This is a genomic window from Pseudoalteromonas rubra (assembly GCF_001482385.1).
In the GTDB taxonomy this organism is placed as follows: domain Bacteria; phylum Pseudomonadota; class Gammaproteobacteria; order Enterobacterales; family Alteromonadaceae; genus Pseudoalteromonas; species Pseudoalteromonas ardens.
The window spans coordinates 3,856,697-3,972,039 of the sequence record NZ_CP013611.1; the positions used below are offsets into that span (position 1 = coordinate 3,856,697).

Here is a 115,343-nt window from a genome sequence, read left to right on the forward strand (position 1 = left end):
GGCTTCACTCTGAGTTATGAGGATGTGCGGGCGCTGAGCGAGACGGCGCAGCAACAGGCGATTGCCGGGGCGATGGCGCAACAGCTGAGCCAGCCGTTTGACCTGACCCGCGAGGTGATGGTGCGTGCAGGCTATATTCAGACCACTGAGCGCAGCGGCGTGCTGCTGTTCAATATGCACCACATTGCCTCCGACGGCTGGTCAATGCAGGTGCTGATCAACGAATTTACAACACTCTATCAGGCATACAGCCAGGGCGAGGAGAACCCGCTGGCCCCGCTGAGCATTCAGTATGCAGACTACGCGCAGTGGCAGCACACCCATTTAAATCACGAGGTGCTGGATACGCAGCTGGGTTACTGGCAGCAGCAACTGGCTGACTTGCCTTCTGTGCACAGTCTGCCGTTAGACTACCCGCGTCCGGCACTTAAGCAGCATCAGGGGGGCCAGGTGAAAAGCACCCTCAGTGCACAAGTGGCGCAGGGGCTGAGTAAACTTGCCAGTGCACAGGGGCTGACGCCTTTCATGTTACTGCACGGGGCCTTGTCGCTGTTGCTGTCCAGACACAGTAATGCCCGGGACATCGTCATCGGGACACCGGTGGCCAACCGCATGCAGGCCGAGCTGGCACCACTAATAGGCTTTTTTGTTAACACCCTGGTGCTGAACGTCAACACCGACCAGCCGAGCCTGGCAGACTACCTGGCCCATGTAAAAGCCGTCCATTTAGGTGCTCAGTCACATCAGGATGTACCGTTCGAGCAGCTGGTTGAGCAGCTGAATGTGCCCCGTAGCAGTGCCTATACGCCGCTGTTCCAGGTGATGCTGACAACCCGCACCGACTATGCCGTAACGGAGCAGGTCAGTAATCAGGGCTGGTCTTTAGGCGAGGCGCAGCTGAGCCCGCTGGCTGAGGATGCGATGATTGCCAAGTTTGACCTGGACATCGACCTGACACTGAGCGATACCGGGGTAGAGATGTGCTGGACCTACGATAAGGCTTTGTTCAGCGCTGCCCGGATTGAGACGCTGAGCCGTCATCTGGGTACCTTACTGACGACCCTGGCACAGCAGGCTCCGGCCACTTTGCTGGCGCACTCTCCGGATAACCTTGCGATGTTGTCGTCAGCCGAGCAACACACGCTGCTGTTAACACTGAACGACAACGCACTCAGTTATGATACCACGCAGAGCATTCATGGCTTATTTGAACAACAGGTACAGCGTACGCCACAGGCAACGGCACTGATTTTTAACGAGCAGCATATCAGCTATGAGATGCTGAACCAGCGTGCCAATCAGCTGGCGCATTATCTGCTGAGCGAACATCAGGTGACACCGCAAACGCCATTGGGCGTGTGCAGCAGCCGCTCGATTGAGATGGTGGTGAGTATCCTGGCGATATTAAAAGCCGGTGGGGCGTATGTGCCGCTGGACCCGAGCTATCCGGCCAGCCGGTTAGGCTATATAGCTAAAGATGCCGGGCTGACACACATTCTGGCGTATGACGTAGGTCTGCCGGTTGCACAGGCGCTGATGGCAGAGCAGGGCGGGACAGCCGTGGATATTGAGACGCTGACACTGAGCGCTTATGCGCAGGACAACCCGACGCTGACGGCGCCTGGCGGGGATAAGCTGGCCTATGCCATTTACACCTCAGGGTCGACTGGTCAACCTAAGGGCGTGGCCATCAGCCACCGCAATGTCAATGCATTACTGAGCTGGGCCGACACCGAATATAGCCGTGAAGATTATGCGCGGATGCTATGCAGCACCTCAATCAACTTTGACCTGTCGGCCTTTGAACTGTTTTTACCTCTGACCCGTGGTGGCAGCTGTGTGCTGGTCGACAGCGCCCTGAGTTTGCTGACGACGCCGGTGGAGGTCACATTAATCAATACGGTGCCCTCGGCGATTAAAGCGCTGCTGGAGCAGGGAGGCATTCCGGCGGGTGTACGGGTGGTGAACCTGGCAGGCGAGCCGCTGGGCCGCGACGTGGTGAATCAGTTACTCGCCGGTGAGCACTGTGAGCGGGTGTATAACCTCTACGGTCCGTCAGAAGACACCACTTATTCAACCTGTGCGCGCTTTACTCAGCCCCTGGATGAGGCACCGAGTATCGGACGGGTGATTAACAACAGTCAGGCGTTCATCCTCAATGATAAGCTGGCGCTGCTGCCGTATGGCACCACCGGGGAGCTATACCTGGGCGGTGACGGGCTGGCGCGGGGTTATCTGAATCAGCCACAGCTGAGTGCCGAGCGCTTCATCGACAATCCATTTTATGATGCCAAAGTGGCAGGCAGCTCAAAGCGCCTGTACCGCACGGGCGACTTAGTGCGCTATCAGGCGGACGGCAACTTAGCCTTTGTGGGACGCGCAGACGATCAGGTGAAGATCCGAGGCTTCCGGGTGGAGCTGGGCGAGATAAGCGAGCAGCTGAGTCGTCAGGCGGCCATCGACAGCGCGGTGGTGCTGGCGAAAAGCGGCGCCAACGGCCTGTATCTGGTGGCTTATGTTCATCCGGCTCAGATGCTGGATGAGGCTGAGCACACCGACTTCATCACGGCTGCACTGACGAGCCTGGCAGAGCGTTTGCCGGAATACATGGTGCCGAGGCTGGGTCAGGTGGTCCCTGAGTGGCCGCTGACAGCCAGTGGCAAGATCAACAAAAAGGCGCTGCCGGAGGTGGATACCACCGCACTGCAGGGCCGTTACGTAGCGCCGCAAACAGACACAGAGCAGGCGGTATGTGAGATTTGGGCGCAGCTGCTCAGTGTAGAAGCCAGCCAGATAAGCACACAGACAGACTTTTTCGAGCTGGGCGGACATTCACTGCTTGTGATGCGCCTGGTAACCCGACTTAACGACACTTTTGCGATCAACCTGGCCATTCAGGATTTATATCAGCAAATGACCGTCGCCAACATCAGTCGCCATATCGACGACATCTTCACTTTGCATGCCAGTGACACGACGCACAGTCCCGCTGCATCCGACTTCGAGGAATTTACCCTATGATGATCCAAGAATTATACCGCGCTTTGCTGGAGCAGGGCGCCAGTGCACAGCACCACCAAGGCGAAGTGAAGCTACATCTTCCAAAAGCCCTGGATACAGCGCTGAAACAACAGCTAATAGCAAGAAAAGACGAACTAAAACAGTATCTGTTGGGGCTATACGCCAGCGCTTCTCAGGCCCCTGTGATCACGCCAGTTGGGCGGACGCAGGCGCACTTTCCATTATCATCAGCACAGCAACGCTTGTGGTTTCTTGATCAGCTTCAGGGCAATAGTATCGAATATAATATGTCGGCGGCATTCACTGTATCGGGTGAGTTTGACCAGGCGGTACTAGAGCAAACCATGCAGTCCATAGTGGCGCGTCATGAAGTACTGCGCACCCGGTTTATTGAGGTGGAAGGGGAAGGCAAACAACAGTTGGTGAGCGCACCGGCACAGCTTGTGTCTACGCACGACCTGAGTGACCTGACAGCGCCGGCGCAGCAAACACAGCTGGACGCTTTGCTGGCACAAGAGGCCGCTTACGCTTTTGACTTAAGTACAGATAGCTTGATCCGGGTACATTACGTCACCCTTTCCCCGCAGCAGGGCGTGTTGATGTTCAACCTGCATCATATTGTGTCGGATGGCTATTCCGTGGCGCTGCTGGTGAAGGAGTTTTCTCACACCTATAGTGCACTGGTTGCAGGCCGGGAGCCTGAATTGGCGCCACTGCCATTACATTATATTGATTATGCGCACTGGCAACAAAATGACGCCCGGACACATTATCAAACTCAGCTGGACTATTGGGTGAAGCAGCTTGCCGATGCGCCAGAAGTACACACTTTGCCTGTGACGGGACAGAGAGACACTTATCAACATCCAGCGCAAAAATTCACGCAGCAATTACCTGAACATCAGGCCAAAGCCATTGCTGACAGTGCTGAAGCATTGCAGTTAAGTCCATTTGCATTTTTACATGCCTTATTGTCTCTGGTGGTCGCCAGACACAGTCATAGCCAGGATATCGTCATCGGCACCCCGGTTGAGAACCGGCTGCAAAGCGGACTGCAGTCGTTGCAGGGCTTTTTTGTCAATACCGTGCCACTGCGAGTGTCGACGGAATTTGACACTCTGACTGAGTATTTTGAGCACGTTAAAAGTATCAATCAGCAGGCGCTGGCGAATCAGGAATTGCCTCTGGATCAGCTGATTGAAGGACTTCAAATCTCACGCAGTCAGGTTCATGCGCCATTATTTCAGATCCTGCTGACGGTAGAGGGTACGCCTGCTCAGCCAGTGAGTACGCAGTTTAATGTTGCTGATGTGCAGTTAACGCAGCAAGCCTTACCTGTGACCAGCAGCAAATTCGACCTCGACATCAACCTGGTTTTTAACGCTCAGGGACTGGCGCTGAACTGGGTGTATGACAGTCACCTGTTTACCGCCGACTTTATTACCAAGCTCAGTACGCATCTGAGTCAGCTTATTGCTGCTTTTGTGCCACAAAACCTGGCTTCGCTCAGTCAACAGTCGCCGCAGCAGATCGATATGTTGAGTGAGCAGGAACGCCAACACCTGGTGTATGATGTACAAAGCGAGACACTGGCTTATAACGCTGAGCTCAGCCTGCACGAACAAATCAGCCGTCAGGCCCAGCTAACACCGGATGCCATCGCCATTGATATGCCCGGCGGTCGCACGCTGAGCTATGCCCAGCTGGATGCCGGTGCCAATCGCATTGCTGCGTACTTGCAGCAACACTATACACTCAACGCCGATAGCATGGTGGGCGTCAGCACTGAGCGACATGCCGAGATGGTGATGGCCATACTGGCCATCCTGAAAACCGGTGCCGCCTATTTACCGCTCGACCCGAGCTACCCCAGTGCCCGACTGGCACAGATCATTGACGATGCAAAGCCGGTCGTGACCCTCACCGATAACCCGGTCATCCTGCAAGGCTTAGCCACCGACACGCTGAGTCTGGCTACGCTGAATGATGCCGCTGTCTCCACTCCTTACCAACCGGTGGCACATCAGGGCGATAATCTGGCCTACGCCATTTATACCTCGGGGTCGACCGGTAAACCTAAGGGCGTGGCGATCAGCCACCGTAACATCAATGCACTGCTGAGCTGGGCTGACACGGTCTACAGCCGCGAGGATTATGCCCGGGTGCTGTGCAGCACCTCCATCAACTTTGACCTGTCGGCGTTTGAATTGTTTTTTACCCTCACTCGCGGCGGCACCTGTGTACTGGTCGACAATGCCCTGAGCCTGCTGACGCAGTCGGTTGAGGTTTCCCTGATCAATACGGTGCCGTCGGCCATTAAAGCCCTGCTGGAGCAGGCAGGCATTCCGGCTGGCGTGCGGGTGGTGAACCTGGCCGGTGAGCCGCTGGGGCGCAACGTGGTTAATCAGTTACTGCGCGACGGACACTGCGAGCGGGTCTATAACCTTTATGGCCCGTCGGAAGACACCACCTACTCAACCTGTGCCTGCTTCACCCAGGAAATCGACCATGCGCCGGGGATCGGCCAGGTGATCAGCAACACCCAGGCGTTTATTCTGAATGACCAGCTGGCGCTGCTGCCGTATGGCGCAACCGGTGAGTTGTACCTGGGCGGTGACGGGCTGGCACGAGGTTACCTGAACCAGCCTGCGCTGAGTGCAGAGCGCTTTATTGATAACCCCTTTTATGACCCTGAGGTGGCAGGCAGTTCAACACGCTTGTACCGCACCGGCGACTTAGTGCGCTATCAGGCCGATGGCACGCTGGCATTTGTGGGCCGGGCAGACGATCAGGTTAAAATTCGTGGCTTCCGGGTAGAGCTGGGTGAGATAAGCGAGCAGCTGAGCCGTCAGGCGGCCATCGACAGTGCCGTGGTACTGGCGAAAAGCGCGGCCAACGGCACCTACCTGGTAGCCTATGTTCAGCCGACAGAGGCGCTGGACGAGGCAGCCCATTCTGACTTTATCAGTGCGGCACTGAGCGCATTGGCAACGTGTTTACCCGATTACATGGTGCCTAAACTGGGCCGGGTGATCCCACACTGGCCACTGACCGCCAACGGTAAAATTAATAAAAAGGCGCTGCCAGAGGTGGACCCGGGGGCGCAGGACCACTACGTTGCCCCGCAAACCGACCTTGAGCAGGCAGTGTGTGAGATCTGGGCTGAATTACTGCACCTTGATGCGACACAGATCAGCACCACTGCGAGTTTCTTTGCACTGGGCGGACACTCCCTGTTATCGGTTAAGCTGGCCGCCGCACTGCGCACACAGCTGGCAGTGGAGCTGCCATTGAGCACGTTATTCAATGCCACCACCGTGGCTGAGCAGGCCAAAGCGGTTGCTGCGGCCGAGGGACAGACACTGCGCGAGGACATTAAAGCCCAGCCCAGAGTGATGCAGGATGACCCTCAGCTGGGTCAGCATCGTGTTGCCCCGTTGTCTTATGCTCAGCAGCGCTTATGGTTTATCGACCAGTTGGAGCAGGGCACACCACAATACAATATGCCGGCGGCCTTTGCGGTTGACGGCGAGCTGGACCTGACGGTGGTTGAGGCCGTCCTGCAAACCATCATTGCCCGTCATGAGGTGCTCAGAACTGTGTATCGCGATGACGCGCAGATCATCCGTCAGGACGCCGGCTTCACTCTGAGTTATGAGGATGTGCGGGCGCTGAGCGAGACGGCGCAGCAACAGGCGATTGCCGGGGCGATGGCGCAACAGCTGAGCCAGCCGTTTGACCTGACCCGCGAGGTGATGGTGCGTGCAGGCTATATTCAGACCACTGAGCGCAGCGGCGTGCTGCTGTTCAATATGCACCACATTGCCTCCGACGGCTGGTCAATGCAGGTGCTGATCAACGAATTTACAACACTCTATCAGGCATACAGCCAGGGCGAGGACAACCCGCTGGCCCCGCTGAGCATTCAGTATGCAGACTACGCGCAGTGGCAGCACACCCATTTAAATCACGAGGTGCTGGGTACGCAGCTGGGTTACTGGCAGCAGCAACTGGCTGACTTGCCTTCTGTGCACAGTCTGCCGTTAGACTACCCGCGTCCGGCACTTAAGCAGCATCAGGGTGGCCAGGTGAAAAGCACCCTCAGTGCACAAGTGGCGCAGGGGCTGAGTGCACTTGCCAGTGCACAGGGGCTGACGCCTTTCATGTTACTGCACGGGGCCTTGTCGCTGTTGCTGTCCAGACACAGTAATGCCCGGGACATCGTCATCGGGACACCGGTGGCCAACCGCATGCAGGCCGAGCTGGCACCACTAATAGGCTTTTTTGTTAACACCCTGGTGCTGAACGTCAACACCGACCAGCCGAGCCTGGCAGACTACCTGGCCCATGTAAAAGCCGTCCATTTAGGTGCTCAGTCACATCAGGATGTACCGTTCGAGCAGCTGGTTGAGCAGCTGAATGTGCCCCGTAGCAGTGCCTATACGCCGCTGTTCCAGGTGATGCTGACAACCCGCACCGACTATGCCGTAACGGAGCAGGTCAGTAATCAGGGCTGGTCTTTAGGCGAGGCGCAGCTGAGCCCGCTGGCTGAGGATGCGATGATTGCCAAGTTTGACCTGGACATCGACCTGACACTGAGCGATACCGGGGTAGAGATGTGCTGGACCTACGATAAGGCTTTGTTCAGCGCTGCCCGGATTGAGACGCTGAGCCGTCATCTGGGTACCTTACTGACGACCCTGGCACAGCAGGCTCCGGCCACTTTGCTGGCGCACTCTCCGGATAACCTTGCGATGTTGTCGGCAGCCGAGCAACACACGCTGCTGTTAACACTGAACGACAACGCACTCAGTTATGATACCACGCAGAGCATTCATGGCTTATTTGAACAACAGGTACAGCGTACGCCACAGGCAACGGCACTGATTTTTAACGAGCAGCATATCAGCTATGAGATGCTGAACCAGCGCGCCAATCAGCTGGCGCATTATCTGCTGAGCGAACATCAGGTGACACCGCAAACGCCATTGGGCGTGTGCAGCAGTCGCTCGATTGAGATGGTGGTGAGTATCCTGGCGATATTAAAAGCCGGTGGGGCGTATGTGCCGCTGGACCCGAGCTATCCGGGCAGCCGGTTAGGCTATATAGCCAAAGATGCCGGGCTGACACACATTCTGGCGTATGACGCAGGTCTGCCGGTTGCACAGGCGCTGATGGCAGAGCAGGGCGGGACAGCCGTGGATATTGAGACGCTGACACTGAGCGCTTATGCGCAGCACAACCCGGCGCTGACGGCGCCTGGCGGGGATAAGCTGGCCTATGCCATTTACACCTCAGGGTCGACTGGTCAACCTAAGGGCGTGGCCATCAGCCACCGCAATGTCAATGCATTACTGAGCTGGGCCGACACCGAATATAGCCGTGAAGATTATGCGCGGATGCTATGCAGCACCTCAATCAACTTTGACCTGTCGGCCTTTGAACTGTTTTTACCTCTGACCCGTGGTGGCAGCTGTGTGCTGGTCGACAGCGCCCTGAGTTTGCTGACGACGCCGGTGGAGGTCACATTAATCAATACGGTGCCCTCGGCGATTAAAGCGCTGCTGGAGCAGGGAGGCATTCCGGCGGGTGTACGGGTGGTGAACCTGGCAGGCGAGCCGCTGGGCCGCGATGTGGTGAATCAGTTACTCGCCGGTGAGCACTGTGAGCGGGTGTATAACCTCTACGGTCCGTCAGAAGACACCACTTATTCAACCTGTGCGCGCTTTACTCAGCCCCTGGATGAGGCGCCGAGTATCGGACGGGTGATTAACAACAGTCAGGCGTTCATCCTCAATGATAAGCTGGCGCTGCTGCCGTATGGCACCACCGGGGAGCTATACCTGGGCGGTGACGGGCTGGCGCGGGGTTATCTGAATCAGCCACAGCTGAGTGCCGAGCGCTTCATCGACAATCCATTTTATGATGCCAAAGTGGCAGGCAGCTCAAAGCGCCTGTACCGCACGGGCGACTTAGTGCGCTATCAGGCGGACGGCAACTTAGCCTTTGTGGGACGCGCAGACGATCAGGTGAAGATCCGAGGCTTCCGGGTGGAGCTGGGCGAGATAAGCGAGCAGCTGAGTCGTCAGGCGGCCATCGACAGCGCGGTGGTGCTGGCGAAAAGCGGCGCCAACGGCCTGTATCTGGTGGCTTATGTTCATCCGGCTCAGATGCTGGATGAGGCTGAGCACACCGACTTCATCACGGCTGCACTGACGAGCCTGGCAGAGCGTTTGCCGGAATACATGGTGCCGAGGCTGGGTCAGGTGGTCCCTGAGTGGCCGCTGACAGCCAGTGGCAAGATCAACAAAAAGGCGCTGCCGGAGGTGGATGCCACCGCACTGCAGGGCCGTTACGTAGCGCCGCAAACAGACACAGAGCAGGCGGTATGTGAGATTTGGGCGCAGCTGCTCAGTGTAGAAGCCAGCCAGATAAGCACACAGACAGACTTTTTCGAACTGGGCGGACATTCACTGCTGGTCGTCAAGCTGGCCGCTGCATTGCGCGCTGAGCTGGCGGTTGAGCTGCCAGTGAAAACGCTGTTTAACGTTTCCACCCTGGCTGAGCAGGCCAAAGCCGTTGAAGCCCACCAGGGACAGGCGATACGTGCAGAGATCACTGCCCAGCCCAGAGTTATGCTGACAGACCCGCAATTGGGTCAGCACAGTCTCCAGCCACTGTCTTTTGCTCAGCAGCGCTTATGGTTTATCGATCAGCTCAACCAAGGCTCGGCGCAATACAATATGCCGGCGGCCTTTCATGTTCAGGGCGAACTGAATCTGACTGTGGTTGAGGCTGTGTTGCAGACCATCGTTGACCGTCATGAAGTACTCAGAACCGTGTATCGCGATGATGCTCAGGTGATTCGCCAGCAGGCATCTTTTGAGCTCAGTTATGAGGATGTCCGCATGCTGAGTGAGACGGCGCAGCAACAGGCGATTGCCGGGGCGATGACGCAACAGCTGAGTCAGCCGTTTGACCTCAGCTGTGAGGTGATGATGCGTGCAGGCTATATTCAGACCTCACAAAGCAGCGGAGTGCTGTTGTTCAACATGCATCATATTGCCTCCGATGGCTGGTCAATGCAGGTACTGATCAAAGAATTTGTTGCACTCTACCTTGCCTACAGTCAGGGACAGGAGAATCCGCTGGCACCTCTGACTATTCAGTACGCAGATTACGCGCAGTGGCAACGGACCTATTTAGAAGATGGCGTGCTAGACGAGCAGCTGGGTTACTGGCAACAGCAACTGGCACAATTGCCGGCAGTACACAGTCTGCCTCTGGACTTCCCTCGTCCGGACGTCAAGCAGCATCAGGGTGGCCAGGTTAAAAGTACACTCAATACTGAGGTCGCTCAGGGGCTGGCGGCGCTGGCAAAAGCGCAGGGGCTGACACCATTTATGTTACTCCATAGTGCGCTATCACTGCTGCTATCCAGACACAGTAATGCCCAAGACATTGTGATTGGCACGCCGGTAGCAAACCGGATGCAAGCAGAGCTTGCTCCTCTGATTGGCTTTTTTGTCAACACGCTGGTGCTGAATGTAAACACTGCACAGGCCACTTTGGCTGATTATCTGGCGCACGTTAAAGCAGTTCATCTGGATGCCCAGTCAAATCAGGATGTGCCATTTGAGCAGCTGGTAGAGCAGCTCAATGTGCCACGTAGCAGTGCTTACACCCCACTGTTTCAGGTGATGCTGACAACCACCACGGATTATGGGGTCACCGATCAGTCGATAGACAACAACTGGTCGCTAGGTGACGCACAATTGAGTCCCCTGGCTGATGACGCCGTGATTGCCAAGTTTGATCTCGATATAGATATGGCGCTGAGTGATACCGGAGTGGATATCTGCTGGACCTATGACAAGGCACTGTTCAGCCAAGAGCGGATTGAAACCCTGAGTCGTCATCTTTGCACATTGCTGACAACGTTTGCCCAACAGACGACTGAGACATTACTCGCACAGGCACCAGGCGCACTCACCATGCTGTCAGGGGCAGAACAACACGAGTTGCTGGTGACCTTTAATCAGCAGGTAGAAAGTTTTGATGCGACACAGTGCATACATACATTATTTGAACAGCAAGCCCAGGCCACGCCAGACGCCACTGCATTGGTCTTTAACGAGCAACACATTAGCTATGGTGCGCTGAACCAGCGCGCTAATCAACTGGCGCACTACCTGCTGAACGAGCATCAGCTGACACCAGAAACTTTGGTGGGTGTGTGTAGTAGCCGCTCTGTGGAGATGGTGGTGAGCATTCTGGCGATACTGAAAGCCGGTGGTGCCTATGTACCGCTCGACCCAAGCTATCCGAACAGTCGCCTGAGTCACATGGCATCAGATGCGAAGTTGCAGCACATCCTTGGCTACGACACTGGCTTGAGCGTAGCTGCTGGACTGATGACAGAGCTTGGTGGCACAGCCATAGATATTGCGTCGCTTGACCTCAGTGGGTATCCGCAGGACAACCCTGTTCAGGTAGAAGTGTCCGGTAACAACCTGGCCTATGTCATATATACCTCAGGTTCCACCGGGAAACCTAAAGGGGTTGCAGTGGAGCATAGCTCGCTGGTCAATTATCAATGTCACTGTCGCACGCAATATGAGTTGACCGCTGAGGATGTGATGTTGCAGTTCTCAACCATGAGCTTCGATATTTTTGTTGAAGAGTTGTTTGGGGCCTTGTGCCAGGGAGCCTCTCTGGTACTGCGTAATGAAGAGTGCCTTGGCAGCGCAGCGGCGTTCAACGCATTTTGTAGCACGCATCAAGTTACAGTAATGAGCCTGCCAACCGCGTTCTGGAAGCAAATGACCGATATGGAGGGGGCATTTGCCATTGCAACACTGCGTGCGGTGATCATCGGTGGTGAAGCCATGGGGCAAACCCACATGGAGCGCTTCTTTAGCGCAGCACCTACAGTGACTTTGTTCAACAGTTATGGACCGACAGAAGCAACGATAACGGCGACCACATCACGTTTGCATGCGGCGTCGGGCGCTGAGCTTGTCACCATAGGCAAGGCTAATGTCAATAACACTTTGCTGGTACTCAATGACGACGGCGGATTAGTGCCTAAGGGCTGTGAAGGCGAGTTGTACATTGGTGGACCAGGTGTGGCGCGAGGTTATCTGAACCAACCTCAGCTCAGTGCCGAGCGGTTTATCAGCAACCCTTATGCTGATCAGTGTTTGGCGATAGAGGCACCACGCTTGTATCGCACCGGCGACCTGGTGCGTTACACCGACCAGGGGGAGCTGATCTTCATTGGTCGTAACGACGACCAGGTGAAGCTACGAGGATTTCGTGTGGAACTGGGTGAGCTGAGCGGGATTTTAGCCCAGCAGCCTCAGGTTCAGGATGCCGCTGTAACTGTCTTTAAGGTTGATACAGAGCAGCACCTGGCCGCTTACCTTAAGTTGCATGCGAGCGATTCAGAAGCCGAACCACAAGACACCTTGCAGGCGATACGCAATCAGCTGGCAGAGCAACTGCCACAGTATATGCAGCCAGGCAGCCTGAACATTGTCGATGAACTGCCGCTGACAGTGAACGGCAAGCTAGATGTGGCTGCTTTGCCTGAGCCCAAACTCAATATGCAACAAAGCGAATACTGTGCGCCAACGACTGAGCTGGAGCATCAACTGGTTGCAATCTGGGCGCAGTTACTGTCCCGCGAAGCGCAGGACATTGGGGTCACAACCAGCTTCTTTAATCTCGGCGGGCATTCGCTGCTGATCTTAAAAGCCGTCTCTCAGATCCAGACACAATTTGAAGTATCTCTGACGGTACAAACCATTTTTGAAAACGACACGGTAGCCACACTGGCTGCCCAAATCGAGCGCCAACGTAATCAACAAGCATTAAAACAACAAATTAACGATGCCAGCGCAGACCAAATTGAAAGGGTAGAATTCTAATGAACACACAAGCAATTATCGATCAATTAACTAACAACCAAATCCTACTTTCTGTTAATGGTGACCGTCTTGCGGTGGAGTCCAAAAAGGGCGCATTAACCCCGGAGCTGGCCAGCCTGATCCGTGACAATAAGCCAGCGCTGATGGAGTATTTGTCACAGCAGCAAGCGCCGCTGGCGGCTGTGAACCCGATTCAGCCTGTGGTGCGTGAAGCCGGGAAAAGCTATCCCTTGTCTTCTGCGCAAAAACGTTTCTGGTTTATCGATCAGCTGCGCGGTGGCTCCAGTGATTACCATATGCCGCTGGCATTCACCCTGACCGATGCTGTGTCTATGGCACATCTTGAGAGCGCGCTTAATCATGTGTTGAAAAAGCATGAAATCTTGCGCAGTCGTTATGTGTTGGCCGCCGATGGTGCCACTGAGCAGCAACTGAGCGACGAGTCGATCAGCATTCGCTATCATGACAGTGCCAGCTGCGATGAACAGACGTTTAAAGCTGACATCCAGGCCTGCATTGCGGCCCCCTTTGCGCTGGACAGCGACCTGATGATCCGTGTTGATCACTTCCGCACCCCTGACGCACTGCACGCAGATGCCTTGCTCATTATCAATATTCACCATATTGCTTGTGACGCCTGGTCTTTAGATATTTTGAAACAAGATTTGATGACCGCGTATATGCAGTTGCAAGGGGGTATGCAGCCTCAGGCTGAGTTGCCTCTGCAGTACCTGGATTACGCCAGCTGGCAACAGGACTGGCTGAACGGTGAGCAATGCGTACAACAAACCGATTACTGGCGCAACAAACTGGCGGGTATGGCGCAATTACACAGTCTGCCGCTGGATCATGCGCGTCAGGCAGATAAAGCCAACTTTGGTAAGTTATACAGTGAAGCGCTGCCTGCTGAACTGGTACCCGTGTTGCACCGCATTGCCAGGGAATACAAGCTAACGCCCTTTATGCTGCTACACAGCGCGCTAGCACTGGCGCTTTCTCAGTATGGCCAGTATCAGGATGTGGTAATGGGCACCACGATCTCCAATCGTGACAGCGAACAATTACATCCTATGATTGGGTGCTTCCTGAATCGACTGGTACTGCGTTTGGATACCGATAGAGCACAGTCGCTGTCTGATTATCTGAAGCAGGTTGCGCGCACGCATATAGAGGCGCAGAACAATCAGTTGCTGCCGTTTGATAATCTGGTTGAAGCGCTGGATATCAACCGAGCTGCTAACTACAGCCCGTTATTCCAGATCCAGTTTACACTGGGCTCTGAGCTGGGCGAACTCTCAAGCCAGGATGCTGCTTTGCTGAGCAATGCCGGATTTGCAGGCTTTGAGCTGAGTAAAGAGACAGTCGTGGTGCGTGGCGACCTGGATATTCATGCCCGTGTATCTGAACAGAACATGGTCATTGACTGGTCGTATGACAACGAATTATTCGATACCCAAACCATTGCCACGCTGAGCAGTTTGTTTCAGCAGATCTGCCGTAATCTGACCCAGGCATATCAGCAACAAACCATCACGACAGCCAGTGTTGCCGATGTGATGTTTAATCAGCCTCAGACTTTATATACCCAGGCGGGTGAGTGTCGTCTGGATGATGCCACAGGCCTGATTGAGCGATTTGAGCAGCAGGCTGTGCTGACACCGGATGCGATTGCCGTACTCAGTGACACCGAACAACTTAGCTATGCGCAGCTTAATGCGCAGGCGGCTAAACTGGCTGACTGTTTGCAGGAACAGGGCGTTGAGCCCGGCGACTTGGTGGGCGTGTGCATGCCACGCAGTGCCTGCCTGATGGTGAGCTTACTGGGCGTACTCAAAGCCGGGGCAGCTTATATTCCGTTTGAACCCAGCAACACCAAAGCCCGCAATCAGCAAATTATCGCTGATGCCGCTCTGGAGTGGGTGATTGTCAGTGACGCACTGGCCGCCCGTGTTCCGGATGCCGGGGTTGACCTGCTGTTACTGGAGCAGGATGTCACTGATACGAACTGGCTCAGTGGCTATGATGCCGAATTTTGCGCGCAAACGGTTGCCCATGACAGCCCCGCTTATGTGATTTACACCTCAGGCTCTACGGGTACTCCCAAAGGCGTGGAGATAAGCCACCGGGCCCTGATGGATTATTTGAACTTTGCTCTCAAAGGCTACTATGCCGACCATCTTAACGGTTCACTGCTGGTGACGTCACACGGCTTTGACATAGGCGTCCCGAGTTTGTACTTGCCGCTCTTAAGTGGTGGCAGTGTGCAACTGCTGGATAATCAGGAGCTGTTACCGGCCCTGAGTAAAGCCTTGAATAAACCGGATGAGCCACGACTGGTGCGGATGACGCCGCATCATGTGGAAGGGATACTGGCCTTGCAGGAGGCGCCGCTTGCAGGTGTGCAGCACGTGTTTGTGATTGGCGGTGAGCGCTTTGAGCGCGATGTGGCACTGGCCTTACAAACCCAGTTCCCGGACAGTCAGGTGTTTAACCATTATGGTCCGTCTGAGGCCACGGTGGGCTGTGTGATGTATGACATCAGTGCCAATCAGGCCGACTTACCGGCAGAGCTTCCTATTGGCCGGGCCATGGACAACACCTATGCCTATGTACTGGATGCGCAGCTTAATGCCCTGCCACAGGGCGCCCGGGGTGAGCTGTTTGTCGGTGGGCCGTGTCTGGCCACAGGTTATGTGAATAACCCGACGCTGAGCGCCGAGCGCTTTATTGAAAACCCATTTTATGACCCCAGTGATGCGACCAGCCCGGCGCGTTTGTATCGCACCGGCGATCAGGTGCGCTATCAAAACAGTGGCGAGCTGATGTTTTTAGGGCGTATAGACGAGCAGGTTAAGATCCGGGGTTTCCGGGTGGAGCTGGGTGACATCAGCAGCCAGTTACAGCAAATCTCGGGCGTTGAATCCGCTGAGGTGTTGTGTAAGTCTTTGGCCACTGGCCCGGAGCTGGTCGCCTATATTAAGGCACAAGACTCGGCGCAGCTGGGTGCTCTGTTGAGTGACTGTGAGCGTCTGCTGGGTGAGCAGTTACCGGCCTATATGGTACCGGCCCACTTTGTCGGGCTGCAAAACTGGCCGCTGACAGCGAATGGTAAACTGGACAAAAAAGCACTGCCGGACCCGCAGGAAAAAGCCGCGGCCCAGCACGTTGCGCCACGCACAGCAACAGAGCAGCAGCTGGTTGAGCTGTGGTCTTCACTATTAAAGTTAACGCCGGACCAGATAAGCGTAGACAGCAGCTTCTTTAAGCTGGGTGGGCATTCTTTGTTGTCGGTGCGTTTAGTGGCGGCAATCAAACAGGCCTTCGGGGTCGAATTCAGTATCAGCGAGTTGTTTGAACATGCGAGCATCGCCAGCCAGGCACAACAGGTCGAGCATAAACAGGCACAGGGAGGCAACACCGCACAGCGCATAGAGGTGCAGGCCCGTCCACAAGATGGTCGCATGGCCGCATCCTTTGCGCAGCAACGACTGTGGTTCATCGACCGCTTACAGGGTGGCTCGGCGCAATACAACATGCCAGCTGCGTTTGAAGTGAGCGGTGAGCTGGACCTGAGTGCTGTTGAGGCAGCACTGAACACCATAGTTGCGCGTCACGAAGTACTGCGCAGTTCATATTCAGAGGTGCAGGGAGAGATCTATCAACAGGCACAGGCTCCTTACGATTGTCAGGTAGAGCGTTTCGATCTCAGTAACCTGGAGGCGTCGGCGCAGGCTGAAGCTTTAGAGCAAAACCTCATCACCTTTAGTCAACACGCTTTTGTGCTGCAAGAGGCACAAATGTTATCGGCGCGCTATCTGATCTTGTCGGATCAAAGCGGTGTGCTGGCGTTGAATATGCCTCATATCGTATCAGATGGTTGGTCGATGCAATTACTGGTCAAAGAGTTTACGGCCCTGTATACGGCGCATCTGTCCGGTCAGCATGCCCAACTGGCACCCCTGCCCATTCAGTATGCTGATTATGCCCACTGGCAGCGCAACTGGCTGGCAGGAGATGCAGGGGTGAGTCAGCTGGACTACTGGAAAAAGCAATTAGATGGTGTGCCAACTGTACATGGTTTACCGCTACAGGGACGCCGTGGGGAGATGAAAAACCACACTGGAGAGTCACTGGAGATGACCTTGTCACAGTCAGTCAGTCGCCGTCTGACCGAGCTGGCCAGCACCCTTGAGATCACTCCGTTTATGTTGTTACACGGCGCGCTGGCGATTGTGCTTTCACGTCACAGCAACAGCCATGATATTGTGATTGGTACCCCGGTGGCCAACCGTCAGCATGCTGATCTGACGTCGCTGATAGGGTTTTTTGTTAACTCACTGGTATTGAGACTGAACACCAGTGACAAAACCCTCGCGGCTTTCTTTGAACACGTTAAACAGACCCATATTGCTGCGCAGGAAAATCAGGATATTCCATTTGAGCAGCTGGTTGAGCACCTGGACATAGAAACCAACACCAGCCAAAGCCCGCTGTTTCAGATTATGTTGCTGACGGACAACGATTATGGTCTGGATGCACCAAAAGCTCAGTCTACGCGACTGGGTGATGCGCAACTTAAGCCGATAGAAGATCCACAGGTCACGGTGAAGTTTGATCTGGACATTTTCATGTCAGTCAACGAGCACGGCGGCAAGCTGAAAATCCACTTCGATAACCACTTATTCAGTACGCAATACATTGACAGCTTAATGAGTCACCTGGCGAATACACTGACTAACCTGGCACAGGCTGATATGACTGAGCAATCGGTGGCACGTTTGCCGATGCTGAGTGAGCAACAGAGCCAGGAGTTGATCTTTGGCCGTAACCAGACACAGCGTAGTTATGATGATGAGGCCTGCATTAACAGCATTTTTGAGCGTCATGTTGCGGCGCAGCCTGACGCGCCGGCGCTGCAATTTGGTGAGTATGTGCTGAGCTATCAGGCGCTGAACGAGCGTGCAGAGCAGCTTGCCAGTTACCTGGTTGCGCAGCACCAAATCGTGCCTGATACGATAGTCGGCCTGTGTATGGAACGCTCGGCAGATATGATCATTGCGATGCTGGCTATTCTTAAAGCTGGCGGGGCTTACTTACCGCTGGATCCGGATTATCCGATGGAGCGCCTGGAATACATGGTTGATGATGCCAAAGTCGCTCAGATCCTAAGTTATGGTCGAGGTGTTGAAGTGACTGACGCCTTGTGTCAGGGCAGAGACATCGCTAACCTCAATGTCAGCAACCTGTCAGAGGCCGCAGCGTCAGACGAACAGCCACTGGGAATTCTTAAATCGAATCACTCGCTGGCGTATGTGATTTATACTTCAGGCTCAACAGGGCGTCCAAAAGGCGTGGGGCTGAGCCACAAGGGGGCGGTGAACCTCGCTGCCAACCAGCAGGTGCTGTTCGATATCACACCTGCCAGCCGGGTATTGCAATTTGCGTCAATCAGCTTTGATGCCGCGACCTGGGATTGGGTCATGGCTTTACTCAACGGCGCTACTCTGGTGATCTGTGATGAGCAGGCTCGTACCGAAGGGGGTAAGTTAGGTGAGGTGCTGAAACAACAAGCTATTACGCACGCAACCTTGCCACCGGCCTTGTTGAGCACCATGGCGTTACAAACAGACTTAGCCTTGCAGTGCCTGATTGTGGCGGGTGAAGCCTGTGAAGAGCAGGTTGTAGAGCGCTGGAGGCGCCATTATCGCTTCTTTAATGCCTATGGTCCGTCGGAGACCTCTGTGTGTGCTACGGTGGGTGAAATTACGGATAACAGCATTCATATCGGGCGTCCTTTGTATAATGTGCAAACCCTGATTTTGGATGAGCATCAAAGTCTGGTGCCATTTGGCTGTGCCGGTGAACTGTATGTCGGTGGTGACGGCCTGGCACGCGGTTATCTGAATCAGCCACAGCTGACGGCTGAGCGTTTCATTGACAATCCTTTTTATGATGCCAGTGTGCCCGGCAGCTCTGAGCGTTTATACCGAACCGGTGACCTGGTGCGTTATCAGGCTGATGGCAACCTGGCCTTTATTGGCCGTACTGATGACCAGATCAAGATCCGCGGCTTCCGTGTTGAGCTGGGTGAAATTGCCCAGCAGCTGAGTCAGCAAGCAGGTGTTGAATCCGCCCTGGTGGTTGCTAAGACAGGCGCCATAGGCACCTATCTGGTTGCTTATTTGCAGCCAGCTCAGGCCGTTAGCGAGCTATCTGACAATGAATTTACTCAAGGTGCTTTGGCCGAACTGGCCAGTCAGGTGCCTGACTATATGGTGCCCAAGTTGGGTGTGGTGGTCGCTGAGTGGCCTTTGACAGCCAACGGCAAAATTAATAAAAAGGCGCTGCCAGAGGCAGATACCATGGCATTGCAGGGTAAATATGTGGCACCAGCCTGTGAGACTGAACTCGCTATTTGTCAGATTTGGGGTGAGTTGCTGGACATGGCACCGGAAACCATCAGTACCACAGCGAACTTCTTCCACTTAGGGGGTCACTCGCTGTTATCTGTCAGGCTGGCTGCGGGACTGCGCGAGCAGCTGGGTGTCGAGCTGCCAGTGAAAACCCTGTTCAATGCCGCAACGATTGCGGAGCAGGCTGAAGAAATTATGGCTCGTCGCGGACAAGCGGTGCGCGACGGCGTTAAAGCCCTGCCCAGAATCACCATGCAGGATGAGCAACTAGGCCAGTATAGTGCATTGCCACAGTCGTTCGCCCAGCAACGCCTATGGTTTATCGATCAGTTACACAGTGATTCGGCACAATACAATATGCCGGCAGCTTTTGAAGTTGAAGGGGAGCTGGAATTGGCCGTGGTTGAAGCGGCACTGCAAACCATCATTGCCCGACATGAAGTGCTCAGAACGGTGTATCGTGATGGTGAGCACGGTGCTGAGCAGCTGATCCTGGATGAGGCACAATTTAGTCTCAGTTATGAAGATGTCCGTATGTACAACCCAGCACAGCAACAACAGGCGATTGCCGGGGCGATGACTCAGTTATTGAGTCAACCGTTTGACTTGACGAAAGATGTGATGGTGCGTGCGGGTTATCTGCATACTTCACAGAGCAGTGGGGTGCTGTTGTTTAATATGCACCATATTGCTTCTGATGGCTGGTCTATGCAGGTGCTGGTAAAAGAGTTTGTTGCCTTGTATCAGGCCTACAGTCAGGGTCAGGGCAATCCACTGGCACCGCTGACCATTCAGTATGCCGATTATGCACAATGGCAGCGGGCATACTTGAGTGAGGCAGTGCTGGAGCAGCAACTGGGATATTGGCAGCAACAGCTGGCCGATGTACCACCGGTGCACAGTCTGCCTCTGGATCACCCACGTCCGGAAGTGAAACAACATCAGGGCGCGCAGGTAACAGGCTCGCTCAGTAAAGAAGTTGCACAGGGGCTAACAACGCTGGCCAAAGCCGAAGGGCTGACGCCGTTTATGCTGCTGCATGGGGCGCTGTCATTGCTATTATCCAGACACAGTAATGCACAGAATATTGTGATAGGTACCCCGGTTGCCAACCGTACTCAGGCCGAGCTGGAGCCATTAATTGGTTTCTTTGTTAATACCTTAGTGCTGAATGTCAATACTGATCAGGCGACGCTAGCAGAGTATCTGGCACATGTTAAGAACGTGCACCTCGATGCTCAGTCAAATCAGGATGTGCCGTTTGAGCAACTGGTTGAACAGCTCAATGTGCCACGCAGCACGGCACATACGCCGCTGTTCCAGGTCATGTTGCGCACTCAGACAGATTATGGTCTGAATGCGGGGATGGATGAGTCTGTGTTGTCTCTGGGTGACGCGCTGTTGAGCCCACTGGCTGAGGACTCCGTGGTGGCCAAGTTTGATCTCGATGTGCATATGGCGCTGAGCGAGTCGGGCGTCGATATCTGCTGGACTTATGACACAGCCCTGTTCAGTGCGGCGCGTATCGAGACCCTTAACCGTCACCTGGGTGAGCTACTGAGCGTACTGACGGCGTCAGAGCCGAAAGAGGTGCTGACCAGGGTGCCGGGCACCCTTAATATGCTGTCACAGGCAGAGCAGCAAGAGTTGCTGGTATCACTGAATCAAACAGAGCAAGACTATGACACACAGCTGTGCATCCATACTTTGTTTGAGCAACAGGCACAGCAGCAGCCGCAGGCGATTGCCCTGACTGGACCGCAGCGCACCTTGAGTTATGAGGCACTGAATACGCTGAGTAACCAGTTCGCGCATCATCTGATTGACCAGTATGGGATTGCACCGGGGCAGCGTGTCGGTATTTGTGTAGAGCGTTCGGAGTATATCCTGGTCACTATGCTGGCAGTACTCAAAGCCGGTGCAGCCTATGTGCCCTTTGATCATCATAACACGCTGCATCGTAATCAACAGATCATAGACGATGCGCAGTTAGACGTGGTGTTTACCGACCCTGAGCGTATCGCAACCTTGCCGCAAAGCTGTGCACGTCTTGAGGTCGCGGCACTTGAAGCTCAGCTGAGCGACCAGGGTAAGCGGGATAATCCACAACAGACTGTCAGTGCCGGTGATCTGGCCTATGTTATCTATACGTCGGGCACGACGGGTAAACCAAAAGGCGTTCAGTTGCGCCACTCTAATGTGTGTGACTACTTGCAGTCGGTACAGCACAGATATTATGCGCAGCCGCAGTCGTCATTACTGGTCACGTCTTATGCCTTCGATATCAGTGTACCTAGCTTATTCCTGCCGTTGATCAGTGGTACATCAGTCAATATTCTGGCTGGTGAAGCGCGCTTTGAAAGCATGAAACACGAATTGCTGGAGCAGCCTTACCTGCTGCGCATGACACCGCATCATGGTAAAGCCCTGGTGGCCTTTATGGGCGAAGCGGTTTGTCAGCTGACTCATACCTTTGTGATTGGGGGAGAAGCCTTCCCGCTGGAACTTTATGATCAACTGCAGGCTAAATTTCCAAACAGTGTTATCTATAACCATTATGGTCCGACAGAAGCAACCGTCGGGGCAATTGCATTGAATGTCACGGCTCAGCGTGACCAAATCGGTGCCACTATGCCCATAGGTCGACCGCTTCCAAATACCAAAGTGTATATACTAAACAAAGAGTTAGGGCTTGTTCCTAAAGGTGCGATGGGCGAGCTGTATATTGCCGGACCAAGTGTTTCTAAAGGATACCTAAATCGAGATGAGCTAACTCAAAAGAGCTTTGTTGTCAATCCATTTGAAGACGAAAATTCGCAATATAACCTGATGTATAAGACAGGTGACTTGGCTCGGTATATCGGCGAAGATTATCTCGAATATTGCGGACGTGTTGACGAGCAAATCAAGATCCGAGGCTTCAGAATTGAAGTGGGTGATATTGAGAGTCAGTTGTTGCAATTGCCTGAAGTCGATTCTGCTGTTGTGCAGGCGAAAGAGTTGGCCGGGCAGCTGCAGTTGGTGGCTTATGTAAAATTTGATCTCATGCATGAGATCAAATTTGCCTCGAGTGAGTCGCAGCTTCAGGATAATGAACGCAAGCTGGCAGCAATCAAGCGCAGCCTGGCGGGTCAATTGCCTGAGTATATGCTGCCCAGTCAGTATCTGGTGATGACTGACTGGCCATTGTCGGCAAACGGTAAGCTGGATAAGAAAGCGCTGCCGGAACCATCGCTAACTGAACTCTCCTCAGTGGCGGTGCAGCCGGTCAGTGAGACAGAAGTGCGTTTAGTGCAGATTTGGTCTGAGGTTTTGCAAACCTCGGAGGAGCACATCAGCGTGGTTGAGAGCTTCTTCTCACTGGGAGGCAACTCCTTGTCCCTGATGCTGTTGCTGAATAAATTGCGCAGCGAATTTGGCGCAGCATTGCAACTGCGTGAGTTGTACCAAAGTTCAGACATTCAGAGCATGGCCAAACGCATTGAGCACCTGCTGTGGATGGAACAAGACGATGATGATGAGTATGAGGGGGAGCTACTCGTACTTTAAATTGATTTATCGGTGCGTCATGGGAGTCATGGCGCACCGACTTATAATGACAAAAAGGAACCCGTATGGCTTTGACTATCACTATGCCCGAGGTCGCAAAATTAAACGACCAGGCACACAGTCCGGTAGTGATACAGTTACATCAGGATAGTGCACCGTATGAGCAAGTCGTTGCTTTGCAAGACACGATTGATCAACACCTAGCGGATGCCGGGGCGGTACTGCTGCGTGGTGGTAACTTTGGCTCACCCGCTCAGGTCGAACAACTGGCTGCCTGTTTTATGACACAGGTGCTGACCAATAACACCGAGCATCGTCCGGCAAGCACCAATGGTAATGTGCAACGACCGGTTGATTACTCAGAGTCTGAATTCCTTCTTTGGCACAATGAAAATACCTTCAATCAACGCTTTCCCGGCCGTGCGATTTTTGCCTGCGAACAACCCGCGCTGAGCGGTGGACAAACGCCAATAGCCGATGCCCGCTCTGTGCTGTCCCAGTTACCCGCCGATTTAGTTCAGGAGTTTGTCGATAAACAGGTCATGTATGTCCGTAACTATCAGGCCGATGACTTTGTTGGGCTGGGCTGGAAAACTATTTTCCAAACGGAAAATAAGGCTGAGGTAGAGGCGAAATGTCGAGATCAGGCACTGGAGTTTGAGTGGCGCGGCGAGCAATTAACCACGCGCGCGATTCGACCGGCCGTGGTTATCCACCCTGCCACCCAGGCACCTTGTTGGGTTACTCAGGCACAGCATTGGCATTTCAGTTGTCTGAATGAGGATCTCAAGGAAAACCTGGCCATTATGTTTGACGATGAGGCCGATTATCCGCGCAACTGCTATTTTGGCAATGGCGACAGAATTTCCGATCAGACCATGGCCCAGATACTTCAGGTCTATCAGGCCAATCATCAGCAGTTCGACTGGCAGCAAGGTGATGTCATGTTGGTCGACAACCTATTAAAAGCCCATGCCCGAAACCCGTATCAGGGTGCCAGAAAAATTTTGGTGTGTTTTGGCGATCCCATTAGTTTCTCTCAACTGTAATTCGGGGTCTCCCTTAGCCGTAATCAACCGCATTAAGTCAGGAATAGCGAAGTGAATATAACAGCATTAGTCGATCAGCTCATCGCAGCTGGCGTTAAACTCAAGATCAAAGACAATAACCTTGTCGTGAAGTTACCTAAAGTCATCTCGGCCGACCTGCGCGAGCAAATCATTGCGAATAAAACGCAATTGAAGGAATACTATCTGGCAATGGCCAGCACCGAGAACCAGGCAGAACAGATTACTGTGCAACCACATGGCGAAGCCATACCGTTGTCATTCTCTCAGCAGGCGTTGTGGTTTTCAGAGCAAAGTGATAGCCAAGCCAATTACAATGTGCCTGTTAACTTAAAAATCACCGGTAAGTTTGATGTCGAGCTGGCACAACAAGCACTGAATGGCATTATGGATCGCCACCTGATCCTTAAAACGACGTATTCAACGGATGCCCAGGAGACACTCCGTCAGGTGATCCATCACGATGCTCAGCTGAGTATTCATCGTGAGACGTTGCCAGCAGCCCAGCTGGATGATGCAAAAATACAGTGTATCGTCAATGAAGAAGCACAGCGCGGCTTTGACCTGCAGAATGAATTGCCGATCCGGTGTCGCGCGATAGCGCTGACGGGGGGATCAGAGCCGGTGACTTTATTGCTGTTAACCCTCCATCATATCGCGACGGATGGCTGGTCGATGGCCTTGTTGGTCAAAGAATTCACAACCCTGTATGAGAGCCTGACGAAAGGGGAAGCAGCACAGCTTGCTGCGCTGGACATTCAGTACGCCGACTTTGCCCAGTGGCAGCATCAGCATAACTCAGATAAATCAGCTAAGCAGTTAGACTACTGGCGCGCGCAGCTGGATGGCCTGCCGCATACCCATAGTCTGCCTCTGGATGGTTCGCGTGATAGCCAGGCGAGGGGGCAGGGGGGGATACTGAACAGAGTCCTGCCTGAAACAGTCAAACAGGGCTTACAGACGCTGGCAAGCCGCTTTGATATGACCACCTTTATGCTATTGCATGCCGCTCTGGCACTGGTGTTTTCCCGTCACAGTCGAAGCCATGATATTGTTATTGGCAGTCCGCAGGCGAACCGCCAGAACCCACAGTTACATAACCTGATAGGTTTCTTCGTCAATACGCTGGTCTATCGGGTCAATACGGATCAGGCGTCTCTGGCGGATTATTTACATCATGTCAGACAGGTGCATATTGATGCACAATTGAATCAGGAGGTGCCGTTTGAAGCCCTGGTCCAGGCATTGACACCCACCCGAACATCAGGCCAGACACCCTTATTTCAAATCATAGTCGACACCGACAATGATTATCAGCAGTCCGACGCGTCAGGCCTGCCGGGTATTAAACTGGAGCCACTGACTCACAGTGCGGTCACAATTAAATATGACTTAGACTTAGCGCTGAAGATGACCGAGAGCGGAGTCAGTTGTTACTGGGCTTATGATCGGGGGCTGTTCACTGAGCACCATGTCGGCCAACTGGCGGACGATCTGTGCAATGTCCTGACTCATCTGAGTCAGCCATCACCAGCTTCTGACACGATACTGCAAGCGCTCTACGCCAGTATGGCCGGGAACACACTGACACCGGAGATAAATACCTCGTCATCAGCAGCGCATTCAATCCTGGAGCAGGTTTCACAGATTGCACAGTTCGCACCTGAGCGTGTGGCTGCACAGTACCAACAACACAGTCTGAGCTATGCGGCTTTGGAGGCGCGGGCGAACCTGCTGGCTGACTGGCTGATAGCACAGAACTACGGCGGTCGTGACAAGATCATTGCCATTGAAGCCAGCCGCACACTCGATACTCTGGTTGCCATTTTGGCTATCTGGAAAGCGGGGTGTGCCTACCTGCCGATTGATCCGGCACATCCACAACAGCGGATCCAGTTTATGCTTGAAGACAGCTGCGCGATTGCGGTATTAGGTCGTGCAGGTACGAGCGCCCTGCAAACTGCTGCCGGGCAAAGTGCAGTCCCGTATCTCGATATGACGCAGTGCGATGAAGCTGACCTTGTTGCGGGCAGCGTAAGACAAACGTCACCGGATGCAGACAGCCTGGCCTATGTGATTTATACCTCAGGCACCACCGGGAAGCCGAAAGGGGTGATGATTGAACACGCTAACCTGAATCATTATCTGACGCACCTGAACACTCAGTTAGCAGCACAAGTGACCGATGGTGTAGTCAGTACATCACTGAGCTTTGATGCTACCGTAACAAGCCTGTTTATGCCGTTACTCAGAGGTGGCGTGGTTAACCTGACCTGTGACGAAGATAAAGCATGTGAACAGGTGGTACAGGCGCTGGAGACGGCACAAGCCGCATTGCTATTTAAACTGACACCCGCACATCTGCAACTGATAGCCGCTAAAATGACACAACAAAATTCCCACAAGCACGTCATTATTCTCGGTGGAGAGCAGCTCAATTTAGACACCATTGCGCAGTTACGCAGCTACCTGCCTGAGACGGTGTTTGTAAACGAGTACGGGCCTACAGAAACGACGGTCGGCAGTCACTGGAAGTGTATCGAGGAAGGCCATCAGACGCCTATTTCTATGGGCGCACCGATAACAAATATGCAAGGTATTGTGCTGGATGAAGAAGGCCAGCCAGTTCCCCCTTACGCCATCGGGGAGCTATACCTGACGGGGCCGGGAGTGGCCCGTGGTTATCTTAATCGACCTCAGTTAAGTGCCGAGCGGTTCATTGATAACCCGGCCTACCAGAGCGGCCAGCCGGCCTGTTACCGCAAGCTATATAAAACCGGTGACCTGGTCAGAACGCTGGGCAATTCAGAAATGACTTTTATCGGGCGTATCGATGAGCAGGTTAAGCTCAACGGGTACCGAATTGAGCTCGAAGAAGTGAAGCGCCAGATAGCAGCTCAGGGGTTGGTCGAACAGGCAGAAGTCCTGTTGGTTGAACAACAAGCGCAGATGCGACTGGTGGCCTTTATTGAACTGACTTCTGAAGGGACACTGCTGGTAAATCAGCAGGGCGAGGCGGCTATGACCGAAGGTCTGATACAGGCGTTGGCCGAGCAGCTACCAGAATACATGATCCCGGCTGACTATCTGGTGATTGAGCACTGGCCTTTGACGGTCAATGGCAAGCTCGACAGCAATCAGTTGGCGCAACTGGCAACAACTCAGCAAAGCGCGGTGTATGCAGCGCCAGAGACGGAAATGGAAGCCCATATTAACCAACTCTGGGCCGATATTCTGTCGTTGCAGGAGCGCGAAATTGGTCGTGACGGACATTTCTTCAAGCTCGGTGGTAACTCTATTTTACTGATAAAAATGCTCGGCAGTCTGAAAAAGCAATGGGGCATTTCGCTTGCATTTAATGAGGTCTTTAATCGCGTGGTGCTGCGAGATCTGGCCCAGTACGTCCAGCAGAAAGTGACTGAAAAGCAAGCCCAAGAGGCATTGGAAGAAAAAGCCACAGAGGCGGAGGGGTGGTTATGATAGCCAAGCAAATTATTGATGAAGCGATTGCCTGTGATATTTTACTGTTTACCGAAGCGGGTAAACTGGGCTTTAAACAAAAATCCGCAGCGCCTTTTCCTGAGGCGCTGAAAAAGCAAATTCAGGCCCATAAAGCAGACATCATCGCGTTTCTGGCAAACCAGCACAATGACCTCGACATTCCACAGCGGCCAGCCGACAAGACACGACTGCCCTTGTCGAACGCGCAGCAAAGACTGTGGTTTATCGACAGCCTGAAGCAGGGCTCGGCCGAGTATAACCAGCCATTGGCGTTTACGGTGAGCGGGCAACCTGATCTGACAAAGATTGAAGCTGTTCTGAATGTCATGGTTGAAAGACATGAAATCTTACGAACGACTTACCATCAGGATGACATGGGGGCTTACCAGCAGGTTAACACCAGTCAGCCATGCCGGGTAAAGGTCCATGATCTGTCACAGGTCGATAACTGGCCGTCACAGATAGCCGAGGTGATCGCCACTGAGTCGGCAAAGTGTTTTGACCTGAGCGCAGATCTGATGCTCCGGGTCGACTACTTTAAGGCACCAGCCACTGAAGAGGCGAGCGGTGTGCTGTTGTTCAATACCCATCACATTGCCTCCGATGGCTGGTCACAGCAAATTTTGCTGCGTGAGTTTGTGACTGTATATGAGCAGCTTAACGCCGGGCAAAGTGCTGAACTGGCCCCGCTGGAAATCCAGTATGGCGATTTTGCACTGTGGCAGCAGCAACGGGCAGAGAATGGCGCGCTGGATGACGCTTTGTCTTACTGGCAGCAGCAGCTGGACGATGCGCCACTGGTGCATGACCTGCCATTGTGTCAGACGCGTCCGGCGACCAAACAACATGCCGGTGGTCATGTTCAGGGTCGGCTGGCAAGCAAGGTTGCGCAGCCTTTGCTGGCCCTGGCACTACGCCTTCAGGTCACACCGTTTATGCTGATGCATGCCTTGTTGTCGTTATTATTGAGTCGTTATAGTAACAGCACTGATATCGTGATTGGCACACCCGTGGCGAACCGCATTTCGCCGCAACTGGACAAGCTGATCGGCTTTTTTGTCAATACCCTGCCATTGCGTGTGGACACTGACCAGCAGAACTTGCATGAGCTGGTGGCGCACGTTAAAGAGGTCCACCTGGCAGCTCAGCAGCACCAGCAGGTGCAATTTGATCAGCTGGTAGAGCACCTAAATATCCCGCGCAGCGCACAGTATGCGCCTCTGTGTCAGATTATGCTCACCACAGCAAGCGAGTTTGGCATTAATCAGAACCGCAATATGTTGGCTTCTGCACTGGCCTCTGACGGACTGGCACTGGCGCCTTTTGGAGTAGAGCGGGTGGTTGCCAGGTTCGATATTGATATGCATATCAATATCAGCGATGGTGGCGTTGAGCTGGACTGGCTGTATGACAGCAGCATTTTTTCTCATGCTTTTATTGCACGGTTGAATCAGAACTTTGCAGCTTTGCTGTGTCAGGTGAGTGCGCAAGGTGAAGCGGATCTACCATTAGGCGACATTTCGGCCTTGTGTGACTCTGAGCGTCAGCAATTGGTTAGTACAGGGGAGCAGCAGCGTCTTGAGTATGATACCAGCCGCTGCATTCACCATTTATTTGAACAGCAGGTGGAGGCTGCACCGGAGGCAACTGCCCTGGTGTTCCAGAACCAATCCATCAGTTACGCCGAGCTAAACCAGCGGGCCAATCAGCTGGCCCATTACCTGTTGAGTGAGCAACAGATCACACCTGAAACCCTGGTAGGGGTATGTAGCAGCCGCTCTATGGAGATGATGGTGAGCATGCTGGCGATACTCAAAGCAGGCGGAGCCTATGTCCCACTAGACCCGGATTATCCGGCCAGCCGTCTGAGCTATATGGCAGCCGACGCGGGTCTTAAGCAAGTGATTGGGTATGGCAGTGGTCTGGCCGTGGCTCAGAGCCTGATGAGCGAACAAGCGGGCACCGCCATCGATATTGCAGCTCTGACGCTTGATGACTATCCACAACATAATCCGGCGCTGGACGAGATTTATAACGATAGCCTGGCCTATGTGATCTATACCTCAGGTTCAACCGGCCAGCCTAAGGGCGTGCAGCTTATTCATCAGGGCGCAGTAAATCTGGCTCACAACCAGCAGGCCTGTTTTGCTACCTGTGCCGACAGTAAGGTGTTGCAATTTGCATCCATCAGTTTTGATGCGGCGACCTGGGAGTGGCTGATGGCCTTGATCCCGGGTGGTACCCTGGTGATTGCCGACGAATCACAACGTACGGATGTACAGCAGCTGTCTGAGCTGCTAAAAACGCAGCAGATCACGCATGCGACTTTGCCACCGGCGTTGTTGTCGACCATGACGTTGCAGACAGATCTGGCGCTGCAGTGTTTAATTGTGGCAGGGGAAGCCTGTGAAGAAAATGTGGTGGCACGCTGGCGGGCACATTATCCTTTCTATAATGCTTACGGTCCGTCGGAGACCTCAGTCTGTGCGACTGTGGGTGAAATCATTGATGACACCATACATATCGGCACACCTTTGTGTAATGTTCAGACCTATGTATTGGATCAGCAACAAAACTTATTGCCTCACGGTAGCTTAGGCGAGCTGTATGTCGGTGGCGACGGTCTGGCGCGTGGCTATCTGGGTCAACCTGAGCTGACGGCCGAGCGCTTTATTGACAATCCATTTTATGACCCCGAGGTGGCAGGCAGCTCAAAACGCCTGTATCGCACCGGTGATTTAGTGCGCTACCTGACCGATGGCAACCTGGCCTTCGTGGGCCGTGCCGACGACCAAATTAAAATTCGCGGTTTCCGGGTTGAGCTGGGCGAGATAGCTCAGCAGCTGAGCCGCCAGACACAAGTAGACAGTGCACTGGTGCTGGCCAAGAACGGTCCGGCAGGCACCTATTTGGTGGCGTATGTCCAGCCTGTTGAGACCATCGCAGAGCAAGCACAGCCAGAGTTTATGGCTCAGACACTGGTCACTCTGGCACAAACCTTACCGGATTATATGGTGCCTAAGCTGGGTGTGGTGATTGACGACTGGCCGCTGACTGCCAACGGTAAAGTAAACAAAAAAGCCCTGCCCGAAGCAGACACGTCGGCATTGCAGGGCACTTATGTGGCGCCGCAGGGGGAACGCGAGCAATTAATGGTTACGCTGTGTGGCGAATTGCTGGCACAGCCTGCTGAGCAGCTTAGCGTCACGGCAAACTTTTTCACTCTGGGTGGGCATTCCCTGTTGCTTATGCAGCTGGCCAGCCGACTCAGACAGCAAGGTTTTGAGGTGGATGCACAGGCGTTGTTCGCCGCTCAGTCCCTGCAAGAAATGGCACAGGGACTAAGCCTTGCCACAACAAATGACGCAGATGAAAGCCGCAGCCTGATCCCGGCCGATTGCATCGCCATTACGCCGGATATGGTGCCGCTGGCTGCACTGAGCCAGGCTGAGCTGAACGACATCGCCGCCGAGATCACCGGAGGCATGGCTAACATTCAGGATATCTATCCGCTGGCACCGTTACAGGAAGGGGTGCTGTTCGTGCACAGCATGGACCCGGAGAACGATCCCTATGTCACTAATTATCTTTATGAATTAAAAAGCGATGCGGCTCTGGCTCAGTTTACTGACAGCCTGAACTTTTTGCTGGCCCGTCATGATGTGCTGCGTACTGCCATTCTCTGGCAGGGTAAGCGTCAGGCATTGCAGGTGGTCCAACGCTCTGTGACGCTGCCGGTGACACAGCTTGCCTGTGCTGAGGGACTGAGTGCACAGCAAACCATCACCGCGCTGGCCGATGGTCCACAGTGGCTGGATCTGGCTCAGGCACCATTGTTACGCTTGCAGGTGTGTCAGGATCCGGACACGGGTTCCCACTATGCACTATTACAGGCACACCACCTGATCATCGACCATGTTGCCATGGCGGTGATCCAGGATGAACTACACAGTTACAGCGCAGGTAAGGCACAGAGCTTGCCTGCGCCGGCGTCTTACCGCCAGTTTATCAGCGATACCCTGGCGCGCATGGAAACGCTCGATATAGAAGGGTTTTTCTCTGAGTCGCTGGGCCATATCAGCGAGCCGACACTGCCCTTTGGGTTGCAGGATACTCAGGGCAACGGTGATACTATTCGAGAGCATAAAGTGGCTCTGAGTGACGCACTGAGTACCGCCATCCGCACTTATGCAAAACGGCATGAAGTCAGTCCGGCGGCGATTTTCCATGCCGCCTGGGCACTGGTGCTGGGGGCTTGTAGCAATCAGCAGGAAGTGGTGTTTGGCACCGTGATGAGCGGTCGGATGAATGGCGGCGCAGGCGTAGAACGTCTGCTGGGGATGTTGATCAACACCTTACCCGTGGCGGTCGAGTTACAGGGATCTTCGGTCACAGACTTGATTAAAGAAGTAGACAAACGACTGAAAGCGTTGCTGCCTTATGAGCAGGTGTCGCTGGCACAGGCGCAGAAACACAGCGCAGTGGGCTCAGATGGTCCGTTATTCAGCGCGATGCTGAACTATCGTCACACCGAGCGGGATGAAGCCGATACGCCAGCACAAGACAGCGATATTCAGGGTCTGAGCGCACAGGAGCGCACCAACTACCCGTTTAACTTATCGGTAAATGATTATGGCGCAGCCCATGTATTCAGCCTGGACTTACAAATTGATGAGCAGGTAGAGATCAGCCGCATCGCAGAGTATGTGATTACGGCGCTGAGTAAGCTAACGGAAGCTGCCCAAACACAGCCTGTGAGTTCACTGAGTGTACTGCCGGCAGATGAAGTGGCCAGGTTACTGACGCAGGGTCAGCGCAGCTTAGGCTACGACGACACGGCTTGTATTCATCATTTATTCGAACAGCAAGCCGCGGCAGCGCCTGAGGCAACGGCGCTGGTGTTCCAGAACCAATCCATCAGTTACGCCGAGCTAAATCAGCGGGCCAATAAGCTGGCTCATTACCTGCTGGGTGAGCAGCACATTACGCCAGGCACCCTGATTGGGGTATGCAGCAGCCGCTCGGTAGAGATGGTGGTGAGCATACTGGCGATACTCAAAGCCGGAGGGGCGTATGTGCCACTGGACCCGAACTACCCGGCCAGCCGCCTGAGCTATATGGCGGTTGATGCAGGTCTGAAGCAAGTAATTGGATATGGCAGTGGGCTGACCGTGGCTCAGAGCCTGATGAGCGAACAGGCAGGCACCGCCATCGATATTGCGGCCCTGACGCTTGATGATTATCCGCTGCACAACCCCGCTTTGGAAACGCTTAGCGGTGATGCGCTGGCCTATGTGATTTATACCTCCGGCTCGACGGGTCAGCCCAAAGGTGTGCTGACCCCACATCGTGCGGTGCAGCGTCTTATTAGCACGCCGCATTTTATGACCCTGGACAGCGACACGGTATTCCTGCACAGCGCCAACATTGCCTTTGATGCGGCAACCATAGAGCTGTGGGGACCCTTACTCAATGGTGGACGTTGTGTGCTGTATCCGCAGGACCAGCTGGACATTCATGCACTCAATACACTGATTGACAGTCAGGCCATTAACAGCATGTGGCTGACGGCCGGTTTGTTCAGTGAGTGGAGCCACCACTGTGACGGTCGCACTTCTCTGCGTTATGTGCTGGCTGGCGGCGACATAGTCCACGGCGCTGATGTGATACGGGTGCAGCAGGCATTACCGCAGGCACAAGTCATCAACGGCTATGGCCCGACGGAAAACACCACCTTCAGCTGTTGTTACGCGATACCGACATTACATCAAAGTCAGGACATTGCCATAGGTACGCCACTGAATGGCGATCAGGTCCTGGTGCTAAGCGATGACTTGAGCCTGGTACCGTATGGCAGTGTGGGTGAATTGTGTGTGGGTGGCGACGGTCTGGCAGAGGGTTATCTGAATCAACCTGAGCTGACGGCCGAGCGCTTTATTAACAATCCATTTTATGACCCTGAGGTGGCAGGCAGCGCGAAACGCTTGTATCGCACTGGCGATTTAGTGCGCTATCTGGCCGATGGCAACCTGGCCTTCGTGGGCCGTGCCGACGACCAAATTAAAATTCGCGGTTTCCGGGTTGAGCTGGGCGAGATAGCTCAGCAGCTGAGCCGCCAGAGTGACATAGACAGTGCACTGGTGCTGGCCAAAAACGGCCCGGCAGGCACCTATTTAGTGGCGTACGTCCAGCCAGTTGAGACCATCGCAGAACAAGCTCAGCCTGAGTTTATGACTCAGACGCTGGCCACGCTGGCACAATCCTTACCGGATTACATGGTGCCTAAGCTGGGTGTGGTGATTGACGAGTGGCCACTGACCGCCAACGGTAAAGTAAACAAAAAAGCTCTGCCTGAAGCGGATACCTCGGTGCTCCATGGTACCTATGTGGCGCCCGCAAACGAGGTTGAACAGGCATTATGCCAGATCTGGGCACAATTACTGGATTTAGAGGCCGGTCGTATCAGTACCACGGATAACTTCTTTGACCTCGGAGGGCACTCTTTACTTTCGGTAAGACTGGCCGCCGAGTTGCGAGCGCAGCTGGCCGTCGAGTTACCAATCAAAGCGCTGTTTAATGCTGCGACGATTGCAGATCAGGCCCGGGAAGTGGCAGCGCATCGTGGAGAGCAAGTTCGCGAACAGATCACTGCACTGCCCAGAGCACTGCAGACTGATCCACAGCTTGGTGAGCATAGCGCGCTCCCACTGTCTTTTGCCCAGCAGCGCCTGTGGTTTATCGATCAGCTCCATAAGGGCTCGGCGCAGTACAACATGCCGGCTGCCTTTGATGTCAGCGGCACACTGGATTTGACGGTGGTGGAAGCAGTGTTACAAACCATCATTGATCGCCACGAAGTGCTTAAAACCGTTTATCGTGATGGTGAGCAGGGGGCAGAGCAGCTGATCCGTCGGGACGCCCGCTTTGCCCTCAGTTATGACGATGTGCGGATGTGCAATGAAGCGCAGCAGCAACAGGCCATCGCCACAGCCATGACGCAACAGCTAAATCAGCCGTTTGATCTGACCCGCGATGTGATGATCCGCGCCGGGTATATTCAAACTGCAGACAATGAAGGGGTGTTGCTGTTTAACATGCACCACATTGCCTCCGATGGCTGGTCGATGCAGGTCTTGATTAAAGAATTTGTCCAGCTGTATCAGGCATACAGTCAGAAGCAAAGTAATCCACTGGCTCCTTTGGCCATTCAGTACGCGGATTATGCGCAGTGGCAACGGGATTACCTCAGTGATGCGTTGCTTGAACAGCAGCTTGAGTACTGGCAGCAACAACTGGCAGATGTGCCGCCGGTACACAGTTTACCTCTGGACTATCCGCGTCCGGACACCAAACAACATCAGGGTGCACAGGTTAAAAGCACGCTGAGCAAAGAAGTGGCACAGGGGCTGGCTGCGCTGGCTAAGGCCGAAGGATTGACGCCGTTTATGCTCCTTCATGGCGCTTTGTCTTTGCTGTTGTCGCGACACAGTAATGCCCAGGATATCGTCATTGGTACGCCAGTGGCCAACCGCATGCAGGCCGAGCTGGAGCCGTTAATTGGGTTTTTTGTCAATACCTTAGTTCTGAATGTTAATACCGCTCAGGCAACCCTGGCGGAGTATCTGGCACACGTTAAAGCCGTCCATCTGGGCGCGCAGTCAAACCAGGATGTGCCGTTCGAGCAGCTGGTTGAGCAGCTGAATGTACCGCGCAGCACGGCGCACACACCGCTGTTTCAGGTAATGCTGACGACCCGCACTGATTATGGTTTGACCGGGGAAGTCGAAGACAGTGCCTGGTCGCTGGGTGGGGCACAGCTGAGCCCTCGCAGTGATGGCTCGGTCGTTGCCAAGTTTGACCTGGATGTGAATATGGCGTTGAGTGAGACCGGGGTTGAGCTATGCTGGACCTATGATACGGCCTTATTCAGCGAAGCACACATTGACACCCTTAATCGTCATCTGGGCACTTTACTGACGACGCTGACACACAGCGACAGTGCGAGTCTGCTTACGCAGGCACCAGGCACCCTGACCTTACTCTCTGATGCAGAGCAGCAGGCCTTGCTGGTATCACCAAATCAGAGTGAACAAAATTATGATGCCACACTGAGCATTCATCAGGCCTTTGAGCAACAGGCAGCGGCAGCGCCTGAAGCAACCGCGTTGGTGTTCCAGAACCAATCCATCAGTTACGCCGAGCTAAACCAGCGGGCCAATCAGCTGGCCCATTACCTGCTGAGTGAGCAGCACATCACACCAGGCACCCTGATTGGGGTATGCAGCAGTCGTTCGGTAGAGATGGTGGTGAGCATACTGGCGATACTCAAAGCCGGTGGCGCCTATGTGCCACTGGACCCGAATTACCCGGCCAGCCGCCTGAACTATATGGCGGTTGATGCAGGTCTGAAGCAAGTGATTGGGTTTGGCAGTGGTCTGGCCGTGGCTCAGAGCCTGATGAGCGAACAGGCAGGCACCGCCATAGATATTGCGGCCCTTGAATTGGATGACTATCCGCAGCACAACCCGGCTCTGGATGAGGTCAGCAGTGACAGTCTGGCCTATGTGATTTATACCTCAGGCTCAACGGGTCAGCCCAAAGGCGTGCTGACCCCACATCGCGCGGTACAGCGCCTTATTAGCACGCCGCATTTTATGACCCTGGACAGCGACACGGTATTCCTGCACAGCGCTAACATTGCCTTTGATGCGGCAACCATAGAGCTATGGGGACCCTTACTCAATGGCGGACGTTGTGTGTTGTATCCACAGGACCAGCTGGACATTCACGCACTCAATACGCTGATTGATAGTCAGGCCATTAACAGCATGTGGCTGACGGCGGGTCTGTTCAGTGAGTGGAGCCACCACTGTGACGGTCGCACTTCTCTGCGTTATGTGCTGGCTGGCGGCGACATAGTCCACGGTGCTGATGTGATGCGGGTGCAGCAAGCACTGCCGCAGGCACAAGTCATCAACGGCTATGGCCCGACGGAAAACACCACCTTCAGCTGTTGTTACGCGATACCGACATTACATGAAAGCCAGGACATTGCGATAGGTACGCCGCTGAATGGCGATCAGGCCCTGGTGCTGAGCGATGACCTGAGTCTGGTGCCGTATGGCAGTGTGGGTGAGTTGTGTGTAGGCGGTGATGGCCTGGCACAGGGTTATCTGAATCAACCTGAGCTGACGGCCGAGCGCTTTATTGACAATCCATTTTATGACCCCGAGGTGGCAGGCAGCTCAAAACGCCTGTATCGCACCGGTGATTTAGTGCGCTACCTGACCGATGGCAACCTGGCCTTCGTGGGCCGTGCCGACGACCAAATTAAAATTCGCGGTTTCCGGGTTGAGCTGGGCGAGATAGCTCAGCAGCTGAGCCGCCAGAGTGACATAGACAGTGCACTGGTGCTGGCTAAAAACGGCCCGGCAGGCACCTATTTAGTGGCGTATGTCCAACCAGTTGAGACCATCGCAGAACAAGCACAGACTGAGTTTATGACTCAGACGCTGGCTACGCTGGCACAAACCTTACCGGATTACATGGTGCCTAAGTTGGGTGTGGTGATTGACGAATGGCCACTGACTGCCAACGGCAAAGTGAATAAAAAAGCCCTGCCTGAAGCAGATAGCAGCGCGCTTCAGGATACCTATGTGGCACCTGAAAATGACATTGAGCAGACCTTGTGTGAGATCTGGTCTCAGCTGTTGGGCATAGCGCATCAGGATATTAGCACGCAAAGCCACTTCTTCGACCTGGGCGGCCATTCTCTGCTGGTCGTGAAGCTGGCAACTCAGGTGCGTGAAACCTTCAACATTGAGTTCAGTATTCAGGAGCTCTACGACGCAACCAGGATCTGCGATCAGGCGGTCCACATTGAATATTTGCAGCTTAAGTTTAATCGCGACACGCAAACAGAAGCGTGTGAAGAGCTGGAATGGTAACCACGGCGTCCGACATTTAATCGACAGAATTTTAAGAAGAAAACAATGAATACAATTAAAAAGTTAATCATAGAACTAGAAAAACAGGGCGTCAGTTTTTATCTCGACAATGGCAAGCTCAAGTCAAAAGCCAGACAAGGTGCAATCACACCTCAGATAGCCGCTCAGGTAAAACAAAATAAGGCGGCATTGATTGAATTTTTAGCCTCAGAGCAACAGCAAAATACTCAGGTGCGCGCCAAAGTCACGCCCAGAGTCGCATCGGATATCGCGCCACTGTCTTTTGCCCAGCAGCGCCTGTGGTTTATCGATCAGCTCCATAAGGGCTCGGCGCAGTACAATATGCCGGCTGCCTTTGATGTCAGCGGCACACTGGATTTGACAGTGGTGGAAGCCGTGTTACAAACCATCATTGACCGCCACGAAGTACTTAAAACCGTTTATCGTGATGGCGAGCAGGGTGCGGAGCAGCTGATCCGTCGAGATGCCCGCTTCACCCTCAGTTATGACGATGTGCGGATGTGCAGTGAAGCGCAGCAGCAACAGGCCATCACCACAGCCATGACGCAACAGCTTAATCAGCCGTTTGATCTGACCCGCGACGTGATGATCCGTGCCGGGTATATTCAGACTGCAGACAACGAAGGCGTGTTGCTGTTCAATATGCATCACATTGCTTCCGATGGTTGGTCGATGCAGGTCTTGATTAAAGAATTTGTCCAGCTGTATCAGGCATACAGCCAGAAGCAAAGTAATCCACTGGCTCCTTTGGCCATTCAGTACGCGGATTATGCGCAGTGGCAACGGGATTACCTCAGTGATGCGTTGCTTGAACAGCAGCTTGAGTACTGGCAGCAACAACTGGCAGATGTGCCGCCGGTACACAGTTTACCGCTGGACTATCCGCGTCCGGACACCAAACAACATCAGGGTGCACAGGTTAAAAGCACGCTGAGCAAAGAAGTGGCACAGGGGCTGGCTGCGCTGGCTAAGGCCGAAGGATTGACGCCGTTTATGCTCCTTCATGGCGCTTTGTCTTTGCTGTTGTCGCGACACAGTAATGCCCGGGATATCGTCATTGGTACGCCGGTGGCCAACCGCATGCAGGCCGAGCTGGAGCCGTTAATTGGGTTTTTTGTCAATACCTTAGTTCTGAATGTTAATACCGCTCAGGCAACCCTGGCGGAGTATCTGGCACATGTTAAAGCCGTCCATCTGGGTGCGCAGTCAAACCAGGATGTACCGTTCGAGCAGCTGGTTGAGCAGCTGAATGTACCGCGCAGCACGGCGCACACACCGCTGTTTCAGGTGATGCTGACAACCCGCACCGATTATGGTCTGACCGGGGAAGTCGAAGACAGTGCCTGGTCGCTGGGTGGGGCTCAGCTGAGTCCTCGCAGTGATGGCTCGGTTGTGGCCAAGTTTGACCTGGATGTGAACATGGCGTTGAGTGAGACCGGGGTTGAGCTGTGCTGGACCTATGATACGGCCTTATTCAGCGAAGCACACATTGACACCCTTAATCGTCATCTGGGCACTTTACTGACGACGCTGACACACAGCGACAGTGCGAGTCTGCTTACGCAGGCACCAGGCACCCTGACCTTACTCTCTGATGCAGAGCAGCAGGCCTTGCTGGTATCACCAAATCAGAGTGAACAAAATTATGATGCCACACTGAGCATTCATCAGGCCTTTGAGCAACAGGCAGCGGCAGCGCCTGAAGCAACCGCGCTGGTGTTCCAGAACCAATCCATCAGTTACGCCGAGCTAAACCAGCGGGCCAATCAGCTGGCCCATTACCTGCTGAGTGAGCAGCACATCACACCAGGCACCCTGATTGGGGTATGCAGCAGCCGCTCGGTAGAGATGGTGGTGAGCATACTGGGGATACTCAAAGCCGGTGGCGCGTATGTGCCACTGGACCCGAACTACCCGGCCAGTCGCCTGAGCTATATGGCAGTTGATGCGGGCCTTAAGCAAGTGATTGGGTTTGGCAGTGGGCAGGCTGTGGCTCAGAGCCTGATGAGCGAACAAGCGGGCACCGCTATAGATATTGCGGCTCTGACGCTTGATGATTATCCGCTGCGCAATCCGGCTCTGGATGAGGTCAGCAGTGACAGTCTGGCTTATGTGATTTATACCTCAGGCTCAACGGGTCAGCCCAAAGGCGTGCTGACCCCACATCGCGCGGTACAGCGCCTTATTAGCACGCCGCATTTTATGACCCTGGACAGCGACACGGTATTCCTGCACAGCGCTAACATTGCCTTTGATGCGGCAACCATAGAGCTATGGGGACCCTTACTCAATGGCGGACGTTGTGTGTTGTATCCACAGGACCAGCTGGACATTCACGCACTCAATACGCTGATTGATAGTCAGGTCATTAACAGCATGTGGCTGACGGCGGGTCTGTTCAGTGAGTGGAGCCACCACTGTGACGGTCGCACTTCTCTGCGTTATGTACTGGCTGGCGGCGACATAGTCCACGGTGCTGATGTGATGCGGGTGCAGCAAGCACTGCCGCAGGCACAAGTCATCAACGGCTATGGCCCGACGGAAAACACCACCTTCAGCTGTTGTTACGCGATACCGACATTACATGAAAGCCAGGACATTGCGATAGGTACGCCGCTGAATGGCGATCAGGCCCTGGTGCTGAGCGATGACCTGAGTCTGGTGCCGTATGGCAGTGTGGGTGAGTTGTGTGTAGGCGGTGATGGCCTGGCACAGGGTTATCTGAATCAACCTGAGCTGACGGCCGAGCGCTTTATTGACAATCCATTTTATGACCCCGAGGTGGCAGGCAGCTCAAAACGCCTGTATCGCACCGGTGATTTAGTGCGCTACCTGACCGATGGCAACCTGGCCTTCGTGGGCCGTGCCGACGACCAAATTAAAATTCGCGGTTTCCGGGTTGAGCTGGGCGAGATAGCTCAGCAGCTGAGCCGCCAGAGTGACATAGACAGTGCACTGGTGCTGGCTAAAAACGGCCCGGCAGGCACCTATTTAGTGGCGTATGTCCAACCAGTTGAGATCATCGCAGAACAAGCACAGACTGAGTTTATGACTCAGACGCTGGCTACGCTGGCACAAACCTTACCGGATTACATGGTGCCTAAGTTGGGTGTGGTGATTGACGAATGGCCACTGACGGCCAACGGCAAAGTAAACAAAAAAGCCCTGCCTGAAGCCGACACCTCGGCATTGCAGGGCACTTATGTGGCGCCGCAGGGGGAGCGTGAGCAATTAATGGTTACGCTGTGTGGCGAATTGCTGGCACAGCCTGCCGAGCAGCTCAGCGTCACGGCAAACTTTTTCACTCTGGGCGGTCATTCCCTGTTGCTTATGCAGCTGGCCAGCCGACTCAGACAGCAAGGTTTTGAGGTGGATGCACAGGCGTTGTTCGCCGCTCAGTCCCTGCAAGAAATGGCACAGGGACTAAGCCTTGCCACAACAAGCGACGCAGATGAAAGCCGCAGCCTGATCCCGGCTGGTTGCACCGCCATTACGCCGGATATGGTGCCGCTGGCTGCACTGAGCCAGACCGAGCTGAACGATATCGCCGCTGAGATCCCTGGGGGCATGGCCAACATTCAGGATATCTATCCGCTGGCACCGTTACAGGAAGGGGTGCTGTTCGTGCACAGCATGGACCCGGAGAACGATCCCTATGTCACTAATTATCTTTATGAATTAAAAAGCGATGCGGCTCTGGCTCAGTTTACTGACAGCCTGAACTTTTTGCTGGCCCGTCATGATGTGCTGCGTACTGCCATTCTCTGGCAGGGTAAGCGTCAGGCATTGCAGGTGGTCCAACGCTCTGTGACGCTGCCGGTGACACAGCTTGCCTGTGCTGAGGGACTGAGTGCACAGCAAACCATCACCGCGCTGGCCGATGGTCCACAGTGGCTGGATCTGGCTCAGGCACCATTGTTACGCTTGCAGGTGTGTCAGGATCCGGACACGGGTTCCCACTATGCACTATTACAGGCACACCACCTGATCATCGACCATGTTGCCATGGCGGTGATCCAGGATGAACTACACAGTTACAGCGCAGGTAAGGCACAGAGCTTGCCTGCGCCGGCGTCTTACCGCCAGTTTATCAGCGATACCCTAGCGCGCATGGAAACGCTCGATATAGAAGGGTTTTTCTCTGAGTCGCTGGGCCATATCAGCGAGCCGACACTGCCTTTTGGGTTGCAGGATACTCAGGGCAACGGTGATACTATTCGAGAGCATAAAGTGGCTCTGAGTGACGCGCTGAGCAAGGCCATTCGGGCTTATGCAAAACAGCATGAAGTCAGTCCGGCGGCGATTTTCCATGCCGCCTGGGCACTGGTGCTGGGGGCTTGCAGCAACCAGCAGGAAGTGGTGTTTGGCACCGTGATGAGCGGTCGGATGAATGGCGGCGCCGGTGTAGAACGCCTGCTGGGGATGTTGATCAACACCTTACCCGTGGCGGTTGAGTTACAGGGGTCTTCGGTCGCAGACTTGATTAAAGACGTGGACAAACGATTGAAAGCGTTGCTGCCTTATGAGCAGGTATCGCTGGCACAGGCTCAGAAACACAGCGCGGTGGGCTCAGACGGTCCGTTATTCAGCGCGATGCTGAACTATCGTCACACCGAGCGGGACGAAACCGACACGCCAGCACAGGGCGGTGATATTCAGGCTTTGAGTGCACAGGAGCGCACCAACTACCCGTTTAACCTATCGGTGAATGATTATGGCGCAGCCCATGTGTTCAGCCTGGACTTACAAATTGATGAACAGGTAGAGATCAGCCGCATCGCAGAGTATGTGATTACGGCGCTGAGTAAGCTGACGGAAGCAACCCAAACACAATCAGTGAGTGAACTGAACGTCTTACCGGCGGATGAAGTGGCCAGGTTACTGACACAGGGTCAGCGCAGCTTAGGCTACGATGACACCGCCTGTATTCATCATTTATTTGAACAGCAGGTGGAAGCTGCACCCGAGGCAACGGCGATGGTGTTCCAGAACCAATCCATCAGTTACGCCGAGCTAAACCAGCGGGCTAACCAGCTGGCCCATTATCTGCTGAGTGAGCATCAGATCACACCTGAAACCTTGATAGGGGTCTGTAGTAGTCGTTCGGTAGAGATGATAGTGAGCATGCTGGCGATACTCAAAGCCGGTGGCGCGTATGTGCCACTGGATCCGAATTATCCGGCCAGCCGCCTGAGCTATATGGCAGCCGATGCGGGTCTGAAGCAAGTGTTCGGATTTGGCAGTGGTCTGACCGTGGCTCAGAGCCTGATGAGCGAACAAGCAGGCACCGCAATAGATATTGCGGCCCTTGAATTGGATGACTATCCACATCACAACCCGGCACTGGAAGAGATCAGCAGCGACAGTCTGGCTTATGTGATTTACACCTCAGGTTCAACGGGTCAGCCCAAAGGGGTGCAGCTTATTCATCAGGGGGCAGTGAACCTGGCTCACAACCAGCAAGCCCGTTTTGCTACCTGTGCCGACAGTAAAGTGTTGCAATTCGCATCCATCAGTTTTGATGCGGCGACCTGGGAGTGGCTGATGGCCTTGATCCCGGGTGGTACCCTGGTGATTGCCGACGAATCACAACGTACGGATGTACAGCAGCTCTCTGAGTTGTTAAAAACGCAGCAGATCACCCATGCGACTTTGCCACCGGCGTTGTTGTCGACCATGACGTTGCAGACAGATCTGGCGCTGCAATGTTTAATTGTGGCAGGGGAAGCCTGTGAAGAAAATGTGGTGGCACGCTGGCGGGCACATTATCCTTTCTATAATGCTTATGGCCCGTCGGAGACCTCAGTCTGTGCGACTGTGGGTGAAATCCTTGATGACACCATACATATCGGCACACCTTTGTGTAATGTTCAGACCTATGTGCTGGATCAGCAACAGAGCTTATTGCCTTACGGAAGCTTAGGCGAGCTGTATGTCGGTGGCGACGGCCTGGCGCGTGGCTATCTGGGTCAGCCCGAGCTGACGGCCGAGCGTTTTATAGACAATCCATTTTATGACCCCGAGGTGGCTGGCAGCTCGAAACGCTTGTATCGCACCGGTGATTTAGTGCGCTACCTGGCCGATGGCAACCTGGCCTTTGTGGGCCGTGCCGACGACCAAATTAAAATTCGAGGTTTCCGAGTTGAGCTGGGTGAGATTGCTCAGCGACTCAGTCAGCTGACTGATATTGACTCCGCGGTTGTGGTGGCCAAAAAAGGCGCATCGGGCAATGATCTGGTTGCTTATATACAGCCGACAGAGGTCGTCACAACAGAGGCTCAGAGTGATTTTATCAATGCGACTTTGGCACAGCTTGCCGCTCAGGTGCCAGAGTATATGGTGCCTAAGCTGGCGGTGGTCATCGACGAGTGGCCATTGACGGCGAACGGAAAAATTAACAAAAAGGCGTTGCCTGAGCCAGATAAGGCACTGCTGAAAAATGCATATTGCGCACCGAGAAACGACACTGAAAGCACGCTGTGTGATATCTGGCAGGATTTACTGGGCATAGAGCAGGTGGGAATACAGGATAACTTCTTTACGCTGGGTGGCGATTCCATCATTGCCATCCAAATGGTCGGGCGCGCCAGACAACAGGGCCTACATCTGAACGTGAAACAGCTGTTTGCGACGCCAAGTATTGCGACCCTGAGTGAACATGTTGAATTCAGCACTCGCATCAATGCGCAGCAGGATGCGGTGACCGGTGAGATGCCATTGCTGCCAATCCAGCAGCGCTTTTTTGCGGCAAACCGGGCTGCGCCAAGTCATTATAATCAGTCATTACTACTCAGCGCGCCGGGTAATATAACAGGCCACTTTTCTGAGCTGGTAAACGCATTAGTTGAACGCCATGACGCGTTGCGACTGCGATTTGCAGAGGTCGCTAGCTTTGTACCACTGTGCGACACGCAGGTGGCCAATATGCATCAGATAGTTGATTTGAGTGAGCTGAATGAGGCGGATTTCAGTGCTGAGGTTGAGCGTCAGTGTGATGCATTGCAGCGGCAGCTGGATATAGAAAAGGGACCATTGTGCAAGTTTGTGTATTTTTATGCTGGTGATGATAAGCCTGCACGGCTGTTTATGACCATTCATCACCTGGTTGTGGACGGGGTATCTTGGCGTATTCTGCTTCAGGATCTGGAAACCGCACTACACGCAATTGAAACTGCACAACCTATCCAGCTGGCGGAAAAAACCAGTTCTTATCAGGCCTGGGGCGAAGCGGTGAATGCGCTGGCGCAGTCCGAGGCACTGAGTGAACAACAGACTTACTGGCGTGACAGACTGTCGTTGTTCCCGGCTCAGTCTTCAGCCAAAGTAGCGGCCGAGCAGTGGCACAATGTGTCCTTCTCTTTGGATGAATCGGACACCCGGATATTACTGGCAGACTGTCAGCAGGTATTCCACAGTAATGTGGACACGCTGATGCTCAGTGCTTTCCTGCTGGCTTATCAGACCACCTTTGACAGGCCTTTGCTGCGTGTTGATATGGAAAGTCACGGCCGGGAAGAAACTGTGTTTGACGGGCTGGATGTGACCCAGACAATAGGCTGGTTTACCAATCTTTATCCGCTGATCCTCGGGGGTCAGCAAGATGACCTGATCGCAACCGTTAAATCGGTAAAACAGACGCTGCAACAACTACCCATGCATGGTTTAGGGTATGGATTATTAAAGCATATCCGACAGGACGCTGAGATCTGTGCTTTGGACAAGCGAAGTATTGACCAGGCAATCGTCTTTAACTATCTGGGTAAACTAGATAATGTGACGGGTACACAGGGTCGTCTGGCAATGGCGCAAGAATCGCGAGGCGCAGAGTCAGCCCCTGAGGAAGCCGACCTGCATCACTTAATGGTCAATGGTCAAAGTCAGGACAATCAGTTGAGATTTGACTTGAGCTTTGCGATGCCAAGTTATTCAGAGGCACAAATTGAGGCATTATCAGCCCGGTTTAAAGCGGTTTTACTTCAGCTGGTAGCCAAGGCCAAAGCTGGTGCTGAGTGCCAGACGCTGATTGTCGAGGATTTCCCGGCTGCAACACTGGAACAGGCTCAGCTGGACTCATTGCAAGCTCAATACTCAGATATTGAAAGAGTGTATGTGGCAACGCCGATGCAACAGGGGATGATTTACCATGACTTACTACAGCAAGATGCCAGTCTGTATACCACGTTGACACACTTTGAGCTTGATGGTGAGGTGGACACACCCGCCATGCAGCAGGCCTGGCAGAATGTGATTGCACGCCATGCAATCCTGCGCACCAGCTTCAGTGTGTTTGATGATGCAGATATTCATCAGGTGGTACATAACAATGCGCTCATTGAGATGGAAGTACTCGATTGGCAACATAAGTCCGCTGAATTACTGGAAACCCAGCTCAGCGAGTTGCATCACGCCATTAAAGCCAAAGGGTTTGATTTTAATTTGGCCCCGTTGATGAGTCTGACACTGGTGCGTTTGCCCGCGCAAAAAGCCCAGCTTATCTGGTCTCACCATCATGTCTTGACCGATGGCTGGTGTCAGGCCACCTTGTTCTCCGAGGTACTGGGCTATTATCAGAGTCTAACCGGTGGACAGCCTCTGACCTTGCCACCTGCGGCGAATTACGAGGATTATATTCAATGGTTATGTAACCAAAATAGGGGAGGTGCGCGGGCTTTCTGGGATGCTGAACTGGCAGGAGTTAGTGCACCGACTACGTTGCAGTTACCTGCTGCGGCCAGTGACGTTCCGTGTTATGACGAAATCAAATGGAGTTGCGATGAAACGCTTACCCGTCAGCTGAGTCAATTTGCGCAAAGTCAGCAGGTCACCGCGAATGCTGTGCTGCAATTAGTGTGGGCTTATACGCTGCACCGCTACAGTGCGCAATCGGATGTATGCTTTGGCACCACCTTATCTGGGCGTCCGCCGGAAGTGGCGAATGTGGAGCAAATGATAGGGCTGTTTATTAATACGGTGCCGGTCAGAGTGCAACTGGACCATCAGGCCAGTATTGGGGTTCAGCTACAGCAAATGCATAAGGCACATAGTCAGCGTGAACAGCATAGTTACCTGCCGTTGCCGGAGATATTAAGTTGCGGCGGGCATGGTATTCAGGGGGCAATGTTCGATAGCTTGTTTGTGTTTGAGAATTTCCCGGCCGATCTGCATGATACCGGAGCTCAGGCGCAGCGCAGCGGGGCAAGTCAGTTACAGGTGAACAATGCTGCATCGATTGAATACACCAACTACCCGGTTGCCATGACCGCCTCGATGCAGGGAGTATTGAGTTTACGACTGAGTTTCCATGGCCATCAGTATGATCGCGCCGATATGGAAGGCTTGCTGGGCCACTTTAATACGGCACTGAGTAACCTTATGTCACTTGATGCCACAGCATCGCTTGGCGAGATGGAGATTATGCAACCTCAGGAGCAGCAAGCACTGCTCGCAGCACCGAAAATAGCCTATGCCGATGCGCAGTTGCACAGCGTGATTGCGCAGTTTGACCACCATGCCCGCGTGACGCCTGAGCGTCCGGCGCTGGTCATGGATAATCAAACAGTCAGCTATGCGGAACTGGATAAGATGGCAACCACACTGGCTGCTCAATTAGTTCATGAATATGATATACAGCAGCGTGACCTGATAGGTTTATGTGTTGAGCGCTCAATCGACACTGTGGTGGGGGTTTTGGCAATTCTCAAAGCCGGTGGGGCATATGTACCATTAGATCCAAACAGTCCGGCAGAGCGTCTTAACTATATTATTAATGATGCCCACATTGCACTGTGTCTGGCGCAGCCTCAGTGTGCTGCGGCGCTCGACGAGGCGCAGTGTCAGGTGGTGAGACTGGATGGCAAGGCACTGCTGAGTCAGGACCTCGGCTCGACACTTGTGTTACCCGAAGTATTACTGAGCGACCCTGCCTATGTGATCTATACCTCGGGATCGACAGGGGCGCCGAAAGGTGTGGTACAGACTCATCGTAATATGGCACGCTTATTTGCCAGTGCTGCCGAGGACTTTTCATTTAGCAATCAGGACACCTGGTGTTTGTTCCACTCCTATGCATTTGACTTCAGTGTCTGGGAGATCTGGGGCGCGCTCATTCACGGTGGAAAATTGTTGATCCCAACCCATCATCAGACCCGTGATACGGCTGCGTTTGTTGAGTTATGTCAGCAGCACCAGCTCAGTGTATTAAATCAGACTCCGAGCGCCTTTGGGGTGTTTGCTGAGCATGTGGTTGCGCAGGATATCAGCCTACCGGCACTGCGCTATGTGGTGTTCGGGGGAGAAGCACTGCAAACACAGCATTTGCAAAGCTGGTGTCAGCACCCGGCAAATGCACAGGCCGAATTGATTAACATGTATGGGATCACCGAGACCACGGTGCATGTCACCTTTGCGCCTATTGCGCGCCAGGAGATTGACCAGATCCACATTGGCAGGCCGCTGGCGGATCAGGCTGTCTATATTCTAGATGCACAGCTGCAACCTGTGCCTGTGGGGGTCGTAGGTGAAATGTATGTCACGGGGGCCGGGCTTGCCGATGGTTATCTGGGCCGTGAGGCTTTGAGTGCCGAGCGCTTTATCGACAATCCTCATCGTGTCGGTACAGACTGCGAAAAACTGTATAAAACCGGAGACCTGGGTCGCCACCAGCGCGATGGGCGTATTCAGTTCATTGGTCGCATGGACGATCAGGTGCAGATCCGGGGTTTCAGGATTGAACTCGGTGAAGTCACGCATCAGTTAAGCAGTATCACCCATGTAGACAGTGCTGTGGTGATTGCCAGACAGAGCCAGGGGACTCAAGTGCTGCATGCTTATTTGAAGCTGGAACACAGTGTTGATGAGCAGCAGCATGCGCAGGAGGTTGAGCGTATCAAGCGAGAGGCTGCAGCTTTTTTACCCGCTTATATGGTGCCTGAACAAATGACGCTGATGCAGGACTGGCCACTGACGGTGAATGGCAAAATCGACAAAAAGGCACTGCCACAACCCGGCGAAGGGGTGTCGGGCAGCAAGCAGGTTGCACCGTCCACGGAGACTGAGTGTCAGCTGCGGGATATCTGGGCTGAGCTACTGGATTATGATGGTACGCGGATCAGTGTTAATCAGTCTTTCTTTGAGCTGGGTGGACACTCACTGAGCTTAATGAAGCTGGTACAACGTCTGCATCAGGTCTTTAACGTCACTGTGTCGATTAAAGAAGCCATTGAGCATGCACAAATCGATCAACTGGCGCAGCTCCTGGATAAGAAAATACTGGACTTGCAGCTGAGTGAAATTAACGAAGCTGAGCTGGACGAAGTTGAGTTCTAAGCGGTTATTCCCGGTTGCCAATGGCACCGGGATACGTGTTCATGATTGACAGCTTTGATCTCATGCATGAGATCAAAGCTGCTTTATCGTGTTGCACGGATAAAATGTTGTACCACCCTGTTCGAGCAATGCAGTATGAAAGCGCTCAACCCCGCCTGGTTTACGGGTCTTTTCGCTGTCAAGAGAGGTGGCAGATCAGTGGCCTTGTCAAATCTTACAGGCAGTCATCACCCCCCCGGTTCTGTTATAAATAGTCGTATGTAGTGACCACAGAAGTAACATGAAGTCAGTCTCTGGCGCATGTCTCGACTAACAGGACTTGAATGAATGGTTGAAATCAACAAATTATTAGCTGAACTGGTTGCTCAGGGAGTAGCAGTTTACCTGGATAATGGCAAGCTCAAGGCCAAAGCCCAGAAAGGGGCCCTGACCGCAGAGCATAAAGCGCTCATTAGCGCGAACAAGCATGACATTATTGCAACGCTGTCCCAATCAGCCCCCATTGAGCAGGTTGAACGCATTCAGCCGGTGGCAGAGCAGGATAAACAACATAGTTTGTCGTTTGCTCAGCAGCGTCTGTGGTTTGTCAATCAACTACAAGGCGGTGGCAGTGAGTACAACATGCCGATGGCGTACTCGGTGTATCAGCCGTTTGATGTACCACGTGCCACACATGCGTTGCGTACCATTATCGCGCGTCATGAAATACTCAGAACGGGTTATGAAGCCAGTGATGAAGGACCGCGGCGCCTGGTACGTGAACAGGTTAGCAATGAGGTGCAGTTTACCGATCTGAGCGCGTTGGCGGAACCTGTGCAACGGGACGAGGTTAAGGCACTGGCGCTGGCCCATGCCGGGCGGGAGTTTGATCTGCAACACGATGCACTGCTGGATATTCACTATGTCAAATTAACCGATACGCCATGTGGTACTCAGCCCCATGGTATTTTGCTGTTTAACATGCACCATATTGCGTCCGATGCCTGGTCGATGGACATACTTAAAAATGAATTTATGACGCTGTATAGCAGCGAACAGGGATTACCCCCTTTAACGGTGCAGTACAGTGATTTTGCTCACTGGCAGCAAAACTGGGCAAAGTCGCAGGACTATCAGGACCAGTTAGCCTACTGGCGTTCACATCTCACGGGTTTACCAGAATTACACAGCCTGACCCCAGATCATCCCAGGCCGGCGAAGAAAAAGTTCAGTGGCAAAAAATGCAATCAGACACTCAGTGCTGAACTGACGGAAAAACTAGTGACCATTGCCCGTCACTATCAGTTATCGCCGTTTATGTGTTTGCACAGTGCGCTGGTGTTGTTGCTCCATACTTTTACAGCCAGCCGGGATATTGTGGTGGGCACCACAGTTGCTAACCGGGCTCAGGCCGAAGTGGCCCAGCTGATAGGGTGTTTCCTAAATCGCCTGGTATTGCGGGTTGAGCTTAAAGCCCAGTCCCTGGACAGTTATCTGCAACATATCCGCCAGGTTCATTTATCGGCTCAGGCCAATCAGGACGTGCCTTTTGAGCACCTGGTTGAACAGCTCGATGTAACCCGCTCTAATAGCTATACGCCGCTATTTCAAATTCAGTTGACCTGCAATGACAGTGGTTTAGCTGACAGCCCGCAGTCGCAGGAAAGCACGCCGTTCAGACCGTATGTGCCCGAAGATATGACCATGACAATTCGCGGTGATATTGATATCCATGCAGAGCTTGGTCAGCAGGGGGCCGTGATTGGCTGGTCATATGATGATGCCTTGTACAGTGAGCAAAGCATCACGACCATGATGGCACATCTTGAAACCATTTTAGAAAACTATGCCCGTTGTCTGGACACAGAGCATGGATTTGACACTTCTATTGATGCTTTGACAGTGCTCAGCCATTCGCAGTTTAGTCAGTTACAAACCCAGTTGCCGGTCACGCACAGTGCTTATGACTCGCGTAGTTTGACAGAGCGCTTTGAGCAGCAGGCTGCGCTGACACCGGATGCGATTGCCGTACACAGTGACACCGAACAGCTTAGCTATGCGCAGCTTAATGCGCAGGCGGCTAAACTGGCTGACTGTTTGCAGGAGCAGGGCGTTGAGCCCGGCGACTTGGTGGGCGTGTGCATGCCACGCAGTGCCTGCCTGATGGTGAGCTTACTGGGCGTACTCAAAGCCGGGGCAGCTTATATTCCGTTTGAACCCAGCAACACCAAAGCCCGCAATCAGCAAATTATCGCTGATGCCGCTCTGGAGTGGGTGATTGTCAGTGACGCACTGGCCGCCCGTGTTCCGGATGCCGGGGTTGACCTGCTGTTACTGGAGCAGGATGTCACTGATACGAACTGGCTCAGTGGCTATGATGCCGAATTTTGCGCGCAAACGGTTGCCCATGACAGCCCCGCTTATGTGATTTACACCTCAGGCTCTACGGGTACTCCCAAAGGCGTGGAGATAAGCCACCGGGCCCTGATGGATTATTTGAACTTTGCTCTCAAAGGCTACTATGCCGACCACCTTAACGGTTCACTGCTGGTGACGTCACACGGCTTTGACATAGGCGTCCCGAGTTTGTACTTGCCGCTCTTAAGTGGTGGCAGTGTGCAACTGCTGGATAATCAGGAGCTGTTACCGGCCCTGAGTAAAGCCTTGAATAAACCGGATGAGCCACGACTGGTGCGGATGACGCCGCATCATGTGGAAGGGATACTGGCCTTGCAGGAGGCGCCGCTTGCAGGTGTGCAGCACGTGTTTGTGATTGGCGGTGAGCGCTTTGAGCGCGATGTGGCACTGGCCTTACAAACCCAGTTCCCGGACAGTCAGGTGTTTAACCATTATGGTCCGTCTGAGGCCACGGTGGGCTGTGTGATGTATGACATCAGTGCCAATCAGGCCGACTTACCGGCAGAGCTTCCTATTGGCCGGGCCATGGACAACACCTATGCCTATGTACTGGATGCGCAGCTTAATGCCCTGCCACAGGGCGCCCGGGGTGAGCTGTTTGTCGGTGGGCCGTGTCTGGCCACAGGTTATGTGAATAACCCGACGCTGAGCGCCGAGCGCTTTATTGAAAACCCGTTTTATGACCCCAGTGATGCGACCAGCCCGGCGCGTTTGTATCGCACCGGCGATCAGGTGCGTTATCAAAACAGTGGCGAGCTGATGTTTTTAGGGCGTATAGACGAGCAGGTTAAGATCCGGGGTTTCCGGGTGGAGCTGGGTGACATCAGCAGCCAGTTACAGCAAATCTCGGGCGTTGAATCCGCTGAGGTGTTGTGTAAGTCTCTGGCCACCGGCCCGGAGCTGGTCGCCTATATTAAGGCGCAAGACTCGGCGCAGCTGGGTGCTCTGTTGAGTGACTGTGAGCGTTTACTGGGGGAGCAGTTACCGGCCTATATGGTACCGGCCCACTTTGTCGGGCTGCAAAACTGGCCGCTGACAGCGAATGGTAAACTGGACAAAAAAGCACTGCCGGACCCGCAGGAAAAAGCCGCGGCCCAGCACGTTGCGCCACGCACAGCAACAGAGCAGCAGCTGGTTGAGCTGTGGTCTTCACTATTAAAGTTAACGCCGGACCAGATAAGTGTAGACAGCAGCTTCTTTAAGCTGGGTGGGCATTCTTTGTTGTCGGTGCGTTTAGTGGCGGCAATCAAACAGGCCTTCGGGGTCGAATTCAGTATCAGCGAGTTGTTTGAACATGCGAGCATCGCCAGCCAGGCACAACAGGTCGAGCATAAACAGGCACAGGGAGGCAACACCGCACAGCGCATAGAGGTGCAGGCCCGTCCACAAGATGGTCGCATGGCCGCATCCTTTGCGCAGCAACGACTGTGGTTCATCGACCGCTTACAGGGTGGCTCGGCGCAATACAACATGCCAGCTGCGTTTGAAGTGAGCGGTGAGCTGGACCTGAGTGCTGTTGAGGCAGCACTGAACACCATAGTTGCGCGTCACGAAGTACTGCGCAGTGTCTATCGAGACGGCGACTCGGGAACAGAGCAGGTGATCCAGACTGACGTACACTTCACACTGGATTATGAAGATCTCAGGCTGCTGAGCCCGGCAACCCAGCAACAGACAATTGCGTCACTGATCCCACGCTTACAATCACAGCCGTTTGACCTGAGCAAGGACCTGATGATCCGGGCTTCGTATATAGATACCGGCGCCGATTCCGAGCATGCGTCTGTGTTACTGTTTAATATCCATCATATCGCTTCTGACGGATGGTCGTTGCAGCTGCTGGTGAAGGAGTTTGTACAGCTGTATCGGGCATACACGCATAGTCAGGACAATCCGCTGACCCCGTTACCGATTCAGTACGCGGATTATGCTCACTGGCAACATAGCTACCTGAGCGGACCGGTTCTGGAGCGCCAGTTAACCTACTGGAGTGAGCAATTATCTGATCTGCCTCCGGTACACAGCCTGCCGCTGGACCACCCGCGTCCGCAGGTCAAGCAGCATGTCGGGGAGCTGGTACAGGGTAAACTGGATAGTGATGTCGCAGCTGGGCTGGCCGAGCTGGCTCAATCGCAGGGACTAACCTCCTTTATGCTATTGCACAGCGCGCTTTCATTATTGCTGAGCAGACACAGTAACAGCAAAGACGTTGTGATAGGCACACCGGTTGCGAATCGCACACAGACTGAACTTGAGTCCTTAATTGGCTTTTTTGTCAATACACTCGTGCTGAGAGTGAACACGGCTCAGCCCGACATAACGCGTTACTTAGAGCATGTTAAAGCGGTGCACCTTGGCGCACAGTCGCATCAGGACGTGCCATTTGAGCAGCTGGTTGAGCACTTAAATGTGCCCAGAAGTACAGCACATTCGCCACTATTTCAAATTATGCTCACCACGCAGACCGATTATGGCCTTGATGAGCAGGCCTCTGAGCAGGGAGAGCTGGACCTGAACGGGGCTGCACTGACCATGCGTGGCGCAGCACAGACGGTGGCCAAATTCGATATTGAAGTCAACATAAGTACGTCAGCGCAGGGGGTTGCGATTAACTGGGTGTACGACAAATCTTTGTTTACGCATGCGCACATCAGTACGCTCAATTGCCATCTGATGCAGATATTAACTCAGCTATCACAGCTGCAATCCACATCGGTGCCGTTAAGCAGCATCGCGTTGCTATCCGCACAGGAGCGAACGCATTTACTTGAGACACTCAATCCGGCACCGGTTGATTATGACACTACGCTGACGATGGCGCAGTGGATAGAGCGTCAGGTCGCTAAAACCCCGACGCAAACCGCGCTATGTTACGAAGGGCAGACACTGAGTTATCAGTCTCTCAATGATAAAGCGAACCAGTTGGCCAGGCACCTGCGTGCAGAGCATCAGGTTGCTCCAGGCACTCTGGTGGGCGTATGCATGACTCGTTCTCTGGAAATGGTGATTGGCATACTGGCCATACTGAAAGCCGGTGGTGCCTATGTGCCGCTTGATCCAACACTGCCAGAAACACGTCTGGACTATATGTTGGCACACGCAGGTATATCTACCATCTTGACGCAAAGTGACCATCAGTCTAAGTGTCAGGCGGAAAATACGCCTGCACTGATCCTGATGGATGGGTACGCGCAGGACGCGACACGTTTTGAAGATTATGCTACCCAGGATCTGAGTCCGCAGGAAACCGGGCTGAGTGCTCAGGATATGGCCTATATGATTTATACCTCTGGGTCGACAGGAAAACCCAAGGGGGTATTAGTCAGCCATCAGGCTTTGGTTAACCGGGTTGATTGGATGGATAAACAGTACGGTTGCGATCCTCACGATATTATTTTGCAAAAAACGCCGTTTGGCTTTGACGTCTCTGTCTGGGAGTTTATGTGGCCGTTATGTCGCGGTGCTCAGATGGTGCTAGCTCGACCTGAGGGGCATAAAGATCCCCAATACCTGTGTCAGTTAATTCGCCAAAGTGGTGTGACTAAGTTGCATTTTGTTCCTTCCATGCTGGGCATCATGCTGGATTATGGCGCGCTGGCACAGTGCACCAGTATTCGTCAGGTATTTTGTAGTGGGGAAGCGTTACAGGTTAAACAAGTGCAGGGCTTCAGAGCCAGTTTGCCTGATGCACAACTACACAATCTCTATGGGCCAACCGAAGCGGCAATTGATGTCAGTTATTGGGATTGCTCGCAGCCAATCAGCACCACAGTGCCCATAGGTAAACCTATTCAGAACATTCAGCTGTTGATCCTCGATGACGACTTGCAGCTGGTGCCCTTTGGCAGTGCCGGAGAGTTGTTTATCGGCGGAGATGGTCTGGCCTGGGGGTACCATAACCAGCCGGAGCTGACTGCTGAGCGGTTCATTAGCAATCCTTACCAGAGCGAAATGGGCGCACGGGCCAGTGCCCGACTGTACCGAACCGGAGACTTAGTGCGTTATCTGGATAACGGCGATATTGAATATCTCGGGCGCAGCGATGATCAGATAAAAATCAATGGACTGCGTATCGAGCTGGGAGAGATAGAAAGTGCGTTACTGGCACAACCTGAAGTGGATTCAGCCCTGGTTACCACCATTGAGCTGGACCAGGCAACCCCGACTCTGGTGGCCTATTTTAAAAGCACGCTAAGTGCCACTGAGCTGGATGAAGCACAGCTAGCAGAACAGTTACAGGAGCGGCTGAGCCAGAGTTTACCGGCCTATATGGTGCCAACTCTGTTGTGCCATGTTTCACCCTGGCCGGTGACCGCAAATGGCAAAGTCGACCGCCGCGCTCTGCCAACGCCAGCGCGTAAAGATGTGGCAGCACATGCGCCACAAACGGACATAGAAAAGCAGCTGGCGACCTTGTGGCAGCAGGTTCTGCAGTGTCCGAGCCAGACGATTTATAAAGAGAGTGACTTTTTTGCACTCGGAGGCAGCTCGCTGAAGTTGATCACGCTGGCGATGCTGATTGAAAAGTTTTTCGCTTGTGCAGTTTCACTGGAGCAGTTGTTTAAAACGACACAGCTGACAGCTCAGGCAGACTTGATTGCAGCGGGCGGCACCGAGCAGGCGACGCCACAGCTGAAACCATTAAACAGCAGCACCGATGCGGCATTCACTGTGTTGTGTTTGCCGGGCGCGGCCGACCTGGCGCGTAGCTTTACGCCGCTAGCTCAAGCCCTGGAGGGGGAAATGGCGGTCTATGGCTATGAACACTTGCCTGAACACGCTGCTGCTTCAAGCATTCAGGCCTATGCAAATGAATATTGCGCGCATATTCGAAGCCATTTTATGCAGCCACTTAAAGCGGGTCGCCTGGTGCTATTAGGCCACTCTATGGGCGGGCTATTAGCGGCCGAGATCAGCAAGCAACTGGCACCGAATCCACCTGCGCTGACCATATTGCTGGACAGCTATATAGCCTGTTCCCAAGTCAACGAAACCAACACGGAGCAGGCTTTACAGGCACTGATTAAACAGCTGGCGATCCCTGCTGGTTTTGCCGAGCAGTTTGAGCGCCTGATGTTACGTCACACCAGTCTGTCCAAAGGCTATCAGCTGACGAGCGAACTGGCACAGTGCTGCTTCCTGATTGGTGCGCGGGCAAACCCCAGCTGGACCGAAACCTATCAGATATTTTTGAGAGATAAATTACAGCTACCTCACAGCAGTGTGGCCGGCGATCACTATTCAATATTGTGGCAGGAAAATATCGAAGAACTGACTGCCCAGATAAAACAGCAGATTGATCAGCGTATTGGCAAACAACAGTTACAACAAGAGAGATTTGAAGATGACAGTGTTAGAGAAGTATAGCGTGGAGGATTTACAGTCAGTTAAGGGCATGCCTCTGCTACTGGAAGTCGCTTTAGAGGGACAAAGAGCCACTCATTGGGCTGCTGAGCATGCCGGGCAAATAGATGCCCTGCTCAATGCCAATGGCGCAGTAATGTTACGTGGCCTCAACATTATGAGCAGTAAACAGTTCGGTCAGGTGCTGAGCACGTTATTTGACGCAGAACTGTTGAATTACTCTTATCGCTCAACACCGCGCACTGAGCTGAAAGGCAATGTGTACACCGCGACGGAATATCACCCGGATGAAGTGATCCCGCAGCACAATGAGCACGCTTATTCGAACAAGTGGGCGATGCGACTGGGGCTATGTTGTTTGCTTCCTCCGCAGGCCGGAGGTGAAACCCCGATCGCTGACAGCCGGGAGGTATTTAAACGTATTCCGCAGGAGATCCGCGAGAAGTTTGCTGCAAAGAAAGTGAAGTATGTACGTAACTACGGTGATATTGATTTGCCCTGGAGCGAGGTATTTCAGACCACGGACAAGCGTGAAGTTGAACAGTATTGTTTCAATAATCAGCTCGATTTTGAGTGGATTGGCGAGCATCGTTTGCGTACCTCGCAGGTCAACCCTGCTATTGCCAGGCACCCTAAAACCGACGAACAGGTGTGGTTCAATCAAGCGCATTTATTTCATGTGTCCTCGCTGGGTGAGGAAACCTGTGCCCAGTTGCTCAGTGCCTGTGGGGAAGACGGTCTGCCGCGTAACGCATTCTATGGTGACGGCGAGCCGCTGGAACCTGAAGTGCTGGACATCATTCGTGCTGCTTATGATGACACAACGCTTTACACCCCTTGGCAAAAAGGCGATCTGATGCTGGTTGACAATATGCTGTTTACCCACGGCCGACGACCCTTTAGTGGCGACCGCAAGGTCCTGGTTGGCATGGCCAGAGAATATGGGTGGTAAGTGCTTACTACACGCTTTTGTTCATAAAAAGCAGACATTACCAAGATAACACATTAATTGAACAGCGGTTCCAGTCCGCAGTGGAGAACATAGATGGACATTACCATTGAAGAGCAAAAGAAGTTTAACTGGCGGTACGTCAAAATTGCGCTAGCCGCAGTGGTGATTATTTCCGGTGCCTGGTGGCTGAAGAGCTACTTTGGACAGGCAACTGCCCTGGTTGATAGCACAGATGTGCGTACTGCCAAAGTACAAAATGGGCAGTTTCAGGTCAGCGTGAGAGGGATGGGCGTATTGAAGCCCAAAGAAGTCATTTGGGTGGCGTCTGAAGTGGCCGGGCGAGTAGAAAAGGTCTTTGTTAAAGCGGGAGCGGTGGTTGAAAAAGGGCAACCCATCGTCAAACTCAATAACCCCAAACTGTCGTTGGTACTGGCCAATGCACAAGCCAAACTGGAAAAAACAATTGCTGAAAATACTGCGCAGTATGCTCAGTTTGAGTCTGACTTGCTGGATGCGGAAGCCGCGGTAAAGCGCGCAAAAATGACCCACCAGGGCAATGAGCTGGAACTTAACGCTCAGCGTAAACTCCGCGAGATGGGCAACAGCAGCGTGTCGCAAATTAAGTTTAAGCGCACAGAGTTTACTGTGCAAAGCAGCAAGCTGGACCATGAGTTACAAAAGCAACGACTGGAAAAACTGAAGCTTAATATTGAGGCACAAAAACTGGCTCATAAAGCACAGCAGCAGACCCTGCAACAGGAGCTGGACCGGGCACAAGAGCAACTCGACAACCTGTATGTCCGTGCGGCAATGGATGGTGTATTGCAAAGCATGGATCTGGAGTTAGGTCAGGATGTAGCAGAAGGTGGCAGTGTGGGCAAAATTGCCAATCCACGTAGCCTGATCGCAGAAATAGACGTACAGGAACTGCAAATTAAGGATGTGGCACCGGGTTTAGGGGTCACCATAGATACCCGTAAATCCCAGATCCAGGGCGTTGTGTCTCGGGTCAGTCCTCAGGTTGAAAAGGGCCTGGTTGCGGTAGAAGTGGATTTGATCGATGCACTGCCCAGTGAAGCCCGGCCGGAACTGTCAATTGAAGGGGTGATCAACATCACCGACAAGCCCAACACTTTGTTCGTTGCGAAACCTGCATTTGCTGAGGAGTACCAAAGTGCCAAGATTTTCAGAGTCGATAGCAAAGGCAATATTGCACAGGCCGTACAGGTCAGGTTTGGACAAAGTTCAGTGAACTTTATCGAGATTACAGAGGGGCTGAATAACGGCGATACCGTGATTATTTCCGCCACCGATAATTTTGCTAATAACGAAAAAATATTTTTACATAATTAGGACAGCACAATGAGCAATATATTAGAACTTAAGAATATCAGTAAGTATTTTCAGTTCGATGAGATGAAGACGATGGCCCTGTCAGACATCAGCTTTTCGGTGAAAGGAGGAGAGTACGTCTCTATTAATGGACCTTCGGGGTGCGGTAAGTCAACCCTGTTGTCCATTTTGGGCATGCTGGATACGCCTTCTGGTGGCCAGTACTTTCTGTCGGGCAATGATGTATCAAACCTGAGTCGGGATCAGCGCGCCACGGTGCGCTGTAACCACATTGGTTTTGTATTTCAGTCTTTCAACCTGATCAGTGATCTGACGATAGAAGAAAACGTTATTTTACCGCTGACTTACCAGGATAAATACAACGCCAAAGAGGCCAAAGAAAAAGCCTTGTCGGTGCTGGAGCAGGTTGACATGTTGCATCGGGTGAAACACTTTCCGTCGGCCTTGTCCGGCGGTCAGCAACAGCGTATTGCGATAGCCAGAGCACTGGTCAACGATCCCAAACTGATCCTGGCGGATGAACCAACCGGTAACCTGGATTCAAAAAATGCCGACATCGTATTGCAGCTGTTTGATGATCTGCACCAGCAAGGGCGCACCATTTGTATGGTGACGCACGACCCTCGTTCATCAGCCTGCGCCAGTCGCAGAATTGATATTTTTGATGGCAAGCTGGTCAGTGATAAACCGCTGCCTGAGCTGGCAAAAAGCGCCTGAGGTAACGAGTTATGGGTTTCTTAATTGATATTCGCTACGCTCTCAGGCTGTTAGCGAAAGCGCCGAAGTTCACCATGCTGGTGACTTTTATACTGACCGCAGGTTTGACGATCAGTTTGCTGACTTTCAACATGGTTTACACCATTTCATTTAAGCCGTTACAGGGTAAAGATGCCAGCAGCATTGTTACGCCGCACCTGACCGGCAGCACCCGGGTGCTGACGTTTGAAGATGTCACGCAACTGGGTCAGTCGCAATTCAGCGCCGTGTACGATGAATATACCTTGCACTATCGAGAAGAAGTGCGCATGGAGAACCAAGGGCAGGGCGTGAGCCTGCTGGGCGAGAAGGTGATGCCAAACTTTTTTTCCTTCACCCGTACCGAACCGCTGCTGGGCAGAGCCTTTAACAATAACGATGGTGCGGCAGGACAAGCACCGGTGGTTGCGCTGAGCTATCACGTGTGGCAAACCTTATTTGCAGGCCGCGAGTCTGTGCTGGGCGAGCATGTTCGACTTGGCGGCAAGAGCTACGAAGTGGTCGCGGTTATGCCTGAGGGTTACAAGTTCCCTGTGACTTCTGATCTGTGGTTGCCGCTGGATACCAAGCAATTCGCTCAGTTTGACTTCAAGGATAAACAGGTGAGTGTGCTGGGTCGATTGCATGCCAGCGTCTCTGAAGCGCAGGCTAACTCCGAGCTGGCTAGCGCACTGACCGCCGTGCGCGAAAGACGTTTATCACAAAGTGACAGAGTGCAGTTTATCGCACCGACTGTCACGCACATGAGTCTGCAACAGCAAAACATTGAAGGGATGGGGGCATTTATTTTTGTCGGACTGCAAAGTTTCGCGCTGGCGATTCTGTTCATGGCCTGTATCAACACAGGCAACCTGTTGTTTTCCCGTTCTATTGAACGTCAAAAAGAAACCGCTATCCGGGGTGCCCTGGGCGCTAAAACCAAGCGTCTGGTACGTCAGCTAGTGTGTGAAGGTGGACTGATCACTTTGCTGGGTGGGGCACTGGCCATTGTACTGACGGCTGTTCTATTGTCTGTGATTAATGGCACTCTGCAGGCGAGTCTGGGCAGTGGCATGCCGTTTTGGTGGAACTGGCACCTTGACTGGCAGACCTTAACAATGGCGGTATTATTTATTTTGTTTACCTTTTTCTTTGCCAGTGTTTTACCGGCAGTGAAAGCCGCTAAGATGGACATTAATACGGTATTGCGTGACGGCACCCGTGGGTCGCTGGGCAGAGGCGCAGGTCGTTTATCCCGGATCATTGTGACCATTCAGGTCGCGATTATTGCGGTCTTAATGTTGTCAGGCAGCCTGGGCAGTTCGGTTATCTTCAATATCACAGATATGGTGACGGCAGAAAAAACCGAGGGGCGTTATTCTGCTTATTTCAATCTGGTGGGGGCTGAGTTTGAAAGCCCGGAACAAAAGGTCAATTTTGTCGAAACCGCAGTACAGGACCTGTCGAAATTAAGCAGTGTCTCAGAGGCTGACATGATGCAAAACATGGGGCTGAAAAATGTCCGTATGGATGCTGAGTCACGTGTGCGTGTCGATGTAATGGGCACACTTGGGAAGCTGGCGTTTTTTGATCAGACCTTGGTTTCCGGACGCGGTATCGATGCCCGTGATAACAGTGAAAACCTGCGTGTGGTGCTCGTCAGTGAATCATTTGCCAAGCGCCACTTTAATGGCCAGTCGGCACTGGGCAAGCAACTTGATATTGAGTTGTCCGATAAATATGTCACCCATACTGTGGTGGGCATAGTCAGTGACCGCAGTGGCAACACTCAGGGCATGTATGCGCCTTTGGCTGAATACGATGAACTGTATGTGTCTTATCTGCAATCGCCTTACGAGTGGGTGCAGCTGATCTTTGAGCAGCAGGCCGACATGCAGTCTGCACAACAAGACTTTTACACCTGGCTTGGTCGCAGTGATTATCAGGCACACTTCTCGTTTATTGTTGACCTGGAGAAAAATGCTAACCTCTATGCAGATATGTTGGGGATTATGTCTAACGGGGTGATTTACTCCGGCGTGTTCTCTTTGTTCCTGGCATTGATGGGCGTGTATGGCGTGTCTGCGGCATCGGTGAGTATGCGCAGCCACGAGATAGGTATACGCCGTGCATTGGGTGCAAAAGACACAGCAATCACCATTTTATTCCTGAAACGTAATATGGGTCCCTTGCTGATTGGCCTGGGCGTCGGCCTGGTCGTATATGTACTGAGCTGTATGGTATTTGCGTCTATGATAGGCTCTAAGATTGGTCTTAGCACCTATATCGCAATAGCCCTGATCACCAGCACTTTGCTAACCAGCATGTTGTTGCTGTCGGGTTATGTGCCAACGCGCCGTGCCGTTCAAGACGAGCCGGTTGCAGCACTCAGAGCAGAGTAAGTAACCGGGCGGGCCAGGCAGAGGAATGAGGTGTCTGGCCCACCTGCATAATGTTTTTAACCAGCTAAACTGCCAGCAGTTTTTGCATTACCTTAGATTTTGGGGCACGAAAAATCGCTTCGCTTTGCCCGTATTCCACACTTTTCCCCCGGCTTAACACCAGCAATTTATCACTCATGTGACGCACTAGGCTGAGATGATGGGTGATCAGAATATAACTCAACCCGGAATCGCGTTGCAGTGCCAGGAGTAAGTTTACCGTCTGTGCCCGAACCGATGGATCGAGAGAAGACAGCGCTTCGTCCAGTACCACAACTTTGGGATCGAGGATCAGCGCACGTGCCAGCGCAACCCGTTGTAATTGACCACCACTGAACATATGGGGGTAGTAGTCATAATGTTCAGAGAGCAAGCCTACGCGAGATAAAGTCGCATTGATTTTCTTGTCGCGTTGACGCTGGGTAAGCTGCGTATTTAAGCGCAGACAATCATCCAGCATATCACCTATGGTCAGGCCCGGATTGAGCGAGCGAGTGGGGTCCTGAAAGATAAGCCGGATATGACGACAGTCATGGCTCTGGTGGCCATTGTCTTCAATCATTTCACCATTAAGCAGGATCTGTCCTGAATCAGCGTGTTCAGCCCCGGCCAGCACGCGGGCTAAGGTACTTTTCCCTGAGCCGGTTTCGCCAATCACCGCCAGCGTTTCGCCCGGTGCCACGGCAAAAGAAACATCCTTTAGTACTTTAACCCGCTTGCGTCGAAACAGGCCTGCCCGGGTGTTAAAGGTTTTATTCAGTGATTGTACCTTTAGCACGGGTTGCATTTTTTCTTCTCCTGAAGCAAGGGAAAGTGGCAGGCATATGCATGCCCGTGCGATTTCACCTGAGCCGGTGTAACCACACACTCACGCTGTGCCTGAGGGCACCTTGGACCCAGTCGGCAGCCAATTGGCAAGTGCTGTAAGGGAGGAATGGTGCCTTTGAGTGCAAAGAAAGACGCCTTGTGACCAATCCCATGCGCGTAATCTGGCAGGGATTTCACCAGCGCCTGTGTATAAGGGTGGTAGGGGTGACAAAATACTTTGGTTGTGGGTCCCGCTTCGACCATCTGGCCACAATAGAGTACATGCATGGCATGGGACCAGTCGGTAATTTCTTCCAGCTCATGGGTGATCATCAAGATTGACATGTTTTTAAGCTGGTTGAGACTTTTCAATAAGCGGAAAACCTGTGCCCGGGTGGTGGTTTCGAGTGCGGTGGTTGGCTCATCTGCAATCAGCAGTTTAGGACTTCTGGCAATGGCCATCGCTATCATTACCTTCTGGCAGACGCCTTCTGACAGCTCATGGGGATAGCTGCTCGACACCCGGCGGTGATCCCGGATCCCCACTTTGTGTAGCAGCGCCTTCACCTTTTCTTTGCGCTCACTACGGCGACTAAAAAACCCGCCTTTAAAACAATTATCTGGCAGCGATTCAGCAACCTGATCAAATATTTTGGCGGTAGGATCCAGGCTTCGACTCGGCTCCTGGTAGATCATCGCAATATCCCGGCTCACCAGTTTACGGCGCTTTTCCGGACTCAGACGCATCAGGTCCACACCCTGCCAGTGCATCCGGTCAGCGGTAACGCGCCAGCGGTGATTTAATACCCCGACAATGGCTTTGGCGATTAGGCTTTTACCAGACCCGGATTCACCAACCAGGGCGTGTACTTCACCTTCTTTGAGGCTTAAACTGACCCGATCAACAGCGCGGATCACACCGTTGTCTGTGGGTAATTCGATGGTGAGGTTTTTGATATCAAGTAATTGCATTAATCCGCCTTTCTCGCCTGCAAAGCGTCACGTAACCCATCACCGACAAGGTTAGTCGCAAGCACCGATAAAAACAACAGTGCTCCGGGTAAGCCGACAGTCCAGGGGGCAAGATAAATCAGTCCCAGGTTTTCTGCCAGCATGGCACCCCATTCAGTGGTGGGGGGCTGAGCCCCGAGTTTCAAGAAGCCCAGTGCCGCGATGTCCAGAATTGCGGTGGACAAGGCCAGCGTGAATATCACCACAATGTGCTCATATATGTTAGGCAGTACACCCCGTATGATCAGTTGCCAGCGACTGGCACCGTCCAGTCGGAATGCACTGATATAGTCTTTGTTCAGCTCTTCCACCACCAGGTTGCGGATTGAGTGAATATACTGCGGGAGCAGCGCGAAAATAATGGCCCACACGGTATTGAATAAGCCGGGGCCCAGTATAGCAATAATGATGATGGCCAGTAACAATGACGGGATCGCCAGGGTGATATCCAATAGGTGATTGAGCAAACTGGATTTAAAGCCCTGGCTGCATCCAGCCAGCGTGCCCAGTACCACGCCCATCAGGGTGGTTAATAATGCAGCGACAATCGACAAACCAAAGGTGTAGGTGGCTCCGCGCATCAGACGGGATAACACGTCACGACCTAAATCATCGGTGCCCAGAATGAAATTCACATTGCCCTCATCGTGCCAGGAAGGTGGCAGTAACAAGGCATCGGCATGTTGCTGGTCAATGCCATAGGGGGCCAGCAAGGGGGCCAGCAATGCGAGTAAGGTGAGCGCAATAAACAACCATAAACCGACCAGAGCCGGGTGATTGGCTTTGAATTTCCGCCACAGCCGCGATAACGGAGAGCGGTTTGACTCTTCTGTAAAGAGATTAAACTTTGCCATGGGCCTGGTTCCTGGCTAGCGGGTCAAGGAGTGTGTGGATCACATCAGCCAGCATGTTGGCGAAAATAACAAAAAAGGAGACCGCAAGTAGGCCGCCCTGAATGGCCGGATAATCACGCTGATAGATACTTTCGATCATCCAGCGGCCAATCCCCGGCCAGGAAAAGATCACTTCCGTGACCATCGCGAGCGTGATGAGCGTACTAAATTGCAGGCCTATCTGTTTAATCACCGGCAACAACGCATTGCGCAGTGCGTGATCGAGGATTAACTGGCGACGGTTGAGACCCTTAGCGCGTGCTGTTTTGATGTAGTTTTGTTCCAGCACAGTTAACATTGAATCGCGGGTAAAGCGCACCAACACTGTGGTGGGGTACATGGCCAGCACCACGGTGGGCAGCGTCAGATGGTGCAGTGCATCAGCAAAAGCCTGGCCGCCATATGGGAAGTCGTGCAGCCAGATATCCAGCAGGATAAAGTTGGTGACGGGTGGGATCTCATATAGCAGGCCAATGCGGCCAGACATGGGAAACCAGCCAAAGCTGAGGCAAAAAATCATGATCAATAACAGCGCCAGCCAGAATACCGGAATAGAAAAGCCCAATAAGGTTAGCGAGCTGATCACTTTGTCTGGCCACTTATTATGATAGGCACTGCAAATCACACCGGCTGGGATACCCAGGCACAGCGCCACTATGAGCGCATAAACACACAGCTCAATGGTCGCTGGAAACAGCTGTTTCACATGGCCGAATACGGCCTGACCGGAAGACAGTGACAGTCCCCAGTCGCCCTGAAATAGGCGTACCAGGAAGGCCTGATACTGGATCAGCAGGTTGTCATCGATATGGTACTTTTGTTCCAGAATTTGTGTCTGGCTGTAATTGGCGTTCAGTTCACCACTGAAGTTGGTAAGCAGATCCCGCGGAAATAAGTAATTCAGTGAAAAGGTAAATGCTGTGAGCGCAAACAACATAAATAACAGCAGGCTGAGGCGGCGAAACAGAAAGTCAGCAAACATAATTAGTTTTTCCTCGCGTTCGCCAAAGAGATCCCGCCAAAGGGACGCAACTCTATGCCCATGACGCTGGTATTACTGGCCTGAAAGCGCATGCCATGGGCGATTGGCACCACTGGTAGTTCAGTAATCAGCATTTGCTGGGCTTGCTGATAAAACTGTTTACGCTGTTGCAGATCTGTGGTGTCGAGTGCCTGAGTCAGTAATAAATCAAACTCAGGATTACACCAGTTGGCGGGGTTTTTACCGCTAAATGTGGCCGTGCAGCTTAATAAAGGGCTGAAAAAATTGTCCGGATCGGGTGTATCCGCAGCCCAGCCAAGCAGTACGCTGTCATGTTCATGTTTACCCACTCGCTCCAGGAAGGTATTCCATTCGTACTCAACTATGGTGGCCCGGATGCCAATTTCGCGTAGATCGCTTTGGATCAACTCGGCCATTTTACGGGCATTGGGATTATAAATACGGGATACTGGCATGGCCCATAGGTCCATTTCAAAGCCGTCAGGGAAACCGGCTTGTATCAAAAATTCCCGAGCGCGCTCGGGGTCATAGCTGGGCATAGCCTGAGTCTGAAACGCCCACGAAGAAGGCGGCAAAATTGAACGGGCCTGGATCCCGTTACCGTAAAACACCGCTTTCATGATTTTTTGAAAGTCGATACTGTGTGCCAGAGCTTTACGTACCAGGACATTATCAAACGGCGGTTTTTCAGTGTTAAACGCCCAGTAGCCGACATTTAAATTGACGGCCTTATCGACCCGAATATCGCTGCGTGCCGCCAGGGTTTCCAGCTGCGTGGCGCTCGGGTGAGCGGTTATGTCGCATTCTTTGGTCAGCATTTTGGCAATACGGCTGGTGTTATTGGTGGTGATGTCATAGACCAGCTGATCCATGGCCAGGTCGTGTTTCCAGTAACCCGGGTGCTTGTGATAACGGATCAGGTTATCACGCAGGAAGCCTTTGTATTTATACGGGCCTGTGCCTACTGGCAGCATATCGAAATCCTGTTTATTTTCCTGCTCTACCAGTTGCATGGCGTATTCCTGTGACAAGATCACAGCAAAGTCGGTGGCAATATTAGATAAAAAACTACTTTCACTGCTAAATAGCTCAAATCGCACCGTGTAATCGTCTACTTTAACTATCCGGCGGATCAACTGGTCCATGCCGACACTTTGAAAATACGGGTAATTGGCATCACCGACAAAGTGAAAAGGATTGTAGACGTCGAACAGGCGATTGAACGAAAACACCACATCATCCGCATTCATGGTACGTGTGGGCGTGAAGTAGTCTGTGCTGTGGAAAGTAACGTCTTGACGCAGTGTAAAGGTGATTTGTTTACCATCTTCACTGATCTCCCACGCCGTTGCCAGCTCCGGACGAAATTCAGCGGTGAGGGGATCTATACTGATCAAGGTGTTGTAGAGCTGGTTGGCTATGATATCTATGGTTGAGCCTGTGGTCGTCACCTGTGGGTTAAACGAGACCGGGTTGGCTTCGGCGCAATAGACGATACCCTGGATTTTACGCTGGGCTTGTGCGGTTCTGTCACCACAGCCACTTAGCAGGACGCTGAGCAAAGCGCCGATAGACAGCAGCCAGCGTAAGCCCGGATGCGCTGAGTGAGGCACCCGGGTTGATGTTTTATCAGTTGCTCTGTTAGCCACGGCTAAGCCTCTTGTTGCGAGTCCAGTAGGTTGTATTTTTTCAGGTAGCCTCGTAATTGGTGATAGGTTAGCCCGAGGTTCTGAGCGGTTTTTTTCTGGTTAAACTGGCTGTGCTCTAAAGCACTACGCAGCAGGTCGATTTCAAATTCATTAGACAGCGTTTTTAAATCGCAAGGAAAAGCGGCCGGTGCGGGTTTGGTTTGCGTTGCTTCAGGCACGACGACTGGGGCAACCGCTGCCGGAGCTGGTGTATCGGCGGCCTTTTTAATTCTCTGTGTGGGTCGATAAGGGCTGGCGAACGGGTCAAATACAATCTGGTGAACGGCCAGCTGTTCGCTGCCATGGCGATATAAACTTCGCTCTACCACATTCTTAAGTTCACGAATATTGCCCGGCCAGGGGTAATCGAGCAGTAATTCTGTGGCACTGCGGGTAAAGCCACTGAATAACGACCAGCCCAGATCACGGGCCATATTAATGGCGAAATGTTCGGCCAGCAGCAGGATGTCTTCTTTACGTTCGCGCAGCGGTGGTAAGGTGATGACGTCAAACGCTAGCCGATCCAGCAAATCGTGACGAAATTCACCATTATCGGCAAGGGTTGGCAGGTCTTCGTTGGTCGCGCAAACAAGGCGGGTGTCTACTTTGACCGTTTGTTTACCGCCCACGCGTTCGAACTCGCCATATTCAATCACCCGCAGCAGTTTTTCTTGCACCATGGCAGATGTATTAGCAAGTTCATCGAGGAATAGCGTACCGCTGTTGGCGCGCTCAAAGCGACCTTCGTGGCGTTTACTCGCCCCGGTAAATGCACCGCTTTCATGACCAAACAGCTCACTTTCCAGCAAGTTTTCATTCAGTGCGGCACAGTTGAGTTTGACATAGTTCTGGTCCCACCGCTCCGACAAGTAGTGCAAACGGGCTGCGATCAGCTCTTTACCGGTACCACGTTCTCCGATGATCAGCACTGGCTTTTCCAGAGGTGCCAGTTGCGACACCTGATCCAATACCGCTAGAAAGCTATCCGACTGGCCGAGTAAATTATCCTGTTGGCGAAACTGGCTCATATTGCCTAACTCTTAGTATTTTTGACTAACATCTAGTGTATTTTAAAAAACGATGAAGCGAAAGTATTTTTCTATAATTATAACTTGTTGATTTTAATAAAGTAATTTTATTGAAAATTTGGCAAGCTAATTGATACATCTAACCAGCAAACTAAATTACTAACCAAAGAGGTAATAGATTATGGGAATCTTTTCACGTTTTGCTGATATTGTTAATTCTAATATCAATGCGATTCTGGATAAAGCGGAAGATCCAGAAAAAATGGTCCGGTTGATCATTCAGGAAATGGAAGACACCTTGGTTGAAGTACGTTCGACGTCGGCAAAGACACTGGCAGAGAAAAAAGAGCTGGAACGTCGTGTTGAGCAGCTGCGTACGCAGGCTGATGACTGGCAGCAAAAGGCAGAATTGGCACTGACTAAAGACCGTGAGGATCTGGCACGTGCGGCGCTGTTAGAAAAGCAAAAAGCCACTGATGCAGCAGACAGTGTGACACAGGAGTTATCACACGTTGAGTCACACATTGAGAAGCTGCAACAGGAAGTAACGACCTTGCAGGAAAAGCTGGCGGATGCAAAAGCGCGTCAAAAAGCCATTGTCCTGCGTCAGCGCTCCGCCGAATCACGTTTGGATGTGAAAAAGGCGCTGGATAGCAGCAAAGTCGAGGATGCACTGAATCGTTTCGAACGTTACGAGAGCAAAATCGACGGACTGGAGTCTCAGGTCGAATCATACGATTTAGGCAAGAAATCGCTGGCTGATGAGATTGCCGATCTGCAAAAAAATGAAAAAGTAGACGATGAACTCGAGGCGCTGAAGAAAAAGTTAGCCGATAAGTGAATTTGATTGCACCTGCTGTTAAGGTAGGTGCAATAATGAAAAAAATAACGTGCCCAGGTTAGACAGGAGAGGAATATGTTTGATGCAGAGATTTTAGTCGCCCCGATCATCATTTTTATGATTGTTGTGGCGCCGCTATGGTTGATCCTGCACTATCGCAGCAAAAAGCAGGTGAGTCAGGGGCTGAGTGAGCATGAGCATCGCCAGCTGGTAGAGTTGGCACACAAAGCAGAAAAAATGGCGCAGCGCGTTGAAACGTTGGAGGCCCTGCTTGATCAAGAGTCACCAGAATGGAGACGCAAAGTATGAGTAAACGTAAACGAGAGTTATATCGCGACCCGAAAAGGGGCAAGTTAGCGGGCGTATGTGCCGGACTCAGTGATTACTTTGATATGGAACTTTGGCTGGTTCGGATCCTGTTTGTAACCGCTGTGTTGTTATCAGGTGGCCCACTGTTTATCGTAGTCTATATCGCTTGCTGGTTTATTCTGGACAAAAAAGCAGAAACACCACCGACGCCGGGCACAGACAGCAACTACTCGAGCAAAGATGAAGATCCTGTTTCGGTCAAGTTTAAAGTCTGGCAAAAAGGTGAGCCGCCGCGTCAGGCCCTGTTTGACCTGAAAGAACGTTTAACACGCCTGGATGGCCGTATCCAGCACATGGAAACATATGTCACCTCCAGTGAGTACACGGTAAAACGCGAGATCAACAAACTCTGATCAGAGTGTGAAGGGGTGCTGCCTGGCATTGGCAGCCCTGCCATCTTTGCCAAAAATAAGGAAAATGTGCCTTTATGAGTGTATCGGGCCTGACTGCCAGGGCGCTGCAAAAACTACAGCAAACCACCCATAAAACCCTCACCCGAAGCCTGGACAGACATGTCAAACTGGCTGTGACCGGATTCAGCGGTAGTGGAAAAACGGCCTTTATTACGGCTTTAGTGAAACAATTAACCACTCAGGCGACAGCACAGAACCTGCCTTTTTTTGAAGTTGTGCGAGAGCAGCGACTGGTTGCTTGCAAGCAGGTACCACAAAGTGCACTGGACATTCCCCGTTTTGAGTACCAACATGCGGTGCAGTATTTACTGGCAGATCCGCCCAGCTGGCCACCTTCCACACAGCGGATTAATACCCTGACGCTGGCGTTGAAGTTTCGCTCGGCGCAGGGGGTCAGACAGCACTTCAGTGAAACCCACACTGTTTACCTGGAGTTGATTGATTATCCGGGTGAATGGCTGATGGACTTGCCGATGTTGAATCAGGACTTTGCATCCTGGAGTGAGCAACAACTCAATCGCTTGAAAAAAACCGACTATGCGCAGGTCAGTGCGCCTTTTTTACAGCAATTGGAACAATTTGATTCATGTGCAGCGGTGAATGAAAGCGAACTCACAACGATAGCCGGTCTCTATGCGGATGTGCTACAGCAGCTCAAGGCACATACTCAACTGGCGCAGCTACAGCCCGGCCGCATGTTGATCCCTGGTGAGCTCGACGGCGCACCGATTTTGCAATTTTTCCCATTGCCAGCCCCACAAAATGCATCTGAGCAGAGCCAGTATCACCACCTTGAGCAGCGCTTTGAAGCCTATAAAAAGCAGGTTATCACCCCATTTTACCGAGAGCATTTTTGCCGCTTCGACCGCCAGCTGGTGCTGGTGGATTTGCTCAGTGCGCTTAACGATGGACATACCACATTAACTGAAACTCAGGCTGCATTAAGCGATACACTGGCGATGTTTCGTCATGGTAAAAGTGGTTTATTGGGGCGTTTGTTTCGTCCCAGCATAGACAAGGTGCTGTTTGCTGCTAATAAATGTGACAATGTTGCGCTGGCAGATCAGGATAAGCTGACCCGATTATTACACGCTTTACTGATCCCCAGCGAGAACGAACTGAAATTCTCAGGTGTCGATATTGATACCATGGCGATTTCTTCAGTGAAGAGCACCCAGCCAAAACAGCTCACTGAGCAGGGGAAACCCCTGTCTTGTATTTACGGTAAGCCGGTTGGTGAATCTAGCTATATTAGTTATTTACCGCCTATTCCACCTGAACATCTGCCAACTGAGCAGCAGTGGCCAAAACAGGGCTATGAGTTTTTGTCTTTTGAGCCTTACCCGGCTTATCAGGGGCAAATTGAACATATTCGTCTGGACCATGTATTACAGTTTTTATTGGGAGATAAACTTCTATGAGTGAGCCTGCCCAGTCACCCAGAGGACGGCGAGTTCGGGTTGAAGCAGCCCCACAGGCTGCCCAGCCAGCAATAGAACCCGACGATACGCAACAAGCCCGGCGAATAGACGAAAGTGCGGAGCACATCGAGGTCGGGACATCACACGTCCCGGAAGCGGCGCTGGATACTCAGTTGCAGTCGCTCGATGTGGAAGCCGTTACACAGCCGGTCAGCACCGGGCTGACCTGGCGCAAATTATTACTGCTGGGACTGGCTGTTCTCATTCCGGTAGAAATGGGCCTGACATTGATTGAGGCGTTCAGCCGTAGCTGGCTGCTGGCCGGGTTGTACGGGGTGGTCATTGTGAGTGCCCTGGCTGTACTGGGCAAGTTTTGCTGGTCGGAAGTACGCGCGCTTGGCAGGCTGAAAAAGTTGCAACAGCAACGCATCGGGGCACAAAGATTAATGAGCAGTAACCAAATAGGTGAAGCGCAGGCCTGGTTGAAGCCGTTGTTAAAGCAGCATGACCCACATCAGGTTAGCCAGTTTATGGCGACGGTCCAGCCTCATTTTACCGATCAGGAAGTACTGGCCTTATATGACGCGACTTTATTAAAAGACCTGGACGAGCAGGCCCGAACTTTGATAGCTCAGTTTGCCAGTACGTCCGCACTGATGGTGGCGATTAGTCCAATGGCCATTACCGATATGCTGGCCGTGTTATGGCGGGGTGTTACACTGATTGAGCGGCTCAGCCAGTTGTACGGCATTAAACTGGGGTATCGCAGTCGCATCGAACTTTACCGTTTGCTGCTCAAGCAGATCGTTTTTGTCGGTGCCAGTGAGTTGCTGAGCGATCTGGCAGCCACCAGCCTGGGCGCGGAGCTGTTGGGTAAATTGTCTGCGCGGTCAGCACAGGGACTCAGCGCTGGCGTGTTCACCGCCCGACTGGGTTATAAAGCCATGGATTTATGTCGGCCTATTCCTGCTAAGGCGCCGGCAGCTGGATACTTGTCACAAACGGCACGACAACTCGCAAGCCTGTTAATTCGTCAGTCCTCTGACAAGTCGGAGGAGACAAACAAAAAATAGTGTGTAAGTACATACTTTTTCTTCAGGGTTTAATATGAAAGGAAACCCTGGCTTCCCCTATTTTTCATGACAACTTATGTGTACACCCGAGTGAATTTAACAGGCTCGGGTTAGCCATCTGCGCGTCCGGCACGCTTGTACATTTTTGTGCCATGGAATATCTAATTAGTATTCATCCGAATAACAAAAATAGGCAAGCAATGAAGAAGTTACACGATCAGACCAATTGTATTCATGGTCCACACCACTTTGATGATCCACATGGTGCACTGACGGCGCCTTTGTATCAGAGTTCAACGTTCAAGTTTAAAGATGCGGCACAGGGGGCTGCGCGTTTTGCTGGTGAAGAGGTTGGTTATATCTATACCCGCCTTGGTAACCCTACCACCCGAGAGCTGGAAGAGAAGCTCGCACAGCTAGAAGAAATGGAAGATGCAGCGGCCACCGCAACTGGCATGGGCGCCGTATCCGCTTCCGTGTTGAGCTTTTTACAACAAGGCGATCACCTGATTGCATCCAAAGCCCTGTATGGATGTAGCTTTGCTTTATTTGCGCATATGTTGCCCAAATTCGGTATCGAGGTGACCTTTGTTGATATGACGGATCCGCAGGCATTGGCCGACGCGGTACAGCCAAACAGTAAGATGTTGTTTGCCGAAACGCCCATCAATCCAAATATGACGGTATTGGATTTGGCAATGTTGGGGCAGTTTGCTCAGCAGCATAAGCTGATCAGTGTGGTAGACAACACCTTTATGACGCCATTACTGCAAAAACCCAAGCACTTTGGCATCGACATTGTGATCCACAGTGCCACCAAGTATCTCAACGGACATGGCGACGTAGTAGCAGGCATTGTGTGTGGTAGTGCAGAGCATATCGAACTTATCAAACTGACCGTATTGAAAGACATCGGCGCGACCATCAGTCCACACGATGCCTGGCTCATCAATCGTGGCCTTAAAACCTTGCATGTGCGCGTTGCACGTCACTGCGAAAATGCACAGAAAGTGGCTGAGTTCCTTGATGGCCATCCGAAGGTGGACACCGTTTACTACCCGGGTTTGCCGTCTCATCCAGGTTATCGATTCCTTGGTGAGCAAATGAAAGGGGCAGGTGGTGTCATTGCATTTGAGATCAAAGGCGGAGTCAGTGAGGGTGAGAAGTTTATTAATGCCACTGAGCTTTGCACACTGGCCGTGAGTCTGGGCGATCCAGAAACGCTGATCCAGCACCCGGCATCGATGACGCACTCTCCCTACACACCAGAAGAGCGTCAGGCAGCTGGGATTTCAGATGGCCTGATCCGCATTTCTGTGGGACTGGAAGCGGTGGAAGATATCATCGATGACCTAGAAAATGCGTTTTTGTGTATATAATTATTTACGAGTATCACCTCTGCATGCCCTATAAAATATAGGGTGTATGTTTTTGTGTCTGTTTGTGTAATTTATAGTGTACAAAAATGACCTTTCTGGCCAGGCCGATTTCGGGCCTGGCTATTAAACTTTTCCTCACTTTTACATAGTATCCGGATAACACTTTGACGCGTTGTTTTTGTTCATACACGACGCATTACCAAGAAGGTTACTATGGCTAAATCGAGTAAATACACGTCTAAGCAGCCCAACGAGCAGGGCCTGATCGAATGGACAGAAGAAGAAAACCAGATCTGGTCTGAGCTGGTTGCCAGACAGCTTGAGTGCATTAAAGGCAAAGCGTGTGATGAGTATCTCGAAGGCCTGCAAAAAATCAATTTACCTCACGATCGTATTCCGCAGTTGCACGAATTGAATGAGGCACTGGAGCGTGAAACAGGCTGGCAGGTTGCGCCAGTCCCCGCGTTGATCGACTTTGATGAATTTTTCCGTCTTCTTGCCAATAAACAATTTCCGGTTGCAACTTTTATCCGTAGCCGCGAGGAGTTTGATTATTTGCAGGAACCGGATATTTTCCACGAAATCTTCGGCCACTGTGCCATGCTGACCAATCCAGCTTTTGCTGAGTTCACACATAAATACGGCCAGTTAGGTTACGCTGCCGAGAAAAAAGATCGTGTCTATCTGGCTCGTCTTTACTGGTTCACCGTTGAGTTCGGCCTGATGCAAACTGAAGATGGTCTGCGCATTTATGGCGGTGGGATTTTGTCGAGCCCGGGTGAGACTCAGTATGTTTACAGTGGTGAGCCAGAGATTAACCCGTTAGAAGTACTTGATGTACTGCGTACGCCTTATCGAATTGATATTATGCAGCCTTTGTACTACACCATTAACGCCATTGATGATTTGTTTGAGATCTCACAAATGGATATTATGGCGCTTGTACGCAAGGCCAAAGAGCTGGGCCTGTTTGAGCCTAAGTTCCCACCTAAAAACAAACTAGCAAGTTAAGGATTTATTGATGTCTGATTTAAGTGCACAAAAATGTGAAGCGTGTCGTGCGGATGCGCCTAAAGTGTCAGATGCCGAATTAGCTGAACTGATCAAGCTGATCCCGGATTGGGTGCCAGAAGTACGTGATGGCATTATGCAGCTTGAACGTGTTTATAAGTTCAAGAACTTCAAGCAAGCCATTGCATTCACTAACAAAGTGGGTGATATGGCAGAAGATGAAGGTCATCACCCTGGTCTGCTGACCGAGTGGGGCAAAGTGACAGTAACTTGGTGGAGCCACTCTATCAAAGGTCTGCACAAAAATGACTTCATCTGTGCGGCGAAAACCGATGAGATTTTTGCTGCCCTATAAGGTGTCAGGTAAAAAAGAAAAGGCGCGTCAGCGCCTTTTTTAATGCCTGTAAGGTTGTCGAAGCAAAGCGGACAACTTCTTTACATGTGCTAATGCGTGAGTGTCGGTCCCGATACTGTTTGTGAATCTCGCTCTAAATGTTCCAGTTCGTCAATCAGCTCCAACAATTCCGGTTCAATGTAATCAAAATCGCGTGATTGTTTTAATGCCGTTTCCAGCGTTTCGGCCAGGTTCTTGAGCGTGGGAACGCCGGTATAACAGCAGGCGCCATGAAACTTGTGGATCACGGTCAGCAAAGTCTGGGTGTCTTCCTGTTGTGCGGAGCCATTCAGCTGCTCTAAGGTTTCGGGGACACTCTGCAACAGCATATCCAGCATCTCCAACGCCAGTTCAGGTTTATTGCCCGCACGTTGCAACGCCAGCTCCCAGTCCAGCAAATGGCTTTCAAATGGGGCAATGCTGGCAACCTGAGGTTGTTGCGTTTTTTGTTTTTCCGGTGGCAGAGAAGGGCTGTGATCACAAATGATCTGACGTAACATATCTTCGTCTATGGGCTTTGTCATATAGCCGTTAAAGCCGTCTTTGATCAATTGCTCTTTCTCACCGGTCAACGCATGGGCCGTTACTGCAATGATCGGGGTATCGTCATTCAGTGATGATTCTTTGATTGTTCTGCATGCGGTGATGCCATCCATAATCGGCATCTGAATATCCATAAAGATCAGGTCATACTTTTGTGATTTACATAAGCTCACGGCCTGCGCGCCGTTGTGGGCGGTGTCTATGGTGTCTACTTGTTCTTCCAGCAAAGTATAAAGTAGTTTTAAATTGGCATCATTGTCATCGGCTATCATGACTTTGAGCGGTAAGTGCGCCAAGTCTGTATCGTCAATCGACACACTGGGGTGATCTAAGCGATAGGGTGCTGCGAGCATATCGCACAGTTTACGGTGATGCATGGGCTTGCTGATACAGGCGTCTGCACCACTACCAATTAACGATTCGCGCATGTTGTGAGAGATGGTATTCACCATCAGGTACAGGTAATCCGCCATCTCTCTGGCCTGGGTAATATAGGCTTTTACGGTTTGCATATCGTCTACCGCTGCCATATTGCCGATCAGGCAGATGTCATACCTAAACTCTTGCTCTAATGCGGCGAAGAAAGTGTCTTCATTTTTACAGCAAGAGACCTGCATTGCCCAGTCTTCTAACTGAGCCTGAACGGCATTACGGGTGTGCTCTTGCGGTTCAAAATACAACACGCGTTTATTCTCTAGCGGTTTAGTCGGCAGGTCGTCGTCGAACAAGCGGCTTGGCAGATTAAAAATAGCATTAAAGGTAAAGCAGGAGCCATTGCCCGGGGCAGAGTTCAGCGTGATGCGACCACTCATGGCTTCAACAATGTGTTTGGTGATGATTAAGCCAAGCCCCGTGCCGCCGAACTTACGGGTAATACTGGAGTCGGCTTGCGCAAACGGGGTAAAGAGCGTGTCCTGTTTTTCCTGAGCAATGCCCAGACCCGTATCACTGACAGAGATCAGGAGCGATGTCTGACTATCTCCTTTGAGGCGGTGGCTGATGTCGACTTTGACTGAGCCTTTTTCGGTAAATTTAACGGCATTGCTGATCAGGTTGATCAGCACTTGCTTAAAGCGAGTAGGGTCGCCGACCAGGTTGTCCGGTACCTGGCGATTAATGGCAATCGACAGTTCCAATTGCTTTTCGTAGGCACTGGGTGCGAGCAGCGTCATGACCTCATTGACTGCATCCCTGAGCTGGAATTGGATACTTTCCAGCTCCATCGCGCCGGCTTCGAGTTTAGAGAAATCCAGAATGTCACTGATGATGGTCAACAAGCTGTTGGCAGACAACTCTATGGTATCCAGATAGTCTTTTTGATGTTTGTTGAGCGGGGTTTTATACAGTTGGCGGGTAAAGCCGATAACGCCGTTAAGCGGGGTTCTTAATTCATGACTCATTTTGGCCAGGAAGTCTGATTTAACCCGATTGGCAACCTGTGCTTCTTTTTTAGCAATGTTCAGCTGAATGTTTTGAGTTTCATACTGCTCCAGGGTTTCCCGGTAATCGCAGGTCGCCTGATCTATGTGCTTTTGCATCTCATCGCGTTGGAGCACCATTTTTTCACTGATGGTGATCAGCCCTTCGCGGAGCAAGTCAAACTCGCCCTGCATCGGCTGCTCCACACCGATTTTGGTTTTGCCTTCAAGGAGCTTATCTGTGGCCAGGAGTAAATGGGACAGAGGCGTTGAAAACATCCGGCTCAGTCGGGTCGAGACAAAGGCACTGAGCAACAAGGCCACCATAATGATGGCGCCACTGAACAGCAAGGCCTGTTGCTGGCCAATGATGGCCTGATCTTTACTGAGCTCTATCATCAGCACGGCGGTGGTGCGGGTGTGGGCATTTTGCCAGTCGGAGGCAGGCTGTTGCTGTAGCTTCACCGGCGCAAAAATAATATACCTGTTGAGATACTGGACAATTTCGGTCGCATGTAACTCAGTCACATTGCCACGATAATGCAGTTGATTAAAATCATTGTGATAGTTACTGGTCAAAAGCAATTGATTGTCTTCATTGAACAGCGCGATGCTATTGACGAAGTTGCCATGCTGATTGTGCGTAGTGGTGATCACCCGATGCAGTCTGGCTTTATCTTTGTCGGCCAGCGGTTGCTCTACGGTCATTGCCAGGGTATTGGCCAGGCTGGTGCCCTGTTGCTTGAGGATTTGTTCAAGCTCAACGTAACGATTTATAGTAAAATAGCCGCCAAGTACCAGGCCGATTAACACCGTTGGGATCAGGGTCAACACTAATACGCTGTCGCGCAAACTCAATTTAGACATAAATTGGATGTAAAACAGTAAGTAGTCTGAGTCCTAGAGTATCGAGTTAACGGGTGTTTAGCAATCTTATAGGGGCGGCAATATGGCACAAATATTTCGTGCTGGAAAATCTTCTAAACAACGTAGTAAGCAAGTCGAGACAGTTGAGCTACAAATCGACTCGTTAGATCACCAGGGGCGAGGTGTATGCAGACACCAGGGTAAAGTTGGCTTTGTCGATGGCGCATTGAGCTCAGAGCGGGTTAAAGCGCGCATTCATACCCACAAAAGTCGTGTTTTCGAAGCGCGTACCGTCAAAGTCCTTGCGCCAAGTGAGCAGCGGGTTACGCCATTTTGTGAGTACTATCAACAATGTGGTGGCTGCTCGTTACAACACCTGGATGCCAGCGCGCAGCTGGTACACAAGCAGCAGGCAGTGAGTGCTTTGTTTGACAAATTTGCTGGTGCAACAGAATTGCCCTGGATGCCACCTTTGACAGGTCTGACGCGACATTATCGTCGTGCAGCGCGCATTGCCTGTATTTATGACAAACAAAGCGGTCTGGTTAAATTGGGCTTTCGGGCTGCAGGGTCAAAGAAGATCATCGAAATTGACCACTGTGTGGTGATGGTCGATGCCTTTGCAGGTGGCTTTGATGCGTTACGGCAGGTACTTAATAGTCATCCGGAGCTGCGCAGCGTCAGCCATATCCAGCTGTGTGCGGCCGACAATGGCGCATTCGTGCTGTTTCGTCATACTCGCGCAGTCAGTGATAAGGCGAAAGAGCATGTAGCTGAGTATCTGGCGGTGCATAACTGGCAGCTTATCTGGGATGATGGCAAGAGTGATCCGAGTTATGAAGTTCTGCCTGCTTATAAAAGTGCCGGCGTGACGTTTGAATTTAAACTCAATAACTTTATTCAGGTTAACCGGGACATTAACGAGTTGATGCTAAAACAGGCACTGGACTGGCTGGCTTTGAGCGGCCAGGAGCGTCTGTTGGATCTGTTTTGTGGAATCGGTAACTTCTCGTTACTGCTGGCAAAACAAGCAAACGAAGTGGTTGCCGTCGAAGGCGTTGCTGAGTCGGTTGCAATGGCACGACAAAATGCGCACACTAACCATATCGACACAGTCACTTTTCATCAGTTTGACCTGACTCAGCCACTGACAGAAGCAACTTGGTTTCATCAAGCGCTGGACGTGCTGGTGCTAGACCCCTCACGCACGGGGGCTTATGAAGTGTTACGCCAGTTGCCGTTGACGCAATTTAAACAGGTTTTGTATGTGTCCTGCGATCCGGTGACTATGGCCAGAGATGCAGCACTGCTGCTGGAAGCAGGCTTTGTGGTCGATAAAATAGGCTTAATGAATATGTTCCCACATACAGGACATATAGAAACCATGGCGTTGTTCCAAAGGAGGTAGTCATATGGTTGCGACTCGCCAGTCTCATCAATCCGGTTTGCCGGCTGATTTTCATGCCCGGCTTGCGTTACTGAATTTAGCGCAGGAAAAACGAGACCGCCTGGATCAGGTCTATGCCTTGTGTCCGCAGGATGATTCGACTATTACTCTGGCCAAAGCCATTGAAATGGTTGAGATTCTGGCAGAGCTGAATTTTGATTCAGAGTCGCTGGCCGGGGCATTTTTGACCCCCTATTTTCTGTCGGGGCAAGTTGAACTTGATGCCATTGAGCAGGCACAGGGTGAAAATGTCGCCTTGTTGCTTAAAGGCGTTGAACAAATGGCGTCGATCAGTACTTTGGCACACCAGGGGAAGGGCAGCCTGCAAATCGACAAAATTCGTCGCATGTTATTGGCCATGGTGGAAGATGTGCGTGCTGTGGTGATCAAACTGGCCGAGCAGATCTGCTACCTGCGCGCCGTAAAAAATGCTTCTGAAGAAGAACGTGTGGTGGCCGCAAAAGCCACGGCTAATATCTTTGCGCCGTTGGCAAACCGGTTGGGGATCGGGCAACTAAAATGGGAGCTCGAAGATCTCTCGTTTCGCTATTTGCATCCAACAACCTATAAAAACATTGCCAAGCAGCTGTCAGACAAACGTCTTGACCGCGAAGCCTACATGGCTAGCATGGTGGAGTTGGTTCAGAGTAAGCTCAAAGACGCTGGGATAGAGGCAGAAGTGTACGGCCGTCCTAAGCATATTTACAGCATCTACAAGAAAATGATGCAAAAGAATTATGAGTTTGATCAGCTGTTTGATATCCGTGCCATGCGAGTGGTGGTCAATGAAATTCAGGATTGCTATGGTGCGCTGGGGATAGTGCATACCAATTGGCGACATCTGCACAAAGAGTTTGATGACTATGTCGCCACTCCTAAACAGAATGGTTATCAGTCAATACACACGGTGGTTTTCGGCCCTGAGGGTAAAACCGTTGAGATCCAGATCCGTACCCAGGCCATGCATCAGGATGCAGAGCTGGGGGTTGCAGCGCACTGGATGTACAAAGAAGGTGCTTTGCCGGGTCGTGGCTCGGGGTACGAGCAAAAGATCAGCTGGCTGAGAAAACTGCTGCAATGGCAAGAAGAAGTGGTTGATGGCAGTGAACTGGCTGAGGAGTTAAAAAACCAGGTTGTGGAAGACAGAGTGTATGTCTTTACTCCCAAAGGCGATATTTTTGATCTGCCACTGGGTGCTACGCCACTGGATTTTGCTTACTATATTCATTCCAATGTCGGGCATCGCTGCATTGGGGCCAAGGTATTTGGTAAAATCGTGCCGTTTACCCATAAGTTATCGACAGGCGATCAGGTTGAGATACTGACCCAGAAAAACCCCTCACCAAGCCGGGATTGGCTCAGTCCGTCTCTGGGGTATGTGCACTCATCCAGAGCGCGCAGTAAGATACATCACTGGTTTAAGCAACAAGACAGAGACAAAAACCTCCAGGCTGGTAAAGAGATCCTGGATGGTCATCTGCAAAAGCTGGATTTGACTTATAAAGATCTGGATTCAGCCATTGAACGGTTTAATTTTAAAGAGCTCGACGATTTAATGGTGGCCATTGGCGCCGGTGATATTCGCATTAATCAATTCCTGAATTACGTGCAGGACAAACCCGAGCCGATGCCAAAGCTCAAAATGAGCGCGCCGAAGAAACACAAAGGCGATAGCAATGGCATTGTGGTGGAGGGCGTTGGTAACTTGATGAGCCATGTTGCCAAATGCTGTCAACCCGTGCCCGGTGATGAAATCGTGGGTTATATTACTCAGGGTCGGGGCATTGCGGTGCATCGCGCCGACTGTGACTCTTTTGCCCATATTTGTGAGCAGCATCCCGAGCGGGAAATTGCCGTTAGCTGGGCAGACGAAGTCCGTTCCAGTTATGCCGTCACCTTACATATTGAGGCCAATGATCGACATGGCCTGATCCGCGACATCAGCTCGGTACTGGCTAACGAAAAACTCAATGTGATGAATATGAACGTCAATACCCTGGATGACAAAGATGTTGCGATTTTCACGATGAAACTGGAAGTTGGCGATCTGGGAGCAATGAATCGCTTACTCACTAAGTTGATGCAAATTGAGGGCGTGTTTGAAGCTAGGAGACAACACTGAGTATGAGTGCCTCGTTACAGCAGTTACTGGATATTATGACGACCCTGCGCGACCCACAAAAGGGCTGCGCCTGGGACCAACAACAGACCTTCGAAAGCATAGTGCCACATACGCTGGAAGAGGCCTACGAAGTGGCTGATAGCATAGAAAAGCAAGACTTTTCCGGGCTTAAAGATGAGCTGGGTGATTTACTGTTTCAGGTGATATTTTATGCCCAGTTAGGCAAAGAAGCCGGCTTGTTTGAGTTTGAAGACATAGTGAAGGGACTGAACGAAAAGCTGATACGCCGTCACCCGCATGTTTTTGACACTCCGGATGCGTCATTGAGTGACGTCGAATTACAAGCGCAGTGGCAGGCTATTAAAGACACTGAACGTGGTGCTCAGTCTGCACGCTTTGGGGACGATGTGCCGCTGAACCTGCCCGCCTTGTCACGGGCGGCGAAAATTCAAAAGCGCGCGGCTTCTTTGGGGTTCGACTGGCCCACATATCAGGGGGCCCTGGATAAAGTGGCTGAAGAGGTCACTGAGGTGAATGAAGCACTGAGTCAGGACCCTCTTTCTGAACACAGTGCTGAGGAGCTGGGAGATTTGTTGTTTGCCACCGTGAATGTTGTGCGTCATGTAAAACGTGATCCGGAACAGCTACTGCGTCGCGCGAGTGACAAATTTATTGGTCGTTTTAGCACCATTGAAGGCATTCTGGCAGAACAGCAGATCGCCTTATCTGACGCCAGTTTGGCGCAAATGGATGATGCCTGGGAAGAGGTCAAGCGACGTCAGCGTTCAGGTGAGAATAATTAAAGGGGGTGATTTTTCGCTGGATTGCCCCTAGCGTTTTTGCTATACTATTGCCCCGTCTTGATTCTTATTTAAATTCCATTTTTCCTGATATTCTAGGGTTCGCATGAGTACAAAATTTATCTTCGTAACGGGCGGAGTTGTTTCCTCCTTGGGTAAAGGTATTGCTGCTGCTTCATTAGCTGCAATATTAGAAGCACGTGGTTTAAACGTCACTATCCTTAAGCTGGATCCTTATATCAATGTTGACCCTGGCACAATGAGCCCGATCCAACATGGTGAAGTCTTTGTGACAGAAGACGGCGCAGAAACTGACCTGGATTTAGGTCACTATGAGCGTTTCATTCGCACCAAAATGACCAGCCGCAACAACTTCACGCAAGGTCGTGTTTTTGAAGATGTACTGCGTCGCGAGCGTAAGGGCGAATACCTGGGCGCGACTATACAGGTGATCCCACACATCACCAACGACATCAAGCGTCGTGTACTTGAAGGGGCTGAAGGCCACGATATCGCCATTGTGGAAATTGGTGGTACTGTGGGTGACATCGAGTCACAACCTTTCCTTGAAGCGATCCGTCAGCTCGGTACTGAGCTGGGCCGCGAGCATGCTTTATTTATGCATCTGACCTTGGTGCCTTTCCTGGGCGCGGCAGGCGAGGTGAAAACCAAGCCAACTCAGCACTCTGTTAAAGAACTGCGCTCAATTGGTATTCAGCCGGATATCCTGGTTTGTCGTTCAAACTGCAAGCTACCAGCTAACGAGCGCGCTAAGATTGCACTGTTCACTAACGTAGAAGAAAAAGCCGTTATCTCTTTGCAGGACGTAGATAGCATCTACAAGATCCCTGCGCTGCTGAAATCTCAGGAATTGGATAACCTGGTATGTCGTCGTTTCTATCTGGATGTACCTGAAGCGGATCTGTCAGAGTGGGAACAAGTACTGTATCAGGAGTCTAACCCGACTGGTGAAGTCACCATTGGTATGGTTGGTAAATACATTGAACTGCCAGATGCCTACAAATCAGTCAATGAAGCGCTGAAACATGCGGGCCTGAAGAATCGAGTAACTGTTAATATCGAATATGTCGATTCGCAAGACATCGAGAGCAAAGGCACTGAACTACTCGAACATCTGGATGCGATTTTGGTACCCGGTGGTTTCGGTAACCGCGGTGTTGAAGGAAAGATACTGGCGGCCAAATACGCCCGTGAAAACAAAGTGCCTTACCTGGGCATTTGTTTGGGGATGCAGGTTGCACTGATTGAATACGCGCGTAATGTGGCGGGTCTGGAAGGTGCTAACTCGACTGAGTTCGATGCTAAATCACCTCATCCGGTAGTTGGCCTGATCACTGAATGGCTGGATGCCGATGGTAAGGTTGAAACCCGTACTGAAGAGTCGGATTTGGGCGGCACAATGCGCTTAGGCGCCCAGCTATGTCACCTGAAAGAAGGCTCAAAGGTTCGCGACGTCTATGGCAATGCGGAGATCACAGAGCGTCACCGCCATCGCTATGAAGTGAACAACCATTATGTTGAGCGCCTTGAGCAGGCTGGTCTGGCGTTCACAGGCCTTTCGGAAGACAAAAAACTGGTTGAGATCATCGAAAATAAAGATCACCCTTGGTTCATTGCCGCTCAGTTCCACCCTGAGTTTACTTCCACGCCACGCGACGGCCACCCGTTATTTGAGGGTTTCGTTGCAGCTGCGTTCAGCTACCAAAAAGCTGATTCTTAATAATAGAAAGCCGTGCCTTAGTGCACGGCTTTTTTAATTACCGAATGCGTTAAGTAAACCAGCGCATTGCTATATAACTGCCAGGCTTCGCTTTTCATGGGCCATCATTAGACACAGCGCGGTTATATAGCAATGCGAAAGCAGACACACAACACACTCACCACTTTGGGAAAAGAGGAATCAAGATGTCAAAAATCGTAAAAGTGATTGGCCGTGAAGTTATGGACTCACGTGGTAACCCTACCGTTGAAGCCGATGTTCATTTAGAGTCGGGCGCATGGGGCCGCGCATGTGCACCATCAGGTGCATCAACAGGAACTCGCGAAGCACTTGAATTACGTGACGGAGATAAAGCTCGTTACCTGGGTAAAGGTGTACTGACTGCGGTAAACTATGTGAACAATGAAATTGCAGCAGCCCTGAACGGACACAATGCCCTGGAACAACGTGCAATCGATCAGCTAATGCTGGACCTGGACGGCACTGAAAACAAAGAAAAGCTGGGTGCAAACGCGATTCTGGCAGTGTCTTTGGCAACCGCTAAGGCAGCAGCACAGGAAAAAGGTGTAGCACTGTACGAACACATTGCAGACATCAACGGTACTGCGGGTCAGTATTCTATGCCCGTACCTATGATGAACATTCTGAATGGCGGTGAGCACGCAGACAACAACGTTGATATTCAGGAGTTCATGGTTCAGCCGGTTGGCGCGAAAAGCTTCCGTGAAGCGCTGCGCATGGGTGCAGAAATCTTCCATAGCCTGAAGAAAGTACTTAAGTCACGTGGCCTGAATACTGCAGTAGGTGATGAAGGTGGTTTTGCACCTGATCTTAAATCAAATGAAGAAGCACTGGAAGTGATCGTTGAAGCGGTTGCCGCTGCCGGTTATGAAATGAACCAGGATGTGACGCTGGCGCTGGATTGTGCTGCATCTGAGTTCTACAGAGACGGCAAATATGACCTACAGGGCGAAGGCAAAGCATTCGACTCTGAAGGCTTTGCAGGCTTCCTGGCTGATCTCGCAGCACGTTACCCAATCGTTTCTATTGAAGACGGTCTGGACGAAAGTGACTGGGCTGGCTGGAAGATCCTGACAGATAAGATCGGTGATAAAGTTCAGCTGGTCGGTGACGACTTGTTCGTAACCAACACGAAGATCCTTAAGCGTGGTATCGATGAGCAGATCGGTAACTCTATCCTGATTAAGTTTAACCAAATTGGTTCACTGTCTGAAACACTGGATGCAATCAAGATGGCACAGGATGCAGGCTTCACTGCGGTTATCTCTCACCGTTCAGGCGAAACAGAAGACGCAACCATTGCTGATTTAGCAGTGGGTACCGCGGCAGGTCAAATCAAGACTGGTTCTCTGTGCCGCTCAGACCGTGTTGCTAAGTACAACCAGTTGCTACGTATTGAAGAAGCGCTGGGCGACAAGGCTATCTACAAAGGTCGTAGCGAGATCAAAGGTCAGTAATTTATATTCATTGACTGAAAAAGCCGCGCTTATTTAAGCGCGGCTTTTTTATTGGGACAATATAGAATGCATGCTGAATACCCATAATAAAATTAAAAATTATTTACCTTATCGGGGTAATCACCTAGAATACCTATTTTAGGTTCTGTCTGCTTGGTTTTAAAGTACCAATTGTCTACCCATAATAACCTCTTTTGAATTTCAAATAGGCAACGCTGAGCGGACGTTGAATGCTTTTTTATATGGAAAATGCTGGAATAATGATATGAAAAAAATGTTTGGGTTATTGTTCTTGGCTGTTTCTTTAAATGCCACAGCTGGTAAAGCAACTTGTCGCGCTAAAGTCACTGATGTGCAGTTAAACACAGCTAATCGTCTGATAGCTTCTTTTGTTGGTGTGAGTGATCAATATACAAAGCCTATGACTGTTAAGAATTCAGGACTTTGTACGCTCAATGGGAATGCAAGTGAGTATTGCCAGGCATTATACAGTGCTATGCTAGTTGCGCTGACTACCCAAAACGAAGTCACAATGTGGTTTAAAAATACAGATGTAGATCAAGAATGTCCAAGTGGCAACTATCAATCTCTGGATAAAAAAGGGCTATATAATTTTAGATTACAGCGCTAGTGCAAAGTATGAAGTGTAATATACGAGAGGGTTGCAATATTAGCTTTGCATTTGTGAAGGGCAGTCATGGCGGGATCGTTATCCCACAAACTGTCCAGCCAATATGGCCTGCGTAAACTGCATTTTTAGATAAAACCCGCGTGGCAGGGTTTTTATGAGTTTGCCCTGTGGGCCAATGGCGTCGGTCAGCGCTTTACTGTTGGCGGCTTTTGGCCTTATTTGCATCACTTCACCGAGTTTGCCACTGATCTCATCCACACGTCCCAGTGCAATCAATTCAATTTGTTCTTCCCAGTCTCGCTGGAGCTGATGCTCCTGAATCGCATTTGGTTGCCATAAAAAACCGGTCCCTATGGTGCGGTCAACCGGGGCAATGTCCCGCTCCGCTAAAATGGGCAGCCACAATACATGATTGAGCTTTTTCTTTACCGTACTGTCTTGCCAGCGTAGCCCCGTCAGATTGGTGAGGGGAACCACTGACACATAGGTGGTTTCGAGTGGTTTGCCGTGATAGCCAATGGGCAGGGTTTTTAGCTCGACACCGATAAATTCAAAGTCAGGCACAGGTTTAGAGCCTGCGCTGGCACCCAATACATATTCAATGAGCTGACCTGGCCAGCCCTTTTCCCGGGTCAGGTCTTGTGGGGTTTTGAAATGAAACTGCGCAGCCAGTTCTCCCAGGGTTTGCCCGGCGATGGCATCCACACGGGTCATGAGTTCTGCAATGGATTGGGGTGGGGTGGGCTTTTGCACAGTCTGGCTCGTTACTATCTGATTGACTGCGTATGGTAACAAAAATAAATAGAAAATGTGGATGAAAACAGCTTTGTGCGTTTTTTGAACGCCTTGTCTGTGGGTTACTCTTTAAGCTGTGACTTTCTTACTCTTTAGGCTTAATTTTATGATTTGTATGAACTTTTTAAATTTAACTCAACATCATTCAGAGTCAAAAATAGCCAGACATTGGATAAATACAAGTATATAAACATAATTATCCACAGATTCTGTGGAGAAAATGCAAATTTGACTAGGTTATTGTGGATTTGTTTGTAAAATCATCATGAATAGTTAAACTTATGCACAAGTTGTGGGTAAGTTGCGTAAAAGCAGGAATTAAATTTGCCCAGTGCTCTGAGTTGTGGAACAATCAAAATCATATCAAACAAATATACGAGGCACTTAAGGTGATTGATGCCGAAGGATTTCGTGCCAATGTAGGAATTGTTATTTGTAACAATCAGGGGCAGGTATTTTGGGCGCGACGCTATGGCCAGCATTCATGGCAGTTTCCGCAAGGGGGTGTGGATGAAGGTGAAACGCCCGAGCAGACCATGTACCGCGAACTGCATGAAGAGGTTGGGCTACGACCGGAAGATGTGGAAATCGTTGCCAGCTCAAAACATTGGTTACGTTATAAATTGCCAAAGCGACTGATCCGTAAAGACTCAAGTCCAGTGTGTATTGGCCAGAAGCAAAAATGGTTTCTGCTGAAACTCAAGTGCAAAGATGAAGATGTAGACTTAATGCGCACACATCACCCCGAATTTGATGATTGGCGTTGGGTCAGTTACTGGTATCCCGTGCGCCAGGTTGTGTCGTTTAAACGCGATGTATACCGCAGGGTGATGAAAGAGTTTGCCCCCTTTGCGATGCCTTTTAATCGTAAAGAACATGCACATAAAGACCACCACTGGAGACGCCGTTAGATAGCACAGCGTATCGTCACCAGTGTTGGCTATGCTTAACAGAAAGAGTAAATGAGCAGTACAGAGCGATTTCTACCAATTTAGGAGTCAGGCGTGTTAGCAACATTACGAACCATCGCGGAGGTAGTCTCACAGCAGGATAACCTCGAAATGGCCTTATCTCGCTTTGTGATGATGGTTAAGGAGGCAATGCAAACTGAGTGTTGTTCCGTTTACTTTGCCGATTATAGCCAGGACAACTTTGTATTGATGGCCAGTGACGGCCTCAATCCGGACGCCGTTGGCCAGTTTCGGGTCGGCTTCACAGAGGGTCTGGTTGGGTTGGTTGCCCAGCGTGAAGAGCCCATCAATATCGCGCATGCCCAGAGTCACCCTAGATTCAAATTACACGACGAGGTGCACGAAGAGGGCTACAATGCCTTTTTGTCAGTGCCTGTCGTACATCAACGAAAAGTGCTGGGCGTGATTGTGGTGCAGCAACGAGAAGAGCGCGTCTTCAGCCATGATGAGGAGTCCTTCTTAATTACGCTGTCTGCTCAGCTGGCCTCACAACTTGCACAGGTAGAACTGCAATCTGTCCTGAAGCAGGATGCCTCTAGTCATAAAACATCAGTGCTCAAGGGGGTGGCAAGCGCGCCAGGTATTGCCCTTGGTGAAGCATTTGTGGTCATTCCAAAGCTCGACTTTGCCAGTATTGAATCTCAGCAGTGTGAACATATGCATCAGCAGCGGCAGCTATTCCAACAGGCGGTTGCCGCGACCCGACAAGAATTTCATGTGCTGAAAAACACCCTCAGTGATTCGTTACCGAAAGAAGCACTGGCTGTATTTGAAGTGTATCAGCAGCTGCTGGATGCGCGCAGCCTGGGTCAGCGCGTTGAACAGCAGCTGGAGCAAGGGTGGAATGCCAAATCTGCGTTAAAGCATGTGATTATCGAACTGGTGGCGCAGTTTGAAGCTATGTCCGATCCTTATATACGTGAGCGGGCGGTTGATGTTCGAGATCTGGGACTCAGAGTTTTGCATCATCTGGTCAGCACTGAGAGCATGGTTAAGAGTCATCCGGATAACACCATTTTAATTGCCAATGAACTGACACCGGCGATGCTGGCCGAGGTTCCTAAAAACAAGCTTAAAGGGGTCATCAGTGTACATGGCTCGGCAAATTCGCATGCCTCTATTTTGACCCGGGCAATGGGGATCCCCGCTATCTGGGGGATTGAAGACATTCCTTTGTTGCAGTTCGATGGCAAAGATATGATCCTCGATGCTTACGCCGGGCGTGTCTATATTTCGCCATCCGACGTGTTGCGCAATGAATACTCAGCACTGAAGCTTAAAGAGGGTCAGCTACATGACAAATTTGAAGCTGAGCACCATTTATCTTCTGTCACCCTGGACGGTGAGCGGATCAGCCTGTTGCTCAACGCAGGCCTGGACTTATCTACCGAGCACCTCAGTGCCAAATATTGTGATGGTGTAGGATTATATCGTACCGAAGCCTGGTTTATGCAGCGTGGACAGTTTCCTTCTCAGGCTGAGCAGGAGAGCTGGTATCGCGATGTGCTGGCACGTTATCATCCTGAACCTGTCATTATGCGTACGCTCGACATTGGCGGTGACAAGGTACTGGACTACTTTAACATCAGTGAGGATAACCCCTTTCTTGGCTGGCGCGGGATCCGGGTTACGCTGGATCACCCTGAGCTGTTCTTAGATCAACTTAAGGCCATGCTTAAAGCCAATGCAGGTCTGGGCAATTTACGTATTATGCTGCCTATGGTCAGTCATACCGAGGAAGTGGATGAAGCTTTGGGGTTACTGGAGCAAGCCTACTTTGAACTACAGGAAGAGTGGGCCGACCAATTTTATACCATAGATAAACCCGATATTGGCGTGATGCTTGAAGTACCATCGAGTATCTTTTTATTACCTGAATGGGCTGAAAAAGTCGATTTTTGCTCAGTTGGCAGTAATGATTTAACGCAATATCTGCTGGCGGTAGACAGGGCCAATGCACAGGTTGCAGAGCTGTTTGAGCCGTATCATCCCAGTGTGTTGCGGGTATTGAAAAAAATTGCCGATGATTGCCAGCAGCTGGAGCTGCCCTTCAGTTTATGTGGTGAACTGGGTGGTGAACCTGAAGGCGCCATTTTACTTGTGGCGATGGGATTTCGTCGCCTCAGTATGAATATTTCGTCTTTGAACAAAATAAAATGGACACTGCGTCGGCTTGCCGTCAAAGATATGGAGGCCTTACTTACTCAGTGCCTCACAGCATCCAGTGCCAAACAGGTTCACCGGCTATTGCGTGAATTTTTGATAGCGCATGGACTAAGCGAGTTACTTTATACCAAAAGTGATACAGCCTGAACCACGACTGGAGGCGTCTGTTCAGATACGTTACTATAACGCGCCCATAATAATAAGAGTGTCTTTATGACAATCAGTGTGTTACTCATTTTGAGCTGCGCCTTGCTTGGCTGTGTGGTTGGTTTTCTCGCAGGACTACTTGGCATTGGCGGCGGCTTGATCATTGTTCCGGTACTGTCGGCAATTTTATTGTATTTCGAGGTGCTGGCTGATGAACATGTGATTATTGTGGCCATTGCCACGTCTTTGGCGTCGATATTATTTACGTCAACCTCCTCTGCGCTGGCGCATCACCGAAATCGTAACGTGCCCTGGGAGATTGCGCCCTGGGTGATGACGGGCGTGGCTCTGGGGGCTTTAGTCAGCGGCTTTATGGTTTCCCTGAGCCCGGTGCACTGGGTAAAGTGGACGTTTGTCATTTCTGTGTTGCTTATTGCCATTAAAATGGTCTTCAGTTCTCAATCGTCGGCCCCCGACAAGCCACGCGATTTGCCGTCAGGCCCGGTTTTAACCGCCATCACCACCCTGATGGGCGCTCTGTCTGCGATGATAGGCATTGGTGGAGGTGTACTGATCGTACCGCTGCTGAGCTATTTTTCAGTTGATATGCGCAAAGCGATAGGCTGCGCGGCGGTCAGTGGAATTGTGATTGCCTTGTTTGGCTCCGTTGGCTACATAGTGTCGGGTGGACAGGCATTGAAATTAGCAGACGGTTTTGCCGGTTTTGTGTATTTACCGGCATTATTTGGTATTGTGCTGACATCCTGGTTTGTCGCGCCAATGGGCGCCAAAGCAACGCACTATCTGCCGGTGCCAGTGATTAAGAAAGTGTTCGCGTTACTGCTCGTGGTGATTGCGGGAAAAATGTTATTTTATTGAGGGAAAGCGATGGCTTTGCAGTTTCCAGAAATCGATCCAATTATATTTTCGATTGGACCCCTAAGTGTGCGCTGGTATGGCGTGATGTATTTAATCGGTTTTGCGTTTGCCATGTGGTGGGCGAATAAAGAAGCCGATAAGCCCAATTCGGGGTGGACCAAAGATGAAGTCAGTGACCTGCTGTTTTATGGCATGTTGGGGGTCATCCTGGGCGGACGAATAGGCTACGTCTTGTTTTATCAGTTCAACCTCTTCCTTGAAAATCCGATGTATCTGCTGCGCATTGATCAGGGCGGCATGTCCTTCCACGGTGGTGCATTGGGCGTGATAGCGGGTATCTTTATTTTTGCCTGGCGATTCAATAAATCTCCGCTGGCGGTTGGCGACTTTGTGGTTCCCATGGTACCGGTAGGCCTGCTGGCAGGACGTATTGGTAACTTTATCAATGGTGAGCTTTGGGGCCGTGCTACAGATGTTCCGTGGGCCGTCGTTTTCCCAACGGGAGGCTCGATTGCGCGTCATCCATCACAGCTTTACGAGGCGTTTCTGGAAGGACTGGTATTGTTCATCATGCTGATCTGGTACAGAAAGCAGCCACGTCCGGCTGGCAGCGTGGCAGGTTTGTTCCTGCTTGGATATGGTACTTTCCGTTTCATCGTTGAGTATTTCCGTGAACCGGATGCCCATATCGGTTTGTATGCCGGTATGATTTCTCAGGGACAGATCTTGTCTTTACCTATGGTGATCGGTGGCCTGGGCCTGATGCTCTGGAGCCACAAGCGCATCGCAACTGCCCGCGCATAAATGTCAGTGGGCCCCAGATCTCAGGGGCCCACATTGCCTGCCAATAAATCCCGTCGTGAATTAGTTACCCCAGCGTGCGAACGTAGTATACTTTCGTGCCAGATAAGCCCTGAGTCGGGTTATTAGTGAGATAATTTGAGGAGTAAAGCATGAAAGTGTATTTGGAGTTGTTGCGAGATGTATTAGAAAACGGCACCCAGAAAGGGGACCGCACTGGTACTGGTACGCGCTCCGTATTTGGTCGTCAAATTCGTCACAACCTCCAGGATGGTTTTCCGTTGCTGACCACCAAAAAGCTGCACTTCAAGAGCATTGCCAATGAGCTGATCTGGTTTCTTAGAGGCGATACCAATAAAACCTGGTTAAATGAAAACGGGGTGAAAATCTGGGATGAGTGGGCACTGGAAAACGGCGACCTTGGCCCAATTTATGGCAAGCAGTGGACGGCGTGGCCGACCAAAGACGGCGGAGAAGTTAATCAAATAGACTATGTGGTTGATACGCTCAAAAATAATCCGAACAGTCGTCGCATCTTATTCCATGGCTGGAATGTTGAGTATCTGCCCGATGAGTCGATGAGTCCGCAAGAAAATGTTCAGGCCGGTCGTATGGCTTTACCGCCTTGCCACCTGCTTTATCAGTTCTACGTGGCAGATGGTAAATTATCCGGGCAGCTGTATATTCGTAGCTCAGATATTTTTCTGGGGCTGCCGTATAACATCGCCAGTTTGTCTTTGTTGGTGCATATGCTGGCGCAACAATGCGACCTTGAACCAGGAGAAGTGATTGTGAGCTTTGGTGATTTGCATGCCTACTCAAATCATATGGCGCAGATTGAGCAGCAGTTACAGCGCGAACCGAAAGGCCTGCCGACACTCAATATCCTGCGTAAGCCAGAGTCTATTTATGATTACCGTTTCGAAGATTTTGCAATAGAGGGGTATGATGCCGACCCTAACATTAAAGCACCTGTTGCGATTTAGGGTGCAAAAGGCGTAATATGTAGTTGGCGGCCAGTGAAGGCCGCTTGTTATAAAAGGAGCACGACAACGATGTTGAACCATTCCAGCATGTGCCATCAACGCACCAAAACACCTGCGATAACGCATGCGATATTACTTGCAGGCACTGTGCTCTTATCTGCTTGCAGCTCGAATCCATCACCAGATGAAGAGGCCGAGGCGCTTGCCCGGGCTGAATTAATCAAAACCTACAATCAGCACAAAGCCAATATTGAACGAGTCGCTAAGATGGAGCAGGACCTGTCTCAGCTGCTGACTTTGTTATCTGATTCCAGTGGGGTTGAGCCAATTGAAGAAAAGCTGATGCAGCCAGAAAAACCCGTTACTACCCACCGGGCGGAGCCGACTGCTGTCACTAACACCTTTGCTACACCGGGACAAAATCAGTTTGTGGTGCAATTTGGTCGTCACCTGTTAGATACGCGTGCAGAGGCACAGAATCAACGGATTAAAGCATCTCTGTCACTAATACAAAGTTATTATCCTGAGATGTTTAATGCCGTTTCAATTTATTCACAATCACCCTCACAAAATGGCTCTCAGTTCTTCATTACGCAGGCTTCCGGGTTTGGTTCTGAGCAAGAAAGGCGTTTATTTTGCCGCTTAATTAAGGCCAGTGGTCAACCATGCAAATTGGTTAACTAGCTAAAAATATTGAAATTAAATTAAAGTTTTAGTATTCAGGTACGATATATTAGATGTCTGTGTAGTGTTTTTATTCAAGTTTGAGCACCTTTCTACCCAAGGGCACTCTAACAATGATTAAAAATAACTATAAAGTTGTGGTTTTACGTGTGCATTGGTGATGCGATGCACATGGAATTTGTTGGCCGACTACGGATACGGCTATTTAATAAAAAGGATAAACTGATGGAAAAGTTAATGAAAAAGTACTCTCTACTCTCAATCCTGGCTGTAATGCCGGCACTGACTACTGCACAGCCTGCAGAGTTTAAAGCGTCAGTAACAGTAAAAAATGTCTTCACTTTTGAAAATACTGAGCCGCTGAGCTTTGGTACAATTCGAGCCAGTGGTGACACGGGTGGTGTAGAAACGGCCACCCTGGTTATTTCTGCTAACCCAAATACGGCACCGCGAGCCGCTTCTACGGATGTGGCTAAAGCCGAAATTGCTATCCTTGAGCCAGGCTCTCCTGCCAAGTTTACTGTTGATGGCGTCGCACCTTATGCATCACTGACCATTACTGACCCGACAGAAACGGATGTGCTACCACAAAGCCTGCCACCTGGCACACCGGGTTTTAAGCTGAGCGCTTTTACTTATTATGTGACCTCAGGCACCACCCCTGCTGCTGCAACAACAACGGTTCAGGCTGATGCTGATGGTAAAATTGCCTTTAATGTGGGCGCGACACTCACCACTGAGAGCGCAGATAAGGGTAATTACCTTGATGGCGAATATGAAGGCACTTTTAACGTAGAGCTAAGCTACTAGTGTGCAGAGGCGGGCAAGGTGCCCGCTGGTCTCCCATGAAGGCGCTGTTTGTGTTTTTGGGCTTGTTCTGTAGCTGGTGCAGTCAGGCCAATATTATACATAATGCGGATCTGAGTTTCGGCACTATTATTGTGGCGGACCCCAGTGTTGCAAGCAGTGTTGTTGTGTCACCTGGAGGTGGCACCAGCTCATCGGGTAGCATTCATGTGATCAAAAAAGGGCACCCGGCTGAACTCCTGCTGGAATCGTTTCCTGCGGGTGTTTATCTGAATATATCGACTGATTTGCTCAATGACCAATTGGCGCATAGTAACCTAATCACTGCGGGAAAGCTGAGTGTGACTAAGCTACATCATCCTGCCAGGGTATTCACCGACCGGGATGGCCGCGCCCGTCTGCTAATTGGCGGAACGTTACAAAGCCAGGCTTCAGCAGCGCTCTATGTAGATGGTCAATATGCAACGACAGTCAGTATCGAAGTAAGCTATTAACTTAGCTATTAGCCGGTAAACACCGGGACTCGCCTTCATGAGCAGTAAAATAGGCAAAATTCAATGAAGTATATTACCCACATCGTATTGTTCGCCCTGCTGTTTTGTACAACACACGTGTACGCGAACTTATTGATTTCCCCGACTCGGGTTGTCTTTGATGAGCGACAACGCAGTGCCAAGGTGTTTCTGATTAACAGCAGTCAGGAATATAAAACCTATCGTCTGAGCTTTAAAGAAAAGCTGGCATTGCCACAAGGTGGCTACACAGATGTGTCTGAGCAGGAAAACCCTATGCGTTTGAGTGGCTTACTCAGAATGACACCAAAACAAGTTCGTCTAGCGCCTGGTGAACGTCAGGTCGTTAAGCTGGCTTTGCGCCGTCAAAGAAACATGGCAGCGGGAGAGTACCGCTCGCACCTGTTCTTTCAGGCATTACCTGAGAAAAAAAATCAGGATCAGGAAGGGGTGGGGATCAGGCTCAATATGATCATGAGCTACAGCATCCCGCTGATCTACCGTCAGTCTGCATCCTCACCTCAGGTGTCCATTGATGAAGCCTCTCTGAGCCGTGGCAAGACGGGGAAATTGGAAACGGTTAACCTGACTTTGTCGCGCAAAGGGGATGCCAGTCCTTTTGGCGGTGTGCGCGTTTTCTGGCGAGCCCAAAACAGAGCGAACTGGGAGGAGGCAGCACTGGTTAACAGCTTCAGCATTTATCCGGAGCTCAGTCAGGCACAATTGCAGCTGAAACTGCTGACACCAGAGATGTTCCAGGGAGTACGTTCCGGGCAGCTAAAAGTGGTTTATACAGGCAGTGGTGAATATAAAGGACAGTCATTTGCCGAGCGTATTTTCTCCATTGCTGTGCCCTGAATACAGGCTCGTTAATGGTTAGAGTCGCATTATGTGTGGTGCTCGCTTTGATATGTGTATTTACTATGCCAGCACATGGGACCCCACAACAGGATTTCTCTGAGGTCCTCGGTACGCTGCAACGCATACAGGCAAAGCTGTCTCAGTCACAAGCCAGTCTGACAGTGAATAATCAGCCTGAGCAGGCGGGGATCCCAGAAGGTGAAGACCTGTTCTTATCTGTTTATGCTGACGGGGTGTACCTGGGTGAGGTGTTTGCGGTTAAAAGTAAGCGCGATGCGCAAGTCGAACTGCGCAGTTTGTTTGCCGTGCTGGACTTTGCCATTAACGATGACGATAAGCCTGATTATTTTACCGGCTGGTATCTTAGTCCTGAGCGCACTTTTTTACTTGATAGTAAGCAAAAACGAGCGCAGGTTAATGAGCAGGAATATCGGCTCTCGGAGCAGGATATCTCCCACACGCAGGGTGAAGTCTTCATCGAGTCTGCGCTGATTGCAGACTGGTTTGGGTTGGATCTCCAGTTTAACTATACCGATCAAAGATTGCAGGTACAGTCCCCTCTGCCGCTGCCTGCATTGGAACGTCAGGCACGTGCCAATCGCCAGATTGCTCAGCATAGCGCCAGCTCAGCGTCGAAACTCGCCTGGAAGCCTAACCCTTATCAAATGTTATCTTCTCCCTTAATGGATATGCAGTTCGGTTATCGTCGTGACAATGATGAAGATGCTTTTTACTATTCGGCGCTGGGCGCACATGATCTTGCATTCTGGAATGTAGAGTACTTTGTTGCGGGCACAGAAGGTGATGCGCTGGATCAGGGTCGCTTTAAAGCGAAAAGGGAGGATGCCCAGGGGCGGCTATTGGGCCAGATGCAGGCAACACAGTTAGAGGTTGGTGATATTCAGGCAACTCATATTGGTGACGGACAGTCCACCGGACAAGGTGTGGGGATGCGGGTGTCTGATAAGCCGCTGCACGCTGAAATACAGGAGCAGAGTGTTCAGATCACAGGCTCGGTGCAGGCAGGCTGGGACGTCGAACTGTATCACAATGGCTTGCTGGTTGCGCAGCAGCTCCAGGTCCAAACGGGCCGTTATGATTTTGACCGTATCCCATTGTATTTTGGTAGTAATCAGTTTGAGCTGGTTAAGTATGGGCCACAAGGGCAAGTTGAGCGTGAGCAGCGCAGCTATTTTGTTGAGGGGACCGGGCTGAAAACTGGTCAGGGTTATTTCGATGTGTCGGTTACCGACAGTGGTAGCTCAATCTTAAGTAATGATCTTGCCCCAACAACGCAGTCAGGCTGGCATGTTCATGGTCGTTATGACCTGGGATTGTCTGACACTATGTCAGTCTATGGGGGGATCGCTCAGGCGCTGTCGAATGAAGCGCTTATTGAACGCACCGTTACGACCGGTGGTACGTTAAGTTTGTGGAACAAAATGCTCCTTAATCTAGATTTATCCCACGATAGCGAGTCGCAGCATCGGGCCAGAGTCAGTGCCAGAACTGAATGGGCAGGGCAGGCCATCACTGCAGGCTGGCAGACACAGCGTCGATTGCTCAACACCTCACACGTGAACGATGATTATCGTGATACCCGGGGGTTGTATATGCGTATGTCAGGCATGTTTGATGTTCTGAATAAGCAGTTATCATATCAAAACCAGGTGCAATGGAATCGCACTGACGAGGATACAGAATATACTTTGCTGACCAATCGATTAAGTCTCTCTGTAGGTCGTGTGAATATCAGCAATCAGGTGCAGTGGCAATCTAACAATGCTGCTGGCGACCACTCAACGTCGGGTCAGGTGAGATTTCAGACTCGTTTGGGGCGTATATTTGGTCGTTTGATTTTTGATTATGAATTGCACCCTCACAGTGAATTAATTGCCTATGAAACGCGTTTTTATCGCAGTCTAAATGAGCAATTTAACGTTGAGTTAAGTTTCAGAGAGACGCTTGAAACTGACTATCAAAAAGGTGAACTGGGCTTGAACTGGTTGGGCGACAAAATTCGCTTGAACAGTCAGCTCAGTTACGACAGTTACGATGAATGGGAAGTGGGGATAAACGGGCAGTTTAGCTTTGGCTATCACCCTCAAAGCGAACAGCTGCTGTTTAGTCAGCGACGATTAGCCAGTAATGGCGCGGTACTGGTCAAGGTCTATCTGGATCATAATGCCAATGGTCTGTTTGATGAGTCAGATGAAGTGGTACCCGAAGTCAGAGTGCGGGCATTGCAAAATTATATGCAAGGCACCACCGATGAGCAGGGGCTGGTGTTACTCAGTGGTATGCCGGTGAATCAAAAAACCGATATGGTGATTGATACTGACAGTCTTGAGATGCCTTTTGTCATCCCTGCGATTGAAGGGATGGCGATAACACCACGGCGAGGTTTCGTTGAATATTTGGAGCTGCCTTTGGTCAATACCAGTGAAATAGAAGGGGTCGTTTACCAACAAACCGAGACAGAAAACGCCCCCATGCCCTACGCCGATGTAACTTTGCTGGATGAACAAGGAGTACAGGTTGCACGCACCCAGGCTGCATATGACGGATATTATGTATTCACAGACATTAAGCCTGGTCGCTATCGGGCACAGGTTGCCAATGCCGCGAGGCGCGGACTGACACACAGTGAGCAAGTGGAAGTGGCGTTATCGCAGCAAGGAGATGTGCTGGTGGAAGTTGACTTGCAGCTGGCACCCCAGTCAACTCAGGATATTACGGTGCTCTCTGTCGGGCGCTTTACCTCGCTGTCGGTATTAAAAACCTACGCTATGCTGCTGCGTCAGCGACATCGTCAATTGATCACTGATCCCCCGTTTTATCTCTTTGACGACAAGGCACAGACTTACACGCTGGGTATTGCATTCACGCAAAATGATGCAGATACAACGCAACTGCAACAACGTTGTAATGCATTGCAAACAGCGGGCGTGCCGTGTCAACTTGAACACACAGAATTAAAACATTAAAGGGAACGAGTTATGAAGTTATTACCTTACCTGGTATGGCCTTTGCTGGGCTTGATCAGTGGGTGTGCCAGTAATAGTCAGGATGACCAGCGACTGGTCGAATTAGAGCAGCAACTCACGCAGTTGAATGCAGAAGTACAACAGATGAAGCACAGTATTGAGCAGTGGCAGCAGGTGGCGCCACAGGTTAATGAGTTGCTGACCATTGAACAGGACCTTGACCTGTTAAGCACACAGTTGCAGCTGGCACTGACACCAGGTCAGCCACAGTCTGAGGTGATGGTCGCTCAAGTGGACAAGCCGCCGGGCATTGTCGAGCAGCACCTGACTGTGCCGACGCCACTTGTAGAAGCACCCGAAGTTACCGCGCCCGATCAGGTACCTGTAAAGGAATCTTCCACTGAACAGCGGTTAGTCGTGGCAGAAAAAAAGGCTGAGTTTGCAGTACAACTGGCTTCTACCAGAAAACAAAGTCAGTTAAAAACCGTTCACCAGCGTCTGCTAAAAGACTATCCACCGTTGCGGCAGCATCCGGTTAATGTTGAGCAAGTGGAGGTCCGTGGGCAGCGGTATTTCCGGCTGAAACTTGGTGCGTTTGAAAATAAGGCGCAAGGACAGGCGCTGTGTGCTGAACTCCGACCATTTCACCCACAGTGTTTGTTAAGTCACTACACAGACAACCCGATCACGTTATAGCATGTCCGTAAACCGCATTATGGATCGCTTCTTGCATTTGTCTCGTCAAATAGAAAGAGGTGATCATTATGCAACTTCCTGCCGTGATAGTCGCACTGGCCCTGTCGGTGCTGCTCAGTGGCTGCGCTGGAATAATGAAAGCGCAGGAACAAGACAAGGTGGAGCAAGTGCCCCCCTTGCCGACATTACACCAGTATATGGGGCAACTTGCTGCCGCTTTGGGGGAACACAGTCGCCCGCTTAAGCCTGGCGCAACGGTCGCGGTGACGAGTTTTTATCTTGCTGACCAGCTGGGTAATGCGCTCGCGAGCAACCAGGGGAGTGGCCTGAGCACTCAGGTTCAGGAAAGTCTGATCAGCTATGTAACGCAAATGGGGCTGGAAGTGGTAGAGTTTCGGTTACAACGCACTTTAACTTTGTCGGACAGTGCCGATAACTTATTAAGCCGTGATATAGCGTTATTGCGAGAACGTCATAAATTTGACCTCGCGCTAACGGGCACCATCAGTGAAAGCCATGACCATTACACGATCAATGCGCGATTGATCACTATGCTTGATAGCCGCACTGCATCCGCTGCGACCATCTCTGTGCCCAAAGCGGTATTGTGGGGGGATGAAAAAGCCCAAATGCGAGACGGCAAGTTACATCGCGGCCAGTATTAGTGGAGACAAAGATGAAAAAATCTGTGATAGCGCTTGTGTTACCTACCCTTACCTTGTTTGGGTGTGCACAGCTGGGCATGACCAAACACCAGGAAACCACAATGGCACCTGGCAAGTTTAGTGCTGCGGAGCAGTTTCAGGCGCACCCCAGAGGGGTGCAGCAAATGACAGTATCACAACGTATGGCGGCCAAAAACGTGACGCACTACGTACAAAAGCTGATGCAAGACATGATCAGTAATGTGAAATACATTAATGACCAAACACCTGTTGCGGTATCGAGCTTTGTCTTTTTAGATGAAGACTTTAATCATGCGACTTTGCTGGGTAATCAGATTGCTGAAAGTTTCATACACGAGCTGCATAATTTTGGTGTGCCGGTCATTGACTTTAAAACAACGGATTTTATGCGAGTCACCAAACATGGTGATTTCATTTTCAGCCGTGATTTTTTAGAGCTGTCTGATGAGCTGCCGTTTAAATACGTGCTGGCAGGCACGCTGTCGCATCACCAGGGCGGGATCTTAGTCAACGCCCGGATAGTGGGCATGCAAAGCAAAATGGTGGTTGGTACAGCACAAGGGTTTTTGCCTCAGTCAGTGGTGAATGCGCTGAGAGACGGTGCGATCCACGACGGGATCCGGTTACAAAGAGCGGGTGAGTGATCATGAAAACACGCATTCTGAGTGGCTTAACGCTGTCGGTCGTGATGTTGAGTGGCTGTCAGATGATGGGCAAGCAACCTGCCTCGTCAACAGTAACGACCACTGCCATGACACCTAAAGTGGCAAAATTTCGTGAAATAGAAGTGCTTTACGAGGCGTTGGAAGAACAGGCGCCTGAAGCTGAGCATCCGGTTGATCCGGGGTTTGTGAGTGAGCGGCATCGTAAACAGGTCGCCAACTATGCATCTCAGATAGCGCTGGAGTTATCCGACTCTTTGCTGGGCGTACACCCACATTCGGTGGCGGTGACGAGCTTTGTAAGCTTTGATGATACGCTGCGAAGCAGCAACCAGTTGGGTAATCAGCTGTCAGAAAACCTGATCCATGCTTTTCAGAAGCTCGGCTATGCGGCACTGGATTTTAAGTCGCAGCAACAGATCCAGGTCACGCGCAGCGGTGATTTCGTTTTTTCACGGGATAACAGAGCTTTACCGGGTAAACCAGACCCCAGTCATGTGCTCTCTGGCACGATGATCTATCGTGATCGGGGTGTTGAGGTCAATGCGCGTTTGCTGGACTTTGAAAGCCGTCTCGTGGTTGCCAGTTGCATGGTGACTATTCCTTACTTTGTGCTGGATTCAGGCGCAACCGCGGCCAGATAATCTCAACCCGGCAGGGCGTGTACCGCGTCACTGCCAGCCTCACTACTCATAAAAGCGTATTTAATTTTTATTAAGAATCAATCGGTTGACCAATAAGCTGAAAAGGCTTACTATTTTGACACCGCGCTGTGGCCTCTTAGTTAAATGGATATAACAGTCCCCTCCTAAGGGATAGTTGCAGGTTCGATTCCTGCAGGGGCCGCCACGTTATAGTTGACGAAACTATACGTCTGTTTACAGCGCAAAATCTTCCTGTTTTTGTACCATGACTTCCACCAAATCATTGATCTGAATATTATTCAGCGGGCGTTTTGAGATATTTTCGGCGATCGCATTTTGTGCATTCACTTGAGTGACACGCACCTGATTGAGTGTTTTGATACTCTGTGCAAAAAACTGGTTGGTCGCGCTTTGCATATCCCGGCGATGAGAAATCGTCAGCAACTGGCCTATCTCAATACCATGGTTGCTGCCCAGATTGATGACCAGCTTGCCCTGCTCACGATGTAAAATTTTGCCTCTGCTGGGCAGACAGGACAGGGCTGAGTCCAGATCCTGGGCCACGCTGTTAAAAACGCTCTGGATCTGTTTAGCATAATTGGTACGCCAGAAGGTGTCGCTATAGACGTCAACAATCTTGGTCTTTTCGTAAGGCCAGACGCCACTGACGGCATAGTGTTTTTGCCACACTTTATCCCGGGTAAGGGCATCGAATGCGACAAAATCGATTTTAAAGCTGCGCACGTATTCCTCATCCTGCCAGAATGCGTAATCGTCATTCATTTGTTCCCCGGCAGCGACGTCTGTGATCTGGCTCATCAGCACATATTGACTATTGCTTAGCGTGGTCAAAGAGTCGATCAGTTGTTCATCATATTCAAAGCGTTGAGTGAAAAAGGGGCGGGCGTTGATCGCATGATCCAGATAAGGAATGGGTTTCACGGTCAGTTTGCGTTGTGCCAGGGTATGATAAAGTCGTTCGCTGGTGGCCTTGGCAATGTCAAAAATTTGACCCAGGCGTGCCTGATGAGGCTGAATGAGCTGGCTTTGCGTGATCGTCACTTGTTTCGCAACGGCGGCTTGTGTGCACTGTTCCAGCTTGGGGAAGATATCCAGGTGCAAAGTCACACTGACGATACCATCTTGTTTTTGTTCGGATACCAGATTGATTTGCTGGATCTCGCCATGACTTTTAATCTTGATCTGATCTTGTGTTAACACCCCGTCAGCCAGTGTCTGGACACTGGATACGGTTGCTCCGGAGAAGATCAGTGCTTGCGTAATGGCATCCTGTACGGCTTCTTGTCGTGCTTCGGCCATGTCTTCGGTGTGGGCATTGGCATAGCCTGTGACTTCAAACCACTCTGCACTGGCCCCAAAACTGGCGGTGGCCAGTAACACACTCATAATACGCGACAATTTCATGACTTATTACCGAACTGATTGCAAATCTCTGTTCTAACTCAGCAAGTCCCGTGCCAATGGTGTTGGCAAGGTTTGTGCATACAGATTGCTTACTTGATGATATGGCCAATGGGCCACACAGAGGAGTTACCCCTATGAATCAGTTTAGAGCGCTTTGGCATCAACGGGTAGTCAGCCTGGTCAAGTCCTGTGCTGTTGCAACGGTACTGGGGCTGGCAGGATGTAGCTCTATCATAGATAAACATGTGGAATACAGTTATGTGAAGCCCGACTCTTACCCGGTCCTCAAAGCAGTCGGCTATGCCCCTTTAAGTTCACAGCCAGGCAGCAGTGAGAGCGAAAAAATGCTGATGGCCATTAAGGTATCAAAACTGGAAGCTTACCGTGAGTTGGCCGAGCAGGTGTATGGTCACAGATTAAGTGCCAGTACGACGGTACAGGGGGCTGTGGCGCAAAATGATGGATTACGCAGCCAGGTGCAGGGTCTTATTCGTGGCGCTAAGGTTATGAAGAGCTATGCGGTTGGGGATATTTACACCACTGAGCTGGAGCTGGATATGAAGCGTGTTTACGATTTGTATATTGGTGAGGTTAAGCCACGCAAGGTGGAACGGGTAACGTATTACTGAGCGCAGCTTAGTCAATAAAACCGGCAAATTATGTCCTTTGCTTTCAGTGTGCCTTCAATTTATACTGTTTAAATATACACACTGCCTCAGCGCGGCTGAGGTGAATGGTCAGGTCAATAGGAGGTTTGTCGGTGCTGGATCCGAGAAATGAAGCTCAAAAAGTGCTTAGTCGTTTATGGTGTGACAGCCAGTTTCCGGTTGATCCTGTTACTATCTGTAAGTCACTTGGGCTGGAAGTTGTTGAGATGGCGCTGCCGGATAAAGTGTCCGGGGCGTTGATCAAAGAAGCCGGCGTCGATCCTGTTATTGTGCTGCATCAGGACGATCATTTAAATCGTAAGCGGTTTAGCTGTGCCCATGAGCTGGGTCATTATATTTCTCGCATCGAGTCTGACAACACAGATAAAGAATACGAATATATCGACCTCAGAGGTCCGAGCGCGTCAACCGGCGAAGACGAGGAAGAAGTGTTTGCCAACCAGTTTGCTGCAAACTTGCTGATGCCCAATGAAGAAGTGAAACGGTTGCACCGTAAGAAAGTTGCTCATTTTGAGATGGCCATTCATTTTGGTGTGTCCGTTGAAGCACTCAAATATAAGCTCAATGCGCTGGAGCTGTTGTAATGGCACAAAGCAGGGAAGCGCAAAAGGCAGAGCAGTCATCGTTTGCTGCGCAAATTAAGCATAACTTCAAAGAAAACAAGTTCACCAATGTGGACCCCATGCAAGTTCAGAAGGTCAAAGATGCAGAGTCAGATCGAGGCCTGAAGCAGAAATATGCCTGGTGGTTTATCGGGATTTTGGTTGTTCAGTTATTCATTATGAATTTAGTGTTGGTGCTGGTTGGTATGGATAAATTGCACTTTGAGGAGTGGACGCTTAACTTATATATGGCAGGGACTCTGGCCGAAGTGTTTGGCGTGATCCTAGTGATTACAAAAAACTTGTTTCCCACAAAGGCTTAGCCCGACCAAACTGATCAGGCTTTGAGGTTTTTAACCAACTCACCCATGTTAGACACCACACTGCCATCCTGACCATAGGTCATTGAAGTTGGCGCACCAATCAAAATGTCTTTAAGTTCACGCACTGTAAGTTGTGCCTGATGCGCCGCCTGTGCGTTTACGTCATTTTGTTTCTTACAGTGATACAATAACGCTTTAACCTGGTCGGTTAAGGGGACAATTTCGTCATGGCTGAACGTGCTTTGCGGGTATTTGGAGAGGTCTTTGTCCAATTTTTGAAGCTGATTTAAGGTCGTGAGCTTAGTGCGCGCGATTTCCTTGAGGTTGTCTCCGTTGCGAGAAGCGAGCGCCTCTAATTCATCATCCAGAAGCTGGGTCAGAGCTTCCAGAAGATTGATTTGCGCTGTTAGCTGATGGGCACACAGTACCGTTTGGTCGTCCACTTATATTCTATCCAAATAAATCGAACTCAAAGGCGGCAATATTTTTAGCCAGTTTTTCGCCATCAACCTGATATTTGCCTTCGGCAATGGCTTTTTTCAGCTCATCGACTTTTTTGCTGTCGAAAGAAGGTGCTTGCTGCGCTTTTTCTTGCAGCCCCTTGAGTTGTTGTGCTTGTGGCGTCAGACTCACTGAGTCGGCAGCCGCTTTTACCTGTGCTTGCGGTTTAGCTGCGGTATTACTTGCTTCATTTCTTTGTAATTCAGCACGTTGTTGCTTTGCATTTGTTGCAACATTGTTCGGCTGATTTTGACCGTTAATGTTGTTTACCATGATGATGACCCGTTTGTTAAATTGCTTCAGCCTTTATATCGGCAAGCTATACGCATACTTTAGCAAAAAAATCAGATTTTGACTGCTACTGAATCAACATCTTTCACCCTTGCAAGCACCGTTTTTCCTGATCTTGCATTTTTGACCCGGATTTGTTCTCCTAAGTTCCCATCCTGCAAGGCAATACCAGTGGTTTTAATCATCAGTGTGCCATCACTGGCCAGGATTGTCACGTTATCTCCTTTGCAAATCATGCAAATCTGAAACATGCTGATCGGCTTGCCCTGCTGGATACGGCGTTTGGTTTTACTGCCAACAAGCAAGGTCATATCGTCAATGTTGGCAGCACGGACAAAGTGCTTGGGTCGCATCTCGATTGTTACATCCTCTGCAGTTAACAGCACTCCTTTGTCTAACATTCGGGTACTTACAATAACGGGTAATAGTGTTTCGATTTTTACATGAACAAACTGAACCCAGGACTCAAGGTCGTCACAGCGCACCATGACCGTGACCTGACGGTTAAATGGCGGACTGGATTTGCTGCTAATTTGCAATGGGCGCAGGCACTGGCGCTCAGGAATGCGTGTATCCAGTGGCAGTGCCGACACCTGTTGTTGCTCTTCTGCCTGGGTTGGCGTTGGGAGCTGCTCCGAGATAAATTCTATTGCTAATTTCTCAATGCCTTTTGACTCATAGGTTTGACCATAAGCAAATGACGTGGCTAAAAAATATGCCACTATGGGAAAGAAATAAGCGGATAATGTAATTTTTAACAAACTCATGATGTTTCGACTATGCTTATGGGGTGAAACAAGGTATAAAGATTTTGCGTGATTTGCCTCACCGCTTCAAGGGCGACTTTGAATGGTAGAGTACAAGCAAACATTGTTCCGATAAGCAGTTTTATAGCAGGAGAATGACATGGCAGGTATTTTGGACTCAGTAAACCAACGAACGCAGTTGGTGGGTCAAAACCGACTTGAACTTTTACTATTTCGCCTCAGAGGGCGTCAACGCTTTGGGATCAATGTATTCAAAGTAAGAGAAGTATTACAGTGCCCACCCCTGACGGCAATGCCCAAGTCCAATGCTTTCATTCGAGGCGTTGCACACATTAGGGGACAAACTATTTCCGTGATAGACATGTCGTTGGCTGTCGGCGGACCACCTATTGAGAATATCAAAGACTGCTTCATTATTATCGCTGAATACAACCGTTCGGTGCAGGGCTTTTTGGTCGGTGCAGTTGAACGAATAGTGAACATGAACTGGGAAAAAATAATGCCACCCCCTTCCGGCGCGGGTCGTTATTCCTATCTGACAGCGGTGACTGAAATCGAAAATGAACTGGTAGAGATCCTGGATGTAGAAAAGATCCTCAACGAGATCTGCCCGATCAATACTGAGGTCAGTCAGGAAATTGTCGCTGATGGGGAGATGCAACGTGACCTTGGTGAGCGTATCGTCTTTATTGCCGATGATTCTGCGGTAGCACGTAATCAGGTTAAACGTGCATTAGAGCCTTTGGGCGTTCAGACTGAGCTGGCCAAAAATGGTAAAGAAGCCCTGATCCGGTTAAAAGAGATTGCGGAGATGGACTGTCAGAATGACGTCACTGAGCGTGTAGGCTTACTGATCTCAGACGTTGAGATGCCTGAAATGGATGGATACACCCTCACCGCCGAGATAAAAGCGGATCCTAAGCTGGCGCCTTTGCATGTTATTTTACATACTTCATTGAGTGGCGTATTTAACCACGCAATGATCGAAAAGGTCGGTGCTGACGACTTTATTGCTAAATTTAACCCGCATGAATTGGCAACAGCCGTGAAGAAATGGGTTCATTGCGATTAATTAGTGGCGGTAATACTTTGGAAAATAAACACTTAGAACAAAGCGAGTATGATCAGTTTCGCACTTTTTTAGAACAACAGTGTGGGATTGTACTGGGCGACAATAAACTGTATTTAGTGAAAAGCAGACTGGCGCCTCTGATGTCTCGTTTTAGCGTTGACTCTCTGTCAGCTTTGGTGAGTAAAACGCTTAGTCCCCACGAGCGGCAATTGCGTGCCGCCGTTGTGGATGCGATGACCACCAACGAAACCCTGTGGTTTCGCGATCAATATCCTTTTGAACTGCTCAAGACTAAAATATTTCCTGAGTTTAAGGACCTGCGTCGTCCTGTTAAAATTTGGTCTGCTGCGAGTTCTTCCGGACAAGAGCCTTATTCAATAGCCATGTCTGCCAATGAATATCAGACCACTAATCCCGGTGCGCTCAAAATGGGTGTGCAGATTGTCGGTACTGATATCTCAAATACCATGCTGGATATGTGTAAGAATGCAGAATATGACGCGCTGGCACTGGCACGTGGCCTGTCACCGGAACGCAAGAAAAAGTTTTTTGCAGACAGTGGCAATGGTATGGCCAAAGTCAATGAGCCTATTCGCCGTATGGTTAATTTCAGGCATTTAAATTTGCTTGATTCCTATGCCTTACTGGGTAAGTTTGACGTGATTTTTTGTCGTAACGTACTCATCTACTTTTCGCCAGATGTAAAGGCGAAGATCATCAGCCAGTTTGCTCAGGCACTTAACCCAAATGGGTATTTGTTCCTGGGAGCCTCTGAATCTATGGCCGGTCTTAACAACGACTTTGATATGCTGCGTTGCAATCCCGGTATTATTTATCAGAAAAAATCGTAATATTTTCGACAGGTCGCGCAGAGCGGCCTGCTTATTTCTGTAACCTCAACCAAACCTCTCCAAACGATCTTACTACAGCCTATAAACTGCGATAGTGAATATCACCGACATGCTCGCCCGCTGTCTTGCTGAAAATAAAGCAGATATACTAGAGTACATGATGTATTGCCTCTGTGATCCCTGAACTATGGCGAAGCCAAACAAAAAAGGCCCTACCAGAACGGTCGATATTTTCTGTGCCAAATGTAAAGCACCGCTGTATAAATACCGCAAAGGTGGAAAAGGCGCACTGGTTAAGTGCTTTAAAGAGCGAATTGTAACGGATCACACCGAGCAAGGCGGCCTGTGCCCGGGCTGCGGCACCGAGTTTGCCCGGGACACGCTGGTCCGTGGCACCCCTGCATTTAAAATGATTGGTGGCAAAGTCTTTTTTAAATAATCACAGGTCGTGGCACTTGCATGTTTTGATATCTATGGGTAACTAAGCAGCCAGCCATTGTTGGTGCCATTTTTTTGGAGTTTTCATAAAAAGGCCGATGTAGCCGAAACCAATCGCACCACTTCCAGAGTGAGAATGCCTGCCTGGCCTGCTCAAAAGAGGGGAAGCAACTCGCTGTGACCACAGATAACACCTGTATGCCATGCCCAGACTTTCCCTGAGATCAGAACAAGCGGTAATAAAACGTAGTTTGTTTTCATTGATGTGATTGTATTTCCATGATCACAAACTCGGCCTTCTACTGTGCAGATGACCAGACATATTCAGTGTCTGGTTTTGATGGGTAGCTCAGCGATGTTACCCAGCTCTCTGTTTATTTTAACTGCGGTTACATGCTCAGCACGCCAGTTTCACTTTATTAGACGTATTAGTTGTATTTAATTTGTACAAAAGGTGGTTTTATTTACCAAAAGGTATATGTTTTTTCCTTTTGGTTTGTTTTGTTTATTATTTGTGATTTTTTGTTCCTGTTTCGTGTGTATAATTAACATAATTACCTTTTATGGAATTTGCACAAAGATGATAAGAGTGGTTTTGTTTCTATGGATGTCCTGCCCTTTATGGGCTATCGCGGCTAACAGTTTGCAAAGTGGGTGTAGTGATGTGTTTTCAGTGCAAAGCTTGGAGGCAGTATCACCAGGGTGCGATACGTCACGTCCTGCAACACCGCAATGGGCCTTACATGCCTATATCAGTGGTCAGACTCAGCTGAAGTGGCAGCCGGTTAGCGGCGCTACCTTTTATAGGGTAAACGCAGGGGTATCATACGTTAACTCTTCAGCAGCGAACATGACTCTGCCTGGCCATGTTAGCCAGGTTAAAGTAATGGCATGTAGACGCAGCAATTTTGGCGATACTTGTTCTTTCCCAATAACAGCCAAATTTATTGACGATTTGGCTAAGCCCGAATTTGATTTCCCCAGTGCTGAGCATTACACATTTATGCCAGATGATACGCCAGTACTACAGTGGCAAGTACGTGGCGCTTACCAGGTCATTTTGCAACATGGTAGTCAAGTTATAGCCGGGTCCTTACCCAGTATTGGAGAGAAAGTACTTTCTGCTGACACAGGTCTGCCCTACACCCTCATCGCCAAAGGGCTCTCTGGCGACACTGCCAAAACAGTTTGGCTGAAGAGTAAAGTACTGCTCACCAGCAATGAGCCAGCGTCCTCCCGTAAGATAGATTTAACGGCGCTGGGCATTAACATTGTGACCAGAACTTTATTGCCCATTGGCAATGAGCAGGTGGTATTTGTCGATGAATCAAACATGCTTCATAAAATTAAAGTGCAAAATGGCGACCCTCGATTGATACAGTCTGAACCTTTGTTAGGTAAGACTGTAAACCGGCCATTATTATTCAGGAACAAGATATATTTTGGCTCAAGCAACATTGATGGCACGGGGGCAGCGTGCGTACTTAATGTCTCAGAGCCAGGCTCGATGATATGTCACCCTACACAATTTGCAATCATTGCAAGCCCTGTTGCTATCAGTAGCTATCGCCTTGGTGATGACGATACGTATGGGGCATCTCAGGATCGAACTTTGGGCGTCGAGAGCAGCATCGTATATGTGGATTTTAAAGGGAACACCATTGAGTATAGCGAAGGGCTTACCCGTGTGCGTCAACGAGGCCGGCTTCCTGGGGTGTTACTTAATCAGCCAATTATTTCAACACCGGCTGTTAACTATCGTGACAGGTCTTTGTTTTTCCAGCATTTATCTTTGGCAACACCAAGCGATAATTATCTGATCTCCAAAGTTTCTTTTGCAAGTGCTGCGCAAGGAAATGACACTTTTTCTCAACCGCAATACCTATTACAGGGTGACAAAGAGGTTTATACAGAACAGCCAAGCAGAGAGTTAGAGGAACGTATCCTTGCTCAGGATAATACTGTTCATTCAGTACCGGAAGCAAATATTACACTGGAATGGACTATTGAACAGGGAGTGGGTGATGCACAGTTTAACTAGGGTATACATGTATTTTATATCATGTGTTTTGCTGCTGTTGTGGTTGACGCCGGCTTTTGCCAATGTGGCCACTCCATCATTTACAAACAACCCGGGCAAGTTTTATCTCTTCTTAGCTGAGAAGAAACAGCTCTGTACACAAGGTGGTTTAACAGTGCAAAAGGGTTATGCAACACCTATGGTGCTGTCATTTATTGATCCTGAAGACAGGCAAACGGTTGGCGCCAATTATTTTGAGCTATCGATGAGAAAACCTAGCGGCAGTTCGGTTACTGTGCTTCCCGAGGGCAGTGGCATGCATTTTGATTATGACTTCTCCGAGCAGGAGGCGGGGTCGTATCGTCTAATGGCCAGATATCGATACAATGTTAGCGATGAGCTGGCGCTAGAGGTTCCAGATCCTTGGTTTTATTGTGGTTATCTTATTGATATTGTTAAAAAAACAGTGCCTGCAGTCAGTGTTTCAGTACTCCGGCAGGATGACTATGACAGCACTGTTGATTTGGAGTATTCGGTAAAGGATGAGGGAAGTGACGTTAAATCACTGACAGTTTGTGAATTCGAGTCGCCCAGAGTGTGTGACCATTTAAAGACTGAGACTGATCCAGAAATGAATAAGGTTTATAAGTTGGGGGCGCAGTCTGTTTCAGTGAGTAATAGTAAACGGTTCAGGATCAGCGCCGTTGATAGCTTCGGCAATGTCGATAGCGAAATAGTAGAAGTCGCGGCCACGGTAGAGCGTGACCAGAACTCTGAGGTATTCGTCAACCTGTATCACCCTGACGGCACTGAACTGAATTACACCGCTTTCCACAAAGACAGCACAACGGTTAATGCGAAAGTGACAATAACGGATCCGGATTCACAAAGTTACAATTGGCCGAAGGCGGCTGAATTGATTACTGGCGGTACCAGCAAGACTTTAGGGGCTGGAAAAATCAAAGTCGGTAGTAGCCTTAAACAGTACGATTGCAATTTTCCATCATCCTCTGTTACTTGTGTTTCCACGGGTCTGAAAATACAGGAGAGTAAAACGCTAAAGGCAGAAGCCGGGGGAGGGACTGCCAGCCGTACAATAAAGATTGCTAAACGCCCTGTTATCTCTGGTTTGCGATTAGATAAAGTGTATGCTTTTCAGGGAGAGCAAGTACAGGTTGACTTTCGACTGGCTGATCGGGTTTTGGATATCAGTGATCTTAAGATATGTGTTGTAACCCGAAGTTCACAAACATTAGAGCATTGCCCACAATCAGACCTGACCTTGTTACCGTCATGTGATAAAAATATCGTCCAGGGCGGTGAAGTGATGACCTGTCGTGCAACCTTTGAGGCGCCAGCCAGCAATCCTGCCGGGTATCAGGTTTATGTGTCTGTTTCCGATAGTGATATTACTGATTGGTACGCAACGAGTAAGTTGGATTTCATCGTCGTGCCCTTTGCGGGCATCATGATTAAAACACTGTCAAATAGCATCGAACACCCATTTGCACGCAACTCTACTCAGACCATAAAGGTAGGTGTTGGCCGGCTGAGCGCAAGTTCTGCAAGATTACAAAAAATTGCGCTGCTGTTTAATGATACTGAGGTGGCCACAAAACAACTGAATTGTGAGAGTATCCTGCCACAAGCGAGCGATCGGCAGCAGATGACAGAATTTTCTGTCGACTGGCCAATCGATAGTGCTCTTCCGGAGAAAATTGACCTAAAAGCAAAGGCCTGGGACTGTGCGCCAGAGCCAAATACAGTAACAACGGCAACGTCAAAGCCATTCTATATTGCACCAGTTGTACTGGAAGTGCCTCAGGTTGACAGTGTCAGCTCTGATGGAAGATACGTGAAAGTGAAGCTTAAACGTATTGAGCACGCTGCGTCTTATGAAGTTCTACAGAACGGTAATAACAAAAAGGCTACAATCAGTGCTTCAGCACTTAACCTGGAGGCCAGGTTTGAACCCGGTGCGGGCTACGCATTTACTTACTGTGCAAAGGCGTTTGGTACGGGCAGTGTTGAACCTGTGATTGGTACTGGGGAACATTGCAAGAGCCTCCTTCATAATTATCCTGCGCCGACATTTAAGGCCATTTCAACAAATCAGTTTAATGCATATACATTGTCGTGGTCAGACCGTAAAGGAAATGAGATCTTCCATCTACTACGGAGGAAAAAAGGCGAGTCGCTATGGGGCGAGTGGCAAGAGATCGTATCGCAATCAGCAGTCAGCTTTGCTGTTAACGACTTAGAGCAAGGTGTCTATGAATACAAAGTACGTGCGTGTTTTTCTGTCACCGGAGCACAAGAGAGCCTTTGCGCAGAATCCAATTCAAAAGAGATCCGCCATATGCAAGCGGCTCCCAGCTCTGCGCGCGTTGGTTTTAACTGTACTAGCTGTCCTATAACAATCAATGGTTTGTACTTTAGTAAACAAGCAAAGGTTGAGCTTAAGCCTAATAAGAATGGTGGCGTTTGGCGCTCATTGAATCAGCCAATCATTGCATGTAAAGAAACAAGTTGTGAGATTAAGGCATCGATCTCAGGTGAACTGCTGCAAAGTTATTACAACGGTAATGAAGGACTTCTGGTTCGGATTAGCAATTTTCCTCCCAATTCTTCACAAAACACGCTCACCATTTCAGTTAATGATGGCGATTTACCTATACCAGCTGTACCCAATGTTACTGTAGAAGACATAGGTGACGGGCAACTACAACTAACAGTGGTACCCGGTACTGACGATGTTGATGTGGTTTCTTACAATATTTTTGAAAACGGGGCCGACCAGGCACTCGTGAGTATTAGCCATAATGCAGACTCTTTGACCACTAATATTTCTAAAACACATGATCATCATGGACATGACTATAGCTACTGCGCTCAGGCTGTGAACAAGTTCGGTAAGGTAAGTTCTATTGGTGATAAGGAACAGTGCTCCGGCGTAACGCTTCACTATCCTGACCCGGCACCTGGTGTCGTGTTGTTTGAAGACATGAATCGCATTCAACTTAAATCTTATAAACTTAAGTTGAAAGTGCCTTCGGATGGCCTAAAAAATAAAAAGTACCAGGTTCAGTATTTTGACAGAAGAGCATTTCGTGCCGAATGGCAAGATTTAACGCCTTTAACAGACTCCACTCAGTTTGAAATATCAGCGCCGCGCTTAGGGGTAATGGATTATCGAGCGCGTACATGTAATAGACATAATATATGTACAGATGGTGCAAATATCACCATTGAGCACCCTAAAGTGATTATTAGCAGTGTTGAAATCAATGGTTCTTGTGGAAGTAGTTGTGTGCGTATTCGGGGTCTGAATTTTTCCAACCCTTCTACCGTATCAATGCAGCACAATGTTACCGCTGTGCCATTTGAGCATGGTGAAGACAAGGGTATTCACACGGTTAGGTACATCAGTGATCGCGAACTTCATGTCGATGTGGGTGACGAAGTAATTAAAGCTTATACCAATGGTGGTATTGTTGTTTCGGTTGCCAACGGTATCAAAATCGGCGCTTCACGACCTTATCTTGCTGACAACACACATCAGGATGACAACGATCATAAGTTTACTAGTCCAGTCTATAGTGCATCAGGTGTGCTCTATGCTGCCTATGACAATAAACTGTGTGCACATGACCAATACGGGTTTGCTGAGTGGTGTAGAAGCGCAGGTGCAAAGATCAGTGCAAAAGCGGTTTTATCTTATGACAGTGCGGACCGGGATGTGATTATGGTGGGGGCACATGATAACTTCGTGTATGCCTGGAATCACCAGGGTGAACAAATATGGAAAACTGAAACGCGCGCGCCGATTTCGGCTGAAGGGCTTGTTGTAGGGCGTCCGTTTAATACTGCTGACCTGTTTGTTGGCGCTTTAGACGGTGCGTTATATTCAATGACTGCTGAAACCGGGCAAGTTAATTACCTTTATAAGCTTGGTACCGGTATAGAAGATAAGCCCTTTTTGGTTGGTAATAGTGAAATCTGGGTTAAAACCAAAGACGGTAACATTACCATTATTGATCGTAATGAAGCAGGGCCAGGCGCTCTCAAATGGTCAGACTTACAAAGTTCACCGCTTTTAAATGCCTTTAACTTGGTGCAGGCAGCTGGCTGGGCACCGTCAAGCAGACAGCCACATTTACATACGCTGCTTAGATTGGGGTATGTGATTCTGGGGCGCGATCTGAGTCGCGAAGAATTATCTTTTCTTGCCTACGCATTGACGAACAATGTGACCTTAATAGAAATTGCCAATGCGATGCTCGACACCGTTGAGGGGCTTTCCCGGCTCCCGGAAGCTAGCTCTACTGATACGTTTTATCGTTCTGTAAGTGAGTTTTTGTATCAGGAAAATCAAGATGCTCTTGCGGGCAAATCACGTCAAAAATGGTTGAGTGAGTTAAACACACACTTAACCCGGGGTGAGTTTATTGTCTATGTTGTGAGTGAACTGAACGCAGCAGCTCGCTTTCATCAGGTAACCAGCAGTACTCTTTATTATTACTATGGGTTTTGCCACTTACACAATCGTTGTGAAGAGCCTGTTGACAGTGATGGTGATGGGATCAGCGATCAGGCAGAGCGTATTTTAAAGAGTAGTCCGATAGATCCTCGTGATGGACTGCTTGAGGCCCCCGCATTGTCTGGCAGAGCCATAGGCGGCGATATCGTTTTTAGCATGTCTTAC

At 50.9% G+C, this 115,343-nt stretch carries 60 protein-coding genes and 1 tRNA gene (2 of these 61 running past the window's edge); 49 read left to right on the forward strand and 12 right to left on the reverse strand.

Going from position 1 to position 115,343, the window contains the following annotated elements:
- The 12 genes from AT705_RS16810 to AT705_RS16865 all read left to right on the forward strand — a co-directional run.
- Positions 1 to 3,021, forward strand: the 3' end of a protein-coding gene (locus AT705_RS16810; RefSeq protein WP_058797439.1) for a non-ribosomal peptide synthetase. It extends 3,390 nt beyond the left edge of the window; only the last 3,021 of its 6,411 coding nucleotides appear in the window; its start codon lies beyond the left edge, outside the window; the stop codon is at positions 3,019 to 3,021.
- Positions 3,018 to 12,953 (forward strand): non-ribosomal peptide synthetase, encoded by a 9,936-nt coding sequence (locus AT705_RS16815; RefSeq protein ID WP_058797440.1) that lies wholly within the window; start codon positions 3,018 to 3,020, stop codon positions 12,951 to 12,953. Before AT705_RS16810 ends, AT705_RS16815 begins: the two co-directional genes overlap by 4 nt.
- The gene (locus AT705_RS16820; protein ID WP_058797441.1) at positions 12,953 to 22,915 is read left to right on the forward strand and encodes a non-ribosomal peptide synthetase; all 9,963 of its coding nucleotides are present in this window, start codon (positions 12,953 to 12,955) and stop codon (positions 22,913 to 22,915) included. The genes AT705_RS16815 and AT705_RS16820 overlap by 1 nt, the downstream gene beginning before the upstream one ends.
- Before the next feature lie 65 nt (positions 22,916 to 22,980).
- Positions 22,981 to 23,964 carry a TauD/TfdA family dioxygenase gene (locus AT705_RS16825; protein WP_058797442.1) on the forward strand — a complete coding sequence of 328 codons (984 nt, stop codon included), beginning with the start codon at positions 22,981 to 22,983 and terminating at the stop codon, positions 23,962 to 23,964.
- 51 nt (positions 23,965 to 24,015) lie between these two features.
- Positions 24,016 to 27,462 carry a non-ribosomal peptide synthetase gene (locus AT705_RS16830; protein WP_058797443.1) on the forward strand — a complete coding sequence of 1,149 codons (3,447 nt, stop codon included), beginning with the start codon at positions 24,016 to 24,018 and terminating at the stop codon, positions 27,460 to 27,462.
- The gene (locus AT705_RS16835; protein ID WP_058797444.1) at positions 27,459 to 37,430 is read left to right on the forward strand and encodes a non-ribosomal peptide synthetase; all 9,972 of its coding nucleotides are present in this window, start codon (positions 27,459 to 27,461) and stop codon (positions 37,428 to 37,430) included. The genes AT705_RS16830 and AT705_RS16835 overlap by 4 nt, the downstream gene beginning before the upstream one ends.
- Before the next feature lie 45 nt (positions 37,431 to 37,475).
- Positions 37,476 to 48,776, forward strand: coding sequence for a non-ribosomal peptide synthetase (locus AT705_RS16840; RefSeq protein WP_058797445.1), 11,301 nt, complete (start codon positions 37,476 to 37,478; stop codon positions 48,774 to 48,776).
- Between the two features lie 327 nt (positions 48,777 to 49,103).
- Complete coding sequence (locus AT705_RS16845) at positions 49,104 to 56,540, forward strand: non-ribosomal peptide synthetase (protein WP_058797446.1); 7,437 nt, start codon at positions 49,104 to 49,106, stop codon at positions 56,538 to 56,540.
- Entirely contained in the window at positions 56,518 to 57,489 is a 972-nt protein-coding gene (locus AT705_RS16850) for a TauD/TfdA family dioxygenase (protein ID WP_049863392.1), read from the forward strand. The genes AT705_RS16845 and AT705_RS16850 overlap by 23 nt, the downstream gene beginning before the upstream one ends.
- Positions 57,490 to 57,582: 93 nt before the next feature.
- On the forward strand, positions 57,583 to 58,842 hold the full coding sequence (locus AT705_RS16855) for an efflux RND transporter periplasmic adaptor subunit (protein ID WP_058797447.1): 1,260 nt from the start codon (positions 57,583 to 57,585) through the stop codon (positions 58,840 to 58,842).
- A gap of 9 nt (positions 58,843 to 58,851) precedes the next feature.
- Complete coding sequence (locus AT705_RS16860; protein ID WP_049863393.1) at positions 58,852 to 59,559, forward strand: ABC transporter ATP-binding protein; 708 nt, start codon at positions 58,852 to 58,854, stop codon at positions 59,557 to 59,559.
- A gap of 11 nt (positions 59,560 to 59,570) precedes the next feature.
- Positions 59,571 to 61,979: an ABC transporter permease gene (locus tag AT705_RS16865; RefSeq protein ID WP_058797448.1), complete on the forward strand. Its 2,409-nt coding sequence runs from the start codon at positions 59,571 to 59,573 to the stop codon at positions 61,977 to 61,979.
- A gap of 64 nt (positions 61,980 to 62,043) precedes the next feature.
- Here AT705_RS16865 and AT705_RS16870 read toward each other — a convergent pair whose 3' ends face one another.
- The 6 genes from AT705_RS16870 to pspF form a co-directional block, all read right to left on the reverse strand.
- A complete protein-coding gene (locus AT705_RS16870) occupies positions 62,044 to 62,805 on the reverse strand; it encodes an ATP-binding cassette domain-containing protein (protein WP_058797449.1) in 762 nt (253 codons plus the stop codon).
- A complete protein-coding gene (locus AT705_RS16875) occupies positions 62,790 to 63,797 on the reverse strand; it encodes a peptide ABC transporter ATP-binding protein (protein WP_058797450.1) in 1,008 nt (335 codons plus the stop codon). Before AT705_RS16875 ends, AT705_RS16870 begins: the two co-directional genes overlap by 16 nt.
- Positions 63,797 to 64,690, reverse strand: a complete 894-nt coding sequence (locus AT705_RS16880) for an ABC transporter permease subunit (RefSeq protein ID WP_049863397.1) — start codon at positions 64,688 to 64,690, stop codon at positions 63,797 to 63,799. The genes AT705_RS16875 and AT705_RS16880 overlap by 1 nt, the downstream gene beginning before the upstream one ends.
- Positions 64,677 to 65,711, reverse strand: coding sequence for an ABC transporter permease (locus tag AT705_RS16885; RefSeq protein WP_058797451.1), 1,035 nt, complete (start codon positions 65,709 to 65,711; stop codon positions 64,677 to 64,679). Before AT705_RS16885 ends, AT705_RS16880 begins: the two co-directional genes overlap by 14 nt.
- Before the next feature lie 2 nt (positions 65,712 to 65,713).
- Positions 65,714 to 67,312: an ABC transporter substrate-binding protein gene (locus tag AT705_RS16890; RefSeq protein ID WP_058798038.1), complete on the reverse strand. Its 1,599-nt coding sequence runs from the start codon at positions 67,310 to 67,312 to the stop codon at positions 65,714 to 65,716.
- 71 nt (positions 67,313 to 67,383) lie between these two features.
- Positions 67,384 to 68,448, reverse strand: coding sequence for a phage shock protein operon transcriptional activator (gene pspF, locus AT705_RS16895; RefSeq protein WP_058797452.1), 1,065 nt, complete (start codon positions 68,446 to 68,448; stop codon positions 67,384 to 67,386).
- A 181-nt stretch (positions 68,449 to 68,629) separates the two neighbouring features.
- Between pspF and pspA the strand changes: the two genes are divergently transcribed.
- From pspA to AT705_RS16935, 8 genes are all read left to right on the forward strand, one after another.
- Entirely contained in the window at positions 68,630 to 69,289 is a 660-nt protein-coding gene (pspA, locus tag AT705_RS16900) for a phage shock protein PspA (protein WP_058797453.1), read from the forward strand.
- 75 nt (positions 69,290 to 69,364) lie between these two features.
- Positions 69,365 to 69,598 carry an envelope stress response membrane protein PspB gene (gene pspB, locus AT705_RS16905; protein ID WP_010386732.1) on the forward strand — a complete coding sequence of 78 codons (234 nt, stop codon included), beginning with the start codon at positions 69,365 to 69,367 and terminating at the stop codon, positions 69,596 to 69,598.
- On the forward strand, positions 69,595 to 70,011 hold the full coding sequence (gene pspC, locus AT705_RS16910) for an envelope stress response membrane protein PspC (protein WP_058797454.1): 417 nt from the start codon (positions 69,595 to 69,597) through the stop codon (positions 70,009 to 70,011). Before pspB ends, pspC begins: the two co-directional genes overlap by 4 nt.
- 74 nt (positions 70,012 to 70,085) lie before the next feature.
- On the forward strand, positions 70,086 to 71,492 hold the full coding sequence (locus AT705_RS16915) for a YcjX family protein (protein WP_058797455.1): 1,407 nt from the start codon (positions 70,086 to 70,088) through the stop codon (positions 71,490 to 71,492).
- A complete protein-coding gene (locus AT705_RS16920) occupies positions 71,489 to 72,565 on the forward strand; it encodes a TIGR01620 family protein (RefSeq protein ID WP_058797456.1) in 1,077 nt (358 codons plus the stop codon). Before AT705_RS16915 ends, AT705_RS16920 begins: the two co-directional genes overlap by 4 nt.
- Positions 72,566 to 72,765: 200 nt before the next feature.
- A complete protein-coding gene (locus AT705_RS16925; RefSeq protein WP_058797457.1) occupies positions 72,766 to 73,944 on the forward strand; it encodes a trans-sulfuration enzyme family protein in 1,179 nt (392 codons plus the stop codon).
- 213 nt (positions 73,945 to 74,157) lie between these two features.
- Positions 74,158 to 74,955, forward strand: coding sequence for a phenylalanine 4-monooxygenase (gene phhA / locus AT705_RS16930; protein WP_058797458.1), 798 nt, complete (start codon positions 74,158 to 74,160; stop codon positions 74,953 to 74,955).
- Between the two features lie 10 nt (positions 74,956 to 74,965).
- Positions 74,966 to 75,310 (forward strand): 4a-hydroxytetrahydrobiopterin dehydratase, encoded by a 345-nt coding sequence (locus AT705_RS16935; protein ID WP_010386740.1) that lies wholly within the window; start codon positions 74,966 to 74,968, stop codon positions 75,308 to 75,310.
- Between the two features lie 89 nt (positions 75,311 to 75,399).
- Here AT705_RS16935 and barA read toward each other — a convergent pair whose 3' ends face one another.
- Positions 75,400 to 78,177, reverse strand: a complete 2,778-nt coding sequence (gene barA / locus AT705_RS16940; RefSeq protein WP_058797459.1) for a two-component sensor histidine kinase BarA — start codon at positions 78,175 to 78,177, stop codon at positions 75,400 to 75,402.
- An 82-nt stretch (positions 78,178 to 78,259) separates the two neighbouring features.
- Between barA and rlmD the strand changes: the two genes are divergently transcribed.
- From rlmD to AT705_RS16970, 6 genes are all read left to right on the forward strand, one after another.
- Positions 78,260 to 79,585, forward strand: a complete 1,326-nt coding sequence (gene rlmD, locus AT705_RS16945; protein WP_058797460.1) for a 23S rRNA (uracil(1939)-C(5))-methyltransferase RlmD — start codon at positions 78,260 to 78,262, stop codon at positions 79,583 to 79,585.
- A gap of 4 nt (positions 79,586 to 79,589) precedes the next feature.
- Positions 79,590 to 81,746 (forward strand): GTP diphosphokinase, encoded by a 2,157-nt coding sequence (gene relA, locus AT705_RS16950; RefSeq protein ID WP_058797461.1) that lies wholly within the window; start codon positions 79,590 to 79,592, stop codon positions 81,744 to 81,746.
- A 2-nt stretch (positions 81,747 to 81,748) separates the two neighbouring features.
- Entirely contained in the window at positions 81,749 to 82,549 is an 801-nt protein-coding gene (gene mazG / locus AT705_RS16955) for a nucleoside triphosphate pyrophosphohydrolase (RefSeq protein ID WP_058797462.1), read from the forward strand.
- Positions 82,550 to 82,652: 103 nt separating this feature from the next.
- A complete protein-coding gene (locus AT705_RS16960) occupies positions 82,653 to 84,287 on the forward strand; it encodes a CTP synthase (protein ID WP_049864677.1) in 1,635 nt (544 codons plus the stop codon).
- A gap of 185 nt (positions 84,288 to 84,472) precedes the next feature.
- The gene (gene eno / locus AT705_RS16965) at positions 84,473 to 85,765 is read left to right on the forward strand and encodes a phosphopyruvate hydratase (RefSeq protein WP_010386748.1); all 1,293 of its coding nucleotides are present in this window, start codon (positions 84,473 to 84,475) and stop codon (positions 85,763 to 85,765) included.
- A gap of 265 nt (positions 85,766 to 86,030) precedes the next feature.
- The gene (locus tag AT705_RS16970; protein WP_058797463.1) at positions 86,031 to 86,396 is read left to right on the forward strand and encodes a hypothetical protein; all 366 of its coding nucleotides are present in this window, start codon (positions 86,031 to 86,033) and stop codon (positions 86,394 to 86,396) included.
- A gap of 78 nt (positions 86,397 to 86,474) precedes the next feature.
- Here AT705_RS16970 and mutH read toward each other — a convergent pair whose 3' ends face one another.
- Positions 86,475 to 87,149, reverse strand: a complete 675-nt coding sequence (gene mutH, locus AT705_RS16975; protein WP_082669025.1) for a DNA mismatch repair endonuclease MutH — start codon at positions 87,147 to 87,149, stop codon at positions 86,475 to 86,477.
- Between the two features lie 431 nt (positions 87,150 to 87,580).
- Here mutH and rppH point away from each other — a divergent pair, with 431 nt between their 5' ends.
- The 15 genes from rppH (at position 87,581) to AT705_RS17050 (ending at position 101,885) form a co-directional block, all read left to right on the forward strand.
- Positions 87,581 to 88,102: an RNA pyrophosphohydrolase gene (gene rppH / locus AT705_RS16980; RefSeq protein ID WP_058798039.1), complete on the forward strand. Its 522-nt coding sequence runs from the start codon at positions 87,581 to 87,583 to the stop codon at positions 88,100 to 88,102.
- Between the two features lie 93 nt (positions 88,103 to 88,195).
- Entirely contained in the window at positions 88,196 to 90,475 is a 2,280-nt protein-coding gene (gene ptsP / locus AT705_RS16985) for a phosphoenolpyruvate--protein phosphotransferase (protein WP_058797465.1), read from the forward strand.
- Between the two features lie 66 nt (positions 90,476 to 90,541).
- Positions 90,542 to 91,354 (forward strand): sulfite exporter TauE/SafE family protein, encoded by an 813-nt coding sequence (locus tag AT705_RS16990; protein WP_058797466.1) that lies wholly within the window; start codon positions 90,542 to 90,544, stop codon positions 91,352 to 91,354.
- Positions 91,355 to 91,363: 9 nt separating this feature from the next.
- Positions 91,364 to 92,158 (forward strand): prolipoprotein diacylglyceryl transferase, encoded by a 795-nt coding sequence (lgt, locus tag AT705_RS16995; RefSeq protein ID WP_058797467.1) that lies wholly within the window; start codon positions 91,364 to 91,366, stop codon positions 92,156 to 92,158.
- Positions 92,159 to 92,307: 149 nt separating this feature from the next.
- Positions 92,308 to 93,141: a thymidylate synthase gene (locus AT705_RS17000; protein WP_058797468.1), complete on the forward strand. Its 834-nt coding sequence runs from the start codon at positions 92,308 to 92,310 to the stop codon at positions 93,139 to 93,141.
- Between the two features lie 69 nt (positions 93,142 to 93,210).
- On the forward strand, positions 93,211 to 93,825 hold the full coding sequence (locus AT705_RS17005) for a hypothetical protein (RefSeq protein ID WP_157576824.1): 615 nt from the start codon (positions 93,211 to 93,213) through the stop codon (positions 93,823 to 93,825).
- A 237-nt stretch (positions 93,826 to 94,062) separates the two neighbouring features.
- Positions 94,063 to 94,635 carry a DUF4402 domain-containing protein gene (locus AT705_RS17010; RefSeq protein WP_237113742.1) on the forward strand — a complete coding sequence of 191 codons (573 nt, stop codon included), beginning with the start codon at positions 94,063 to 94,065 and terminating at the stop codon, positions 94,633 to 94,635.
- A 35-nt stretch (positions 94,636 to 94,670) separates the two neighbouring features.
- Positions 94,671 to 95,126: a DUF4402 domain-containing protein gene (locus AT705_RS17015; RefSeq protein ID WP_058797470.1), complete on the forward strand. Its 456-nt coding sequence runs from the start codon at positions 94,671 to 94,673 to the stop codon at positions 95,124 to 95,126.
- A 63-nt stretch (positions 95,127 to 95,189) separates the two neighbouring features.
- The gene (locus AT705_RS17020; RefSeq protein WP_058797471.1) at positions 95,190 to 96,002 is read left to right on the forward strand and encodes a fimbrial biogenesis chaperone; all 813 of its coding nucleotides are present in this window, start codon (positions 95,190 to 95,192) and stop codon (positions 96,000 to 96,002) included.
- Between the two features lie 14 nt (positions 96,003 to 96,016).
- Positions 96,017 to 98,992, forward strand: a complete 2,976-nt coding sequence (locus tag AT705_RS17025; RefSeq protein WP_157576826.1) for a hypothetical protein — start codon at positions 96,017 to 96,019, stop codon at positions 98,990 to 98,992.
- A 12-nt stretch (positions 98,993 to 99,004) separates the two neighbouring features.
- On the forward strand, positions 99,005 to 99,688 hold the full coding sequence (locus AT705_RS17030; RefSeq protein ID WP_058797473.1) for an SPOR domain-containing protein: 684 nt from the start codon (positions 99,005 to 99,007) through the stop codon (positions 99,686 to 99,688).
- Positions 99,689 to 99,756: 68 nt separating this feature from the next.
- Entirely contained in the window at positions 99,757 to 100,353 is a 597-nt protein-coding gene (locus tag AT705_RS17035; RefSeq protein WP_058797474.1) for a FlgO family outer membrane protein, read from the forward strand.
- Between the two features lie 11 nt (positions 100,354 to 100,364).
- Positions 100,365 to 101,018, forward strand: a complete 654-nt coding sequence (locus AT705_RS17040; protein WP_058797475.1) for a FlgO family outer membrane protein — start codon at positions 100,365 to 100,367, stop codon at positions 101,016 to 101,018.
- 2 nt (positions 101,019 to 101,020) lie between these two features.
- Positions 101,021 to 101,680, forward strand: a complete 660-nt coding sequence (locus AT705_RS17045; protein ID WP_058797476.1) for a FlgO family outer membrane protein — start codon at positions 101,021 to 101,023, stop codon at positions 101,678 to 101,680.
- Between the two features lie 130 nt (positions 101,681 to 101,810).
- A tRNA-Arg gene (locus tag AT705_RS17050) sits at positions 101,811 to 101,885 on the forward strand.
- Positions 101,886 to 101,914: 29 nt separating this feature from the next.
- Here AT705_RS17050 and AT705_RS17055 read toward each other — a convergent pair.
- On the reverse strand, positions 101,915 to 103,087 hold the full coding sequence (locus AT705_RS17055; RefSeq protein WP_420492124.1) for a flagellar assembly protein T N-terminal domain-containing protein: 1,173 nt from the start codon (positions 103,085 to 103,087) through the stop codon (positions 101,915 to 101,917).
- A gap of 152 nt (positions 103,088 to 103,239) precedes the next feature.
- On the opposite strand from AT705_RS17055, the gene AT705_RS17060 reads away from it, so the two are divergent.
- From AT705_RS17060 to AT705_RS17070, 3 genes are all read left to right on the forward strand, one after another.
- Positions 103,240 to 103,734: an LPP20 family lipoprotein gene (locus tag AT705_RS17060; protein WP_058797477.1), complete on the forward strand. Its 495-nt coding sequence runs from the start codon at positions 103,240 to 103,242 to the stop codon at positions 103,732 to 103,734.
- A gap of 131 nt (positions 103,735 to 103,865) precedes the next feature.
- The gene (locus tag AT705_RS17065; RefSeq protein WP_010386771.1) at positions 103,866 to 104,357 is read left to right on the forward strand and encodes an ImmA/IrrE family metallo-endopeptidase; all 492 of its coding nucleotides are present in this window, start codon (positions 103,866 to 103,868) and stop codon (positions 104,355 to 104,357) included.
- Entirely contained in the window at positions 104,357 to 104,698 is a 342-nt protein-coding gene (locus AT705_RS17070) for a hypothetical protein (RefSeq protein WP_058797478.1), read from the forward strand. Before AT705_RS17065 ends, AT705_RS17070 begins: the two co-directional genes overlap by 1 nt.
- Before the next feature lie 14 nt (positions 104,699 to 104,712).
- Here the strand turns inward: AT705_RS17070 and flgN are convergent, their stop codons facing one another.
- The 3 genes from flgN to flgA all read right to left on the reverse strand — a co-directional run bounded on the left by flgN (position 104,713) and on the right by flgA (position 106,257).
- Positions 104,713 to 105,141 (reverse strand): flagellar protein FlgN, encoded by a 429-nt coding sequence (gene flgN, locus AT705_RS17075; RefSeq protein WP_058797479.1) that lies wholly within the window; start codon positions 105,139 to 105,141, stop codon positions 104,713 to 104,715.
- 7 nt (positions 105,142 to 105,148) lie between these two features.
- A complete protein-coding gene (gene flgM, locus AT705_RS17080; protein WP_049864732.1) occupies positions 105,149 to 105,472 on the reverse strand; it encodes a flagellar biosynthesis anti-sigma factor FlgM in 324 nt (107 codons plus the stop codon).
- Between the two features lie 71 nt (positions 105,473 to 105,543).
- Positions 105,544 to 106,257 (reverse strand): flagellar basal body P-ring formation chaperone FlgA, encoded by a 714-nt coding sequence (flgA, locus tag AT705_RS17085; protein ID WP_058797480.1) that lies wholly within the window; start codon positions 106,255 to 106,257, stop codon positions 105,544 to 105,546.
- A 139-nt stretch (positions 106,258 to 106,396) separates the two neighbouring features.
- Here flgA and AT705_RS17090 point away from each other — a divergent pair, with 139 nt between their 5' ends.
- The 5 genes from AT705_RS17090 to AT705_RS17110 form a co-directional block, all read left to right on the forward strand.
- A complete protein-coding gene (locus AT705_RS17090; protein ID WP_058797481.1) occupies positions 106,397 to 107,329 on the forward strand; it encodes a chemotaxis protein CheV in 933 nt (310 codons plus the stop codon).
- A gap of 17 nt (positions 107,330 to 107,346) precedes the next feature.
- Positions 107,347 to 108,180 (forward strand): CheR family methyltransferase, encoded by an 834-nt coding sequence (locus AT705_RS17095; protein ID WP_058798041.1) that lies wholly within the window; start codon positions 107,347 to 107,349, stop codon positions 108,178 to 108,180.
- A gap of 187 nt (positions 108,181 to 108,367) precedes the next feature.
- On the forward strand, positions 108,368 to 108,619 hold the full coding sequence (locus AT705_RS17100; protein ID WP_058797482.1) for a hypothetical protein: 252 nt from the start codon (positions 108,368 to 108,370) through the stop codon (positions 108,617 to 108,619).
- A 579-nt stretch (positions 108,620 to 109,198) separates the two neighbouring features.
- Positions 109,199 to 110,659 carry a hypothetical protein gene (locus AT705_RS17105; RefSeq protein WP_157576828.1) on the forward strand — a complete coding sequence of 487 codons (1,461 nt, stop codon included), beginning with the start codon at positions 109,199 to 109,201 and terminating at the stop codon, positions 110,657 to 110,659.
- Positions 110,643 to 115,343 carry the beginning of an RHS repeat-associated core domain-containing protein gene (locus AT705_RS17110; RefSeq protein WP_157576830.1) on the forward strand. It continues 6,843 nt past the right edge of the window, so 4,701 of the gene's 11,544 nt are visible here — the first part of the coding sequence; the start codon lies at positions 110,643 to 110,645; its stop codon lies off the right edge, out of view. Before AT705_RS17105 ends, AT705_RS17110 begins: the two co-directional genes overlap by 17 nt.

Coding starts and splice junctions, on each gene's coding strand:
- AT705_RS16815 (WP_058797440.1), top strand. CDS start 3,018: ATGATGATCCAAGAATTATACCGCGCTTTGCTGGAGCAGGGCGCCAGT.
- AT705_RS16820 (WP_058797441.1), top strand. CDS start 12,953: ATGAACACACAAGCAATTATCGATCAATTAACTAACAACCAAATCCTA.
- AT705_RS16825 (WP_058797442.1), top strand. CDS start 22,981: ATGGCTTTGACTATCACTATGCCCGAGGTCGCAAAATTAAACGACCAG.
- AT705_RS16835 (WP_058797444.1), top strand. CDS start 27,459: ATGATAGCCAAGCAAATTATTGATGAAGCGATTGCCTGTGATATTTTA.
- AT705_RS16840 (WP_058797445.1), top strand. CDS start 37,476: ATGAATACAATTAAAAAGTTAATCATAGAACTAGAAAAACAGGGCGTC.
- AT705_RS16845 (WP_058797446.1), top strand. CDS start 49,104: ATGGTTGAAATCAACAAATTATTAGCTGAACTGGTTGCTCAGGGAGTA.
- AT705_RS16850 (WP_049863392.1), top strand. CDS start 56,518: ATGACAGTGTTAGAGAAGTATAGCGTGGAGGATTTACAGTCAGTTAAG.
- AT705_RS16855 (WP_058797447.1), top strand. CDS start 57,583: ATGGACATTACCATTGAAGAGCAAAAGAAGTTTAACTGGCGGTACGTC.
- AT705_RS16860 (WP_049863393.1), top strand. CDS start 58,852: ATGAGCAATATATTAGAACTTAAGAATATCAGTAAGTATTTTCAGTTC.
- AT705_RS16865 (WP_058797448.1), top strand. CDS start 59,571: ATGGGTTTCTTAATTGATATTCGCTACGCTCTCAGGCTGTTAGCGAAA.
- AT705_RS16870 (WP_058797449.1), bottom strand. CDS start 62,805: ATGCAACCCGTGCTAAAGGTACAATCACTGAATAAAACCTTTAACACC.
- AT705_RS16875 (WP_058797450.1), bottom strand. CDS start 63,797: ATGCAATTACTTGATATCAAAAACCTCACCATCGAATTACCCACAGAC.
- AT705_RS16880 (WP_049863397.1), bottom strand. CDS start 64,690: ATGGCAAAGTTTAATCTCTTTACAGAAGAGTCAAACCGCTCTCCGTTA.
- AT705_RS16885 (WP_058797451.1), bottom strand. CDS start 65,711: ATGTTTGCTGACTTTCTGTTTCGCCGCCTCAGCCTGCTGTTATTTATG.
- pspF (WP_058797452.1), bottom strand. CDS start 68,448: ATGAGCCAGTTTCGCCAACAGGATAATTTACTCGGCCAGTCGGATAGC.
- pspA (WP_058797453.1), top strand. CDS start 68,630: ATGGGAATCTTTTCACGTTTTGCTGATATTGTTAATTCTAATATCAAT.
- pspB (WP_010386732.1), top strand. CDS start 69,365: ATGTTTGATGCAGAGATTTTAGTCGCCCCGATCATCATTTTTATGATT.
- pspC (WP_058797454.1), top strand. CDS start 69,595: ATGAGTAAACGTAAACGAGAGTTATATCGCGACCCGAAAAGGGGCAAG.
- AT705_RS16915 (WP_058797455.1), top strand. CDS start 70,086: ATGAGTGTATCGGGCCTGACTGCCAGGGCGCTGCAAAAACTACAGCAA.
- AT705_RS16920 (WP_058797456.1), top strand. CDS start 71,489: ATGAGTGAGCCTGCCCAGTCACCCAGAGGACGGCGAGTTCGGGTTGAA.
- AT705_RS16925 (WP_058797457.1), top strand. CDS start 72,766: ATGAAGAAGTTACACGATCAGACCAATTGTATTCATGGTCCACACCAC.
- phhA (WP_058797458.1), top strand. CDS start 74,158: ATGGCTAAATCGAGTAAATACACGTCTAAGCAGCCCAACGAGCAGGGC.
- AT705_RS16935 (WP_010386740.1), top strand. CDS start 74,966: ATGTCTGATTTAAGTGCACAAAAATGTGAAGCGTGTCGTGCGGATGCG.
- barA (WP_058797459.1), bottom strand. CDS start 78,177: ATGTCTAAATTGAGTTTGCGCGACAGCGTATTAGTGTTGACCCTGATC.
- rlmD (WP_058797460.1), top strand. CDS start 78,260: ATGGCACAAATATTTCGTGCTGGAAAATCTTCTAAACAACGTAGTAAG.
- relA (WP_058797461.1), top strand. CDS start 79,590: ATGGTTGCGACTCGCCAGTCTCATCAATCCGGTTTGCCGGCTGATTTT.
- mazG (WP_058797462.1), top strand. CDS start 81,749: ATGAGTGCCTCGTTACAGCAGTTACTGGATATTATGACGACCCTGCGC.
- AT705_RS16960 (WP_049864677.1), top strand. CDS start 82,653: ATGAGTACAAAATTTATCTTCGTAACGGGCGGAGTTGTTTCCTCCTTG.
- eno (WP_010386748.1), top strand. CDS start 84,473: ATGTCAAAAATCGTAAAAGTGATTGGCCGTGAAGTTATGGACTCACGT.
- AT705_RS16970 (WP_058797463.1), top strand. CDS start 86,031: ATGAAAAAAATGTTTGGGTTATTGTTCTTGGCTGTTTCTTTAAATGCC.
- AT705_RS16990 (WP_058797466.1), top strand. CDS start 90,542: ATGACAATCAGTGTGTTACTCATTTTGAGCTGCGCCTTGCTTGGCTGT.
- lgt (WP_058797467.1), top strand. CDS start 91,364: ATGGCTTTGCAGTTTCCAGAAATCGATCCAATTATATTTTCGATTGGA.
- AT705_RS17000 (WP_058797468.1), top strand. CDS start 92,308: ATGAAAGTGTATTTGGAGTTGTTGCGAGATGTATTAGAAAACGGCACC.
- AT705_RS17005 (WP_157576824.1), top strand. CDS start 93,211: ATGTTGAACCATTCCAGCATGTGCCATCAACGCACCAAAACACCTGCG.
- AT705_RS17010 (WP_237113742.1), top strand. CDS start 94,063: ATGAAAAAGTACTCTCTACTCTCAATCCTGGCTGTAATGCCGGCACTG.
- AT705_RS17015 (WP_058797470.1), top strand. CDS start 94,671: ATGAAGGCGCTGTTTGTGTTTTTGGGCTTGTTCTGTAGCTGGTGCAGT.
- AT705_RS17020 (WP_058797471.1), top strand. CDS start 95,190: ATGAAGTATATTACCCACATCGTATTGTTCGCCCTGCTGTTTTGTACA.
- AT705_RS17025 (WP_157576826.1), top strand. CDS start 96,017: ATGGTTAGAGTCGCATTATGTGTGGTGCTCGCTTTGATATGTGTATTT.
- AT705_RS17030 (WP_058797473.1), top strand. CDS start 99,005: ATGAAGTTATTACCTTACCTGGTATGGCCTTTGCTGGGCTTGATCAGT.
- AT705_RS17035 (WP_058797474.1), top strand. CDS start 99,757: ATGCAACTTCCTGCCGTGATAGTCGCACTGGCCCTGTCGGTGCTGCTC.
- AT705_RS17040 (WP_058797475.1), top strand. CDS start 100,365: ATGAAAAAATCTGTGATAGCGCTTGTGTTACCTACCCTTACCTTGTTT.
- AT705_RS17045 (WP_058797476.1), top strand. CDS start 101,021: ATGAAAACACGCATTCTGAGTGGCTTAACGCTGTCGGTCGTGATGTTG.
- AT705_RS17055 (WP_420492124.1), bottom strand. CDS start 103,087: ATGAGTGTGTTACTGGCCACCGCCAGTTTTGGGGCCAGTGCAGAGTGG.
- AT705_RS17060 (WP_058797477.1), top strand. CDS start 103,240: ATGAATCAGTTTAGAGCGCTTTGGCATCAACGGGTAGTCAGCCTGGTC.
- AT705_RS17070 (WP_058797478.1), top strand. CDS start 104,357: ATGGCACAAAGCAGGGAAGCGCAAAAGGCAGAGCAGTCATCGTTTGCT.
- flgM (WP_049864732.1), bottom strand. CDS start 105,472: ATGGTAAACAACATTAACGGTCAAAATCAGCCGAACAATGTTGCAACA.
- flgA (WP_058797480.1), bottom strand. CDS start 106,257: ATGAGTTTGTTAAAAATTACATTATCCGCTTATTTCTTTCCCATAGTG.
- AT705_RS17090 (WP_058797481.1), top strand. CDS start 106,397: ATGGCAGGTATTTTGGACTCAGTAAACCAACGAACGCAGTTGGTGGGT.
- AT705_RS17100 (WP_058797482.1), top strand. CDS start 108,368: ATGGCGAAGCCAAACAAAAAAGGCCCTACCAGAACGGTCGATATTTTC.
- AT705_RS17105 (WP_157576828.1), top strand. CDS start 109,199: ATGATAAGAGTGGTTTTGTTTCTATGGATGTCCTGCCCTTTATGGGCT.